We start from the raw sequence: 115,343 nt of genomic DNA on the forward strand, positions 1-115,343 counted from the left end.
CAGCCTGGATGTGACGGTGCAGGACGACGTGCCAACAGCATACGCCGATGTGAATGATGTCGGAGAGGGTGGCGAAGTCACGGGCAATGTGCTCACTGATGGGCAAGATGATGTTTTTGGTGCCGATGGAGAGCCCGTTGGTGGCGGCGTTATCGGTGTCAGAGCGGCTGATGGCGATTTGACAACAGCGGCCTCTGGTAACTTGGGGATAAGTATTCCAGGTGCCTACGGTAATTTAATCCTATACGCAGATGGTAGTTACACGTATCAGGCAACCGCGGATGTTGTTCCGCCACCTGCGGTCGATGTCTTTGTTTACAGTATCACCGATCAAGATGGCGACATTTCGACAACGACGCTCAGCATTACGCTGAACAATGTGGAAATCCTCACCAGTGCCGATGATGGCATGGTTTATGAGGCTGGTCTGCCTACAGGGAGTGATGCGGATGTGGATAGCGAAATCGCGAATGGGCAGCTAAATGCTAGCGGTGGTACAGGTCCCTATACCTATTCTCTGCTCAGTTCAGGGGCGGGTGGTTTCGGAACCTTGTTGCTGAACCCAGACGGTAGTTACACCTATACCTTGGAAAGCCCGTATGATACCAATCCGGCTATTAACGACGGCAATAATGTCGAGGAGAACCGTGACAGCTTCACCTATCAGGTGATGGATGCAAATGGCAACACGGCAACCGGTACCCTCTATATCGACATCGTGGACGACGTGCCGCAATTCAACTCGGTGATGGACGCCGTATTGTCGAGTCACACCCATGTGGCGTTTGACGGACGATATGATGCCAACTTCGGTGCCGATGGCCTTGACTATCTGTCAGTGGCTCTGGCGGGTAGTGGGTTGTACGGTGGCAGCGCGGTCACCTTTGTGCAGGGCGCTCCCGATGTTGACGGCGTGGTCCGAGTCGATGTGACGGATGGACTCAATGTGGTGCTGTTCAGTTTCTATTATGAAACAACGACATCGGCGGCCTCTGACGGCGGAGATGGCACCGTATCGTTCAATGCGTTTACCAATCCGCTGGATCCCGACCATAGCCAGTTCTTTACGCTGACGGTAAATCCTGACGGCACCTATACGTTTGACATGATCTCGAACACAGTGATCTCCACCACCACGGTCGATGGGGAAGATTTCACCGCGTTTGGGCCGACCTATAGCGTATATACGGCCGATGGGGTACCGGGAACCTCCGACCTACCATCGCTGATCATCTATGGCAGTGACGGTGATGGGGTCACCGATGCCGATGATCAGGTCAATGCCTCCAGCCAGGGGATTGGCGTGAAGACGCCGACTATCGGCAGTGGTGAGTCGCTGACATTCGACTTTGAGAAGGATCAGTCTTACGTCAAGTTCAGCCTCCAGCAGTTTTCGGGGGGTGGCTCGGCGACCTTTATGATCCTGCTCGATGGTGCGGTCTTCGATTTCTACCCCCTCCTCGCTGCTGATGGGCTGACCATCACCAAACCGAGTTCGGGGGATGCATGGGTCGAAGTGATTGTGACCGAGAATGTGGGGCTGATTGGAACGTGGGCGCAAACGGGCACGGCGGCAGAGCCAGTCTATACGCTCTATGTCGGTACTCAGTTTGATGACCTGAAACTTGAGCACGATGCAGGTTCGCTGAAGTTCAACGTCAACCACATCACCTACGACCAGACGATTGCCGTTGAAGACTTGCTGCTTAACTTCAATCTGGCCGCGACGGATCTGGATGGTGATAAGGCAGTGCTGGGTGATCAGCTGACCGTGATGATGCTTGATCCCAGTGAGCCTGTTGCCGCCACGGCAGTAGGGGCAGATGCCAACGATGGCGTTGTGCTGGTTGGTAACGGTGAAGCGGACGTCATAACCGGCGGCACCGGTAATGACATCCTGATCGGGGAGGCGGATAACGACCAATTGTACGGCGGTGGAGGTAATGATCTGCTGGATGGTGGCAGCGGTAATGATCTGCTCGATGGGGGCACCGGCTCGGATACTGCCTCCTACATGGATGCCAGTGCCGGTGTTACCGTTGACCTGAATATAGTGGGGGCACAGAACACGGGCGGCGCCGGGCAGGATACGCTGGTCAGTATCGAGAACCTCACCGGGTCTGACTATGACGATATCCTCACTGGGGATGACGGTGACAACGTCCTCATTGGCGGAGGCGGTCAAGATACCCTGACGGGGAATGACGGTAGCGATACCTTCAAATGGGACAGTGGTGATGCCAGTGCCGGGGTGGATGTGATTCAAGACTTCCAGGTCGGACTCGGCGGAGATGTGTTGGATATCAGTGAATTGCTCAGCGGAGCATCTGATAATGCCACTGCATTGGAGCAGTACCTGACCTTTAGCCAAGGGCCCGGTGGTAGCACGACGCTGGTGATCGATGTCGATGGAGTCGCAGGAGGGACCACGCAGACTATCCAGTTTGACAGCCTGGATCTGACGGCGGGCGGGACTCTGAGTAACCATGATATTATCCAGAGTCTGTTGGACACTGAAAACCTTAAGGTTGTCGGTCCTTAAGGCCGCCCTTAACCAGGAAGGGGATGGTAATCGTTCGATTACCATCCCCATGATGTAGACAGGTATAGCGCTGAGGTTTGGCATGACATCACTGACGTGGGTTGATATCGATGGGGTCCGCTATAGCTGTAGCGGTGACCAGATCGACTGCCATGGCCAGTTTGGCTACCACACACGGTTCGATGGACATACGCTCTCCCAGCTCGAAATTGAGAACCGGGAGGGGGAGGCCGCAGGCTGCTTGAATGTGGACTTCACCTCAGGTCAACTCGCCTTTACGCCTTACCCTGGTGCCAATATCGAGGGGTTGACCCTGCTGATCGGCGGCGAGGAAGGGCAGAGTGAGGTGACCCTCTTGTCTCTGGTCGCCAATGAGTGGGGCGATCTGCTGGCCCAGAACGATGAGACCTTGCTCTGGGAGCTTCCAGCCGATCCCGACCATCAGCTCCCTTCACCCGATAGCGGACAGATTCTGACGTGGGACTCTTTTGCCTTCCAGGATGAACAGGAGGAGTGGATTGGCTCTTCTGACGGCGCGTCGCCCCCCCGGTTAGTGGGCAGCGATGAAGGGATACTCTTTAGCGAAGTCGATATCGACAGTGTGCTCGACATTCCTCCCCATCATCCCATCTAGTTAGCAGCCTCATTCGTGGCATAATCCCTGATGTCTATGTATCCGGATGAGGTCAGTGTGATGTTCAAATCTCTTCTTCCCCTGTCAGTGTTGGTCTTGCTCTCACCGGCATGGGCCATCGATGCGCCGACGGCGGCGCATGTGAGTGTCAGCGGGGTTGCCGAGCGTAAGGTTGAGCCTGATATGGCCACCCTCTCGGTGTCGGTGACCGCCTTGCAGAAGGATGGTCTCAAGGCGAAGCAGCAGGTGGATAGCAAGGTCGCAGCCTTCTTTGGCAAGCTGGAGGGGCTGGGGATCAAACGCAGCGACGTCGATGCGGGCAATCTGGTGGTCTCCCCCGAGTATCAATATGCACCTGAGAAGAAGCCGCAGCTGCTGGGTTATCGTGCTCAGCGCCAGCTCTCTGTCAGGCTGTATCAGCTTGAGAAGTTGAGTCAGCTGATGGAGACGGCGCTGGGTGCCGGGCTTGAGACCGTTTCCCAGATCGAATACGGGCTCAAAGATGCCAAAGAGGAGCGAGGGCGAGTCCGTCTTGCCGCGATCGAGGATGCCAAGGCCAAGGCGCAGGCATTGGCCGTCGGGTTTGATGCCAAGCTGGGTAAGGTCTACTCGGTTGCATATGAGGCGCAGCAACCCTCGCCCGTCTATGGGCGCAGCAACAAGATGATGGCGATGGCCGCTTCCGATGCACAAGAGAACACCTATCAGCAGCAGACCATAGTGCTCAGTGACAGGGTAGAAGCCATCTTCCTGCTGGAGTGATGGTGAGGCGTTTCTGGTTGGGGGCAGTCATCGCAACGATGCTGCCCCTTTTTGTTGGCGCGGGTTAACTGGCCAGCAGTACCTCATCGCGCCTTGCAACATGGTGGCGGCGATCCGCGACCGCCGCTGCCAATGTAGCGAGCAGAACTTCTGAGGCTTCCCAGCCGAGGCAGGCATCGGTGATCGACTGACCATAGTGAAGGCTCGCCAGAGGTCCTGTCGGCTGGCTTCCCTCTTTAAGAAAACTCTCGACCATGACGGCGGCGACAAATGTGCTCCCATGGCTCATCTGTCGTGCCAGCTCTGTCGCCACTCGGCTCTGGTTTTGGTGTTGCTTCTGGCTATTGCCGTGACTGCAATCGATCATCAGGCGCGCCGGCAATCCCTCCCGCTGCAGACGCAAGGCCGCCTCTTCCACATCGGCCTGGTAATAGTTAGGGGTCTGCCCGCCGCGCAAGATGATATGAGCGCTCTCATTGCCCTCGCTGCTTACCACCATCATGCCTCCCTGGTGACCCGGGGCGGTGAAGAGGTGAGGGGCCTGGCTTGCCAGGATGGCGTCGATGGCAACCCGGATGTTGCCGTCGGTACCGTTTTTAAACCCCACGGGGCAGGGGAGGGCCGAGGCCAGCTGACGGTGGACCTGAGACTCTGTGGTGCGGGCCCCGATGGCACCCCAACTGACCAGATCGGCCAGGTAGAGGAAACTGGTGGTATCGAGAAACTCGGTGGCCGTCGCCAGCCCCATCTCATTGATGGCGAGCAGTAACTCTCGGGCAAGACGCAGCCCATGGTTGATGTCATGGCTGCCATCGAGATGGGGATCGAAGATGAGCCCCTTCCACCCTATGGTGGTGCGGGGTTTTTCGAAGTAGGCGCGCATGACGATGCACAGACTATCCCGGTACTCATCGGCCAGTGCACTGAGTCGGCGAGCATACTCGAGGGCCGCTTGCGGGTCGTGCAGGGAGCAGGGGCCGATCACCACCAACAGGCGGTCATCCTGTCCGCTCATGATCTGGCGGATCTGGTGGCGATGGGAGCCGATCTTCTCCTGGATGATGGCAGGGCACGGCAGCTGAGCCAGCAGTTGGGCCGGAGTGGGGAGTGCCTCCACATGGAGGGCGCGCATGACCGAGTAGTAGAGTGACATCCGGATTACCTTGTGCAGCTTAACGGAGCATGGTGATAGGAGTTAGGCCGCATTCGCGTTGCTCACATCACCATCAAGTGATAGTGATTCGCATTATCAATCTTTGCTTCTCATATGCAACCCCAGATAAAGGGGGGATATTCTATTGATGAAATAGTTGTTAATCACCATGAGTCACTCTACTGCCATCCACTTGCTCTAGCTTTCCATCGCCGCATGACGATCTTGGTGATAAGCATCCTCACTCTTGCCATGGCGCCAATAGGGCACGGCGTAGACGCGACGACGATCCACATCCAGAGTGCGCCGAATATGCTGACGCAGTGGCAGAACCAGTCCCTCTTCTCCACCGAACCAGAAATAGCTGGCCTCCGGCGCTATCGGAAGCCGGATGAAGTGCTCGACTAAGGGGGCCGTCTGATCCGGTTCCCCGACGAACCAGGTTTGAGTGACCCCGCTTGGTAAGGGGATCTCCTGTATCTCATCGCGATGGGGCACCAACAGGAGTATCTCTCCCTTGGCCTGGGGCGACATCACCTCAGCCATGGCACAGATGGCGGGCAGGGCGGTGAGATCCCCGGCCATGTAGTAGTTGTCTGCCTCTTGCAACATGGGGGTCGGGCCGCCGGGCCCAGAGATGGCCAGTCTGTCGCCGGGGACGGCATGCAGGGCAAAGTGGCTGGCGGGGCCCAGCTCGCCGTGCAGGGCGAAGTCGATATCGAGCTCCAGCTGCTCACGGCGAAAGGCGCGAAGGGTGAAGGTGCGGATGATGGGGCGCGTCGCCGGGTCTTCCCAGCGGGGACCCTGGGGAGTCGGTGTCGGCAGCACTATCTCGCTCTGCCCGGGGCGCGGCAGCATGATCTTGATATGGGCACCACCACAGGTGAAGGGGTAGTCGGCCAGATCGGGACTGCTTAGCGTGAGGCGGCGAAGACCGGGAGAAAGCTCGGTGATCCGCGTGACGGTGAGCAGGCGCGGACGATTAACCGGAGGGAGGTGAGACATGGGAAGAGGGCTCCATAAGAAAATGGTGTCCATTCTTGTTTAAATGAAAATAATTATCAATGCTCACTCCCTTGGAGCTCGGGTCTGACAGAGGACCCGAGCTCGCCTCTCTCTCCTGCGCTTCTCGTTCAGCACTCCCATCCATTGCGACAAATTCCATTGACCCGGCGATTTCAGTGCGAGTATTTTAGCGACCCTGATGCGATATCGATAATCATTATCATTAATGTTTGTGTTGGTTGGGTCTGAAATGGAAACTCATGTAATGGAAACCGCCCCTCGGGAGCAGGCTCCTTTGCCCGATCTGCTCTTCTCATCCGAGCAGGGCGAAATTCGGGCCTACGAGCTCGGCGAGCCTATGGTGACGCCAGCGGGGGAGTGGGCTCACTTAGAGCGCCAGATTGCCGAGGCGTTGGAGAAGGCGCATGCCGCCGGCCAGGAGAACCCCCTGCTAATGGGGGCGTTTGCTTTCGATCCGGCCGAGGCGTCTTGCCTCTATGTGCCCGGCAGGACTGAGCGGGGGCCGAAGCCGCAGCCCAGGGCGAGCGAGCCCCTCACCAATCAGGCCATCTCGGTGCAGAGCCTGCCTGCAGCCGGTGAATTCAAGGCCTCGGTGAGCGCGGCCCTCGACTCTTTTGCATCCGGCCCTCTGGCCAAGGTGGTGCTGTCGAGAAAGCTCGCCCTCGAGCTGCGTCAGCCCGTCGAGCCTGCGCGCGTGCTCGAGCGGCTGGTCAGCCAAAACCCTCACGCGTTTCACTTCTCCCTTCCCCTGGGCGGCGGTCGCTGCCTGCTTGGGGCCAGCCCCGAGCTGCTGCTGCGGGTGCGCGACGGCGAGATCTTTACCCATCCCCTGGCCGGCTCGGCCAAGCGGGGCAGCGCCCCCGAGCAAGACCGTGCGGTGGCCAACGCGCTGCTCGCCTCGGGTAAGGATCAGCATGAGCACAGGCTGGTGATCGACGAGATCCGTCGCGTGCTTGCCCCTCATTGCCGGGCGCTGGCGATTCCCGCGAGCCCCACCCTGATGAGCACCGACACCCTTTGGCACCTGGGCACGCCGATCCGGGGCGAGCTTCATTCTGCTGAGGTGGGCGTGCTGCCCTTGGCCTGTCGCCTTCATCCCACGCCGGCCCTGTGCGGTTATCCGACCGAGTTGGCACGCCAGTTTATCCGGGAGCGGGAGCCATTTCGTCGTGCCCTCTTTAGCGGCATCGTCGGCTGGTGTGACAGCCGGGGCAACGGCGAGTGGGCCGTGGTGATCCGCTGCGGCGTGCTCGATGGCCACAGGGTCGAGCTGTTTGCTGGGGCCGGCATAGTGGCAGGGTCCGATCCCGCCATGGAGTGGGCCGAGACCGGCACCAAGCTTGGCACCATGTTAAGAGCCCTGGGCGTGGACTGTGAGGTGGCCCTATGAGTCGCCCCATTCCCTACAGCCGCTGGCCCGATGATCTGGCCGAGCATTACCGCCGCAAGGGCTACTGGCGCGGTGAGCCGCTCACGGCGATCCTCAGTCGCCAATGCGAGCGCGACCCGAGTGCGCCGGCCATCTTCTGCGACGAGCGCGTCTTTACCTATCGTGAGCTCGATGCCGCCTCGAGTCTGCTGGCAGGAAAGTTGGCCCGGCGGGGGCTGGGGCACGGTGACACCGCCCTGGTGCAGCTACCCAACGTGGCCGAGTTTTACATCGTCCTCTTCGCCCTGCTCAAAGCCGGGGTGGCGCCGGTCAACGCCCTCTTCAGTCACAGCCGCCTCGAGCTGCTGGCCTATGCCGGGCAGATTCGTCCACGCCTCTTCATCGGCGCCGTTGCTCATCCTCTCTTTGCCGGCAGTGACGGGGGAGAGGCGCTGCTGGCCGACATCGGGGCCGAGCTGACCCTGCTCGACGGCGTTGAAGGGAGTCAGGGCCTCGCCCACTGGCTGGCGCCAGGGGAGGTGACCGGTTTTGCCCCGACGCCGGCCGACGAGGTGGCTTTCTTCCAGCTCTCCGGGGGGAGCACGGGCACCCCCAAGCTCATCCCGCGCACCCACGACGACTACTACTACAGCGTCCGGCGCAGTGCCGAGATCTGCCGGCTGAGTCCGAAAACCCGTTATCTGTGCGCCCTGCCGGCCCCGCACAACTTCCCCTTAAGCTCCCCCGGGGCTCTGGGGGTGTTTGAGGCTGGCGGGGCCCTGGTGTTGGCCCCCAACCCGAGCCCCGATGGCTGCTTCCCCCTCATCGAGCGTCACGGCGTCACCATGACGGCCCTGGTGCCACCGGCGCTCTCTCTCTGGCTAGAGGCGGTGGCATTGGACTCGGCCGCCCGGGCCAGCCTCTCGTCGCTCACCCTGCTGCAGGTCGGCGGCGCCAAGCTGCCCGAGGCGGTGGCAAGGCGGGTGGAGCCCGAGCTCGGCTGCGCCCTGCAGCAGGTGTTTGGCATGGCCGAAGGCCTGGTCAACTACACCCGGCTGGGGGATCCCGAGGCAAAAGTGCTGCACACCCAGGGGCGCCCCATGTGCCCGGATGACGAGATCCGCATCCTGGATGAAGCGGGGCTGCCGGTTCCCCCCGGTCAGAGCGGCGCCCTCCACACCCGGGGACCCTACACCTTTCGCGGCTACTTCCAGAGCCCCGAGCACAACGCCCGGGTCTTCGATGCCGAGGGCTTCTACTGCTCCGGGGATCTGGTGGTACAGGACGCCGACGGCTACCTCACCGTGGTCGGCCGTCTCAAGGATCAGATCAACCGGGGCGGGGAGAAGATCGCCGCCGAAGAGGTCGAGAATCAGCTGCTCCACCACCCGGCCATCAGCCAGGCGGCCCTGGTCTCCATGCCCGACAGCGTCATGGGGGAAAAAAGCTGCGCCTTCATCGTCACCTCTGACCCTTCCCTCAAGCCCCTGGCCCTGCGCAAGTTCCTGCGCGGGCGCGGCGTGGCCGAATTCAAGCTGCCTGATCGCTTCGAGCCGCTCGATGCCCTGCCCATGACGGCGGTGGGCAAGATTGACAAACAGGGGCTGCGCGCCCGCATCGCGCGGCTTCTCGACACGAACTAATACAAGGAATCGACACCTCATGGCAATCCCAACCCTGACCTCCTACCCTATGCCGACCCAGTGGAAGAGCAACAAGGTGAGCTGGCGCCTCGACCCCAAGCGCGCCGCCCTGCTCATTCACGACATGCAGGAGTACTTCACCGCCTTCTACGGCGAGCAGAGCCCCATGGTCGTGGCCCTTGTCGAGCGTCTGGCCACAGTACGCCGCCACTGCAAGGCCCTCGGCATTCCGGTCTACTACACGGCCCAGCCCAAGGAGCAGAGCGCCGAGGAAAGAGCGCTGCTCAATGATATGTGGGGTGCCGGGCTCACCAAGCGCCCCGAGCAGCAGGCCATCGTCGCGGCGCTCACCCCCGAGGAAGACGATACTGTGCTGGTCAAGTGGCGCTACAGCGCCTTTCATCGCTCTCCCCTCGAGGAGATGCTGCGTGAGGAGGGGCGCGATCAGCTCATCATCGGCGGCATCTATGGCCACATCGGCTGCATGATGACCGCCTGTGATGCCTTCATGCGCGACATTCAGCCCTTCTTCCTGGCCGACGGCATCGCCGACTTCTCTCAAGAAGAGCATCAGATGGCCCTCGATTACGTGGCGACCCGCTGCGGCAAGGTGATCCCCTGCGCCGAGGCGCTGGCCATGGGGCCTGCCGCCACGCCTCTGCTCACCTATGAGGGGCTCAAGGCGCGGCTGCTCAGCCACATTGATGAGGAGGAGGAGGCGTTCGACCCCGACGAGAGCCTGATCGACTATGGTCTCGACTCGGTACGCATCATGGGGCTGCTCACCGAGTGGCGCGCCGCCGGGGTGGAGCTGAGCTTTGTGGATCTGGCGCGCGCACCCACCCTCAACGCCTGGTGGCGCCTGGTCGAGCAAAGACGCAGCGCCTTGGAGGTGACAGCGTGAGCCGGTTCCCCCTCACCATTCCCCAGCAGGGGCTCTGGTCAGCCCATCTGCTCAACGATGACAAGGCCATGTTCAACACGGCCGAGTGCATCGCCTTCGACGGCAGGGTAGACGCTGCCCTGTTGCAGCAGGCACTGTGGCAAGCGGTGCGCGAGTGTCAGGCGCTGCAGGGACATGTCGAGACCGATGGTGACGCCGTCTGCTTCGTGGCAGACGAGGCCCCCCTGGCCTGGCAGGTGCTCACCCTGAGTGGTGGCGAAGAGGCTGTCCGCGCCTGGGCCTGGGGCGATCTGCGCCGTCCGTTCGATCTCACCGGCGAGCCTCCCTGCCGCTTTGCCCTGCTGCGCGCAGAGGCCGGGGATTACCTCTACAGCTGCGTGCACCATATCGCCCTCGACGGCTTTGGCACCACCCTGCTGTTCCAGCGCGTCGCCGCCCTCTATGAGGCGGCCCTGGCGGGGGAGGACGGGCCTGCCTCGCCCTTCGGCCGCCTCGATGAGGTGCTGGCCGAGGAGCGCCAGCGTGAAGAGAGCGGCAAGAACGCCGCCGCCCGCGACTTCTGGCTGAGCCAGTTGCAAGCCTGGCCTGCGGTGCGCAGCTTCAGTGCTACCCGCGCCCCCATCGCCGCCGAGTTTATTCGCGAGAGTCGCGCCTTCCCCCCGGCCCTGTGGCAGGCCTTGGTGCGGGTGGCCGACCAGCATCGCCTCGGCTGGCCCGATCTGCTGCTGGCCACCCTGGCCGGCCAGCTCTCCCTCGGAAGTCGCGAGCCCCATGCCCTGCTTGGCCTGATGATGATGAACCGCATCGGCTCGGCGTCGCTGACCGTGCCCTGCATGCAGATGAACATCACCCCCCTGGCGCTGACTTTGGAGGAGACGGGCGATCTGCTCGGCACCGCCCGCCAGGTGGCCGCCGCCAAGCGCGCGGTGCGCAAGCACCAGCACTACCGTTACGAGAGCCTGCGCCGGGATCTGGGGTTGGTGGGGGGCGATAAGCGTCTGTTCGGCCCCCTGGTCAATATCATGCCCTTCGATCATGCCCGCCGCTTCGGCCCCCTGAGCGCCCGTACCCTCAGCATCAGTGCCGGACCGGTCGAGGATCTCACCATCGAGGTGCAGATGGGGGCTGACGGTGTGCCGACGCTGGATCTCGACGCCAACCCCGCCTGCTACTCCACCGCCGCGCTGGCCACCATCGCCGACACCCTGCTGACACTGCTGGGGCGCTGGCTGGCGCAGCCCGAGTTGAGCCTTGCGGCCCTCAAGGGCGCCTGGCTGGCCGAGGCGCGCGCGCATGCCCTCATCGCGGGGCCTGCAGAGGAGGCGATCGTGGTGCGCCCTGTGCTCGATGCACTGGCCCAGGTCGCTCGGGAGCACCCCGAGCGGGTGGCCCTCGAGCAGGGGGGGCGGCGCATCGGTTATGGGGCGCTGCAGCGCCGCTGCGAGCAGATGGCGGCCGCCCTGCAAGAGGCCGGGGTCCTGCCCGGTGAGCGGGTGGGGGTCATGCTCTCGCGCAGCCCCGAGGCGGTCATGGTCCAGCTCGCCATCCTGATGGCCGGCGCCGTCTATGTGCCCCTCGACCCCGATCAGCCCGGCGAGCGCCAGGGGCACATAGTGCGTCTGGGAGAGATCGCCACCCTCATCACCGAAGAGGCGTATCGCCATACCCTGGCGCCCATCTTTGGCGGCCGTGTGCTGCCGGTGAGCGAACTGGTGAGCGAAGACCGCCTCTGGCTGGCACCGAGTGAGGCGACGTCCGCCTACCTGATGTTTACCTCGGGCAGCACGGGCCTGCCCAAGGGGGTAGCGGTGGGGCACGGGGCCCTCAACCACTTCGCGGCGGCGGCGCGGTGCCGCTATCGACTGCAGGCGGGGGCGCGGGTGCTGCAGTTTGCCCCCTTCAACTTCGACGCCAGCATCGAGGAGGTGTTTGCCACCCTGAGTGCCGGCGCCACCCTGGTGCTGCGCACCGACGCCCTGCTCGATTCCATACCCGCCTTCGTCGAGGGGATTGAGACCCTGGCCATCAGCCATCTGGATCTTCCCACCGCCTTCTGGAACGAGTGGGTGGTTGCCCTGGGGGCCGGGCTGGTCGGGATTCCGGCTCCGCTCGAGGTGGTGATCATCGGGGGGGAGGCCGTCTATCCGGAGCAACTCGCCCAGTGGCAACGCCAGGGGCGGCGCGACGTGCGCCTCATCAACACCTATGGCCCCACCGAGACGACCGTGGTGGTGACCAGCCAGGATCTGCAAGAGGAAGATCCCGCCCAGGTCCAGCTGCCCATCGGTCTGCCCCTGCCGGGGATGCAGGCCCTGATCCTGGGTGAGGGGGATCTCCCCGCCGAGGAGGGGGAGCTGGTGCTGCTCGGTCCCCAACTGGCCGACGGCTATGTGGGCGGAGTCAGCGGCAGCTTCGACTCGCTTCGGGTCGGCAATGAAGAGCGCCGCGTCTATCGCACCGGGGATCGGGTGCGTTGGGAGGGGCGCTTCGTCTATCTGGGACGACGCGACAACGAGTTCAAGATAAGCGGTTATCGCATCCAGCCCGGCGAGGTGGAGGCGAGGCTGCTGGCCCTGCCCGGCGTCGATGAGGCCTGTGTGCAGGGGGTGAGCGAGGGGAGCGTACGCCGCTTGGTGGCCTTCGTGGCCGGCAGCGAGCGAGACAGCCGCGCCATCAAGGGGCAGCTGGCCCGGGCGCTGCCCGCCGCCATGATCCCGACCGACTATCGCCACTACGACAGGCTGCCGCGTACCGGCTCGAACAAGATTGACCGCAAGGGGCTGCTGGCCGACTACCTGAGTAGCGAGACCCGGGTGACGATGGAGAGCGAGACCCAGGGGAAGGTGGCGGCCATCTGGCAGCAGATCCTGGGCATTGGTGCCATCACCCCCACCGACAACTTCTTCGAGCTGGGGGGGCAATCCTTGCAGACCATCCAGATAGTGAACCGGTTGGCGGCCGAGTTTGGCCTGCAGGTCAAGGTGTCGGATCTCTTCGATCACCCCTGTCTCGATGATTTTTGTCGTTTCCTCGACGGCCAGCAGGTCGCAGAGGAGGAGAGTGTGGAGATGGTGTGGTGAGGGAGCACAGCGAGATGAGATGGCAGTTTGACGGCAAACGGGTCTGGGTGACGGGGGCGGGGCGCGGCATAGGTCGCGCCGTGGCCGAACAGTTTGTGGCGGCGGGGGCCACTGTGGTGGGGCTCGATCTCCACTTCCCCGAGCCCCCTTACACCTACGGGGTGCGCGAGCTCGATTTGCGCGACGGGGCCGCGGTCAGCCGCTGCGCCGCCGAGCTCCTCGAGGAGGGGCTCGATGTGCTGGTTAACGCCGCCGGCGTGCTGCGCCTGGGGAGTCTCGAGCACCTCAGCGATGAGGATTGGCACGACTGCATGGGGGTCAATGCGGGGGCGGTCTTCTCCCTGCTGCGCGCCGTCACCCCCCACTTCAAGGGGTTGGGGCGGGGCAGCATAGTGACGGTGAGCTCCAACGCGGCCCACGTACCGCGCATGCAGATGGCCGCCTACTGCGCCTCCAAGGCGGCGGTAAGCAGCCTGACCCGGACCGCCGGGCTGGAGCTCGCCCCCTTCGGGGTGCGGGTCAACCTGGTCTCACCGGGTTCGACCGATACCCCCATGCTGCGGGGCATGCTACCCGATGAGGGGGCGCTGAGCCGCACCATCGCCGGCCTGCCGGAGCAGTTCAAGCTGGGGATCCCCTTGGCCAAGCTGGCGAACACGGCGGAAGTCGCCGCCGCCGTCCTCTTCCTGGCCTCGGATCTGGCCAGCCATATCACACTACAAGACCTGGTGGTCGACGGTGGCGCCACCCTCGGCGCCTGACCCCGGAGAGACACGATGAACAACATGATAGGGCTGCTCAAGCAGCTGGAGCGTCAGGGGGTGAAGCTGGCCCTCAACGAGAAGGGGCAACTGGTCTCCCAGTCGAGCAAGGAGGCACTCACCCCCGCCATCGGCGCCCTCATCCGCGAGCACAAGGAGGCGCTGGTGCGCTGCCTGAGTGCCCGCACGGCCTTTGAGGCCCCCATCGAGGCGCAGGGGCTGGCGGTGGGGCCGCTCTCCTCCTCCCAGAGCGGGCTCTGGTTTATCGAGCAGTACGAGGAGAGCTCGCACCTTTACAACATGCCGGTCTACTTCCGGGTGCGCGGTGAGCTCGACACGGCGGCGCTGGAGTTTGCCTTCGACAGCCTGTTTGCCCGTCACCCCAGCCTGCGTACCCGCTTCGTGCGTGACGAGGCGGGGCGGGGCCGTCAGGAGATCCTGCCCCACACCCCCTTCACCCTGACCATAGAGGAGGTGAGCGAGCGTTCTGTGGCCGAGCGCGAGGCCTATGTGGCGCGGCGGGTGTGCGAGGAGATAGAGCGCCCCTTCTCCCTCACCCGGGGGGATCTGACCCGGGTGCACCTGATCCGGGTGCAGCCCCGGGAGCATGTGCTGCTTATCACCCAGCATCACATCATCTCCGACGGCTGGTCGGTCAAAAACCTCTTTGCCGACCTCAAGCCGGCCTTCCTCGCCTTCCAGGCCGGGCAGGCCCATGCCCCGGCGCCGCTGGCCCTCAACTACCTCGATTATGCCCACTGGTTTAACTCCCCCCGCTTTCTCGACTACCACGCCGAGTTTCGCCCCTTCTGGGTCGAGCGGCTGCAGGGAAGCCCCGAGGTGCACGGGCTGCCTCTGGATAAGCCCAGGCCCGCCCATCAAGAGAGCGGCGGCGAGCTGGTCTTCTCGACCATAGACAACGGGCTCTGGGCCCGCTTCAAGCGCCTGTGTCAGCGTCACAACACTTCCAGCTTCATCGGCCTGCACGCCCTCTTCGCCCTGCTGATGGTGCGCCAGAGCGCCGAGCGGGAGCTGGTGATCGGCACCCCGCTCGCCTATCGGGAGCGCCACGAGATAGAGTCTCTGGTGGGCTTTTTCGTCAACACACTGGTGCTGCGGACCCGCATCGAGGGGAATCCGAGCTTTATCGACTACCTGCAGCAGTGCCGGGAGGAGGATCTGGCGGCCTTCGATCACCAGCTCTACCGCTTCGAGGCGCTGGCCGAGGCGATCGGCGCCGATCGCACCACCGCTATCAACCCCATCTTCCAGATCATGCTGGTCTATCAGGCCAAGGTGGACTTTGACGATCTCATCCCGGGCTGCCGCATGGTGGAGGAGACCTCTCCCGTGCTCCCCGCCAAGACCGACATCTCGGTCAAGGTGACCGAGCTGATGGACTCGGTCAGGGTGGACTGGCTGTTTGCCACCGCCCTGTTCGAGCGCGAGACCATAGAGGCCTATGCCGACCGCCTGCTGCACCTGATGGGGGCGGTGCTCGAGGCGCCGGAGAGCCCGGTGTGGCAGTTGCCGCTGGAGGAGGGGCTAGAGGCGCGCGTTGGCGCCGAGCTGGCCACCCTGCCCAAGGAATACCCGAGCCGCGACACCCTGCTCGGCCACATAGAGCAGGCGGCGCGCCGGCGACCCCTGGGGGTGGCGGTGTGCGACCATGATGGCGCCCTGACCTATGCCGAGCTGGAGCACAGGGCCAACCGGCTGGCCCACTGGCTGCAAGCCCGCGGGGTGAAAGCGGGGGCGGCCGTCGGCATTCAGGCCCGGCGCGAGTCGGCCTTCGTGGTGGCCCTGCTCGCCTGCTGGAAGGCCGGCGCCGCGTATGTGCCGCTCGATCCCGCCTATCCTGCCGAGCGCCTCGCCCATATTATCTCGGATGCGGCCATTCCCCTGGTGCTGGGGGGCGCTCCCGACCCGCGCCTTGGCGTGGCGTGCGAGCGTCGGGGCATCGCCTACCAGCCGCTGGGCGAGCTGGCGTTGCACGAGCCGAGCCCGCAGGGTGCCGAGCCCCCGCACTGCCCCCGCGACGCTGGCATGCTGGCCCAGATCATCTACACCTCGGGCACCACTGGCCTGCCCAAGGGGGTCATGGTGGAGCAGGGGGGCCTGCTCAATCTGATGAGGGATCACCAGGCGCGCCTCGAGCTGGCGCCGGAGGGGGCCATGCTCAACTGCATGTCTCTCTCGTTCGATGCGGGCAACATGACCACCCTGCTTCCCCTCTATTGCGGCGCCGCCCTGCACTTCGCCGAGCCCGGTGAAGGGGTGATCGAAGAGGCCATTGCCCGGGGCGCCAGCCACCTGATCCTGCCCACGGCCCTGCTGGCCAACCTGACTCCCCCCGCGAGTCTCGGCGCTGTCCGTGCCATCGGTGTGGGGGGCGAGGCGTGCCCCGAGCGCCTGGTCGAGCGCTGGGGCGACCGGGTGGCCCTGCACAACATGTATGGCCCGACCGAGTGCACGGTGACGGCCCTCTCGACCCGGCTGCGCCCCGGTGAACCCATCACCATAGGGCGTCCGGTACAGGGGATCCGGGCCGTGATCCTCGATGAAACGGGCCACCCCGTGCCTGCCGGCGTGCCGGGAGAGCTCTGTCTGGCGGGCCTTGGGCTGGCCCGGGGCTACCTCAACCTGCCCGAGCGCACCAGAGAGGCCTTCATCACCTGCACCTTGGCGGGGAGCGAGGTGCGCCTCTATCGCACCGGGGATCGGGCGCGGCTGCGCCGGGATGGGCAGTATGCGTACCTGGGTCGCCTCGATGAGCAGATCAAGCTAAGAGGCTATCGCATCGAGCCCGGCGAGATAGAGAGTCGTCTGGCCGAGCTCTGCCCGGCCATCGGCCAGATCAAGGTGGTGGTGATGCAGGGGCGCCTGGTGGCCTATGCCACGCAGCAAGGGGGCGAGACCCCCGACCCCGAGGCCCTGTTGCAACAGGCGGGCACCCTGCTGCCCGAGTACATGGTACCGGCGCGGCTGTGCTGGCTGGAGAGCATGCCCCTGACCCCTAACGGCAAGCTGGATCTGCGCCGCCTGCCCCCCATAGAGTGGCAGGAGAGCCGCGCCGAGCCGGATTCGGCGCTCGAGCGTCAGGTGCTCGGGATCTGGCAGGCGGTGCTCAAGCAACCGCTCGGGGTGGAGGATGACTTCTTCCGCCTGGGGGGCGACTCCATCCTGAGCATTGCCCTCACCACCCGGCTGCGGGAGGCGGGGCTGCACTGCAGCGTCAAGGAGGTGTTCGAGGCCAAGACGGTGCGCCGCCTCTGCCGCCTGCTCGGTACCTCCCGGGCCCAGGCTCGCAGCGAGCAGGGGCTGCTCGAGGGGGAATTCCCCCTGCATCCGATTCAGCACTGGTTCTTCGAGCAGGGGTATGAGCGCGCCGAGCACTGGAACCAGGGGGTGATAGTGCGCCTGCCGGCCGGCATCGAGGATGACCGGCTCAAGGCACTGCTTCGTGTCCTGCGCGATCACCACGATGCCCTGCGCCTGGCGGTGACGCCCCGGGGGCAGAGCTACCTCAAGGCGCTGCCCCTGCCACCCCTGCACCGCATCGATGCCGCCGGGCTCGATGACGCGGCCCTGCAGGGACGGCTCACCGCCCTGCAACAGGGGTTCGATCCCGCCAGCGGTCACACCCTGGCCTGGGCGCGCGTGCACAACCTGCTCGTGGAAGGAGAGCGGGTCGAGGGGCTCTTCATGGCCCTGCACCACCTGGTGACTGACGCCGTCTCCTGGCGCATCCTGGTCGATGATTTGGCCCGCCTCGGCCGTGGCGAGTCGCTGGGGGAGAAGGGGAGCAGCTATCGCCAGTGGGGCGAGGGGCTCACCGCCTACGCGGCGCAGGCGGCGCAGCAGCTCCCCTTCTGGCGTGCCCAGCTGCTGACCGCCTCGGCCCCCCTGCTGGCGGAGCGCGCAGTAGACGGGCGGGCGGCGGCCGCCTTGCTGCGGCTGGACAGGGAGACTACGGCCCGTCTCATCGACGAGGCGAATCGCCCCTTCGAGAGCCGGGTGGCCGAGCTGCTGCTCGCCGCCCTGATGCGCACCCTGCGCGAGCTGGGGTACGGGGAGCGCCACACCCTGATGCTCGAGGGGCACGGGCGTGAGGCGATCGCCCCGGATCTCGATGTCAGCCGCACCGTGGGCTGGTTTACCAGCACCTACCCCCTGGCCTTGCAGGATAGGAGTGACTGGGCGGCGTCGCTGCAAGCTATCAAGGGGCTGCTAAGGTCGGTGCCAGACAAGGGGGTGGGCTTTAACGTGCTGCGAAGCCACCATCCCGAAGGGAAAACGCTGCCCCTGGCCCCCATCCTCTTTAACTACCTGGGGGTCTCCCATCGGGAGGCGGCCAGCCCCTGGCAGCCGTTGCCGGTGGCGCCGGGTCGCCCGTCCGATCCCGATAACCTGCCCCCCGAGCTCATCAGCCTGCACGGCGGCGTCTTCGATGGTGAGCTGACCCTGCGTCAGGTGGGCTCGCTCAACGGGGCCGCGAGCAAGGCGCTGATGGCGCGCTTCGAGGGCAACATCAGGGCCCTGGTTGCCTATTGCTGCGAGCAGGCCCAAAGCCCGGCAGAGGTGATGGCATGAGCGCCGTGAACGGGGGCCTGGCCTCTGCCGATCTGGCCGGCAGCCTGCGGGCTCGCCTCGAGGCAAACCCCGACGCCCCGGCCATCACCATGGGAGGGCAAACCCTGAGCTATGGGGCGCTCATTGAGCGGGTCGGCCAGATAGCGGGGCTGCTCGAGGGGCTGGCGGTCGGGGAGCGGGTGGGCCTCTATCTCACCCGCTCACCGGATCTGGTGGCAAGCCTTCTGGCCTGTCTGCGCCTGGGGCTGACCTTTGTGCCTCTGGATCCCGCCTTCCCGGCGGCGCGTCTCGAGACGATTGCCCGGCGGGCCCGTCTCTCGGCCCTCTTGTGCGACGGCGAAGGGGGGCCGGATGTGGGCATCCCCAGGCTGGCGCTGAGTGGCGCCGGCTTGGGGAGCGCGGATCACTGGCCCCGGGTCGACGACGGGGTGGCGGCCTACATGATGTTCACCTCGGGCTCCACCGGCGAGCCCAAGGGGGTGGTGATAAGCCGTCGCGCCCTGCACCGTTTCCTGAGCGCGATTGCCGAGCGCCTCGGTCTCACCCCTGAGTGTCACTGGCTCTTTATCACCACATCGGCCTTTGATATCTCCCTGCTCGAGATGTTGGGCCCCCTTTGGGGCGGGGGGCGACTGACGGTGGCCAGCGGCGAGGAGCACAAGGATCCCATGAAGATCCTGGCCCTGCTCGAGGGGGACGCCAGCCTCAACTGGTTGCAGGCGACCCCCGCCAGTTGGCGCATGCTGCTCAAGGCGGGTTGGCAAGGCACTGAGAACCTCACCGCCCTGTGCGGAGGGGAGGCCCTCGACCCCGGGCTTGCCGCCGAGCTGTGCCGGCGCACCCTGCGCCTGTGGCACTGCTACGGTCCGACCGAGGCCACCGTCTGGTCTATGGTCGGTGAGGTGACGAGCGCCGCGGGAGAGGTGACCCTGGCCAATAGCCTGCCCGGCTATCGCCACTGGGTCATCGACGAGAGCGGGGCGGCCATCGAGCGGGGGGAGGGGGAGCTCTGTATCGAGAGCGAGGCCCTCTTCGACGGCTACTGGGAGCGGCCCGATCTTGGCGAGGCGGCCCAGCTGACTCACGCCGGCCGTCGCCTCTATCGCACCGGGGACCGGGTCCGCCGGCTGGGGGCGGATCGTTTCCTCTATCTCGGACGCCGCGACGATCAGGTCAAGCTGCGCGGCTTTCGTATCGAGCTGGGAGAGGTAGAGGCGGCCCTGCGGCGCCAGAGCGGGGTGCAGGAGGCGGCGGTGCGTCTCTGGGGCGAGGGGGACGAAGCCATGTTGGTGGGGTATGTGGAGGCCAAAGCCGGTGCCTCGTTGAGCCGCCCCGCCCTGCGCCGGGGACTGCAGGCCATCTTGCCCTACTACATGGTGCCGGCCCGCCTCATGTTGCTGCCCACCCTGCCCAAGGGCGGCAGCGGCAAGATAGACAGAAAGGCGCTGCCCCTTCCTTAAAACAAAAAAGCCCGCGACAGCGGGCTTTCTCTTTTGGGGGCGGGATCAGCGGGTGAGGGGCGTTGCATCGGGCTTGGCCAGCAGGCGCTCCACGTCTTCTATCACGCCAAGGGCTGCTTGAGGGCCGCCGACCGAGGTCCACAGGGACCCATCGACCGCCGCGAAGCGCTTGCCGCGGATGGCGGTCAGCTGCTGGAAGGCGGGGGTCTGCTCGGCCTGACGCATGGCATCGACCGCATCGCCGCTGGTGCTCAGGGTGCCGATCACCAACCAGTCACCGTCGAGCAGGTTGAGAGACTCGAGGCTCAGGGCGGCGGAGTGCGGGGTGTGGTCGCCTATCTGGTGGGGGGGACGGGTCAGCCCCATCTCGGTGACCACGCTGCTGGCAAAGGTGGAGCCGTGCATATAGCTCGGTCCCTTGGGATTCCAGCGCACTATGCTCAGGCGCTCACCCTGGTGAGCGGCGAGACGGGCACGGGACTCCTGGAGGCGCTCGGCATAGCGTTTCATGAAGGCTTCAGCCTCGGCCTCGCGTCCCAGCGCCTTGGCACTGCGCTCGAAGACCTGCTTCCAGGGCTCGCCCCACTTGCCGGTGACCACGGTGGGCGCGATCTCGTTGAGCAGGAGCAGCTGCTCGGGCTTGGCCTGACCGGTCAGGATCAGATCCGGCTCCAGATCGATGAGGCGTTCCAGATTGGGGTTACCGAGATCCCCGACCACGGTGATCTCGGCGCCTGCCTGGTCGAGCAGATAGCGGGGCAGCGTCGCCTGGCCGCGTCCGTTGCTGGTACCCACCGGCTTGACCCCCAGGGTCAGGGCCGCGTCGAGATCGATCTCGCTCAAGACCACGACTCGGGTGGGGTGAGCGGGCACGGTCAGGGTGTTGCCATCGGCGTCGGTGATCTGACGGGTATCCGCCGCCAAGGCCGGCAGGGCACACAGGCCGGCCAGCATCACCATGGCCGCCAGGGGAGAGGCAAACTTCATCGTTATGTCCTTATGGGTGGCAAAACAGGGTTCAAATGAGCGAGCCATGATAGCACAGACGCAAATGGTAATGGTTTGTATTTGTGGTGATAGGTTTCCCCGTACTGTTACAATCCCCCCAAGTGGCAATGAGAGATCCGGGGAAGAGAGTGGACGTGCTGACACCGGCAGGCGCCGGTTTTATTCGCCAGCGAGACAGGATGGCGCTGGATCTGGGGGTGTGGGGGCACAGGGTCTGTTTTGATCCGGCACGCTTTGGCCCCCAGGCCTGGGGTGACGCCGGGCTCCTGTTACCCGAGGCCTTGAGCCGGGCCGCACCCAAGCGGCAGGGGGAGTTTCTGGCGGGCCGGCTCGCGGCGCATCAGGCCCTGCTCGAGCAGGGGATCGCGGGCCATGAGGTAGGGATCGGTGCGGATCGCGCCCCCGTCTGGCCTGCTGGGTTCGAGGGGAGCATCAGCCACACAGTGCTCGGCTCGGTCGGCGTTGCCCTGTGCGCGGTGCGCCCGGGCTCGGCCGGCATTGGCCTCGACATGGAGGCCTGGCTCGATGAGGGAGAGGCCCTGCGCCTGTGGCCGGTGATCGCCGATGAGGGCGAGTGGGGACGCTTGGCGCGCTCATCTCTGGGGGAGGCCCGCGCCCTGACCCTGCTCTTCTCGGCCAAGGAGAGCCTCTTCAAGGCCCTCTATCCCAGGGTGGGGCGCTACTTCGATTTTCTCGATGCCAGCTGCCTTTGCCTGAGGGAGGGAGAGATCACCCTCGCTCTGAAAACCCCTCTCAGCGGCAGCTTGCCTGCCGGTTGGCACTGCACCCTGCGCTGGCGCCCCCTGGAGGGGGGCGTGCTCACCTGGCTGCTGCTCTAGGCCATAAAAAACCGCCATCACGGCGGTCTTTAATGGGTCAGGCCTGACGGCGCAAGATCCCCTGCGCTTGGCGGCGCGGCACTATGACGGGCGCCCCGTCGCCCGGGGCGTGCAGTATGTCCACATCGGTCTGGTAGAGGCTGTCGATAAGGCCCTTGGTGATCACCTCGCGGGCGGGGCCCATGGCCTGAATCGTCCCGCCCCCCAGGGCGATCAACTCGTCGCAATAGCGGGCGGCGGTGGCCAGATCGTGGATAACGATGAGCACCGTCTTCCCCTCGGCGGTGATCTGGTGGATGGCCTCCATCACCTCGGTCTGATGACCTATGTCCAGGGCGCTGGTCGGCTCGTCGAGCAAGATGAGATCCGCATTCTGCGCCAGCACCATGGCGAGCCATACCCGCTGGGCCTGGCCACCGGAAAGGGAGGCGACGCTCTGATGCAAGATGGGCTCAAGCTGCATCCGCTCGCAAGCCCAGCGCACCCTGCGCGCATCCTCTTCGCTCCATTGATTGAACCACCCCTGATGGGGATGGCGACCATATTGCACCAGCTGCTCCACGTCGATGCCGGCGGGCACCAGAGGGCGCTGGGGCAGGTAGGCGAGCTCCTTGGCCAGGGCCTTGCTGCCGTAGCGGGCCAGGGATTTACCCTTGAGGGTCACCTCTCCGGCATCGGGGCGGATCTGCCCGGCCAGCAGCTTGAGCAGGGTGGACTTTCCCCCCCCGTTGGGGCCGACCACGCCGATGAGCTTGCCCTGAGGGAGGCTGAAGGAGAGATCGTGAAACAGGGGCGTCTGCCCATAGCCAAATTGAAGGTGCGTTGCGGAGAGGGTCATCAGTCGGCCCCTTGTCGGTCTTTAAGCAAGGTGATCAGCAGCAGCAGGCCGCCGAGAATACGGGTCATGATGCCGGTGGCGACCTCATGAGGGTCGGCCAGCACCCGAACCAGGGTGTCGCTGGCGAGCAGCAGCAGGGCGCCACACAGGGCAGCAATCCAGAGTGGAACCACGCGATCGCGGGTCAGCCAGGAGGCGAGGATGGGCGCCGCCATGGCAATGAAGACCACAGGGCCCCCGATGGCGGTGCCGAGCGCCGCGACCATGATGGCCTGGACCAGCACGGCCAGCTGGACCCGGTTCACCCGCACCCCCAGGCTCTGGGCCGTGACGGGGCCGAGGCGCAGCACGGCCAGATCCCGCGAGAGGGCGACAATCCAGGGACAGAAGACCAGGATCAGCAGGGCCACCGGCACCACAGTGGAATAGCTCAGCCCCACGAAGCTCCCCATGTTCCACAGGTACAGACTGGTGAGATGCACCAGGGGCTGAGTGGACATGAGAAACTCGCCCAGGGCGTTCATCAGCTCGGAGACACCGATGCCAATGACTACGAACAGGTAGCCCTGCTCCCCCGGCTTGTTACACAGGGCATAGAGCACCAGGGCGGCAAACAGGGCGCCGAGGGGGGCGGCCCACCAGGGCCAGCTGCCGAGGGTGAGGTAGAGAGAGAAGATGATGATGGCCAGCGACGCCCCCTCGTTGACCCCTATCATGTCCGGGGTGGCGAGGCGATTGCGCACCAGGGTCTGCACCAGACAGCCGGAGAGGCCCATGGCGGCGCCTGCCACCAATACCGCCAGGATGCGCGGCATGCGGATCTTGAAGACGGTGATCTCATCGAGGCGACTGCCCTGACCCAGCAGGGTCTGGATCACGCCCCCCATGGTGAGTCGTCCCGACCCCAGGGCCAGGGCCAGGGCACAGAGCAGGGTGAGCAGCAGCAGCAGGCCGAGCGTGATAAGCCAAGCGCGGCGGTTGAGCAGGAGTGAACCGGTGCCAAGGCGCAGACGCAGGGTGCCGGTCGGGGAAACGGTATGCATGAGTGCGCCCTTATTTCACTGTCATCATGGAGCGGAAACCGCCGCTGCGCACCACCAGGATGAGCACGGGGGCGCCGATGAGCGCCAGGATCACGCCGCTTGGCAGCTCGAACGGTTGAATCAGCCAGCGCGCCAGGATGTCGGCCGAGAGCAGAAACAGCACGCCGAACAGGGCCGAGAAACGGATCTGCAGCGCGAGGCGAACCGGTGCGACCCGGCGTGCGCAGTAGGCGGCGAGAAAACCGATAAAGCCGATGGGCCCGGCGATGGCGATGGCACAGGCGGTGAAGAGGGTGGTGGCCAGCAGCACGCCGAGGCGCACCGGGGTTGGCCGTATGCCCAGAGCCTGGGCCTGGCCGTCGCCCATCTGCATCAGGGTGAGCGGGCGGCACAGCAGCAGGGTCAGCAGCAGGGCGACCAGCACGAAGGGGATGACGGTCAGCACCCCATCCAGTGTCGAGGCGCTGAGCGAGCCCAGATTCCAGAAGCGAAACTGCTCCAGCACGACTTTGTTGGAGAGCAGCAGAAAGTTGGATAGGCCGCCAAAGGTGGCCGAGAGGGCGACTCCGACCAGAATAAGCTTGAGGGGGTGGGCGCGGCCCACCATGAGGCCAAGACCCAGCACAATCAGGTTGCCCGCGAGGGCCCCCATGCCGGACCAGAGCAGGTAGCCATAGGCCGATTCGACCCCAAACCAGGTCATGCCGATGACCAGGGCGAAGACGGCGCCGGCGTTGACGCCGAGCAGACCGGGTTCGGCCAGCGGGTTGCGGGTGGCGCTTTGCAGCAAAGAGGCGGCCAGCGCGAGAGAGAGACCCACCACCAGGGCGCAGAGGGTGCGCGGCAGGCGCAGGGTTTCGATGATCATGGCCAGCTTCTCGTCGGCCATCAGGGCGGGGTCCCCCAGCAGATAACCGGAGACTTCCCGTGCACCGTAGAGACCGGCGCCGGTGGACATGGAGAGGCCGCAGAGCAGCAGAGCAAGCGCGAGCCCCAGCCAGAGCAGGCGAGCGTGATGGCTAAGCACCCAGTGACTCCTTATGTTTCGATAGCGTGAAAAAGGGCCCGGTTGCCCGGGCCCCTGGGGGTTACAGCTTGTAGTCGATACCGGCGTAGACGGTGCGCCCTTCCAGGATGAAGTCCGCATCGGTGGCCACCTGGTCACGCTTGGTGTTGGTCAGGTTGGTGAGACCGAGCTTGAAGTCCAGCGCCTTGGTGACCTTCCAGTTGGTGTTCACGTCCACAGTCTGATAGCTGTCGGACTTGAAGGTCTGGGCCTTAAGCAGGGGAACCGTCAGGTATTGGCTCCCCACATACTGCCAGGAGAGTTGGGTGCTCACGACCTCGCTGGCTTGCCATGCCAGGATGACGTTGCCGGTGTGATCCGGGGTCTTGGTCAGATCCCGACCTGTGCTGCGGTCTTCGGAGTCGAGACGGGTCCAGTTGGTGCTGACCTTGACGCTTTCGATGGGGTCAAACCAGCCAGTCAACTCAAGCCCCTTGATCCGGGCCTTCTTGACGTTGAGATAGGTCATCACAGAGGGACGGTAGCCCGGGCCCCACTGATCGCTCTGGATCAGATCCTCGATGTCGTTGTGGAAGGCGGTGATACCGGCACCGAAGCGATCGGCTTCGTAGGCAGTACCCAGCTCATAACTGACGGCGGTTTCTGGCTTGAGGTTCGGGTTACCGATCACCTTGCAGGCGCCACGACAGGCGGTGGTGGCAAAGCCTTCGCTCGATTGGGCCAGGGTCGGCGCCTTGAATGCCTTGCCGGCTCCCGCTTTCACCACCCACTCATCGCTCAGGTTATAAAGAGCGTAGGCACGTGGGCTGAACTCATTGCCATAGGTGTCGTGGTGATCGAGGCGCCCGCTCAGGGTCAGGGCCAGATCGCCCAGGCTGAACTCATCTTGCAGATAGAAGGCGCTCTGGCTGGCATCGACACTACCGCTGGTGATGTTGCGGCTGTGCTCGAGTTCAGTCTTGCGCATTTCTGCCCCGCTGGTGAGTAGGTGTTCGCCCAGATAGCCGCTCACCTGACCGTCTACCGTATTGTTGGTCTGGGTGATATCGGCGGCGCCCCCGTTGAGCTGGGAGTCGTCCATCAGGTCGGTCTGCTCGACGTAGTAGCGCAGACGGCTGTCAAACTGCTCCCAACGACCGTTATGGGCGAGGCCCAGGCTCAGGCGGTCAAGCTTTTGCACGTTATGGGGGGCGGCCGGCGCCGTCGGGGCACGGGGCACGTTGTTGAAGTAGCTGTCGATGTCGTTCTGGTTGTAACCGAGATCCAGGTCGATGTCCTGATTCGGCGTCACCAGCCACTTCAGGCTGGAGAGCACATTGACCACTTCACGTTTTTCCAGAGCATCCGCGCCCGGATTGTTGGATTGTTCACTGCGCCAGCGATCGCGCTGGTACCCTTCGACGACAAGATTACCCAGCAGTTTGTCATCGATCAAAGCACCCGATACATAAGCGCTACCGCGGTTGGCATCGCCACCCTCGCCCTTGGTCGGAATGGAGCGGGTGTAGCCAAATGCGGCTTCAGGTTGCTCCTTGGCTTGACGCAGGATGACGTTCACCACGCCGCCCAAGGCATCGGCACCGTAGAGGGAGGAGACGGGCCCCCGGATCACCTCGATACGTTCGATAGCGGCCATGGGGATGGAGCCCAAGTCGAAGTCATTGCCATAGGCGCTACCCAGGGTCTCACGGGCATTGACGCGCTTTCCGTTGACCAGCAGCAGGGTGTAATCGCCACCCATACCCCGGATCTTGATCTCGTTGCGACCGGTGGGGTTAGTGGCCACCACATTCACGCCGGTCACGTGCTTGAGCGCATCACCGATGTTGTTGGCGTTCATCTGATCCAGGTCGGCACGGGTGATCACAGAGACGCTGGCCGGGGCCGAGAGCTCGGTGTGCTTGGTCTGGGTCGCCGTGATGACCATGGTTTCGTCGGCGTTTTGCTGCGCCGCCATGGCGGGCAGGGAGGCGAGTCCGAAGGCGATGAGGATCGGGTTGAGACGGAAAACGGCGGGCTTCATTATCAAAAACTCCATGAATATAAAGGGTGGCCGAGTCGGCCAATGGCTCACTGACTTCCTTGTCTGGCGCGGCCAGACTCGGGATTGTTGTTATCTGGGATGGGTGTCAGCCCCCGGATGAGGAGCCAGACACCGCCGCAGGCCAGCAGGCCGCAGGCAATATTGATCCAGGCCAGTTCGGCAAAGCCTTGCAGGGTGCCATCGGGTTGCGAGACCAGATAGCGCGCCGAGAGCAGGCTGCCGAAGGCGGCGGCGACGTTGGTGACCGTGCCTTGGAGTGCCATAAAGGCCGCGCGCTGGTGCGGGGCCGGAATGGCCACCGTGATGGCCAGGGTGGTGCTCGAGCGCGCCGAACTCAGCGCCATGAAGAGGGTGAAGAGCAGCAACACGGGCACGCCGATCGGCGCGGCAAATCCGGCCCAAGTCAGTGCAAGCAGCAACAGGCTGGTGACAAGGCTGGTGGCCAGGGCCTGGCCTTTGTCTATCCAACGGCCGCACAGCCGCAGGGTGGCCATGCTGGCCAGACCGCCGCACAGGTAGAGGGTCGCGATCCCGGTGCGAGGAAAGGCGAGATTGAACTGAAAATAGGTGGCGAAGTGGGGGATCAGCAGGAAGTGGCCAAACATCTGCAGGCTCAAGACCAGCAGGGCGCCCTGACAGAGCGGGGCCTTGAGCAGATCGCCGACCCGGTTTCCGGCAACCTGCTTGACCGGCAGGGAGGGGAAGCTGAGGGCCGCGAGCAGGGCGAGCATGAGGCCGCAGGCCCCCAGCAGCAGGAACGGGCTCCGCCAGCCCCACCACTGTGCCAGGGTCAGTGCCACGGGCACGATCAAGATCGCGGCCAGGGAAAACGCCATGGAGACATAGGCCAGCCGGCGTCCCCGCTCTGCCGGGGGGACCAGATCCAGTACCGATGCCATCACTACGGCGGCGAGGGGGCCGGCGACGCAGCCCGAGAGAATAAAGATCAGCAGCAGCCAATCGCTGTCGGGGGCCAGGGCGCAGGCCATGAGCAGCGCAAACCGTACGCCGATCAACAGGAGCAAGGCACTGCGTCGATTGAAGCGATCCAGCCAGGGCGCGGCGATGAGTCCCATCAATGCGGCGCCCAGGGTGGCGCCACCACTGAAGTAACCCGTCTGCTCTGCCGGCATCCCCAGCGCCGTGACCAGATCCGGCCCGAGCGGCATCACCATCATCATGCTACCCATGGATAACATATTGATAAGTAAGGCTAGGTGAATAGGCGCAGCAGAGTTGACGCGGTTATGCGGTGGAATCACAAGAGTCTTCCCGAGGCAAAGAGCCGGCATTGTAGCCGAGCTTATTTTTCATGACAACAAATGATAATTGTTTTCATTGTTGTTTTGTTTGCTCTGTGAGGTGGGGCACAGAGGGGGTCATCGAGGGGATCGCTTGCCCCTATCGGAGCGGGGCGGTTGGTGTGTCGCCAGGGGGAGGGCATAATGGCCGCGCAATAAGGAGAGACCATGAAATATATCGGAGCCCACGTCAGCGCCGCCGGCGGCGTGGAGAACACCATAGCCCGTGCCGAGGCCATCGGCGCCAACGCCTTCGCCCTCTTTACCAAGAATCAGCGCCAGTGGCAGGCCGCGCCGCTCACGCCCAAGTCCATTGATGCCTTCAAGCGCGGCATGGAGCGCGCGGGCTTCCTGCCCGAGCAGGTGCTGCCCCACGACAGCTACCTCATCAACCTGGGCCACCCCGAGCCCGAGGGGCTGGCCAAGTCCCGCGACGCCTTTCTCGACGAGATGCGCCGCTGCGAGCAACTGGGGCTGTGCTACCTCAACTTCCACCCTGGCAGCCATCTCGGCAAGTTACCCGAGGCGGTCAGCCTCAAGCTGGTGAGCGAGTCCATCAACTGGACCCTGGAGCAGACCCAGGGGGTCACGGCGGTGATCGAGAACACGGCGGGCCAGGGGACCAACCTCGGTTGGTCGTTCGAGCAACTGGCCGCCATCATCGACGGCGTCGAGGACAAGTCGCGGGTCGGCATCTGCTTCGACACCTGCCACGCCTTTGCCGCCGGCTATGATCTGCGCACCCTCGCGGGATGCGAGCAGGTGTTTGGCGACTTCGAGCGCCTCGTGGGTTTTTCGTACCTCAAGGGGATGCACATCAACGGTGCCAAGTGTACCTTCGGCAGTCGGGTCGATCGTCACCACAGCCTGCGCGAGGGAAATCTCGGTGAGGCGGTGTTCCACTATGTGATGAACGACGCCCGCTTCGATCGCATTCCCCTCATCCTCGAGACCATAGACGAGAACATCTGGGGCGAAGAGATCGCCTGGCTGCGTAGCCTGGCCGCTTGAGGGCGGGTTCGCCTAGCCAAAGCAAGAGGGCAGCCATTCGGCTGCCCTCTTTTGTTATCGACTCACGCCATCTTGTGGCGGGAGAGTTCGGCGAGCAGATCGCCGACCACCCTCAGGCGGCTCTCGCGATCGCCGGTCACCACGTTAAAGCGCAGTCGGCTCGGCCCCTCCATCTTGTAGATGCGGGGCTGCTCGGTGAGCAGGCGCACCAGGAAGGCGGGGTCTACCGAGGTCTTCTCGGAAAAGTCCAGATAGCCGCCGCGCTCGCTCATCTCCAGGCGCTTGATCCCCAAGTGGGTGGCCCCAAGGCGCAGGGCCGCCATCTCGAGCAGCGTCTTGGTCGCCTCGGGCAGCAGGCCGAAGCGATCGATAAGCTCGACTTTCAGCTCATCGAGCTCCTCTTGTGAGGCACAGCTGGCGATGCGTTTGTACATGGACAGGCGCATGTTGACGTCCGGCAGGTAATCGTCCGGCAAGAGGGCCGGCAGGCGCAGCTCCACCTCGGTGTGATCCGAGAGCAGGGTGTCGAGGGCCGGCTCCTTGCCGCTCTTGAGCGCCTCGACCGCTTGCTCCAGCATCTCCATGTAGAGGGTGAAGCCCACCGATTCGATCTGGCCGCTCTGATCGTCCCCGAGTAGCTCCCCGGCGCCGCGGATTTCCAGATCGTGGGTGGCCAGGGCAAAGCCGGCACCGAGATCTTCGAGCGACGCGATCGCCTCGAGCCGCTTGGCCGCATCCTTGGTCATCAGCTTGGGATGAGGGGTGAGCAGATAGGCATAGGCCTGGTGGTGAGAGCGACCGACCCGGCCGCGCAGCTGGTGCAGCTGGGCCAAGCCTAAGTGATCTGCCCGGTCCATGATGATGGTGTTGGCGCTCGGCACGTCGATACCGGTCTCTATGATGGTGGTGCACACCAGCAGGTTGAAGCGCTGGTGGTAGAAATCCGACATGATCCGCTCGAGCTCGCGCTCGCGCATCTGGCCATGGGCCACCGAGATCCGGGCCTCGGGGAGCAGCTCGGCCAGATCGCTGGCGCACTTGTCGATGCTCTCGACGTCGTTGTGCAGGTAGTAGACCTGTCCGCCGCGCTTCAATTCCCGCAGCACAGCCTCGCGCACCACGGCCGGGTCGTGTTGACGCACGAAGGTCTTGATGGCCAGGCGCTTGGCGGGCGGGGTGGCGATGATAGAGAGATCGCGCATGCCCGACATGGCCATGTTGAGGGTACGCGGGATCGGGGTGGCGGTCAGGGTCAAGATGTCCACATCGGCCCGCAGAGCCTTGATCTTCTCCTTCTGGCGCACCCCGAACCTGTGCTCCTCGTCGACGATGAGCAGGCCGAGATCCTTGAAGGTGAGATCGGACCCCAGCAGCTTGTGGGTGCCGATGATGATGTCCACCTTGCCATCGGCCAGCTCCTTCATCACGCTGCTCTGCTCCTTGGCGGAGCGAAAGCGGCTCAAGACCTCGACCCGCACCGGCCAGTTGGCGAAGCGATCGCGGAAGTTGTCGTAGTGCTGCTGGGCGAGCAAGGTGGTGGGCACCAGCACCGCCACCTGCTTGCCGCCGTGCACGGCCACAAAGGCGGCGCGCATTGCCACCTCTGTCTTGCCAAAGCCCACGTCGCCACACACCAGGCGGTCCATGCTCTTGGCCTGACACATGTCGCCGAGCACGGCGTTGATGGCGTTGAGCTGATCCTCGGTCTCCTCGAACGGGAAGCCGGCGCAGAACTGGCGGTAGGCCTCCCGCTCGTGACGGAACGCAAAGCCGCTGCGCGCCGCCCGGTGGGCGTAGATGTCGAGCAGCTCGGCCGCCACGTCGCGCACCTTCTCGGCGGCCTTGCGCTTGGCGCGGGTCCAAGCCTCGCCGCCGAGTTTGTGGCAGGGGGGATTGTCCGAGCCCGTGTAGCGGCTGATGAGGTGCAGGCTGGTGACCGGCACAAACAGCTTGTCGCCACCGGCATACTCCAGGGTGAGAAACTCGGTGGGCAACCCGCCGGCGCTGAGGGTCTCGAGCCCGAGATAGCGACCGATGCCGTGATCGAGGTGCACCACGCTCTGGCCCTGGGTCAGCTCGCCGAGGTTGCGGATCACCGCATCCGAGCTCAGCTGCTTGGCGCGTTCGCGTTTGCGCTGGCTGCGCACCCGACCACCGAGCAGCTCGCTCTCGGTAATGATGGCCACCTTGCCGTCCGGCAAAATGACCCCTCCCTCGAGGGGACAGACCAGGATGGCAAGAGCGTCGTCACCGGCCAGGAAGTGCTCCAGAGTGGGCACAGTGCCGGGTCTGAGATCGATGCGGACCAGCAGATCCTTTAAGGCCTCGCGCCGCCCTTCACTGGGCACAGTGAACAGGACGCGGCCGGCAAAGCCTTGCAGGAAGTGCTGTAGGGCGGCCAGCGGTTGCTCCTGACTGTGATCCAGAGTGAGTTCGGGCAGCCGTGTCAGCGCCAGATCGTGGGGCGTGCCGGCGCCCTCTTGCAGCGTCACCCAGGCATAGTCGCCGAGGCTCGCAAAGAGCTGCTCTACCGGCAGATAGAGGGCCATGGGAGGGAGCAGGGGGCGGCTCAGATCCCAGCGCCGATCCTCGTAACGCTGCTGGATGTCTCCCCAGAAGCGTTGGGCTGCGCCGTGGGTATCGCCGACGGTGACGAGCAGACTCTGTGCGGGGAGATAGTCAAACAGGCGGGCCGTCTCGTCGAAAAAGAGCGGCAGGTAGTATTCGATCCCCGCCGGCCAGCGACCCTTGCTCACCTCTTGATAGATGGCCCCGTCGGCGCGGGAGATCTCGAAATGTTCCCGGTAGTGACCACGAAAACGTTCGATGGCCGCTTCATCGGTGGGAAACTCGCGCGCGGGCAGCAGGTTGACGCGCGCAACCGGATCCCGGGAGCGCTGGGTCTCGGGATCGAAGGGGCGGATGGAGTCCACCTCGTCGTCGAAGAAGTCGATACGATAAGGCGTCTGGCTGCCCATGGGGAAGAGATCGAGCAGGGAGCCGCGGGCGGCAAACTCGCCGTGCTCCAGCACCTGCTCAACCGCCACATAGCCCGCCTCGGCAAGCCGTGAACGCAGCCCCTGCAGCGAGAGACGCTGGCCCTGTTTCAGCTGCAGACTGAAGCGATCCAGATAGCTGCGCGGGGGGCAGCGCAGCATCAGGGTGGTGACCGGCACTATGATGATCCCCTGGGCCATGGTCGGGAGACGGTAGAGGGTCTCGAGACGCTGGGAGAGGATGTCCTGATGGGGCGAGAAGGTGTCGTAGGGCAGCGTCTCCCAGTCCGGGAACAGCAGCACGGGACAGTCGCTTCCCTCGAGTAAAAACGCGAGCTCTTGCTCGAGGCGCAAGGCGCTCGGGGTATCGGCCGTGACCAGCAAGATGGGATGATCATGCTGGCGAGCCAGTTCGCTGACAGTCAGTGCGAGGGCACAACCTGTGAGGTTACCCAGGGTCAGTTTCAGGCCAGCCTTGCGCGGCAACGCTGGCAGAGAGAGTCGAGTCATGGGGCTGGATTATCGATTACGTTCAGCAGAGCGCTGTTTGAGCTGACGGGACTGGATATGCAGACTGGCGCGGACCAGCAGTTCGCGATCCTCTTCGCGGATGCGCGCATAGTCGAGTTCCACATGGTGGCCATGTTCACCCTTGGTGATCGCCTTGACCCGGCCATAGCAATAGACGGCCGAGGCCTCTTCGCGCAGGAAGATCTTGAGGCGCATCAGTTGGCCGGTCTTGGGGGGCTCACCGTGCCCCTCGAAGGGGAACAGGTAGTGGAGATCGCCGCCACCCAGGCGCAGGGTATGGAAGCGGTGCTCCGGGTGATCCTGAACGGCCAGCACATAGCCCATGATGAGGTCTATCTTGCGCGACTGCTGGTTGATCACCTCGATAAGGTCCGACAGGTGCTCGTTGCCCTGGGCCCGGATCAGGCGGCTGGTGCCAAGATCGATCGCAGAGATCGCCGATGCGATGCGAAACGGCTCGGGCATCTCGGCCTCCAGCTCGTCGAGCGAGGGAAGGTGGCTCCCCTGAACCGGAATTACGTTCACCGGTAGCGAGTGGACGACACTGAAGAACTCTTCGTGCATGGCGGCTATCCCTTGTTGTCATGGACCGTTTCCCATTATTATCCGGTATCTTATTTTCTTGGCAACGGCAGATCCTTGAAGACCGGACTTTTTCAGCCTTTGGCGCTGGCCATAGGCCTGCGATACGCAGGGTCACGACGCAGTAACCGTTTCGTCTCCTTTATCTCCCTCTTCTCCACCTTTGGCATCGCCATCGGGGTCGCCGCCCTGATGGTGGTGATTTCGGTCATGAATGGCTTCGAAGGACAGCTGAAAGGACGCATCTTGGGGGTCATTCCCCAAGCGGTGGTGACCGGCAGCGAGGGGCGTCTGGTGCCCCCGGCCGGATTGGCCGACGCGCTGGCGGCCCTGCCTCATGTTCAGGCGGTCGCGCCCATGCTGGCCACCGAGGGGATGCTCCAGAGCCCGGGTCAACTGACCGGCGTCAGCGTGCAGGGTATTGACCCTGAGCGCTGGCCTGCCGGGGACTTGCTGCATCGCCAGATGCAGGCGGGCTCCCTCGATACCCTGATCCCGGGTAGCTACCACATAGTGCTGGGGCAGGGGGTCGCGCGTAACCTGGGGGTCAGCGTTGGCGATCAGGTGCGGCTGCTGCTGACCGAGGGGAGTCGCTATACCCCATTCGGCCGTGTGCCGGCCCAGCGTCTCTTTACCGTCTCCGCCATCTTCGGGGTGGGCGCCGACGTGGACAACCAGATAGCCCTCATCAATCTGAGCGATGCCAAGCGCCTGCTGCGCCTGCCCGCCGACGAGGTCGGCGGCTTGCGCCTGTGGCTCGACGATGCCTTCGCGGTCGACAGCCTGGTGAGCCAGCCGCTGCCCGAAAAGCTGATCTGGCAGGATTGGCGCCGCGAGCGCGGCGAGCTGTTCCAGGCCGTGGCCATGGAGAAGCGCATGATGGGGCTGATGCTGGTGCTCATCATCGCCGTGGCGACCTTTAATATCCTCTCGGCCCTGGTCATGGTGGTCGGTGATAAAGAGAGCGAAGTCGCCATCTTGCGTACCATGGGAATGACCGAATCGGCCGTGGTGCGCATCTTCATGGTGCTGGGCGCCTCGAGCGGTGTCGTCGGTGCCCTCGCCGGTGGGCTGGTGGGCCTGGCGCTGACGCTGGGTCTCAACCCGCTGCTCAGTGCCATCGGACTCAACCTCTATATGGCCGCTGGCGGTGCCGGCTTGCCGGTCATCGTCGAGCCCCTGCAGGTGGCGGTGATCCTGCTCGGTGCCGTGCTGCTCAGTTTCAGCGCCACCCTCTATCCTGCCGCCCGGGCTGCCCGCGTTCGCCCGGCCCAGGCCCTTCGTTATGAATAAGTTGGAAGTTGCAAGCATGTCGATGAACAAGCCGTTGCTGGAGTGCCTGGCCATTAACCATGTCTATCGGGAGGGAACCCTCGAGACCCCTGTGCTCAAGGGGATCGATCTCACCGTGGCACAGGGGGAGATGCTGGCGGTGGTCGGCAGCTCAGGCTCGGGCAAGAGCACCCTGCTGCACCTGCTCGGCGCCCTGGATAACCCCACCTCGGGGCAGGTGCTGTTTCGCTGCCAGAATATTCACGGTTGGAGCAGCGGTGAGCAGGCCCGTTTCCGTAACCGGGAGCTGGGCTTTGTCTACCAGTTCCACCACCTGCTCTCCGAGTTCAGCGCACTGGAAAACGCGGCCATGCCCCTGCTCATCGGTGGCGCCAGTGTCAAGGAGGCGAGCGACAAGGCGGCGGCCATGCTGGCGCGGGTCGGCCTCTCCCATCGTCTGAATCACAGGCCCTCCGAACTCTCCGGCGGTGAACGCCAGCGGGTGGCCATCGCCCGTGCCCTGGTTGGGGAGCCGAGCCTGGTGCTTGCCGACGAGCCGACCGGCAACCTGGATCATGCCAGCGCCACCGCCGTCTATGAGCTCTTGTGCGAACTTAACCGCGAGCTGGGCACCGCCTTCGTGGTGGTGACCCACGATCTGGGTCTGGCGGCCAAGTTGCATCGCCGGGTTACCTTGGTGAGCGGCGTGATGGCGGAGGTTGCCTGATGTTCAAGCCGCTGCCCCTCTTCTTGGGCCTGCGCTATAGCCGTTCGCGTCAGCGCAATGGCTTCATCTCGTTTATCTCGGCCTCGTCGCTTATCGGCATCGCCCTCGGGGTGATGGCGCTGATCCTCGGCCTCTCGGCCATGAACGGCTTCGAGCGTGAGCTCAAAAACCGGGTGCTGACCGTGATCCCCCAGGGGGAGCTCGACGCGGTCGAGTCGCCCATCGCCGACTGGCCCGGGCTAAGAGAGTATCTGCTGGCGCAGCCCGGGGTGGCGGCGGTGAGCCCCGTCATCCGCATCAATGGCCTGCTCGAGAGCGGTAACCACCTCAAGGGGGTGCAGCTGCGCGCCATCCTGCCCGAGTATGAGGCGCAGATCTCCGATGCCGACAACTACATGACCGGCAAGGGGTTCGCCGAGCTTAAGGAGGGGGAGAACGGGGTCATTCTGGGTGCCGCCATCGCCCACAAGCTTGGTCTCAAGGTGGGCGATGCGGTCGGGCTGCTGATGCCCGAGGGGGGCGAGGGGATAAAGCAACCCAGGCGCCAGCTGCTCAAGGTGGTGGGCCTGCTCGAGATCGGCGGTCAGCTCGACGGTCTGCTCGGCTTCATGCATCTGGCCGATGCCCAGAGCATCACGGGGATGGGAGCGTCGGTGAGCGGCTTTAGCCTCAAGGTGGACGATGTGTTCAAGGCGCAAGCCATCACGGTCGCCGCCGCCAGCAAGTTTCCCCACCACGTCTATATCCGCAGCTGGATGAATAGCCAGGGCTATCTCTATCAGGATATCCAGATGGTGCGCACCGTCATGGTGGTGGTGATGCTGATGGTGGTCGCGGTGGCCTGCTTTAACATCGTCTCGACCCTGGTGATGTCGGTCAACGAGAAGCGCGGCGAGATAGCCATCCTCAAGACCATGGGGGCGAGTGCGGCGCAGATCCGCCAGACCTTCGTCATTCAGGGGATGGTCAACGGGGTGCTCGGCGCCCTGCTGGGTGCCCTGCTCGGCGGCGTGCTCTCCGCCTATCTCACCCCCATCATGGGAGGGATCGAGCGTCTCATCGGCCATCGCTTCCTCAACCCCGAGATCTATTTCATCGACTTCCTGCCTACCGAGCTGCACTGGCTCGATCTGGGGTTGGTGACCGGGGCCGCTATCCTGATGAGCTTTATCGCCACCCTCTATCCGGCGTGGCGTGCCAGCGGCCTGGTGCCAGCCAGGGAGCTGGGGCGCTAGGGGCGTACAGGGTGATGAGGAGGGAGGCCGTTGGCCTCCCTCTTTTCATGGGTGCTCAGTGGGCGTTGAGCTCGTCCAGCGGCAGGGAGAAACTCGGCACGAAGGTGTCGATAAAGTAGCGCATCTCCGGGCTCATGCGCTGATCCAGCATCTCTTCGAGACGTCGACGCGCCGGCTCGAACTCCCGGTTGCCGGCCGCCAGCTCTTCCAGGCACTTGGTATAGGCGCACAGGGTGTCTGCATCCTTGACCAGGCGGGCGAGCTCGGCATCGAGGCAGGCCGAGTCGAGCAAGGGGCGGTAGGCCTGGTGCAGGGCCGCGGGCAGCATGTCCAGCAGGCGCTGCTCGGCGGCGAGCTCAATCTTCTTGTACTCCCGGGCTATCTCGGGGTTGTAGTACTTGACCGGGGTCGGCAGATCGCCGGTTAGCACCTCGGTGGCGTCGTGAAAGAGGGCGATGACGGCGGCCCGCTCGGCATCCACCTGACCACCGAACAGGGTGTTGCGTATGGTGCCGAGGGCATGAGCCACCATGGCCACCTGCAGGCTGTGCTCGGCGATGTTCTCAGGCTGGATATTGCGCATCAGGGGCCAACGATAGATGAGCTTCATGCGCGAGAGGTTGGCAAAAAAATGGCTGGGCAGCATGCAAAGTTCCCGTTAAAGAGCCTCTGGTCAGGGTATACCCTGGATGGGCGTCAGAAAAGAGAGAGGGCAGGTTGAACCTGCCCTCGTTGTTGGATCAGCGGATGTATTGGCCGGTCTCGGCCTCGTGCTTGGTGACCACGGTCTGGCCGATGGGGGCCAGGCTTGCCAGCGCCAGCTTGAGGTGCTGAATGCCAAACGGGATGCCGACTATGGTGATAAAGCAGGCCAGGGCCGAGGTGATGTGACCGATGGCGAGCCAGACGCCAAAGAGCACAAACCAGATGATGTTGCCGATCAGCCCCAGGGTGCCGGTGCCGATGTCGTCGCGTCCCGTGATGAAGCGGCGACTGACGGTGGTCTTGCCGAAGGGGAAGAAGGTGAAGGTGCCTATCATGAAGCAGGCGCGTCCCCAGGGGATGCCGATGAGGGAGATGAAGCAGAGCAATCCGGCCAACCACCAGGCCAGCCCCATCAGGACACCCCCCAGCAGGAACCACAGCAGGTTGAACAGAAAACGCAGGACACTCATGGATCGCTCCTCAGATAATTGGAGCTACACCATACCACTCCTCGTCTCGCAGGCAATCAAAAGCAGGCGAGAGGCGACATGGCTTGCCAGATAAAGGATGACCGGAGGCGGTGCTCCGGTCACGGGGGAGAGATCATTACCATGATGGGGGAAGGTTACTTCTTGTCATCCGAGAAGGTGATGTTGAGCTCGAGGACCGAGAGCTCATCGCTCTTCTTGTCGAGTTGCACCGAGACCCTGTCGGGATCGATGGCAACGTACTTGCGGATCACATCCAGGATATCCTGCTTGAGTTGGGGCAGGTAGTCCGGCCCCCCTCTGCTGGTACGCTCGTGGGCGACGATGATCTGCAGACGCTCCTTGGCCATCTGTGCGGTGTTCTGCTTCTTGTTGGAGCGGAAATAATCCAATAATGACATGCTTAACTCCCGAACAATCGGCTAAAGAAGCCTTTCTTCTCTTCCTGAAGGAACCGAAACTCCTTGCTCTCTCCCAGCAGGCGGGAAACAGCGTCGTCATAGGCCATGCCGGCGTCGGACTCTTTGTCGAGAATGACCGGCTCGCCCGAGTTGGAGGCGCGCAGCACCGCCTGGGACTCCGGGATCACCCCGAGCAGGGGAATGGCCAGGATCTCTTGCACGTCCTGCACGCTCAGCATATCGCCGCGGCTGACGCGAGTCGGGCAGTAGCGGGTCAGCAGCAGGTGCTCCTTGATGGGGTCTTCCCCGCGCTCGGCGCGGCGCGACTTGGAGGCCAGAATGCCGAGGATGCGGTCGGAGTCACGCACCGAGGAGACCTCGGGGTTGGTGGTGACGATGGCCTCATCGGCGAAGTAGAGGGCCATCAGGGCACCCGCTTCGATCCCGGCCGGCGAGTCGCAGACGATATAGTCAAACCCCATCTCGTGGAGCTGGTTCAACACCTTCTCGACACCCTCTCTGGTCAGGGCATCCTTGTCACGGGTCTGGGAGGCCGGCAGGATGGAGAGATTCTCGACCCGCTTGTCCTTGATGAGCGCCTGATTGAGGTTCGCCTCGCCGTTGATGACGTTGACGAAGTCATATACCACGCGGCGCTCACAGCCCATGATGAGGTCGAGATTACGCAGTCCGATATCGAAATCGATGACGACGGTCTTGTGACCACGCTGTGCCAGGCCGGTACTGAGCGCCGCACTGGTGGTGGTTTTGCCGACGCCGCCCTTGCCTGACGTTACGACTATGATTCGCGCCATTATCGCTTCCTTGTAGCTCTATTTGATGCTGTCTATACGAAGTTGTTCTTTATCGAGCCGGACGTGGACCGGTCTCTGAATCAATCCGGCGGGCAGGGCGTCACTCAGCTGGAAAGTCCCAGCGATGGAGAGCAGCTCTGCCGCCAGCTGCTGGCAGTAGATGCGGGCCTGGGTATTCCCCCGTGCGCCGGCGATGGCGCGGCCACGCAGCGTGCCATAAATATGGATGCTGTCATCGGCGATGACTTCGGCGCCCGGGCTGACCGAGCCCAGCACCACCAGCGAGGTGCCCGCCGCATAGATCTGCTGGCCTGAACGCACCGGACCCACATGCACGCGGCTGGGGATCACGGCCGGTGTGGGTTCGGGCTTGGAGGCAACAGGGGCCACCGGCTCCGCGCGCTTCTTACCCGAACTCATCACGGCAATCCCGGCGGCCTTGGCGGCGGTCTTCATCGCCTCACTGCGCGCCCCTGTGATACCGACCAGGATAAATTCCTCGGACTCTACCAGATCTTTGAGCGCCTCGAAGTCGGGAACTGCATCGAGTTTCTCGACGTTCAGTACCAGAGGTGCACAGTTGAAGAAATGGGGAGCCTGAGCCACCTTGCTCTCTAGCAAGGCACGGATCTTGTCCTGATTGGCATCGGTGATGTGAAGTACCGAGAGGGTAAAGGTAGCGCCTTTGATTTCATTATCCCGTTCGACCATGAATCATCCCCGATCCGCAAGGCAATCCGTTATTGTTATTGACATTCCGATGTTATAGTTTGCCCCCACAAGAGGCAATCAACCGCACGGATTATACCAAGTTACATGTTGTGTGCAGTCTATAAAAGTCGCAAAAAAGCCGACACATATCTATTTATCGAGCGTCGTGATGATTTTTCTCGGGTACCGGATGCGCTCAGACAGACCTTTGGCCCCGGTCAGCTGGTGATGGTGACCAAGCTGGACCCGGCCAAGCCGCTGGGCATCTCGGATGTCGAGAAGGTGATGGCCGCCCTGGTCGCGCAGGGGTTTTATCTGCAGCTTCCCCCGCCTCTGGAGAATCTGCTTGAGCAGCACAAGGCCTCGCTCAAGGGGCCGGCCGCGCAGTCATGAGACGGCGTGAACCTTGATTTTATACTTGACTGCCGGTATAAAGCTGCCGCTTTGGTCGTGAGTGAGGCAAGATGATGCAAACCCCGTTTTGGCAGGCGAAACGCCTCGATGAGATGAGTCCCGGCGAGTGGGAATCACTCTGCGACGGTTGCGGCAAGTGCTGTCTCAACAAGCTCATCGACGAAGAAACCGAGGAGTTGGTGTTCACCAACGTCGCCTGTAATCTGCTCAACACCAAGAGCTGCCAGTGTTCCGACTATGCCAATCGCTTCACTATTGAGCCCGACTGCCTGCAGATCACGGTGGACAAGATAGACGAGTACCATTGGCTCCCCTCCACCTGCGCCTACCGCCTGCTGGCCGAAGGCGAGCCCTTGCCCGAGTGGCATCCCCTGCTGACCGGCAGCGCCTCTGCCATGCACAGGGCTGGCCAGTCGGTGCGCGGCAAGGTAGTGCACGAAGCCTTCGCCGGTGACTGGGAAGATCACATCATCTTCTGGGCCAGCTAAGCTTGCCCCATATAAAAAACGGAGCCAGTGGCTCCGTTTTTTATTGTCCGATTCACTGACAGCAGCGTCCTTTGGCCAGGTTGCCCACCGCCACCACGATGAAGACCAGCAAGTAGGCGGCGAAGATGCCGACCAGCCACTGAGGCATGGAGAGGGTCAGAAACTGCCAGGTGATCTCGGAGCAGTCACCGCTGGGCATAAAGAGCCAGGGGATCCATTGGTCGAGCGGCATCCAGCTTGGGAAGTCCGCATAGGGGCTGCAGACGTTGAAAGGCGAGGGGTTGACCTGATAATCCACGTGGCGCAGGGCCAACTGCAGGCCGTGGAAGGCGCTGTAGCCCCACAGCATCATGGCACTCCAACGCAGCCACGGGCGCTTGGGGTTGAGCGTGCCGATCAGGCCGGCGGCGACGACGCCGAGTACAGTAATGCGCTCATAGATGCACATGACGCAGGGGTGCAGCCCGAGCACATGCTGAAAGAAAAGCGCGCAGAGTTCGAGAGAGAGTGCCGTGCCGGCCAAGAGGGCCCAGGGCCAGCGTTTGGCCGCCAGTGAGCGTAAAAATTCAACCATAAGAACCACCTGAGAGGGAGTCGAGGGGGCATTAGAGCAGAGCAGACCGGGAAAGAAAAGGGGCCTAAGGCCCCTTGATGATCAGTGTCCGGTCGCGGCGCCGACCGCGCTGGCGGCATGGTGACTCAGCCATCCCCAGTCATAGAACTGCTGGGTCATCCCCGGCAACACCCACTCGATACAGAGGAAGCCAACCCCCGCCAGTACCAGCGTATAGGGGAAGGCCATCCAGACCATGCGGCCATAGGAGAGGCGCAGCAGCGGGGCCAGGGTGGAGGTGAGCAGGAACAGGAAGGCGGCCTGCCCGTTCGGGGTGGCCACCGACGGCAGGTTGGTACCCGTGTTGATGGCCACCGCCAACAGATCGAAGTGATCCCGTGTGATGGCCTGGTTCATCAGGGCGGTCTTGACCTCGTTGATGTAGACGGTGCCGACGAAGACATTGTCACTGACCATGGAGAGTACCCCATTGGCCAGGTAGAAGAGGGCCAGTTGGTTCTCTGGGTCGGCGGCCAACACCAGCTCGATCACCGGACGGAACAGCTGCTGATCGATGATCACTGCCACCACAGAGAAGAACACGGCCAGCAGGGCGGTAAAGGGCAGCGCCTCCTGGAAGGCCTTACCGATGGCGTGCTCGTCCGTGACGCCGGTCAGGGAGGTCGCCAGCACGATGACGGAGAGACCGATAAGACCGACGGCCGCCAGGTGCAGTGCTAGGCCAATCACCAGCCAGATGGCGATAAGCGATTGAGCCAGCAGCTTGAGCTGATCGTGGCGCGTGCGACGGGCATCTTCATGCGCATCGTAATCGAGCATGATCTGACGCACACGCTCGGGCAGTTTGGCGCCGTAGCCAAACCAGCCCATCTTCTCGACCAGCAGGCAGGTCAGCAGGCCGCAGATGAAAACGGGCACGCTCACCGGTGCCATGCGAATGGCAAATTCGGCAAATTGCCAACCGGCCTGCTCACCGATGATCAGGTTTTGCGGCTCACCCACCAGGGTGCAGACGCCACCCAGTGCGGTCCCGATGGCGGCATGCATCATCAGGCTGCGCAGGAAAGCGCGGAACCCTTCGAGATCATCGTTGCTGATCTCATTGAGGCCGCTGTCATCCTGATGATCGTGCTCGTGATGGAATCCCTTGCCCGAGGCCACCTTGTGGTAGATGGCGTAGAAGCCGGTGGCGACGCTTATCACCACGGCGATGACCGTCAGGGCATCGAGGAAGGCGGAGAGAAAGGCAGCCACCAGACAGAATGCCATGGAGAGGGCACTCTTGGAGCGAATGCGGATCAGCAGCTTGGTAAAGACGAAGAGCAGCAGGCTCTTCATGAAGTAGATCCCCGCGACCATGAAGACCAGCAGCAGCAAGACCTCCATGTTGGCGGCCAGCTCATGCTTGACCTGAGAGGGTGTCGTCATGCCGATGGCCACTGCCTCGATGGCGAGCAGGCCCCCGGGTTGCAGCGGATAGCACTTGAGTGCCATGGCAAGGGTGAAGATAAACTCCACGACCAGTAACCAGCCGGCGACGAAGGGATCGATATAGAAGACGATCGGGTTGATGAGGAGAAAGGTCAGGATGGCGGCCTTGTACCAGTTAGGCGCATGCCCCAAAAAATTTTGTGCCAGGGCACGTCCGAAGCTTACCTGCATAGTGTTCTCTCTGGTTGGAAAACGTCCGTAATATTACCCGCATGCACCATGCAGTACGGGAGAGGGGGGTGATAGTTTCCTAGTTTGGATGAGGTCCCCATGATATTAATCAATAATTTGTTGGATGACATTTAGGCGAACGTTTGCTTTGGGAATCAATTGAAGATTAGGGGGTGAAAAAAAATGACAAAGGGCTGCACAGAGGACTGACCTTTTGTTGGCCCTAGTCGTGGCCTTTGCTATCATTCGTGGGCCTTTAACATCGTCATTACTTATAGAGCCCGTTCATGGTCATAAAAGCGCAGAGCCCGGCTGGGTTTGCCGAAGAGTACATCATCGAATCCATCTGGAATAATCGCTTTCCACCTGGCTCCATCCTGCCCGCCGAGCGTGAGCTTTCCGAACTCATCGGCGTGACCCGTACCACCTTGCGTGAAGTGTTGCAGCGTCTTGCCCGTGATGGCTGGCTGACTATTCAGCATGGCAAGCCGACCAAGGTGAACAACTTCTGGGAGACCTCGGGTCTCAACATTCTCGAGACACTGGCTCGCCTGGATCAGGACAAGGTGCCCGATCTGGTGGCTCAGCTGCTCTCGGCCCGCACCAACATCAGTACCATCTTCATTCGTGGTGCCATCCGTAACAACCCGGAGCGAGCGGCAGAGATCCTGCGTTCAGCTGCCTCGGTTGACGACAGCGCCGATGCCTATGCCGATTTCGATTACCGGATGCTGCATCAGCTCTCTTTCGCCTCGGGTAACCCCATCTATGCCCTGATCCTCAACGGCTTCAAGGGCCTGTATGCCAGAGTCGGTCGTTACTACTTCTCCGACAAACAGGCTCGTCAGAGCGCCGCTGACTATTATCAGGCGCTGTTGAAGCTGGCCGATAGCAAGGATTACGAGTCGGTCTTCCAGGCGGTACGCCTCTATGGCGTTGAGTCCGGTAAGCATTGGGCAAGGCTGCGTGAACACATGCCGAGCAATTTCTGCGATCAGTGATGATACCAGATTGAAAAAGCGCGCCTCTCGGCGCGCTTTTTGTTTGTCTCAAGTGAGTTTCTTGTCGGGACAGCGGGCGATGATCTCGGGGCTGAGCTCGCCATTGTCTTGCTCCAGCACCACATCAAACCCCCACAGGGTGTGAAGGTGACGCAGCACCTCGTGGCGTGAGTCGCCAAGGGGGATACGGTTGTGGGGCACATAGCGCAGGGTCAGGGAACGATCCCCTTTCACCGCCACATTGTAGACCTGAATGTTGGGCTCGAGGTTGCTCAGGTTGTACTGGGCCGACAGTGTGCTGCGCAGCTTGCGGTAGCCCTCCTCGTTGTGGATGGCGGAGACCTTGAGGTAGTTCTTCATGTCGTCGTCATCAATGGAGAAGAGCTTGAGGTCACGCATCACCTTGGGGCTCAGAAATTGACTGATAAAGCTCTCGTCCTTGAAGTTCTGCATCGCGAAATGCAGGGTCTCCACCCAGTCGGTGCCGGCGTAGTCGGGGAACCAGTACCTGTCTTCTTCGGTCGGATGCTCGCAGACTCGGCGCAGGTCCGTAAACATGGCAAAGCCGAGGGCATAGGGATTGATCCCCGAGTAGTAGCGGCTGTTGTAGGGGGGCTGATAGATGACGTTGGTGTGGCTGTGCAGCACTTCCATCATGAAGCGATCGCTCAGCTTCCCCTCGTCATAGAGGTGATTGAGGATGGTGTAGTGCCAGAAGGTGGCCCACCCCTCGTTCATCACCTGGGTCTGCTTCTGGGGATAGAAGTACTGGCTTATCTTGCGCACAATGCGCACCACCTCCCGCTGCCAGGGCTCGAGCAGGGGGGCATTCTTCTCGATGAAGTAGAGGATGTTCTCCTGAGGCTCGGGTGGGTAGCGGCGCTCGGCCGCCCCTTCACTGCGCGCCTGCTTGGGGAGGGTACGCCACAACTCGTTCACCTGGGTCTGCAGGTAGTCTTCGCGCGCCTTCTGGCGCCGTTTCTCCTCGGCCAGGGAGAGTTTCTGGGGGCGCTTGTAGCGATCCACACCGAAGTTCATCAGGGCGTGGCAGGCGTCGAGCAGGGTCTCGACGGCCTCGATACCGTGCTTCTCCTCACATTCGCTGATGTATTTCTTGGCAAACAGCAGGTAGTCGATGATGGAAGAGGCGTCGGTCCAGGTCTTGAACAGGTAGTTGTTCTTGAAAAAGGAGTTATGGCCGTAGCAGGCGTGGGCCATCACCAATGCCTGCATCGGCATTGTGTTCTCCTCCATCAGGTAGGCGATGCAGGGGTCGGAGTTGATGACGATCTCGTAGGCCAGCCCCATCTGGCCACGTTTGTAGTTACGCTCGGTCTGGATGAAGTGTTTGCCATAGGACCAGTGGTGGTAGCCAATCGGCATGCCGACGCTGGAGTAGGCGTCCATCATCTGCTCGGCGGTGATCACCTCAATCTGGTTGGGGTAAGTATCCAGCTTGTAGTGAGTGGCGACCCTCGCTATCTCCTTGTGGTAGATCTCCAGCAGATCGAAGTTCCAGTCCGGCCCGTCGTCGAGCGGGGTATGTTTCTTGAAGGCTGTCTCACTCATAACGCATCCCCTCAGGCGGCTTGTTTCTTGAACAGCTCCCGGAATACCGGGTAGATATCCTCCAGCTTGCGGATATGCTCCATGGCAAAGTTGGGGAACTGGCTGGCCACCGATTCGTATTCATGCCACAGAGTCTGGTGGGCTCGCGTGGTGATCTCGATGTAGGAGTAGTAGCGAACCCTTGGCATGATCTCCTTGAGAAGCAGCTCCTTGCAAAGGGGGGAGTCATCGGCCCAGTTATCCCCATCTGAGGCCTGAGCGGCATAGATATTCCACTGGCTGGCCGGATAACGCTCGCTGACGATTTCGCTCATCATCTTGAGTGCACTCGAGACGATGGTGCCGCCGGTCTCCTGGGAGTAGAAGAACTCGTGTTCGTCCACCTCCTTGGCCTGGGTGTGGTGGCGGATGTAGACCACCTCCACGTTCTTGTAGGTACGGGTCAAGAAGAGGTAGAGCAGGATATAGAAGCGCTTGGCCATGTCCTTGGTGGCCTGATCCATGGAGCCCGAGACATCCATCAGGCAGAACATCACCGCCTGGCTGGAGGGAACGGGTCGTTTCACGAAGTTGTTGAACTTCAGATCGAAGGTGTCGATGAAGGGCACGGCCTCGATCTTCTTGCGTAGCTCCCGGATCTCCCGCTCTATCTGGGCAATCTCGGCGTGATGCTCGTTGGGATCTTGCATCAGCAGGGCGAGCCGCTCTTCCAGCTCGCGGACTCGGCGTTTCTTGCCCGCCTGCAGGGCCACCCGACGGGCCAGGGAGTTTTGCAGGGAGCGTACCACGTTGATGTTGGTCGGTACGCCGTTTGAGGTGTAGCCGGCACGGTAGGTTTTCACCTCCATCAGTTGGTTGAGTTGGGTCTTTTGCAAGTTGGGCAGCTCGAGATCCTCGAACAACAGATCGAGATACTCGTCCTTGGATACCTGGAAGACGAAGTCGTCGGCCCCGTCTCCCTGGTTGGAGGCTTGGCCTTCGCCGCTACCCCCCCCGCTGCCGCCCCCCTGGGGACGATCGATCTTGTCCCCGGCCACGAATTGATCGTTGCCGGGGTGCACCATCTCCCGTTTGCCACCGCGCCCCTGATGGAAATGGGGCTCGGTGATGTCGCGGGTCGGGATGCTAATGCTCTCGCCCTTGTCCACATCCTGGATGCTGCGTTTGGCCACAGCATCGGAGACCGCTTGTTTTATCTGTTTTTTGTAACGGCGAATGAAGCGCTGCCGATTGACAGCGCTCTTGTTCTTACCGTTCAGTCTGCGATCGATGAAATGCGCCATATTCCCCCCTTGGCCATCAGGCTCAGGATGACTTACGCACCCTCAAGTACCACTCAGAGAGCAGGCGCACCTGTTTGCGGGTATACCCTTTCTCCATCATCCGCGCGACAAAGTTGTCGTGTTTCTTCTGCTCCTCGGCCGAGGTCTTGCTGTTGAACGAGATGACCGGCAACAGCTCTTCGGTGTTGGAGAACATCTTCTTCTCGATCACGGTGCGCAGCTTCTCGTAACTGGTCCACGTCGGGTTGCGGCCGGCGTTGTTGGCGCGGGCGCGCAGCACGAAGTTGACTATCTCGTTACGAAAATCCTTCGGGTTGCTGATCCCGGCCGGTTTTTCGATCTTCTCCAGCTCACTGTTCAGGGCCGAGCGGTCAAACAGCTGGCCGGTTTCCGGATCGCGGTACTCCTGGTCCTGGATCCAGAAGTCGGCGTAGGTGACGTAGCGATCGAAGATGTTTTGCCCGTATTCCGAGTAGGATTCCAGATAAGCAGTCTGGATCTCCTTGCCGATAAACTCCACGTAGCGGGGAATGAGGTACCCCTTGATGAACTCCAGATAGCGGTCGTGCAACTCTTGGGGGAACTGCTCGCGCTCTATCTGCTGCTCAAGCACATAGAAGAGATGAACCGGATTCGCCGCCACCTCGGAGTGATCGAAGTTGAACACCCGCGAGAGGATCTTGAACGCGAAACGGGTGGAGAGGCCATTCATCCCTTCATCGACCCCGGCGTAGTCACGGTACTCCTGATGGCTCTTGGCCTTGGGATCGGTATCTTTGAGGCTTTCACCGTCATAGACCCGCATCTTGGAGTAGAGGCTGGAGTTTTCCGGCTCCTTGAGGCGCGAGAGCACCGAGAACTGGCCGAGCAGCTCGAGGGTGCCGGGGGCACACTTGGCTTCGGTCAGCTGGCTGTTTTGCAGCAGCTTCTCGTAGATCTTCACCTCTTCCGAGACCCGCAGGCAGTAAGGCACCTTGACGATATAGACCCGGTCGAGGAAGGCCTCGTTGTTTTTGTTGTTCTTGAACTGTTGCCATTCAGACTCGTTGGAGTGGGCAAGGATGATCCCCTCAAACGGAAGGGCAGAGATCCCTTCGGTACCGTTGTAGTTCCCCTCCTGAGTGGCTGTCAGCAGCGGGTGGAGCACCTTGATGGGCGCCTTGAACATCTCAACGAACTCCATCATCCCCTGGTTGGCTTTGCACAGGGCGCCTGAGTAGGAGTAGGCATCGGCGTCATCCTGGGCATAGTGCTCCAGCATGCGGATATCCACCTTGCCGACGAGAGAAGAGATGTCCTGATTGTTCTCATCGCCCGGCTCGGTCTTGGCGATGGCAATCTGATCGAGGATGGAGGGGTTGACCTTCTCCACCCGGAACTTGGTGATGTCGCCGCCAAACTCGTGCAGCCGTTTGGCGACCCAGGGCGACATGATCGGGCGCAGATAGCGGCGTGGGATGCCATATTCGCGCTCAAGTAGCTCACCGTCTTCTTCCATGTCAAACAGGCAGAAGGGGTGATCGTTAACCGGCGAGCCCTTGATGCGATAGATGGGGACCTTTTGCATCAAGGATTTGAGCTTCTCGGCCAGCGATGACTTGCCGCCCCCGACCGGACCCAGCAGATAGAGGATCTGCTTGCGCTCCTCGAGTCCCTGGGCGGCATGCTTGAGGTAGGAGACGATCTGCTCGATCGCCTCTTCCATACCGTAGAAATCCTTGAACGCGGGATAACGCGAGACCACCCTGTTCGAGAAGATGCGGCTCAGGCGTGGATTGGTCGAGGTGTCCACCATCTCCGGCTCACCGATGGCGGCCAGCAGTCGTTCGGCGGCAGAGGCGTAGCAGTTGCTATCTTGCTTACACATCTCCAGGAACTCCTGGATGGTGTACTCCTCTTCCCTGGCTTTCTCGTAGCGCTGTTGATAATGCTCGAAGATGCCCATAACGTTATACCCCCGTAATAGATAGTCGCTTACCCTAAAAAGGCGCGTCGCTGCGGCAACATGCTCCTATAAGTTAAGCCTACTCGTTGTCTCATCGCGTATTGAAAGCAGTGCAAACTATTTCCTGCCCTTACCCCGATGCACTTCCTCCTGTCCGGCAGCCTGCATTTCGATGCGGACTCTATGTTACTGAGTGTTAAATTATTTTTGCCACGTCACTCAATCCTTTGTCAAAGACATAACAGATAAATCTTTTGGCTGCCAATGGAGTCCTGGTCTTGATGAGGCACTTTTTGGTGCCCTATGGCGAGAGTGGAGCATTAGCTCTAATTTTTACATTGACGCAACATTGTGGGGTGGCTAGATTGGACTGGTACCTCGCCGTTTGGTCTGCCTTTTCCCATAGGGCAATCCGGCATAGCGGGTGCAAAGCTCTGTTTAAGCACGTTTCCGTTGGCTTGGCCCTCGCATCGCGAGGGCCTTATTTTTTCTTGCCCGTCATTTACTTCGTTGTTACAACTTTTGTGATGTGAGTCACAAGTAAAGGGGCGGGTGATGAGAAGGATACTGTTTCTGGCGTTGATCCTCGGTTGCCTCTGGCGTATTCACGACAGCAGTGATTGGCAACAGGCCCAGCAAGCCTGGCAGGAGTCGCGTTTTGCCGATGCGGTTGCAATTTGGCAACGACTGCGCGAGCAGGGCGATCTCAGAGCCCAGGTGTTACTGGCGCATGCCTATGAGGTGGGCGCTGGCGTGATGCAGGACCATCGGGAAGCGATCGCCCTCTACGAAGACGCCGCCAGGCGTGGTGAGGCGAGTGGCCAGTATCGCCTGGCCGAGGCGTATCTGCGGGGAGAGGGGATCAAACAGGATCTGAGCGCCGCCTATCGATGGATGGAGATCGCCGCCCAAAGCGGAGTTGTGGTGGCGCAGCTCAAGTTTGGTGTGCTCTGCTTGTTGGGGATCGAGGGACAGCCTGAATGGGAGAAGGGCAAACGGTGGCTGGTACGGGCCGCCTCGGGTGGCAATGAGCCTGCCCTGCGAGTACTCCAGGAGATAGCCAAGTTCGAGCTGGGGGAGGGAAGCTTCTCCTTTGACGAACTGGATCTGCTCATTAAATCGTGATGCGACTCTTTTGGCAGAGTTAATGCAGCGTTTTATTGCGCACGTCATCAAATTGTCAGGAGGCCCATCATGGATATCCTTCCCCTCTGGTTAGAGCCTGCCGTAGCTTCGGGTGCATTGACCCTGGAACAGGCTCGTATCCTGCTGGTTGGACTGGCGAGCTGTCATGGCCAGAGCCGCCGGGAGCTCTCGGCGGCAGAAGCAGACGCATCCATGCGGCTCTACCTCTATCGCTGCCGCTGTCAGGGAGTCCAGTGATCTAGAAGACAATAGGGGGTGGCTATTTTCGTTACCCCCTTATCGATCTCATCTGTTACTATGCCCCATCGTCTGACTCGCCCTTGAGGCCGCGCTGAGGCGCGTTTCTTCTAGGTGCCTGTTTGCAGAGTAGAGCGAACAGTCGGGCGTATTCGTGTTGTCCATTCAACAGACTTAACTCTTTGCATGTGGCCTTTGGTGTGGGTCACCACTGTATAAGGATTTCAAGATGCCAATCATTACCCTGCCCGACGGTAGCCAACGTCAATTCGCTCAACCCGTCTCCGTCATGGATGTCGCCGCCGACATCGGTCCCGGACTTGCCAAAGCCTGTATCGCTGGCCGTATCAACGGTGAGCTGGTGGATGCATGCGAACTCATCACCGAGGACGCAGCGCTCTCCATCATCACCGCCAAGGACGAAGAGGGGGTGGAGATCCTCCGTCACTCCTGCGCGCACCTGCTCGGCCATGCCATCAAGCAGCTGTGGCCGCAGACCAAGATGGCTATCGGTCCGGTCATCGACAACGGCTTCTATTACGATGTGGATCTCGATCGTTCTCTGACCGACGACGATTTGGCTGCGCTGGAAGCGCGCATGCTTGAGCTGGCATCCAAGGATTACGACGTCATCAAGAAGAAAGTCTCCTGGCAGGAGGCGCGCGACGCTTTCGCTGCCCGTGGCGAGACCTACAAGATGGAGATCCTGGATCAGAACATCGCGCGCGATGATCGCCCGGGTCTGTACCATCACGAAGAGTACATCGACATGTGCCGTGGCCCGCACGTCCCCAACATGCGCCACTGCCACCACTTCAAGCTGCAGAAGATCGCCGGCGCTTACTGGCGTGGTGACTCCAGCAACAAGATGCTGCAACGCATCTATGGCACCGCCTGGGCCGACAAGAAGCAGCTCAAGGCTTACCTGCAGCGCCTCGAAGAGGCGGCCAAACGCGATCACCGCAAGATTGGCAAACAGCTCGACCTGTATCACATGCAGGAAGAGGCGCCGGGCATGGTGTTCTGGCACAACGATGGCTGGACCATCTTCCGCGAGTTGGAGACCTTCATCCGCGGCAAGCTCAAGGAGTACGACTATCAGGAGGTGAAAGGCCCCTTCATGATGGATCGCGTCCTGTGGGAGCGCTCTGGCCACTGGGAGAAATATGCCCATGCCATGTTTACCACCCAGTCAGAGAACCGTGAGTACGCCATCAAGCCGATGAACTGCCCGGGTCACGTGCAGATCTTCAACCAGGGTCTGAAGTCCTACCGCGATCTGCCCCTGCGTATGGCCGAGTTTGGCTCTTGCCACCGTAACGAGCCCTCCGGTTCGCTGCACGGTCTGATGCGCGTGCGCGGCTTTACCCAGGACGATGCCCACATCTTCTGTACCGAAGAGCAGGTGATGGAAGAGGTCTCGGCCTGTATCCGCATGGTGTACGACGTCTACGGTACCTTTGGCTTCGAGAATATCGTGGTCAAGCTCTCCACCCGTCCGGAGCAGCGCATCGGCACCGACGAGATGTGGGATCGTGCCGAGGCCGCTCTGGCCGAAGCTCTGACCCAGAACGGTCTGAAGTACGATCTGCAGCCGGGTGAAGGTGCCTTCTACGGCCCGAAGATCGAGTTCACCCTGCACGACTGCCTGGATCGCGCCTGGCAGTGCGGCACAGTACAGCTCGACTTTGCCCTGCCGGGGCGCCTCGGTGCTACTTATGTGGGCGAGGACAACGAGCGCCACGTGCCCGTGATGATCCACCGTGCCATCCTGGGCTCTATCGAGCGTTTCATCGGGATCCTGACCGAAGAGTACGCTGGCTTCTTCCCGACTTGGTTGGCGCCGACCCAGGCAGTTGTCATGAATATCACCGACAACCAGGCAGATTATGCGGTACAAGTGGCCAAGGCATTGAATGATGCGGGTCTGCGTGCGAAAGCGGACTTGAGAAATGAGAAGATTGGCTTTAAAATCCGCGAGCATACTTTGAAGCGAGTGCCCTATATGCTGGTTTGCGGCGACAAAGAAGTCGAATCCGGCAAAATTGCTGTTCGCACTCGCAAGGGGGCTGACCTGGGAACCTATCCGGTTGAGGAGCTGATTGCACTGCTCACTCAGGAAGTTCAGACCCGCGGACAAAAAAGAGTGGAGGAATAAGCTATAAAAGGCGGAAAAAAACTGGGCAAGCAGCCGCAAGCCCGCGCTCATCGTATCAATACCGAAATTCGTCTCAAAGAGGTTCGTCTGACTGGTGTTGACGGAGAACCCTTGGGTATCGTCACTATCCAGGAAGCCCTGAACCTGGCTGTTGAAGCCGGGGTCGATCTGGTAGAGATCAGTCCTAACGCTGAGCCGCCCGTTTGCCGGATCATGGATTACGGCAAGTTCCTCTACGAAAAGAGCAAGACTGCCAAAGAGCAGAAGAAGAAACAAAAAGTTGTCCAGGTGAAGGAAATCAAATTCCGTCCTGGTACTGATGAAGGCGACTACCAGGTAAAACTGCGCAACCTGGTTCGCTTCCTAGAGGAAGGTGACAAGGCCAAGGTGACCTTGCGCTTCCGCGGTCGTGAAATGGCTCACCAGGATCTTGGTATCAAGGTGCTGGAGCGCGTCAAGAGCGATCTGGAAGAGCTGGCCGTGGTGGAGTCCTTCCCGAAAGTCGAAGGCCGTCAAGCTGTGATGGTCCTCGCGCCCAAGAAGAAATAATCAGGCCCACAAGTGACAGGCTCGTGGGGTGACCCGCGAGCCTGTTCGCCTGACTATTTTGTTGTTACTCACAATGCGGAGTTAGAAATGCCGAAACTCAAAACCAACCGGGGCGCTGCCAAGCGCTTCAAGAAGACTGGCTCTGGTGGCTTCAAGTGCAAGCACGCCCACCTGCGTCACATCCTGACCAAGAAGAGCAGCAAGCGTAAGCGTCAGCTGGGCCCGAAGACCATGGTGTCTGCCTCTGACAAGAAACGTGTTGTTGCCTGCCTGCCGTACGCATAAGAGAGGGGTGTGAGAAATGCCGAGAGTTAAACGTGGTGTGACCGCTCGCGCTCGTCACAAGAAAGTTCTGAAAGCAGCTAAAGGCTACTACGGTGCCCGTTCCCGTGTTTATCGCGTAGCGATTCAAGCGGTAATCAAGGCCGGTCAGTACGCCTACCGTGACCGTCGTCAGAAGAAGCGTCAGTTCCGTCAACTGTGGATTGCCCGTATCAACGCGGCTTCCCGTCAGAACGGTCTGTCTTACAGCCGTCTGATCGACGGCCTGAAGAAAGCTTCCATCGAGATTGATCGTAAGATCCTGGCTGACATCGCCGTTCACGACAAGGTTGCTTTCACCGCTCTGGTTGAAAAGGCAAAGGCTGCTCTGGCCTAATCGCCGGACTGTCATGATAAAAGGAGGCTTCGGCCTCCTTTTTTATTGCCTGTCATCAGTCTTGGTCAGATAGCAGACAAGAAAAAGCCCTGCCAATGCGGGGCTTTTTGTATTGATGCGAGGCTTAGACGATGCCCTGGCTACGCAGGTAGTCGTCGTAGCTGCCGCTGAAGTCGCGAATACCGTTCTCGGTCAGCTCGAGGATGCGGGTCGCGAGCGACGAGACAAACTCGCGGTCGTGGGAGACGAAGATAAGGGTCCCCTTGAACATCTCCAGCGCCAGGTTCAAGGATTCGATAGATTCCATGTCCAGGTGGTTGGTCGGTTCATCCATGATCAAGATGTTGGGACGCTGCATGATGAGCTTGCCGAAGATCATGCGACCCTGCTCGCCACCGGACAGCACTCGTACCGGCTTTCTGATGTCGTCCTGAGAGAACAACAGGCGGCCGAGCACAGAGCGCACTGCCTGCTCGTCATCCCCATCCTTCTTCCACTGGGACATCCAGTCGAACACGCTGAGATCGGTGTCGAAGTCTTCGGCATGATCCTGGGCGTAGTAGCCGATCTGGGCGTTCTCGGACCACTTGATGGTGCCGGCGTCCGGGGCCAGCTCGCCGACCAGCGTCTTGATCAGGGTCGACTTACCGATGCCGTTGGTACCCAGGATGGCGACCTTCTCGCCCACTTCCAGCAGCATGCTGAGCCCTTTGAACAGGGGGCCGTCGCCATAACCCTTGGCCACGCCTTCGACCTCCAGGATGTTGCGATAGAGCTGCTTGTCCTGATCGAAGCGGATGAAGGGGTTCTGGCGGCTGGAGGCTTTGACCTCTTCAATCTGGATCTTGTCGATCTGCTTGAGTCGTGAGGTGGCCTGACGGGACTTGGAGGCGTTGGCGCTAAAGCGTGATACGAACGACTGCAGGTCGGCGATCTGGGCCTTCTTCTTGGCGTTGTCAGCCAGCAGACGCTCGCGGGCCTGGGTGGCGGCCAGCATGTAGTCGTCGTAGTTGCCCGGGTAGACACGCAGCTCGCCGTAGTCCAGATCCGCCATGTGGGTGCAGACCATGTTCAGGAAGTGACGGTCGTGCGAGATGATGATCATGGTGCAGTCACGATCGTTGAGCACCTCTTCCAGCCAGCGGATGGTATTGATGTCCAGGTTGTTGGTCGGTTCATCCAGCAGCAGGATATCGGGGCTGGAGAAGAGGGCCTGGGCCAGCAGCACCCGCAGCTTCCAGCCCGGGGCGACCGCGCTCATGGGGCCGCTGTGCTGTTCGAGCGGGATGCCGGCACCGAGCAGCAGCTCGCCGGCACGGGCCTCGGCGGTGTAACCATCGAACTCGGCAACTTTGCCCTCGAGCTCGGCGGCACGCATGTAGTCGTCGTCGGTGGCCTCGAGGTTGGCATAGATGGCATCGCGCTCGGCGATGGCGGCCCACAGCTCGGCGTGGCCCATCATGACCACATCCAGCACGCGCATCTCTTCGTAGGCGAACTGATCCTGGCGTAGCTTACCGATACGCTCGTTGACATCCAGGCTGACGTTGCCGCCGGAGGGCTCGAGATCGCCGCCGAGGATCTTCATGAAGGTGGACTTGCCACAGCCGTTGGCGCCGATGAGGCCGTAACGGTTGCCCTCGCCAAACTTGATGCTGATGTTCTCGAACAGCGGCTTGGCGCCGAACTGCATGGTGATGTTGTTGCAGGAAAGCACTTGGATGTCCCGGTTAATTGCAAAGGGGCCAAATTATGCCATAAACGGGCGCCGTTTTTTAGCCAATTTGTGAGCGGCCTCCTTGCATTGTCGATCAAAAAACGCCGGCACGGAGCCGGCGTTGGCATGAGGTGGCAAAACTCAGTGAGAGGTGGCCTTGGCGGCACCGATCCCGGTCTGGGAGCGCACAAACTGCGGGAAGAACTTGGCGTGCTCCTCGGCGGCATTGCTCGACTTGTCGGTGACCGAGAAGAACCAGATCCCGGCGAAGGCGATGGCCATGGAGAACAGCGCCGGATACTCGTAGGGGAAGATGGCCTGGGCGTGGCCCAGCACCTTCACCCATACGGTCGGGCCCAGCACCATCAGGGTGACGGCGGAGCCGAGCCCCAGCCAGCCGCCATAGACGGCGCCGCGGGTGGTCAGGCGTGACCAGAACATGGAGAGGAACAGCACCGGGAAGTTGCAGCTGGCGGCGATGGAGAAGGCCAGCCCCACCATGAAGGCGATGTTCTGCTTCTCAAACAGGATGCCCAGGCCAATGGCGACCAGACCCAGAGCAACAGTGGTCATCTTGGAGATGCGCAGCTCGTCTTGCTCGTTGGACTTGCCCTGCTTGATGACGCTGGCATAGAGGTCGTGAGAGACGGCGGAGGCGCCGGCCAGGGTCAGACCGGCGACCACCGCCAGTATGGTGGCAAACGCCACGGCACTGATAAAGCCGAGGAACAGGCTGCCGCCCACAGCATCGGCCAGGTGTACTGCGGCCATGTTATTGCCGCCGATCAGGGCACCTGCTGCATCCTTGAAGGTCGGGTTGGTACTCACCAGCAGGATGGCGCCAAAGCCGATGATGAAGGTGAGAATGTAGAAGTAGCCGATGAAACCGGTGGCGTAGAAGACCGATTTGCGGGCCTCCTTGGCGTCACCCACGGTGAAGAAGCGCATCAGGATATGGGGAAGGCCGGCGGTACCGAACATCAGGGCAAGGCCGAGGGAGATGGCAGAGATGGGATCGGCGACCAGGCCGCCGGGGCTCATGATGGCCGCGCCGTTGGCGTGTACCTTGACCGCCTCGGCAAACAGGGTGCTGACGTCGAAGTTGACCGACTTCATCACCATCAGGGCCATGAAGCTGGCACCCGAGAGCAGCAGTACTGCCTTGATGATCTGCACCCAGGTGGTGGCCAGCATGCCGCCAAACAGCACGTAGAGCACCATGAGGATGCCGACCAGCACCACGGCCACGTGGTAGTTGAGGCCGAACAGCAGCTCGATGAGTTTGCCGGCGCCGACCATCTGGGCAATCAGGTAGAGGGCGACCACCACCAGCGAGCCGCTGGCGGAGAGGGTGCGGACCTCGGTCTGCTTGAGGCGGTAGGAGGCGACGTCGGCGAAGGTGTACTTGCCGAGGTTGCGCAGCCGCTCCGCAATCAGGAACAGGATGATGGGCCAGCCGACCAGGAAGCCGATGGAGTAGATGAGGCCGTCATAGCCCGAGGTGTAGACCAGGGCCGAAATACCGAGGAAGGAGGCGGCGGACATGTAGTCACCGGCGATGGCCAGGCCATTTTGAAAGCCGGTGATGCGCCCGCCCGCGGCATAATAGTCGGCGGCGGAGCGGTTACGCTTGGCCGCCCACCAGGTGATCATCAGGGTGCCGGCCACGAAGGCGAGGAACATGACGATGGCGGCCATGTTGAGGGGCTGGCGCTGGACCTCTCCCTCGATGGCGCCGGCGGCGAACAGGGCGGGCGAGGCCAGCAGGCCTGCCAGCAGGATCAGGTGACGCTTCATTGCTGTGCTCCCTTGAGAACTTTCTGGTTCAGTTCGTCGAATTCACCGTTGGCCTTCACCACATAGATGCCGGTCAGCACGAAGGCCGACAGGATGAGGCCGATCCCGACCGGGATGCCACGGGTGATGGTCGAACCTTCCGAGAGGGGGGCTCCCAGCCAGGAAGGGGCGAAGGCGATAAGCAGAATGAAGGCCAGATAGAGGCCAAGCATGATGGCCGAGAGCAGCCAGGCGAAGCGCTGGCGCCGGCTCACCAGGAGCTTGAAGTGCGGATCCTGCTGGATGCGCTGGTAGAGTTGTTCGTCCATTTCCCTGTTCTCCATATTGACTGTGCACCAGTCCGGCGGACGCCGCACTTGTTATCAAAATGTGAATTTAATCGACCATTACCACAATTAGACTTTGGGATAACCCGGGGCTGGGCCGAAGCGAAGGCGCACGAAGATCAGGGCGGCGGTGAGGGCATCATTGAGGGCGTCGTGGGCTTCCAGCCGGGGCAGGGCCAGGTGCTGGCAGATGCTGGACAGGCGCAGATCCAGGTGGCTGCCGGGAAGGTGGCGGGTGACGGCGTCGTAGTAGAGACGGCTCACCTCAATGGTCCGGTGAGGGAGCGTCAGGCCCCAGAGACGGTGGCAGTGGCGCGAGAGGATACGAAAGTCGTAGTCGATGTGATACCCCACCAGGGGGGAGGGGCCGATAAAGGCCAGCAGTCGGCTGAGCGCCTGCTCCTGCGACAGGCCGTCAGTCAGATCCTGATGGCGCAGGCCGTGGATCACGATGGAGTCTCCAGCCAGGCTGGTCGGGGGGCGCAGCCTGAGCGACAGGGCCTGGCCGGTCAGCAGGCGAGCGCCGCGGATCCGCACCGCCCCGATGGCCACTATCTCGGCCTTGGTCGGATCCAGGCTGGTGGTTTCCAGATCCAGGGCGACCCACTCCTCGGCAGGAGGAGGCTCAAAGAGGGGGGCGAAGGGGCTCCCCTTAAAGGCGCGTCCCAGCCAGCGGCGGCGCAGTGTGTCGAGCATCACTGGCGTACCCGAAAATGCAGGGCGAGCCACTGCTGGAACTTCTTCACCACGTGCAGGCTATGGCGCAGCAGGTCTCGCTCGGCAACGCTGAGACTGGCCACGGCCAGCCGGCTCTCGCCACGATCGAATTGACTACGCAGGCGCAGACGCACGAAGAGGCGAAAGGCTTCGCCCAGATTGTTGCCATAGTCACGGCTCAGGCGACCGGCGCTCACCAGGGCTTCGATCCGATCCAGGGTCGAGGTGGCGGCAATGCCGGCTTCCAGGGCCAGCAGGCGGCAGCCGTGGATCAGGGCGAAGAGCCCGCCTCGCTTGAGATCGAGCCCTTCAGGCTCCCGCTCGAGGCGGCCAAACAGGGTGAGGGGGGGGTGAAAGGCCACGGCGGCGCGCGCCATCTCGGCGAGAATATCGGTGCGCTCGGCAAGCGACTCGCGCAGGTGTGCGGTTATGGGGGGCAGGAGCGTCGGGTTGCCGGCCACCGGATGGGCATCGGCCAGGGTCGAGAGCCAGAGCAGGTCTTGCTCTTCGGCGCGGATCAAGGCGATGTCGATGGCCTGCTGCCACTGACGCGGCGTCTTGACCCAATCGGGGTTGGTGACCATCACATTGCCCGGGCAGAGAGGATAACCCAGGCGCACCAGCAGGGCGTTGAAGCGCGCCAGATCGGCGACCCGATCCGGCCAATCCAGCCCCTCGGTCAGGATCAGCGCATTATCCTGATCGGTTTTTTGTACCTGCTCGCCCCGTCCCTCGGATCCCAGCGCCAGCAGGCAGAGATGAGGGTGCAGGGAGGCGGGCAGGGTGAGCTCGAAGGCCTTGGCGATGAGCTGTTCGTTGACCGCCGACATCAGGCGCAGCAGGAAGGCGGTGTGGATCCCCTGGGCAAACAGGTTGGCGGCCAGACGCCCCTGCTCGCGGGCCACCTCCTCAAGCGCCTGCTCGCTCCCGGCCCGGTGGATGCGCAGGGTCAGCACGTGGGAGTGAGTGGAGAAGAGACCGAGCACCCGGCTCAGGTGCAGGGTGCCGAGGATCGCCTCACCTCGCGTGATCACCACCCGCTTGACCCGATGGCGGGTCATCAGGATCAGGGCGTCGAAGAGGTAATCCCCCTCCGAGAGGGCCACCAGGGGCACGGGTAGCGGCGCCAGCCGTTGCAGGGGGCTCGCTGGCGTCAAGTCGTGCAGCACCAGTGCGTGGAGCAAGGTGGTGCGGGTGGCCAGCTGCCAGGGACCGATCCCGTTTCGCCAGAGCAGGCAGTCGCAACCTGCCTCGGCCATGGCCCGGGTCGCGTCGGCCAGTGAGTGATCGGGCGTGAGGATGAGCGGAGGCTGCAGGTGCTCGGCGTTGATGCGGGTGAGCAGAAACTCGGAGAGATTCTGTTGACCGGGCTCGCCGTGGCGCCCGGCCTCTTGCTGGCGTTCGAGCAGGGTACCGCGAAAATAGCGTGCGAAGTGAGGGCTCTCCTCGCAAAGGGCCAGGAAGAGCGGACGGGGAATGAGAAGACAGAGGCACTCTTCCAGGGCGGTGAAGCGGTGACGCGCCCGCCCGTCAAACTGGGCCCGGATGTCGAAGGCATCGTCCGGGCCGTAGTCACCGAAGTGGGTGTGGCCGTCACGGCTGCGCTCTTCGACGCTTCCCTTGACGATCACCAGCACCCCTTCGGGCTCGCTGTCGGGTTCAAGCAAAACCTGATGGGCCCGTACATAGATGAGCTGCAGGGCGGCCTGCAGACGGGCCTGCTGTGCACCGGAGAGCTGATTGAAAGGGGGGCGGCTTAACTGAAATAGCTGACTCATTTCAGCTCCTAATGGGGATGAGCGCTCAGTGTGGCAGGGGTCGTACAGGGGAGCCACTGGACTTTGGTCGAGATCTGTTCAAGGCGTTCACAAGAGATTAACATGTGGTCTGACCTGTCTGGAGCAAACAAGGAGGGTGTGATGGCCAGCGAACGGGTAAGGTGCCGTGTTGAGGAGGGGGTGGCTCGGGTGACCTTGAGTCGCTCCGACAAGCTCAATGCCCTCGACAGGCCCATGTTTGACGCAATTGCGGACGTGCTGGCTCGCCTTCGTCAGGTGAAGGGGTTGCGTGCCGTCATCCTGGAGGGGGAGGGGCGGGCCTTTTGCGCCGGGCTCGATGTGAAGTCCATGCTCAAGAGCCCCCTGGCGGCGGTCGAGATCCTCCAGCGGGAGGCCGATGAGGCGACCAACCTGGCGCAGGAGGTGGCTTATGGCTGGCGGGCGCTGCCAGTGCCTGTGATTGCGGTGACGCGTGGCGTCTGCTTTGGTGGCGGGTTGCAGATTGCCCTCGGCGCCGATTTTCGCTTCGCCACCCCCGATTGCCGCTTCTCGGTGATGGAGATCAAGTGGGGCATCATCCCGGACATGAGCGGCGCGGCGACCCTGCGCAGTCTGGTAGGGATCGACCGCGCCATGGAGCTGGCGATGACGGGGCGCGAGTTTCTCGCTCCCGAGGCGAGTGAGCTGGGACTGGTGAGTCGGGTTTGCGAGGATCCAGGCGCCGAGGCCGAGGCGTTTGTTCGCACCTTGCTTGCCAAGTCGCCCGATGCCCTGGCCGGGATCAAGCTGCTCTATCAGAAGGCCTGGGCCCTGTCGGATGCCGAGGTGATGCAGGAGGAAACCCGGTTGCAAAAGCAGATCCTGGGGCGCCCCAATCAGTGGAAGGCGACACTGGGTTCGCTCTTTGGCCTGCGCCTGCCCTTTGGCCCTAACCGTCTCAAGGGGTAGGGGCAATCCATAAAAAATGGCAGCCGAGGCTGCCATTTTTCATATGCACAAGGGCGTGTTATGCCGAGCGCTCATCGGGCTCGAACTCGTGACCCTGCTTCTCGCGCATCAGGTTGATCTCGGCGCGGTTATCGATCCAGTAGTCGGCGTTCTTGATCCCGAGCTTCTCCGGATGGAAGACGGGGTCGACCCCCTTGGCCTGCTGCGCCTCGTAGTCGCGCAGGGCAATCAGGGCCGGCTTTTGCAGCAGCAAGATGGCGCCGATGTTGAGCCAGGCCATCAGGCCAACCCCGATGTCACCCATGCCCCAGGCGAGATCCGCGGTCTTGACGGTGCCATACACAGTGGCCCCCATCAGTGCCACTTTAAGCAGCGTCTTGAGTCCCGGTACCTTGATGCCACGGGTCAGATAAGCAATGTTGGTCTCGGCGATGTAGTAGTAGGCCACTATGGTGGTGAAGGCGAAGAAGAACAGCGCCAGTGCCACGAAGTAGTTACCAAAACCGGGCATCATGGTTTCCATGGCGGTCTGCACATAGCCAGGACCCGCGGCCACACCGGCGATGCCGGTGAAGAGGGCGGCACCCTCCGGCCCCTGCACGTTGTAAAGGCCGGTGATGAGCAGCATGAAGCCGGTGGCGGAGCAGACAAACAGGGTGTCGATGTAGACGGAGAAGGCCTGTACCAGACCCTGCTTGGCCGGATGGCTTACCGCGGCGGCGGAAGAGGCGTGGGGACCTGTCCCCTGAGCGGCTTCGTTGGAGTAGACGCCGCGTTTTACCCCCCACATGACCGCCAGGCCCAGGATGGCGCCGAAACCGGCGTCGAGGCCAAAGGCACTCTTCCAGATCAGCAGGATCACGCCCGGTAGTTGCCCGATGTTCAGGGCGATGATGACGCAGGCGACGATGATGTAGCCCAGCGCCATGAAAGGCACCACGGTACTGGCGAAGCTGGCGATGCGCTTGACCCCGCCGAAGATGATGAAGCCAAGCAACAGGGCCAGGCCGGCCGCCGTGACGTTGGGGCTGATGTCAAAGGCGGTTTGCAGACCGGCACCGATGGAGTTGGCCTGCACGCCCGGCAGCAGCACGCCGCAGGCGAAGACGGTCGCGATGGCAAAGGTCCAGGCGTACCACTTCATGCCGAGACCCTTCTCGATGTAGAAGGCGGGGCCGCCGCGGTACTCGCCGTCGAGCTTCTCCTTGTAGATCTGACCCAGGGTGGATTCGACAAAGGCCGAGCTGGCACCGAGGAAGGCGACCATCCACATCCAGAACAGGGCGCCGGGGCCACCGAAGGTGATGGCGGTGGCCACCCCGGCGATGTTACCTGTACCGACACGGCCGGCCAGGGTCATGGAGAGGGCCTGGAAGGAGGAGACCCCTGCCTCGTTGCCCTTACCTTGAAACATCAACTTGATCATTTCGCGCAGATGGCGCAGTTGCAGGAAACGGGTGCGCAGGGAGAAGTAGAGGCCTACTCCCAGGCAGAGATAGACGAGCGCTGGGCTCCAAATAATGCCATTAATGGCATTGACCAATTCACTCATGTACAACGACTCCTTTTGTTGTATAGGTATCAGCTTGTGACCGGATCATCAGGTTCCGGTATCATTCCTTGCGAGTTGTTAAGGACTCAGCCGAACTATCTGCGATAAAATGGCAAATTGGTCTCATAAAACACCAAATCAGAGCGCAGTTGCTGACTGGACAGAGATAACATAGCGACTCGTAGTGAAGCTTCAAAGAGGAATTTTCCTGGATGTTGCTGATATGTGAATTTGGATCGTTTTTTGAGCTTGTGTGATGACACTGAGGGAGAAGGGATGAACCCGAAATATGGGGGCGCAGTGCGTGCCGCCTGCCTGGATGACGTTGAGCGACTGAGGCTTCTTTTCACCGCCTTGGGATACCCCCAGGGGGAGCGCGATCTGTCGGCCGCATTGACCGCCCACAGCCCCGACCGTTTCGTGCTGGTGCATGACAGAGGGGAAGGCATTGAAGGGGTGCTGGTCCTGCACCTCTGTTCACCCCTGCATGTGGGCACGGCCAGGGGGCTTATCTCGGCCCTGGTCGTGGATGAATCACTGCGTGGTGCAGGCGTCGGAGGCACCCTACTGGCGGCCGCCGAGGCGATCTGCCTGGAGCGCGGGGCCTCCCAGGTGGAGCTCTCCAGCAGTATGCACCGTCTCGATGCCCACCGCTTCTATGAGCGGGCAGGCTATGAGGAGCGGCGCAAGCGGCTGGTCAAGCGGTTAGGAAGCACCTGATGGGGATGCTGGCAAAGTTAAAGGCTCTGCTGGGTCATGAGGTGGCCCCGCCGCTGCCACTGGCGGAGGTCGCCGGCTCGCTTCCGATCCTTGCCGGGCTGGATGAGGAGGCGCTTGCGCGCCTCTATGCGCTGGCCGCGACCCTGCTGCAGCGCAAGCGTCTGACACTGCTGGGTGTCGAACTCGGCCCCCGGCAGAGGGCCGCGTTGGCCCTGCAGGCGGCCCTCCCAATCCTCAATCTCTCTCTGGAATGGTACCGCGGTTTTCACGAGATCATCGTCATCCCCGAGCCCGTGGTGCGGCGGGAGACGGTGCAGGATGAATATGGCCTGGTGAGCGAGGTGGAAGAGGAGCATGCGGGGGAGTCGTGGCAACAGGGCCCACTGGTGCTGGCCTGGAGCGAGCTCTGCCAGGATGGGGGATGGGATGGGTATAACCTGGCTATCCACGAACTTGCCCACAAGATAGACATGCTGGGGGGGGAGGCGGATGGCGTGCCTCCCCTGCGTTCCGGCATGGTCATGGCACGCTGGCGCGCCGACTTCCAGGCGGCGTTTGATGCCCTGAATGACCAGCTCGATCGCGCAGAGGAGCCCGCCATCGATCCCTATGCCGCCACCCATCCGGCCGAATTTCTGGCGGTGAGCTGCGAGCTCTTCTTTACCAATCCGCGGCTCTTGCACACTGTCTATCCTGCCGTTTATGCCCAACTGGCCACCCTGTTCGCCCAAGATCCGCTGCTGCGTCAGCCCGTGGAGGCTGCCGATGAGGGGGCCACCGAGGGCTGATATCCATTCGGGTTGTCCTCTGCACTTGAAGGAGTGATTTGCATGGTCATCAACGCCGATGCGATCAAGGTTGTTATCGTCATCGCTCGCTGTGGCAGTTTCGCTGCGGCTTCCCAGGAGCTGCACAAGGTGCCGAGCGCGCTTAGCTATACCCTACATAAATTGGAAGACTCCCTCGGTGTCAGTTTATTCGAGCGTCAGGGAAAGCAACTGGTGTTAACCGAGGCGGGTTACCACTTTATCAAGCGTGGAGAGTTGATCCTGGGGGAGCTTAGCAGCCTCGAAGATTCTACCCGCCTGATCGCCATGGGTGTCGAGCCCTCGATCAGGCTTTCCTTTAACAACATTCTCTCGCTGGCACCGCTTACCCCCTTGCTACGTGAGTGTGAGCAGTTGTTCCCTCAGACAGAGATGCAATTCGCTATTGATGTGCATGACGGTGTATGGGATGCCCTCTTGGACAAACGGGCAGACATCGCAGTAGGGGCGCCCAATCAGGTGATCGCCAACAGTGAGATCGGGGCAGAGCCGATGGGGGCGGTTGAGTGGGTCTTTGCCGTGAGCCCGAGTCATCCGGTTGCCAGGTTGCAGCAACCAGTGACCGAGCGAACCCTACGCCGCTATCCGGCAATCTGTATTCGCGATACCTCAGTGCAGCTCAAACCCAAGGAGGCCTGGCTGCTGCGTGGCCAGAAGGCGCTACAGGTGCCCGATTTTCACAGCAAGCTCTCGCTTCAGGCCGAAGGGGTCGGCATTGGTTTCGTGCCACGTCATTTTGGTCAACCATTGATTGACGATGGCCGCTTGCAGGTGATGACGGTGGAGTCACCCAAGCAGCCCACGCCGCTGTTTCTGGCGTGGCAGCGCCAGCATACCCGACCCTGTTTCAGTTGGTGGTTACAGCAATTGCGTGATCCGGCCTTGCAGCAAGGGTTGCTGGGGCCTCTCGGTTAGCACAGGTTTGTCTATGAAAAAAAGGCCGCAGATGCGGCCTTTTAGGTAGGTGATAGCTCAGTGCGCCCGTTTATCGGCGAGTAGTGCCGGGCGGCGACTGAGTGCAAGATAGCCGAGGCTTGCCACCAGAATGGAGTCCAGCGACGGGATCATGGTCAGGCTGATGACGCCGTTGGCGGTCAAGAAACCAACCAGTGAACCAAGGATCCAGACCACAAATGTGCTCCACTTAATCGCTGGCTCCTGAGCCAGTAGTTGCTCGTCATACCCTTGGCTGCGATAGCGCAGGAAGTCGGCGATGTAGATGCCGGCCACCGGCGGCGTTGCGATACCCAAGAAGAGCAGGAAAGGGATAAACCAGCTCATGATGTCCATGCTGCCAACCAGTGTCGCCAGCACGCCCAGTGCGATAGTAATCTGCCACTTTGGGATACGCTCAAGCAGGGTCGAGACGACCAGTGTGCCTTGAAACATGTTGCCGGCATTACCGGTGACGCAGGCAAAGACTAGCAGCAGTGCTGCGGGTAGCGCTGCGCCGAGCGGTGCCATCGCCCCCAACAGGGAGCCTTGCCCCGTGATATTGCTCGGGGTTGCGCCTGCCCAGAACAAGAGTGGGTAGGCGACCATAAAGGTGAGCACTGCTGCGATAAGGGCATGCTTTCGGTTATGCACGAAGCTGCCAAAATCGGGCAAGGTGGCCACTAGGACGATGATGGTGCCGACCACGCTTGAGACCGCAACACCGGTCTCCATACTGCTCAAGGCATCGGCAATGGGTGCGGGCGGGGTGTTGAGCACCACGCTCAAGATGTAGCAGAGCATCAGTGCGATCACAGGCACGGCCAGCTGAGCCACCTTGCCGAGCACGGCAAAGCCGAAGGCGGTCGATGCAGTGAAGATGACGCAGCCGATGGCCACCAGCAGGGGGGCCGGGACCGACCAACCTTGCTGGGCGAGCAGATCCTGCATCGTGTGCCCGAACATGTTGGCGGTGACCGAGATCCAGCCAAACAGACTGATGGCCATCAAAATGTTGATGGCAATGGCGCCCTTATTGCCAAAAGAGAATTTGACTATGCCATAGGTTGGCAGCCGGGCCTTTTCTCCCACGCTGATGGTAATGGCGGAGAGGACGGCTAGGATCAGCCCCCCCAGTGCCACGACGCTGACGAGCTGCTCCTCCAGCAGCTGGTTACCCAGGCTGGACGAGGAGAGAAGCACGGGCGTCATGGCGATGCCCAGCAGGATCATAGTGATGTGCAGTCCGGATGCCGTTCCCGGGCTCGTTTCGGTTTTGCGCATGATGCTCTTCCTTGCTTAGTTGATGTGGTGGTGACCTGTGTAATTGCGCCAGCCGCCGGTTTCGGTGATCTCCCGTTCGCCCTCAACTAGCCAAGGCTCAGCCAGCACACCCAGCACTTCCTGACCGTCCTTGAGGGTGACTTTGCCAATCGAGAGGCCAGCCGGCTCTTTTTGCAGGATGCTGCCAAGCCCTGCGGGCGGTACGGCCCAAAGCTCCAGTGCAATCTCGCCTCCTTCACCAGGGAAGCGGATCATGCCGGGGTGGCGATCGCCGATGCTCCAGCAGCGGTAATCCGCGGTGGTGGTTGACTCGGCGACAAACTCGGCGTCGACGGCCAGCATGTTGGGATTCAGTTCCAGGCCGCGCATCAGCGTGCCGTTGACTGCGAGCAGAACCTTGTTGTCAGACATGAGTACTCCTTAAATAACGTGGTGATGTGTTTCTTGCAGCGGGGCACCTAGCCCCGCTTGTCATCAGTGGCCCAGAAAACGGGTTCCGGCTTGGCCAAGCACAGCCTTGCCCATGGAAGGCGGATTAGTGATAAGACCCACCCCATCAGGACATCCCTTGAGGTAGCTCAACATGGCTTCTACTTTGGGGCCCATACTGCCGACACCGAAGTGACCATCGGCCAGCAGTTGAGTTGCCTCTGCAAGGTTCAGGGTCTCGAGCCAACGTTGTTCTGGTGTTCCGAAATGGATGGCAACACGTTCGACACCGGTCGGGATTAACAGCATGTCGGCTTGCAGCTCGATAGCGAGCAGGGCAGAGGCGCGGTCTTTGTCGATGACCGCTTGGGCGGCCTGCAGGGAACCGTCTTTTTCTCTCACCACAGGAATGCCACCACCGCCACAGGCAATGACAAGCGCATCCTGCTCGAGTAGGGCTCGGATGGTGGGCGTCTCAACGATGCCAAGCGGTGCTGGGGAGGCGACCACTCGTCGCCAGCCACGCCCGGCATCTTCGGCAATCTGCCAGCCCTGCTCTGCGGCTAGCTGTTCGGCGATCGGTTGGCTCATGTGCGCCCCGATGGGTTTGTCGGGATGAGCAAAGGCCGGGTCACAACGATCGATCAGGGTTTGGGTGACCAGCGCTATGACCTTGGTGTGTGCCAGTCCGCGGCGCTGCAGCTCGTTACCGAGGGCGTTTTGGAACATAAAACCAATAGCGCCCTGTGTATCGCCAACGGCGTACTCGAGCGGCACGGTCGGCACTTGCGCACTGGCCAACTCGCTTCGGCGCAGGATAAAGCCCACCTGTGGCCCATTGCCGTGGGTTAACACCACCTGCCAGCCCGCAGCGATCAGGTCCGCTACATGGCGTGCTGTTTCGACTACCGCATCGTATTGCTGGTCGAGTGACATTTCGTCATTGCTTCGGATCAGGGCATTGCCGCCAACAGCAACGACCGCAAGTTTCTTCTTCTGCATGCTTATTCCTCCAGATTGCCGGCGATTGCCGAGAGAGCGCTGACAAAGCAGGCGAGCGGGGCAGTCGTGATCCCCGCGCCAATCTGGCCAACGCCAGCCTGCTTGTGAGCGATACCGGTGTTGATGACAGGCAGGATGTTGCGATCTACAACCTTGCGGGCATCGATACAGGCTGCTGAACCGGCAAAGTTGAGTGCAGGCAGGGTAAACGCTGGATGTTGGGTCAGAGTGATCTGCTGCATCGCCATGCTGTGACCGATGGCATCAGCCGGCGTACCGCCAACAAACTTGACGATGGCAGGTGACGCAGCCATGGCGAACCCGCCAATCCCTGCCGTTTCGGTAATGGCGGAATCGCCGAGGTCGGCGGCCGCGTCATCGACGCCGTAGCCGGGGAAGAAGAGGCCGTTTACCGGATTGGCCGGAGCCTGGAACCAGCGATCGCCAGTGCCGGAGAGGCGGATGCCAAAGTTGACTCCGTTACGGGCCATCACGGTCACCATAGTGCTGTGAGGCACGCCATGCGCCGCATCGAGCATCACCTTGCAGGCGGCCATCGAGAGGTTGAGGAAGAAGTGATCGTTAGCGGCGATGAACTCCAGCACCTCCGGTCCACGATCAAGCCTGGCGAGGGTCGGAGCAAGCCGCTTGAACAGCAGGCCGCTGGCTGCCGCATTACGGTTATGGCACTCATCCCCCATATGCAAGGCTTGGGCGATTAGAGGCTTGAGTTCAATTTCGCCGCATCGCTCGAGTGCGGCGGCCAGGGTCGGAGCCAGTACGTCCCCCATCCAGCGCAGGCGGTTCAGCACATCATCACTGTTGGCGCCAAAGCGCAGGACCTTGCCGAGCCCTTCGTTGAAGTTGCAAAACGCACGGTTGCCGTGGGCACGATTCTCTACCACCCAAACGGGCATAGAAGGACTGATGATGCCGGACATGGGGCCGACGGCCTGATAGTGGTGGCAGGGCTCGAGTGCGATATCGCCCCGTGCAGCCATGTCTATGGCGCTGTCAACATCCTTAGCCCAGCCTTCGAACACGATGGCTCCTGCGATGGCGCCCTGCATCGGGCCGCACATGTCGCTCCAGTCGATGGGAGGGCCTGCGTGCAGGATACGGCGTTTACCATTCAGGGCCGATATTTCGCGGCTGGCAACGCTCACACCGATCAAGGTGGGTTGGGCGTCGAGGTAGCGTTGCATTGCCTGCTCGTTGGCAGCCTGAATGCGCGGATTTTCCAGCAGGGTAGCCAGCGTCCAGTTGGCGGCATCATCTCCTTCGGCGACCGGTTGCCAGGCCAGATGCAGCACTTGGCCGCCGGCGTCGGTCAGGTTGTCGGAAAAGCTCTGCAGGCCCAGACCCAGTACCCGGAGCGGTTGTTGAAACAGGGAGTTGGCGGATTGAATGCTCATCTTGGTTCTCACTTCAGTTGCAAGGCCAGTCGGGCGGCAAGCTGGGCGGCTTGCATGTTGCTTTGGGCGATCAGCACGCCCGCCTCGCGCAGACGATCAATCTGCTGCTGGCGCGGCTGGGGATCGAGCTCGGTACCGCAGACATGGGCGATAGCGATGAATTGGCGTCCGGTCTGTTCTGCCTTGTGGCGCGCATGCGCCAGCGTGGTAAGGAGCTCGCCAGTGGGATCGAGGCTCGCGCCATAGCCCAGTACCACATCAAAGAGCAAGATGGCGGTAGCGGGATCGGCGGCCTCCTGCAACAGACGTGCGTTGCGCAGGGTCGGGTCGATCATGGGGTGAGGGCGGCCTTGAGTGAATTCGTCATCACCCATGTCCACCAAGCTGTGGCCGTAACCACGGGCGGGGTCTTGCAGCGCGCTTGCACCTTTGACCGGCGCATTGGATTCGCACTCAAGACCGGCAGCGATGAGGGCAAGCTGGGCTTCGTAGCAGAAGGTACCGCCGGCAAAGATGCCGCGAATATCCCGCTGACCTTGCGCCATGGCACCAAGGGCATTTTGCGCTTTCTCAAGGGCCACATCATCAAGGCAGGCAGAGGGGGGCAGTTCCTCACCACGCAGGGTGGCCACAGCCATATCGGCCGCATGTTGCAGGCTGGTGGCGGGGATGACGCCTTGTGCTGCCAGTGCGGCGCAGTCGGCGCCAAGGAAATGCACCACAACCGGCTTGCCACACTCACGGGCCAGGGTCAGCACCTGTTGACTCACCGCTTCTGAGGGCGGCTTGGAGATCAGGACGATAAGGCCGGTGCCGGGATCGGCGGCCAGCATCCGGAGCGCTTGTTGCATGCTCAGGCCGCCAATCTCTTCATGCAGGTCGCGCCCGCCGGTACCGAGCGCTTGGGAGACGCCTTCGCCCAGATGATGAATGCGGCAGCTCACTTCTTGCAGGCCTGTACCGGACGCGGCTACCAGGCCGATGGTGCCGCGCCGTACCACGTTGGCAAACCCCAGCGGCATGCCATTGACGATAGCGGTGCCACAATCGGGCCCCATCACCAGCAGGTCTTTACGGGAGGCAAATTTCTTGATGGCAAGCTCTTGAGCTTCGGGCACGTTGTCGGAAAACAGCATCACGTTCATGCCTAGGTGCAGAGCCTTGAGGGCTTCGGCGGCAGCGTAACGACCGGGTACCGATATGAGGGCGAGGTTGGCTTCGTTGTCACGTTCCATGCCCATGGCCAGAGAGGTAGCAGGTCGCTGGCCGACCGTGCCAGGGGCGTCATCAACCGCTGCCGGGCGTAGCAGTTCGTCAGCCAGTGCCAGCGCCTGCTCGCCAACGGCCTCATCGGCCAACAAGGCGATCAGCAGATCGCTGGGTTTGGCCGCAACAGTGATCGCCATTCCCGCATCGCGCATCCGATCAAGATTAGCCTCGGTCGCCATGGCGACCGAGGCCTGACGCACGCCCTCCAGTCCACTCAGACGGGAGGATACTTGCATCAGCGAGACAGAATCCTTGTAGAGATTTGAATAGATTTTGTAGTGCAACATGTCAGCGTTTCCGTAGTAAACGGGTGCAGAAGGCCCTGACCCGGTCACGGGCCTTCTGTGAGTCAGTAGATGGTGGGGCGATAGGCCCCAGGAGTCAGTCTTTGAGGGCCGCGACCAGTTGTTCTGCGTCGCTAACCCAGCCGACGATGGCGCCCTGGGCCTGGATCATCTCGAGGGTGACCCGGTGGAATTCGGGGAAGTAGGACGCGCAGCAATCGGCCGGGATCACCAACTCATAGCCACGGTCGTTGGCTTCACGAGCGGTGGTCTGCACGCAGACCTCGGTGGTAACGCCGCAGATGATGAGGGAGCGAATGCCACGTGCTTGCAAGATCAGGTGCAGGTCGGTGGAGTAAAAAGCGCCCTTGCCTGGCTTGTCGATCACCGGTTCGCCAGCGATGGGATAGAGCTCGGGGATGATGTCGTGGCCCGCTTCACCTTGCACCAGGATCCGGCCCATGGCTCCTTGCTCCCCGATGAAACGCTTGCCGCCGCGGATCAGCTTGGCCGGCAGACAGTCGGTCAGATCCGGACGATGACCTTCACGTGTATGGATGACCAACATGCCTTTGGCTCGAGCCGCATCCAGCACCTTGCGGCAGGGTTCGATGGCCCGGCGCACGAGGGAAACATCGTTACCGAGGGCATGACCAAATCCATTCGGTTCGACGAAATCACGCTGCATGTCGATCACGAGGAGGGCTGTGGTGGCCGGGTCGAAGGTGAAATCGAAGGGCTGTGCACTGATACGCTTGTTCATGGTGTTCTCCTACGAGGTGGATGATTCATGGCCAGTCTATGGAGGGTGCTGAGGGGGTGCGCAGAAAGAAATTGAGCACAACCGACAAAAGATTTGAGGGATGGTGGCCGGCGGTAGTGGCACAATGGCGCAGAGCCAGACCATGACTGGCTTTGCATTACCATGGTACCCCATCGTCCGAAAGAGGGGGGAGTCAGACCGGATCTCGGATCTGTGATCTCTCTCGCCAATCTTGGTTTAAGGAGCGCTCTTGTCTCTTGGCACTATCTCCGCTGTGCGTGGTTGTGACCGCCTTTTCGTGAGGAAAAGGCCTCAGATGCTAACGGTGCATTCTCGTTTTCGCCATGCCTGTAATCTGCGCTCCAGTGAAGGGGAGTGGCTCACCTTGCTGGTACATGGCATGCCGCTCCCGCCTGCGGGTCTTATCCTCTCCTGTGAAGAGTTGCCCGCCGCGCTGCAACCAGGTAGCCGTTGGTGTTGGGACAGTTCCCTTCACTCCAGCTCCGGCGATGAGATAGGAGTGAGCGACTGTCAATGGTCCATCACGCGCTTGGTCAGGGGGCTCGATAACGAGGTTACACTGCTAGGTGAATTGAATCGCCTTTTGCCTCTTGCTCCCCCGGCGGGGGGATTCTGGGCACAAAAACATGAGTATGACGGGAGCTATTTAGTGGCTCCGCTCACCGAGCTGGGTCATTGGTTGAAGGGGGCCTGGGTCGATCTGTCTTCTACCCTCAAGCGGCTACTGGGCTATGGGCAGGGTCTGACGCCTTCCGGGGATGATTTTTTGTTAGGGGTGTTGTTTGCGCTGGAAGGGATAAGGAATCTTCGCCGTGGGGAACTGGTGGTTGCATTGCTTCCACTCTTGGGACGAACCACGGACATCAGCGCCGCTATGTTGCTGTTTGCTACTATGGGCCATTACGGGGAACATTTGCTGCAATTGGGGGCAGGGGAGAGCGAAATACTGAATCGTGCCGTGACGCAGGTGTTTGAATATGGCCATTCGTCGGGACATGACATCTTGTGTGGCGTGCACTTCGTCTTAAGCCAGAGTCATGAAAAGAATATTTGGCTATAACTGCACGATTAAAACAAAAAAGCCCGATCGAGTGATCGGGCTTTTTGGTATCAAATGTGGCTCCCCCGACAGGACTTGAACCTGTGACATACGGATTAACAGTCCGCCGTTCTACCGACTGAACTACGGGGGAAGTGGCTCCTCCAACTGGACTCGAACCAGTGACATACGGATTAACAGTCCGCCGTTCTACCGACTGAACTATGGAGGAATCGTCGCTTGCGGGACGGGGCGCATAATAATGAGCCCCCCTGGCGCTGTCAAGGCGTTGCGCCCCTATCGGCTTTGGTTGGTTAAATTCAATACAATCATATGGTTAAATGGGTCTCTGCGCTAACAATCTGACCCTGCAGAGGGCGGGCCGCAGGCGATGAGCAGGCGCATAACCCTATATTGATCCTGATCGGCGCCTCCGAGTCCCTGAAAAGGTTACAATGGTAGCGATACCATCGTCGCGCCGACCCCGATTGCCGACGCCCCGATGATTCGGGTTCCGGTCTCTGCCGGTCTTTTTTATCTCTTCTGGTATTACACCTCGATGCACAATCAAGCACAGCTACAGAGTGTTAGGCTGGGTATTGCCCTTCGCCAAGCCTGTTTCCAAGAACCTTATAATCTGAGACGCCTTGGGCGTGATCTGGTGGCCGGTGTCACGGTCGGGATCATCGCCATTCCGTTGGCCATGGCGCTGGCGATTGCCAGCGGTGTTGCACCTCAACATGGCTTGTACACCGCCGTCATTGCCGGGATTGCCATCGCCGTGACCGGAGGGTCCCGTTTCTCCATTTCGGGGCCGACGGCGGCCTTTGTGGTGATCCTCTATCCGGTGGCCCAACAGTTTGGGCTGGCTGGACTTCTGATGGCGACCCTGATCTCGGGCCTGTTTCTCATCGTGATGGGGATGGCCCGCCTTGGGCGCCTTATCGAATACATTCCCCCTTCGGTGACCCTGGGGTTCACCGGCGGGATTGCCATCGTGATCGCGACCTTGCAGGTCAAGGACTTCTTCGGTTTGCATGTGGCCGAGATGCCAGAGACCTATCTGGGCAAAGTGCAGGCGCTGATCCAGGCCTTACCCACCCTACAGTGGGGCGATACCCTGGTCGCGTTGAGCACATTGGCGGTGCTACTACTCTGGCCACGCCTGAAGCTGCCCGTTCCGGGGCACCTGCCTGCCGTCTTGATTGGTGTGGGCTTGGGTTATGGGCTGCACCTGGCCGGAGTCGATGTGGCGACCATCGGCTCCAAGTTCCACTACACCCTGGCAGATGGCACCCAGGGTAGCGGTATTCCCCCCATTGCCCCCGAGTTGGTGCTGCCGTGGGCCTTGCCGGGGCCCGATGGCAATCCGGTTCACTGGGATCTGCTCAGCTTGCAGCACCTGCTGCCGGCCGCCTTCTCCATGGCCATGTTGGGGGCCATCGAGTCGCTGCTCTGCGCCGTGGTGCTCGACGGCATGACGGGGCGTAAACACAGTTCGAACGCCGAGTTGGTGGGGCAGGGGATCGGTAACCTGTTGACCCCCTTCTTCGGAGGGATCACCGCCACCGCGGCGATTGCCCGCTCGGCCGCGAATGTCAGGGCGGGGGCCACCTCGCCGGTCTCCGGCGTTGTGCATGCGCTGGTGGTATTGGCGGCTATCCTGGTGCTGGCCCCTTGGCTCTCCTGGCTGCCGCTGTCGGCCATGGCCTCTCTGCTGCTGATCGTCGCATGGAACATGAGTGAGGCTCACAAGACGCTGGAGCTCATTCGCCGTGCTCCCCGCTCGGATGTGCTGGTGCTGCTGGTCTGTCTGCTGCTTACCGTTATCTTCGACATGGTCATCGCCATTACCTTTGGCGTGATCCTCGCATCCTTGCTGTTTATGCGTGAAGTGGCGAGGATGACCCGGCTGCACAACATGGCCGAGGATCGTCGTCACAGCCACAAGGTGCCTGACGGCACCCTTCTCTACAAGGTCAATGGTCCGCTCTTCTTTGCCGCGGCCGAGCGGGTGTTCGGCGAACTGCTTGGCAAGGTGGAAGGGCACGAGCGGCTGGTGTTGCAGATGGAGGCGGTGACCGTGTTGGATGCCGGTGGTCTCTCGGCGTTCTTGCAGTTCGAACAAACCCTGGCACAGCGAGGCGTTGCCCTGTGCATGGCCGAGCTGCAGTTCCAACCCCTCAAGACCCTGGCCCGTGCCAAAGTCCATCCGAAGCCCGGTCGGCTGGCGTTCTACCCGACGGTGGAAGAGGCCCTCGTCGAGCCCATGGCCCGGGAGGAGTAAGGAAACGTGGGGTTATTGCACAATAAGTTGTCTTTTTAAGCAAACGGCTCATAAGAGACAGAATTGTGTTGACCACGCACCTCCTATCCCCTACATTACGCCCCGTTCCAGCGCATAGCGCGGGGCGAAAAATTTGGTGAGGTGTCCGAGTGGCTGAAGGAGCACGCCTGGAAAGTGTGTATACGGCAACGTATCGAGGGTTCGAATCCCTCCCTCACCGCCAAATTCGAAAGGGCCCACTCAGGTGGGCCCTTTTTCGTTTCTTGCCCTGAGTCAGAGGGGAGAAGCCTCGACGGGTTCGAGCGGAGCAGCTTGCTGCGACGAACGTCGGAAGTACGCCCCGAAGGAGTAAGCCGCCTTGGCGGCGAATCATCCCTCCCTCACCGCCAAAGTTGAAAAAACCGACCCGATGGTCGGTTTTTTGTTTTGTGGGTTTGTCTCCTTGCTGTCAATACGATGCAGTATTGCCCAGATTGGTGCCGGGGGGCTTGGCGGTGCCAAACTGTCGGGCCTTGTATTGATAGGGCGTCCAAACCGCCGCAAAGCCACCTGTCCTTCATCACATATGCATTGTTAAAAGGCCCATCACGAGATGGGCCTTTTTCGCCAGTGGCATCGCAGGTACGTCCGATGGCCATAGATACAAAACGGGAGCCAGTGCTCCCGTTATCGTTTATTGCGCGCCGTCTTCTGGCTCATCGTCGGAGGGGGCCAGCGGCCAGCCGCCAAGGGCCTTCCAGCGGTTGACGATATGGCAGAAGAGCTCGGTGGTGCGCTCGGTATCGTAGAGTGCAGAGTGGGCCTCTTTATTGTCAAAGGCGATCCCTGCGCTCTGGCACGCCTTGGCCAGCACGGTCTGACCCAGAGCCAGACCCGAGAGTGCTGCCGTGTCGAAGGTCGCGAAGGGATGGAACGGATTGCGCTTGAGGCCGGCCCGCTCGGCGGCCGCCATGACAAAGCCATGATCGAAGGGGGCATTGTGGGCCACGACGATGGCGCGGCCACAGTCGCTCTCTTTCATGCCTTTGCGGATCCCTTTGAAGATCTCGGTCAGCGCCTCTTTTTCACTCACTGCGCCACGCAGAGGATTGAAAGGATCGATGCCGGTGAACTCCAGTGCCGCCTTTTCCAGGTTGGCGCCCTCGAACGGCTCTACATGAAAGTGAAAAATGTGATCGGGTCTGAGCCAGCCCTCGTCATCCATCTTGAGGGTGTAGGCGGCGATTTCCAGCAGGGCATCGGTCTGGGCATTGAAACCGGCGGTTTCCACATCGATAACGACGGGATAGAAGCCGCGAAAACGTCCCTTCAGGGTGTGAACTGACTCGGTCATGGGATCTCTACTGGCATAAAACGAAGCGGCATTATGGCAAAACCCCGGGAGATTGTCGCCCCGACAGAAGTGCGGTATCAGCCTAAAGGATGCGGCATGACTGCCGATAAGAGAGCTGAGGTTCTCTGGAGGATGGTCAGTGAAGCACAGTTGGTGGGCAATCATGGCGGCAGCCGTACCGGTTCAGGCTGGAGTCACCGAGTTTGGTGCCAGTCTGGATCAGTCTGTCTGGCGACTGACCTCGGATACGCAGGTGGAATGCCGCCTCGAGCATCCGATCCCGAGCTGGGGGACGGGCATGTTTGTTGCCCGCGCCGGCAAACAGATCAACCTTGACTTTGAACTGCATGGGCAGCGGCCTCAGGCTCAGAGCCAGTCGGTTACGCTGGGCTCCATGCCACCCGCCTGGCGGCCCGGTGTCGCCGGCCGTCAGTTGGCACAACTGCGCTTTTACAAACAGTTTGACGGTCTGGTCAATGGCCAGACCGCCTGGACCATGCTCGATGAACTGGAGGGGGGTCGTATGCCAACGTTCCAGTATCGCGACTGGTATCGGCAGGATCGTCCGGTGCGCGTCTCGCTCTCCTCGGTCAACTTCAGGGTGAAGTATCAGGCGTTCATGGATTGCATGGGGAGTCTGCTGCCTTACAGCTTCGATGATATCGCCTTTAGTATTCTCACCTACGAAAAGAACAGCGATCGTCTTTCGGCCGTGTCCAGGCGCCGTATGGAAATGATATCTGCCTATCTTAAGGCGGACCCGAGCATCGATGTGGTGGTCATCGACGCCTATAGCGATAGCTATGGGGGGCGTTGGACCAACCAGAAACTCTCTGAGAAGCGGGCCGAGAGTATCAAGAGTCTCTTTACCGGATTGGGGCTCGACGCGGCCAAGATCGCCGTGGAAGGGCACGGAGAGAAGCAGCATGTGGCCTCTAATGAAACGGAGAGTGGCCGGGCGAAAAACCGCCGTGTCGTCATCTCCATGGAGCGCAGCAGCAACCTCTAGGCTACGTTACACTCACATCTCACCCTTTTTCGGCCAATTTCTGTTATGATCTTGCCCCCGTGCCGCGCCACGATCCTCCTCAATCGAGGATGACGGTGCTAAGCGGCCTTAGCCGATAGGTTTATCATGAGTTTTGCTGACAGTTTATTCCTGCTCTCTCTGCTGGTTGCCGGCAGTGTCTTTTTCTCCCTCTCCGAGATCTCCCTTGCCGCTGCTCGAAAGATCAAGTTGCAGTTGATGGTGGATGAAGGGAAGCAGAACGCCCAAAAGGTGCTGGACTTGCAAGCCCAGCCGGGCAATTTCTTTACCGTGATCCAGATAGGACTCAACACGGTGGCGATCCTCGCCGGTGTGCTGGGTGAGTCGACACTCAATCCGGCGTTTCGCGAGCTGGTCTCTCGCTTCTACCAAGGCAGTGCCCTGGGGCAGCTGAGTTCGATCCTCTCCTTTGTGGCCGTCACCTGTAGCTTTATCCTCATCGCTGACCTGATGCCCAAACGACTGGCCATGAGCTTCCCCGAGCAGATCGCCGTGCGCATCGTGCGTCCGATGATCTTTTTGGTGGTGGTGTTGCGGCCGCTGGTCTGGGTCTTCAACGGTCTGGCCAACACCCTGTTTCGATTGCTACGGGTTAATACCGTGCGTAACGACGAGATCACCTCGGACGATATCTTCGCCCTGGTGGATGCCGGCGCCGAAGCCGGGGTGCTGCAACGGGAAGAGCAGCAGCTCATCGAGAACGTGTTCGAGTTGCAGTCTCTCTCTGTCACCTCGGCCATGACGGCGCGCGAGAGCCTCATCTATTTCACCCTGCAAGAGAGTGAAGACAGCATCAAGGCCAAAATCGCCGATCATCCTCACAACAAGTTCCTGGTGTGCGATAAGAACCTCGACAGCATCAAGGGGTTTGTCGATGCCAAGGAGCTGCTGATCCGCGTTATCAACGGCAAGAGCATCGACTTCAAGGGAGGGGACTCGCTCATTCACAGCGTGCTCATCATTCCCGATACCCTGACTCTCTACGAGGCGATGGAGTATTTCAAAAATCATCGTGGTGATTTCGCCGTGGTGATGAACGAGTATGCCCTGGTCGTTGGTATCGTCACCATGAACGATCTGATGAGTACCGTCATGGGCGAGTGGGCGACCCATGTGGTGGAAGAGCAGATCGTCCAGCGTGACGAGCACTCCTGGCTGGTGGATGGCGTGACGCCGATCTCCGACGTGATGCGCGCCTTCGATATCGAGGAGTTTCCGGACGATCAGAATTACGAGACCATCGCCGGCTTCATCATGTATATGCTGCGCAAGATCCCCAAGCGTACCGACTCGGTCACCTTTGCCGGCTACAAGTTCGAAGTGGTGGATATCGACAGTTATAAGATCGACCAGTTGCTGGTCACCCGAGTTGAACTTTCTCCTGCGGAAAAAGGAGGTCAGGAGTAAATGCACGTATCGAACAAGCCATCCTGGCTGATGCTGGCGGGTGCAGCCCTGCTGGTGAGCGCCTGCACCCAACAACCCAGGGTTGCGCCGGCCAAGCCCAAGCCGGCGGTCGTCGAGGCGCCGGCCGTCCCCAGCGTCGATCCCAATGCGAAGGTGCAGATCGAAGGGGTTGAGCGTCTGGCGTTCAGCGAGGAGTATCAGGGCCCGGCCGAGGGCAGCCTCGAATCGGTGCGTGCCCTGTTTGGCCGTGGTTACGTGGACTCAGGCCTGCGCGAGACCATGCTGGCGGCGGTGCGCAGCGACTACCCCATGCTCGGAATGCGCGATGTGCGTCTGACCGATCCGGTGCGCAAGTTTTTGACCTCTGAGCGTGCGGCCATGACGGCTCATGACTATATTCGCCGTGGTCTTGAGGCCCACTTAGGCCCCATCAGTGATGCTCGCTACCGGCAGATCTGGCAGAGCCTGCCGCAAAACGGTGAAGTGCGCCACTGGAGTGCTCGCATCAAGCAGGTGATGGCAAAACGCTGAGTGAGGGTTGTATCGAGGAACCGACGGGGTAGGTCTCTTCGGATTCTCGATGAACAACGAGAAATGAATACGGCTGGAATGGTGACTGTGTGGTGAATAAGCCAGCGCAGTGACCTCCAGCCGTTTTTAATGCAAGCGCCGCCTGTCTATACAGCAACGGGTTTACCCCTTCGCCATACCCCGCCAAGCCGCGCGCGCAAAAAAAAAGCCCAACTAACACAGGGAAGGTTGGGCAAAGACTAATGCTTAATTGCAGTGGCATAGATATAGACCGTGGCTGTGTCACAAAGTTCAAAAAAACATTTTGTTAATGGTGTTAACACTCTCTTGACATGAAAGGGCCTGAAACGTACTTTTTAAACATCTGTTTAAGAGGGCGTTTTCGTGAGTAAGACCGACACCAAACACCGAATTCTCGATGCTGCCGAGGTGCTGTTTGCCGAGCGTGGCTTCGCCGATACCTCCCTGCGTCTCATCACGGGGGAGGCTGATGTCAATTTGGCTTCGGTCAACTATCACTTCGGCTCCAAGAAGGAACTCATTCAGGCGGTGCTGGATCGCTACCTCAGCCTCTTCATGCCTCGCCTCGACGCCCAACTCAAGGGTCTGCAGCAGCGCGATGAGGTGACCCTGCTCGAGGTGTTTGAAGCCTTCGTTGAGCCCCTGATGTCCCTGTCTGAGGTACGCAGCAACGGGCCGACTCTGTTTTTGCAACTCCTGGGGCGCGGTTATATCGACAGCCAGGGCCACTTGCGCCGTTTCATCACCGCCCACTACGGGGAAGTGATGGGACGCATCTCTGGCTCTATCTCGCGCGCCAACCCGGCGCTTTCGCCGGCCGATCTCTTCTGGCGCCTGCACTTCACCCTGGGCACAGTCGTCTTCACCATGGCCTCGGCCGATGCGCTACGTGACATCGCCCAGGCCGATTTTGGCCAGCAGCTCGATGTCGAAGGGCTGGTGCGCAACGTTATTCCTTACCTGGCGGCCGGTGTCGGTGCGCCAGTGGAATCGGCCAGACTCTCTCTGGCCGGCTAACAACCACAACAATCTCAACGGAACTGTGAAATAGAAGGAATGGAAATCATGACCACATTGCTACTCCTGCTGGTCCTGGCGGTCGCCGTAGTGCTGGGAGTCCCTTCACTGCGCAAGCAGTGGGTGACCCGCCCGGTGTTTGGTATCTTCAAGAAGATACTGCCGCCCCTGTCGGCGACTGAGCGCGAAGCCATGGAAGCGGGCTCGGTCTGGTGGGACGGGGAGCTGTTTCGCGGCAACCCGGACTGGAAAAAGTTGCACGGTTACGGTAAAGCCGAGCTGAGCGCTGACGAGCAGGCCTTCATCGACAACCAGGTTGAAACCCTGCTCGCCATGATCGACGATTTCAAGATCGTCAACGAGACCAAGGACTTGCCCGAGCCGGTCTGGGATTATCTGAAGAAGGAAGGCTTCTTCTCTCTGATCATTCCCAAGAGCTACGGTGGGCGCGAGTTCTCGGCTATTGCCAACTCCACCATAGTCACCCGTATCGCCACCAAGAGCCTGAGTGTCGCGGTGACCGTCATGGTGCCGAATTCTCTCGGCCCGGGTGAGCTCTTGATGCACTATGGCACCGAGGAGCAGAAGAACTTCTGGCTGCCGGGTCTGGCCAATGGCAAGGAGATCCCCTGTTTCGCCCTGACCGGTCCCGAGGCGGGCTCCGATGCGGGATCCATCCCGGACAAGGGGATCGTCTGCAAGGGCGAATATCAGGGTAAAGAGGTGGTTGGTATTCGCCTCAACTGGAACAAGCGCTACATCACACTGGCACCGCGTGCCACCGTGCTGGGTCTGGCCTTCAAACTCTATGATCCGGACCACCTGATGGGTGAGAAAGAGGATCTCGGCATCACCTGCGCCCTGATCCCGACCAGCCATCCGGGTGTGCGTGTCGGCGATCGCCACTACCCCATGGGACTGGCCTTCCTTAATGGCCCCACCTTCGGCAAGGATGTCTTCATTCCGCTCGACTGGATCATCGGTGGCCCTGACTACGCCGGTCGTGGCTGGCGCATGCTGGTCGAGTGCCTCTCTGCCGGCCGTGGCATCTCCCTGCCGGCACTTGGTACCGCCTGTGGCCACATGGCGAGCCGCACCACCAGTGCCTACGCCTATGTGCGCAAGCAGTTTGGCATGTCCATCGGCAAGTTCGAGGGGATCCAGGAAGCCCTGGCCCGTATCGGTGGCCTCACCTATCAGCTGGAAGGGGCGCGTCGCATGACCGCCGGCTCCCTTGATCTGGGCCAGGCTCCGGCCATCGTCACCGCTATTTCCAAGTACCACATGACCGAGATGGCCCGTCAGATCATCGACGACTCCATGGATATCCATGCCGGTCGTGCCATCCAGCTTGGTCCGAAAAATTATACGGGTTACGCCTACCTGGGGATCCCGGTGGCCATCACGGTGGAAGGGGCCAATATCCTGACCCGTAACCTGATGATCTTCGGTCAGGGGGCGACCCGTTGCCATCCGTATGTGTTTGGCGAGATGGAAGCGGCCGCCGATCCGGACTTCGAACGGGGTCTCGAGAAGTTTGACGGCCTGCTGATGAAACACATCGCCTTCGGTGCCGGCAACTTCTTCGGCTCTCTGTTCCAGGGGCTGACGCTGGGGCAACTCAACACGGCGCCGGTCGCCGGCGAGACGGCCCGTTGCTACAAGCAGCTGACCCGCATGAGTAAGGGGCTGGCCCTGTGTGCCGATGTCTCCATGTTGATGCTGGGGGGCGATCTGAAGCGCAAGGAGATGATCTCCGCGCGTCTGGGCGATGTGCTGAGCCACCTCTATCTGGCCTCCGCCACCCTCAAGCACTACGAGGATCAGGGGCGCATGGTGGCCGATCTGCCGTTCGTTCAGTATGCGGTAGAGCGTAATCTCTATCTCATCGGCAAGGCGTTTGACGGCTTCTTCCAGAACTTCCCCAATAAGGTGGTGGGTATGCTGCTCAAGCGGGTGGTCTTCCCGTTCGGCATCGGTTACCGCATGCCAGGTGACGATCGCTGCCACGCCATCTGCGAGGCCATGATGAAGCCGGGTGATCTGCGCGACCGCCTCTCTGCCCTCTGCTATGTGGGCAAGGACGAGGCCGATCCCATCGGCTTGATGGAGCGCGCCTTCCTGGCCATGAGCGCGGTGCAGCCCTTTGAGAAGAAGCTGGCTCAGGCTCAGAAGGAGGGTCGTCTGCCACGCAAACTGCCGTTTGCCGAGTTGCTGGCCGCGGCCGCCGAGAAGGGGGTGCTGAGCGCCGATGAGGTAGCCAAGCTGCGCGCCGCCGAGGCCTTGCGCTACGAAGCGATCCAGGTGGATCACTTCGAGCCCGGAGTACTGGAAGGAACTGCCCTTGAGGGCACCAGCCTCAACGATGCAGCCTGATCGGGCTGACAATAAAAAGGGCGCCATCGGCGCCCTTCTTCATGGCTCAGCGTCGACGATTACTCGACCACCATCACCTTGCAGGTGTTGGTGCTGCCGACGGTTTCCATCTTGTCACCGTGGGTGAGCAGGACCATGTCACCGCTTTGCAGCAGCCCCTTTGCCTTGAGCACATCCAGGGCGTCGCGGCACACCTCGTAGACCGGCTTGCTCTCGTCACCGTCGAACAGCACAGGCGTGACCCCGCGATAGAGGTTGGTCCAGGCCAGAGTGCGCGCATGGGGGGAGAGGGCGAAGATGGGCAGGCCTGAGCTGATGCGGGACATCAGCAGCGGAGTGGTGCCAGACTCGGTCAGCGCCACGATGGCCTTGACCCCTTGCAGGTGGTTGGCGGCATACATGGTCGACATGGCAACGGCCTCTTCCACCGAGGTGAAGGTGTAGTTCATGCGGTGGTTGGAGACGTTGAGGCTGGGGTGCTTTTCGGCGCCCACGCAGACACTCGCCATGGCGGTCACCGTCTCAATGGGGAAGCTGCCCGCGGCCGTCTCGGCAGAGAGCATGACGGCATCGGTGCCGTCGAGCACGGCGTTGGCCACATCCATCACCTCGGCGCGGGTCGGCAGCGGGGCGTTGATCATGGACTCCATCATCTGGGTGGCGGTGATGACTACGCGGTTGAGGCGACGGGAGAAGCGGATCAGCTTCTTCTGCACGCCGACCAGTTCGGGATCGCCGATCTCGACCCCCAGATCGCCACGGGCCACCATGACGGCGTCGGCGCCGAGGATGATGTCTTCCATCGCCTCGTCGGTGGCGACGGTCTCGGCACGCTCCACCTTGGCCACTATCTTGGCATCGCAGCCGGCTTCGCGGGCCAGCTCACGGGCGTAGCGCAGGTCATCGCCGCTGCGCGGGAAGGAGACGGCAAGGTAGTCGACCCCCATGCGGGCGGCGGTCTTGATGTCTTCTTTATCCTTGGCGGTCAGGGCCGGCGCCGAGAGGCCACCCCCCTTCTTGTTGATCCCCTTGTTGTTGGAGAGGGGGCCTGCGACGGTCACCGTAGTGTGAATGCGGGTGCCTTCGACGCGTTCGACCTTGAGCTGTACGCGGCCGTCGTCGAGCAGCAGGATATCGCCCGGCTTAACGTCCTTGGGCAGATCTTTATAGTCGATGCCGACTTGCTCCTGGGTGCCTTCTCCCTTGCCGAGGGCGCCGTCGAGCACGAACTGATCGCCGATGGCCAGGTAGATTTTACCGTCTTTGAAGGTCGAGACGCGGATCTTGGGGCCTTGCAGATCGCCCAGGATGGCGACATGGCGACCGAGGGCGTTGGCGATCTCACGTACCCGGTTGGCGCGCGCAATGTGATCCTCAGGCGTGCCGTGGGAGAAGTTCATCCGTACCATATCGGCACCGGCCTTGATGATGCCTTCGAGGATTCCCTCGCGGTCGGTGGCCGGACCCAGAGTGGTCACGATTTTAGTACGTCTAGCCATGAGAAAACTCCATTAGGATGAGAGAAAACGAGCGATGTGCACAGCGCGAGGCTGTCCTTACCATACACCAGGGTGGGGCAAAAAACGAAAACAGGGGCCTGGGCCCCTGTGATGATTAGGATGAGCTCGAGTTGTCAAAGCGCGATTCTCGCAGCCCCTCTTTGACCTTCTTCAGGTTTTCGCGAAACTTCATGCCGCGGCGCAGGGTGAAGCCGGTGGCCAGCACATCGATGAGGGCCAGCTGGGCGATGCGTGAGGCCATGGGCATGTAGACGTCGGTGTCTTCCGGCACATCCATGGAGAGCACCAGGTTGCACTCGCGCGCGAGCGGCGAGTCTTTGGCGGTCATGCCGATGACGGTGGCGTCGTTCTCACGGGCCAGAGCGGCGATCTCGACCAGGGCCTTGGTGCGGCCGGTATGAGAGATAAGCACCACCACGTCGCCCTCTGAGCTGTTGATGCAGCTCATGCGCATCATGACGATGTCATCGAAACAGACCACGGGAATATTGAAGCGGAAGAACTTGTTCTGGGCGTCGCGAGCGACGGCGCTGGAGGCGCCGAGCCCGAAGAAGCTGATCTTCTTGGATTGGGTCAGGATGTCGACGCAGCGATTGATGATGCCGGTATCCAAGCTGTTTTTGGCCGCATCGAGGCAGGCCATGGTGGACTCGAAAATCTTGGAGGTATAGGCATCCGGACCATCTTCGGCCTCTACGTGGCGGTTCACATAGGGGGTGCCGTTGGCCAGGCTCTGGGCCAGATGCAGCTTGAAGTCGGGGAATCCCTTGGTGTCCAGGCGGCGACAGAAACGGTTGACGGTCGGTTCGCTCACATCGGCCATCTTGGCCAGGGCGGCGATGCTGGAGTGAATGGCCGTCTGGGGGGCCGCCAGGATCACCTCTGCAACCTTGCGCTCCGATTTACTGAAACTTTCCAAGTTTTTGGTAATTTTTTCGAGGGTATTCATCATCACCACCAGGTTTTTTGTAACTTAGCTTCAGTGTCTTTGCACTGATAGACAGCCCATGCACGGATTCCAATTGTGCAACGACTATACATGACAAGCAGTTATGCGCCCTAATTGTGGCCATGTAAAGTATGACCCATGTCTAATAATTTCTTTCAAGATCCGCTGAGTATCCATTGAAACCCTGAAAGCGGTTACAAATGTAGCAAACTAACCACATTGTGACCCAGTGCACGTTTGTGTCGAGCCAGATCCCGTAACTCCCTATCAGAGGGGTAGAATGACCCCATAACAAGAGAGGCGCGCCGTCGCCTTGCACCATCTGTAACGAAGGAGTTTTACCATGCAGCAAACCCATGCCCTGGTTGGCGATGTGGGCGGCACCAACGCCCGCCTGGCACTGTGCGATCTGGCCAGCGGCGCCATCACCCATAGCCGGACCTTCTCAGCAGCCGATCACCCCAGCCTGGAGGCGGTGATCCGTCTATATCTTGATGAATCCAGCCAGGCGGTCCGTCAAGCCTGTATCGCCATTGCCTGCCCTGTCCAGGGAGACTGGGTGGCCATGACCAACCATTGCTGGGAGTTCTCCATCGAGGAGATGCGCCAGAATCTGGGGCTTGAGAAGCTGTTTGTGATCAACGATTTCACCGCGGTCTCCATGGCAATTCCGGTACTGGGTGAGGCCGATCGCATCCAGATCGGCGGTGACCAGCCCCAGCCGGGCAAGCCGATTGCCATCTATGGTGCCGGTACCGGTCTTGGGGTGGCACACCTGCTTCAGGCAGGCGGTGAGTGGATCAGCCTGCCAGGGGAGGGGGGGCACGTGGACTTCTCTTCTAACAGTGAAGAGGAAGACGCCGTCCTTCAGGTGATGCGTGGCGAGTTGGGCCATGTCTCGGCCGAGCGTTTCCTCTCGGGCCCGGGTCTGGTCAACCTCTACCGTGGTCTGGTCAAGTCCGACGGCCGCGAGCCAGAGGCGCTGGAGCCCAAGGACATCACAGAGCGTGCCCTGGCCGATAGCTGCCTCGATTGCCGCCGTACTCTGAGCCTCTTCTGTGTCCTGATGGGGCGCTTTGGCGGCAACCTGGCCCTTAACATGGGCACCTTCGGTGGCGTCTATATCGCCGGTGGCATAGTGCCGCGCTTTCAGGATTTCTTCCTGGGGTCGGGATTCCGGGTGGCCTTTGAAGATAAGGGGCGCTTCAAGTCCTACCTGCATGGGATCCCCGTGTTTCTCATCACCCACGAAGGGCCCGGCCTGCTGGGCGCGGGCGCCTATCTGCGTCAGGCGATGGGGTATCGGTTGTCCTGATTCAGGCAAGGTTCAGTGTTGTTGATCTACTCTATTTACCGCGCCCAAGACTTGCCGAGTCCAAATGGAATCTGGTGACGCAAGTCATCCGCTGGGTTGCGTTGTCACCTGACAAGCCTGAACTGTTTCGCCGGCCATCTTGGCCGGTTTTTTTTATTCTCGACGTTCGTCCATAAAAAAAGCCGACTCTGTGAGTCGGCTTTTTGTCCATCTGGTCGCTATCAGGCGGTCACGGCGTCGGCCTTGGTCGCAGCGGCTTCTGGCGCCGGGTTGCGAATGAGGTAGTCAAACGCCCCCAGCGCGGCGGTGGCCCCTGCGCCCATGGAGATGATGATCTGCTTGAACGGCACTGTGGTGGCATCCCCTGCGGCGTAGACGCCGGGCAGGGAGGTGGCGCCCTTGGTGTCGATCTCTATTTCGCCGAAGCGGGTCAGGGCCACCTCGCTCCCTTTCAGGAACTCGGTGTTCGGTACCAGGCCTATCTGGACGAAGATGCCGGCCACCGCCAGATGCTTGATCTCGCCGGTGGTGCGATCTTCGTAATCCATGCCCACCACCTTGCTGCCGTCACCGATCACCTCGGTGGTGCGGGCGCTCATGATGATGTCGATATTGCTCATGGAGCGGGCTTTCTTCTGCAGCACTTCGTCGGCGCGCAGGGTGTCGGCGAACTCCACCACGGTGACGTGTTCGACGATGCCGGCCAAGTCGATGGCCGCCTCGATGCCGGAGTTGCCGCCACCGATCACCGCAACCCGCTTGCCCTTGAAGAAGGGGCCGTCACAGTGGGGGCAGTAGGCCACGCCCTTGGTGCGGTACTCGAGCTCGCCCGGCACGTTCAGATCGCGCCAGCGGGCACCGGTCGCCAGGATCACGGCGCGGCTCTTCAAGGTGGCGCCAGAGGCGAGATCCACGTTGACGTAGCCATCACGGCTGATGGCGGCGGCGCGCTGCTCGGTGATCACCTCCACGCCGTACTGCTTGACGTGCTGCTCCAGGCTGGCGGCCAGCTTGGGGCCTTCGGTGTAGGGCACGGAGATGAAGTTTTCGATGCCGACGGTGTCCATCACCTGGCCACCGAAGCGCTCGGCGACGATGGCGGTGCGAATGCCTTTGCGGGCGGCATAGATGGCGGCGGCGGCGCCGGCCGGGCCACCACCGACGACCAGTACGTCGTAGGGGGCCTTTTCGCTCAGCTCTTGCGCCTTGCGTTCGGCGGCGCCGGTGTCGAGCTTGGCGACGATCTCTTCCAGTGAGATGCGGCCCTGGCTGAACGGTTGGCCATTCAGGTAGACGTTCGGGACCGCCATGATCTGACGCTCGTTGACCTCGTCCTGGAACAGGGCGCCGTCGATCATGGTGTGGGTGATGCCGGGGTTCAGGGTCGCCATCAGGTTGAGCGCCTGCACCACGTCCGGGCAGTTGTGGCAGGAGAGCGAAATATAGGTCTCGAAGTGGAACTCGCCCTTGAGATTGCGGATCTGCTCCTGCACGGCCGCATCGGCCTTGGAGGGGTGACCGCCGCTTTGCAGCAGGGCAAGCACCAGGGAGGTAAATTCATGACCCATGGGGATGCCGGCAAAATGAACGCGCGGGGCTTGGCCCTTCGGCGCGACGCTCATGGAAGGCTTGCGGGTGTTGGTGCCAGAGGTCTGGGTAATCTTGGGGGACATCTCGGCGATCTCGCTGGCCAATGCCAGCAGTTCGGCGGATTTGTCGCTGTCGTTGCCGGACACGCTGATCTCGATGGGATTGACGATGTACTGCAAGTAACCGTTGAGTTGTTGTTTGAGGTTGGTATCTAACATGGTCGAATTCCTTCTTGTTGAATGCGGGTCGGCGTTTTGTCAGGCCAGAAAGCAGACCGGCGCCTGTTCTGAGGTCCGTAAACAAAACCGGCCCTTGAACGGGCCGGTCTTCAGAGCGGGGAGGCTTAGATTTTGCCTACCAGATCCAGGGACGGGGCCAGGGTGGCGTCGCCTTCTTTCCACTTGGCCGGGCACACTTCACCCGGGTGAGCGGCAACGTACTGGGCAGCCTTGACCTTGCGCAGCAGCTCCAGAGCGTCACGGCCGATGCCGCCAGCGTTGATTTCAACGATCTGGATGATGCCCTGCGGGTCGATGACGAAGGTACCGCGGTCAGCCAGACCGGCTTCTTCGATCATCACGCCGAAGTTGCGGGTGATGGTGCCGGTGGGGTCGCCGATCATCGGGTACTGGATCTTCTGGATGGTGTCAGAAGTGTCGTGCCAGGCCTTGTGGGTGAAGTGGGTGTCGGTGGAGACGGCGTAGATCTCGACGCCCAGCTTCTGGAATTCGGCGTAGTTGTCAGCCAGGTCGCCCAGCTCGGTCGGGCAGACGAAGGTGAAATCAGCCGGGTAGAAGAACACCACGGACCACTTGCCTTTCAGGTCAGCGTCAGACACCTGAACGAATTTGCCATTGTGGTAGGCGGTGGCGTTGAACGGCTTGATTTCAGTGTTGATGTAGGTAGACATTCGTAAGCTCCTTGAGGCTCTTTTTGCGATTCAATTTCTGCGTTACTGAGCATCGCTGCTCAACTGGTTGTCACTATAGGCTGGGCAACCAATCGACGAAAGCGACAAAAACCTATCACATAAATCACCTTTTTAGATTAACCCACCTCTCTGTACCTCGGATGAACAGGGAATGCCTACTCGTCATTTCTATCAATAGATGTTCAACGCTATGAAATTAATCACATTTCATCTTTTTTGGTTCGCTCGTGGCGACGCAGGGTATCGACGCCTCCCAGGATGCGAGTCAGGGTGGTCAGCAGGCAGAGGGCGCCAAAACCCCAGGCGAGAGGGGCAAACGCGTGGGGCCAGAGACAGAGAAGGATGAAAAAAAGCAAAGTCTCACTGCCCTCTGTGATCCCCCCCATGTAGTAGAGCGACTTGTGGCGGTAGACAGGGCTCTCAATCCCCCGTTTGCCCGCCATCACGGCGAAGGCGAGGAAACTCGAACCTGTGCCCATGAAGCAAAAGAGTAGAAAAGCTGCCGGCAGGGCGTTGAGAGCCGGGTCTGCCAGGGCAAAGCCCAGTACCACGGCGGCGTAGAAGATGAAGTCGCAGGTGATGTCGAGAAAGCCGCCGCTGTCGGTGATCCCCTGATGGCGTGCCAGGGCGCCGTCGAGTCCGTCGCCCAGCCGGTTGAGAAGGATGGCGGCCAGGGCCAGTTGATAGAGGTTCAAGGCCAGCAGGGGCAGCGCCAGCAGGCCGATGGCAAAGGCGGTCAGGGTCACCGTATCGGCCCGGATGCCCCGTTGCGCCAGTGGTGAGGCGAGGGCCGCCAGCGGGCGCCGGGTGAGGGGGGCGAGGTAGCGATCAAGCATGGTGGGGCTCCGGGGTAAGGCGCAGGATCTCCTCCGGGGCATCCTCGGGGTCGTGGGTCACCAACAGTACGGGGATGGCCGTGCACTGGGCAAAGACCCAGTGACGAAATGCCGCCCGCAGAGGCTGATCGAGGCGGGAGAAGGGCTCATCGAGCAGCAGGGCGCGCGGGCGGGCGAGCAGGGTGCGAAGCAGGCTCACCCGGGCACGCTCGCCGCCGGAGAGCTGGTGAGGCAGGCGCTGGCCGAACACCCCGATCCCCGCATCGTCCAGGGCGTGGCCCACGGCATCGAGACGCGCCTGCCGGTTGCCGGCCGGTACGGCGAAAAGCAGGTTCTGCGCCACCGTCAGGTGACCAAACAGCAGATCGTCCTGAAACAGGATGCCAATGCCGCGCCGCTCTATGGGTTGCTCACGAAGGCGCTCCCCGGCCAGGGTGAGACGCCCCTCCCAGCTTAAGGGGCTATGCCCCTCGAGGTGTGATGGGGCGGCTTTTTGACCCCGCTCGGGCAGGGCGCCCAGCAGGGCGGCGAGCAGGCTGCTCTTGCCGCAGCCGCTCGGTCCCATCAGGGTCAGCGGGGCGCCGGGGGCGATGGAAAAGTCGGGCACCCTGAGCAAGGGGCGCTCCCCTTGATAGAGGGTAAAGGATTGCACGCTCAGCATGGGCGACGCTCCAGAGGGTTGATGCGGCCCGGCAGCCAGAGGGCCAGCAGGAAGGTGGCCAGGGGAATAAGCAGTTGCAGCAGGGCATAGAGTCCGGCCAGCCGGCGGTTGAGGCCGCTGCCGATGGCCACCGCCTCCGTGGTCAGGGTCACCACCCGGCCGCCACCGAGCAGCAGGGTTGGCAGGTATTGGGCCAGGCTTACCGCCACCCCGACCGCCAGGGCGGCCAGCAGTGGGCGGGCGAGCAGGGGCAGCTTGATGCGCCACCAGGCACGCCAGGGGGAGGCTCCCAGGGCGCGGGCGCACAGTACCAATCGCTCGTCGAAGCCATGCCAGGGGCCACGCAGGCACAGATACACATAGGGAAAGACAAACAGCAGCTGGCCCCAGACCACCCAGCCAATCCCCGGGGTTGTGTCCAGATAGGCCAGGGCCTGATCCAATCCGATCAGCAGGCTCGCCTGAGGCAGCAACAGGGGCAGGCAGAGTAGCCACAATGGCCAGGGGCGACGCTCGCTCTCCAGCACCAGCAGGGCCCAGAAGGCGGCAAGGCACGTCGTGACCAGCGCCAGCGCCAGTGTGGTGCCGAACAAAGGCAGCGCCGTCGGCAGCGCCTCCTGCCACCCCTGCCAGGAGAGGTGGGTGGGGAAGAGATCGGGAAAACGCCAGCGGCGAGTCACCGACCAGAGCAAGAGGGCGAGCAGTATGGCGCCGTTCACTGCGAGCAGCAGACCGGTGAGGGCTGCGGGCCAGCGGTGGGCCCGGGCCGGGCGGCGGTGGCCGTCAAGCTGGCGGTGCCTGAGCCCCTGGCAGGCGAGATGCTCGAGCCATCGCAACAGGGCGAGCAGCAAGAGAGCCGCGCTGAGCAGCAGCAGGGCCCCCTGATGGGCCAGCCGGTGCAAGGAGAGGTCAGCCTCACGACTCCAGAGCCAGAGACGCTGGGCCAGCACCGGGGGGGCGTCGGGGCCGAGTAGCAGGGGCAGGTCGACCACCCCGCAGCCATAGGCGGCGATGGCGGCCAGGGGCAGCCGGATCTTCGGCCAGAGGGCGGGCAGCAGCAGGCGCCACCACACTTGAGCCGGGGAAAAGCCCAGACTCTGGCCGAGATGAAGCTGGCGGGTCACTTCGTGGCGGCGCAGGGCGGCGAGGGCCATCAGCAGCAGAAAGGGGAGCTCCTTGAGGGTGAGAGCCAGGGTCAATCCCAGTCCTAAGGGGTCGCGCAGGGTCTGCCAGTCTGGCGGCAGGCTCCATCCGAGCAGCTGGGCGGGCAGGCGCAGCAGCCAGCCCGAGGGGGCAACGAGAAAGGCGAGTCCCACCGCGAAGGCCACGTGGGGCAGTGCCAACAGGGCGGAGAGCAGCCGCTCGAGGTGGCGCAGGGCCGCGCTCTCCCAGCCATGGGCCAGCAGGGCGAAGGTGAGCAGCAGAGTGAACAGGGTCGAACCCAGGGACACCCCCAGGGTCAGCAGCAGCGAGATGGCGAGCCCGGGGGCGGCCAGCAGGGCCGACCAGCCGGCCCCATCCAGCAGGGCGGGGAGCAGGGCCCCCAGACCTGCCAACAGGGGCAGGCCAAGCAGCAGCAGGGTGGTGATGAGGGCCAGATGGCGCAGGCGCTCACTGGCCATAGCGACGGGCCCACTCCTGCTCGAGATAGAGCTGCCAGCTGGGGTGCGGCTCGGCCTGGGCGGCAAAGCGCAGGGCCGGCAGTGTGCCTTGGGGCAGCGCCTCGGGGCGCAGCACGCTGGGATCACCCCAGATGGCGGGGTCGGCCTTACGGGCTTGGGCCTCCGGGCTTAGCAGGAAGTTGACCACCACCTTGGCCCCCGCGCGGGCGCGGGCGTTGAAGGGGATGGCGAGGAAGTGGGCGTTGGTGAGCGCCCCCTTTTGCATCACCACGGCTTCGACCCGCTCGGGCAGATTGCCGCTTAGCACGCCATAGGCGGCTTCCTGGGGATTGAAGCTCAGGGCCATGTCCAGCTCGCCGTCATCGAGCAGCTGGCGACTCTCGGCGGCGCCGGTAGGAAAAAGCTTGCCGGCGCGCCAGAGGCTCGGGTGCAAGGCATCGAGGAAGGCCCACAGGGGGGCGGTCACCCGGGCCGCATCGCTCTGCCCGGCGGGACGGTAGAGGGGGGCCGGGTCGGGGATGAGATCCAGCAGCATCTGCTTTAAGAAGCTCGAGCCGTGAAACTGGGGCGGCTTGGGATAGGTGAAGCGCCCGGGATGGGCCTGGGTCCAGGTGAGCAGGGCCGCGGCATTAGTGGGGGGCGCAGGGACGCGATCTTTGTCGACCATCAGGTTGAGTTGTCCCATGCCCCAGGGGGCCTCGAGCCCCTCGACCGGCACGGTAAAGTCCCGTTCGACCGGCAGTCCCCCGTCGACCAGCGCCATGTTGGGCAACTCGGCACTGAAGGGGGCGCCGAGCAAGGCGTTATCTTTCATCGACTTGAAATTCTCTCCGTTGACCCAGAGCAGATCCATGGTGCCTTCGCGCGCCTTGCCCGCCCGCTTCTGGGCCAGCAGAGAGGCGATGCTCGGGGCTATGTCATCGACCTTGACCTGGGTCAGGGTGATATCGAAGCGCTTCTTGATCTCGTCGGCGCTCCAGGCCAGATAGCGATTGACCTCTGGGCTGCCACCCCAGGCGTGCAGATAGACCTGCTGGCCACGTGCCTCTTGCAGGGTCTGCTGCCACTGACGCTGTGGTTCGGCCCAGCTGGGCAGGGTGATCAGGGCCAGCAACAGGGCGGCCATGGTGTTTTTCATCCTCAAGACTCCGAATGGGGGGAACGGGGGCCGCGGCGCCAGGCGTGCCAGCGTCCGGCCAGGGCGAGCAGCCGTTGGGGTTGGCGAGCCTGTCGCCAGCGGCCGGCCACGTACTTGTTGCCCTCGCTGCGGGTGGGGTAGGGGTGAACGGTCGCGAGGATCTTGCCAAGACCGAGCCCGTGCTGCATCGCCAGGGTAAACTCGGCGATGCGCTCTCCCGCCTCGGGCCCTACCAGGGTGACCCCGAGCAGGCGATCGCTGCCCGGTGCGGTGAGCACCTCCACGAACCCTTCCCGCTCGGCGTCGCAGATGGCGCGGTCAAGCTCGGCCAGCTCGAAACGGGTGCGCTCAAACCCGATGGCGCGCGCACTCGCCTCCTCGGTGGTGAGGCCGACCCGGGCCAGCTGGGGTTCGGTGTAGACCACCTGGGGAATGGCCCGGTAATCGACCCGAAAACGGCGCAGGGAGCCAAAGAGGGCGTTGATGGCGGCGTACCACCCCTGATGGGCGGCCACATGGGTGAGCTGGTAAGGCCCAGCGACATCCCCCACCGCCAGGATGGAGGGGTGAGTGGTGGCGAGGGCGTCATCCACCCGAATGGTGCCCTGGGCGGTGAGCTCTACCCCCAACGCCTCGAGACCGAAACCGCTCACGTTGGCCTGGCGCCCCAGGGCCAGCAGCAGGGTATCACCTGTGATCCTGTATTCACCCTGTTCCTGGCGAAGGTGCAGGGTAATCGCCTCCCCGTCTTGCGCCACGGCCAGTGCCTGGCAGGTCAGTTTCACCTCGACGCCACAGCTGCGCAGCGTCTTTTCGATCACCCTTGTGGCGTCGGGCTCCTCCCGGGGCAGCAAGCGCTCGGCCTGCTCGATCAGGGTGACCGGAACGCCGAGCAGGGCGAAGGCCTGTGCCAGCTCGCAGCCGATGGGGCCGCCTCCCAGGATCATCAGATGGCGCGGCGGGCGGCGAAGATCCCACAGGGTGTCGGAGGTGAGGTAGTTTACCCCCTCAAGCCCGGGTATGGGGGGCACGCGCGGCCTTGCGCCGGTGGCGATCACCAGATGGCGGGCGGTCAGCACGGCCCCGTTCACCTCGACCGACCAGGGCGAGCGCAGGTGTGCCCGTCCCTCGATGCACTCGACCCCCAGCCCCCGGTAACGCTCGATGGAGTCGTGAGGAGCCACCTCTGTGATCACCCGGGCCACTCGCTCCATCACGGCAGCAAAGTCGGGCTGGCTCTGGCCAGGGCTGAAGCCAAGCTCGGCGGCGCGGCGCTGCTCGGCGGCGAAGCGGGCCGAGCGCAGCAGCGCCTTGGAGGGGACACAGCCGTGGTTGAGGCAATCGCCTCCCATGGCTTTGGCCTCGATAAGCCCGACCCGGGCCCCGGTCACGGCGGCGATGTAGCTGGTGACCAGCCCCCCGGCACCGGCGCCCACCACCAGCAGGTTGTAATCAAAGTGCTTGGGTTTGGGCCAGCGCTGCCGACGGCGGCGCTCGGCCAGCTGAGCGGCGATGAACTTGCCCAGCCAGGGCAGCAGCCCGAGCAGGCAGAGGGTGGCGATCAGGGCGGGCGACAGCACCTCTCCCGTATTGGCCAGGGTGGCGAGCTCGCTGCCCGCCAGCACATAGATGAGGGTGGCCGGCAGCATGCCGAGCTGGCTGACCCAGGCATAGGTGGTCAGGGGCATGCGGGTGAGCCCCATCAAGAGGTTGACCATGAAGAAGGGGAAGAGGGGCACCAGGCGCAGGGTCAGGAGGTAATAAATGCCATCTCGCTCCAGTCCGCCGTTGATGCGCTCGAGCTGTGGGGCGAAGCGACGGCTCACTGCGCCGCGCAGCAAATAGCGGGCCGAGAGAAAGGCCAGACAGGCACCTAGCGTACTGGCCAGAGAGACCAGCAGCAGCCCCCAGCCAATCCCGAGCAGGGCGCTCCCCCCCAGGGTGAGCAGGGTGGCCCCCGGCAGGGAGAGGCCGGTGCTCAGCACATAGAGAAGAAAGAAGCCGAGCGCGGCCAGAAGGAAGTGACCGTCGACCCAGGCCTGCCACTGAGCCTGGTGGCGTTGCAGGCTGGCGAGGTTGAGCCACTGCCCCAGATCGAGGGCGTAGTAACTGCCCACCAGGGCGAGCAGCAGGCAGAGCAGCAACCCGCGCCTCATCGTGGCTCCCCGGAGCCGGGCTGCACCGGCACCTGGCAAAAGCCCTGGGTTGGCACGTCGAGGGCGGCGTTGAACTTGGCCGACATGTTTTGAAAGGCGATGAGGCCGGTGAGCTCGACCAGGGCGTCGTCGTCAAACCAGGGACGCAGCCGCGCCACCTGATCGTCGTTGACACCATCGAGGCCGGTCATCGCCTCCGCGTAATCGAGCACGGCCCGTTCGCGCTCGTCAAACAGCGGCGAGTCGCGCCAGCTCGCCAGGGCCTCGACCTTGTCGCTCGAGCCGGCCCGCTTCACCAGTGTCATGGCGTTGATATCGACGCAGAAGCGGCACCAGTTGAGCTGGGAGACCCGTACCGTGACCAGGGAGCGCAGCACGGGGTCGATGGGGGAGCGGCGGCGGTTGATCACCCCGTAGAGGGTCGCCACGGCGGCGAAGAGGCGAGGGGAGCGCCCCCAGCACTTACCGGGGATCAACACCTGGCCATAGTTGCGTTTTTGCAGCCAGAAAAAGGGTTTGATAAACCAGGCATACTCCCGGTCCGGTTTCAGTTCGATGCGCATGAGACTCCCTTAACATCAATGGCGTGTGGTGGTGCCGCCAGGGGCATGGCGGGCGAGCTCCCGGTCGAGATCCTGCATGAAGGCGACGATGCGGGCCCGGTTCACCCCGAGATCCGATTGCCCGACCCGGGAGGCCGAGCGCATGTCGACCCGGGTCTCTTGCCCCACCCGGATCCGCAGGGCGATATCGTCCACAAAACCGAACCAGGGGCTGGTGGCGACGGCCTGCAGCCCGTGTGGGGTGCGCAGGGTCTGCCAGCCGCGCGCCTGCATCAGGGTCTCGGCCACGGCGATAACCTGGCCGGGCAGGGCGGCGGTATAGAGAGGACCCGGATTGTCGGCAAAGGCTTTCAATATCCCCTGATTGATCGGCAGGTCGCCCTCAGCGCGCAGCTGCTCGGCCCAGAGCAGGGGCGGAGGGGAATACGGATCGGTGGCCACGTCGTTTTGCAGCGGGTGGCGCAGGGCCTGGGCCATAAACCAGAGCAGAGGGAGCAGGGGGAGGGCGCCGAGCAGGGCGCTCACGCGATGGGGACGCCAGGGGAGTCGCAGTAGCAGAAAGAGGGAGAGCAGGGACGAGACGCCGCAGCTGATAAGCCCGCTCCACCACGGCCAGAGGCCGAGTCGGGTCAGCAGGGGACCGGCCAACAGCAGGCCCCAGGCGAGCAGGGGCAGGATCAGATGAGAGGGCATGGGAGAACCTGAGTCGTATCCGAGCCCTTAAGGATACAGCTAATCCTATGATCCTGTTAAGGTTTACAATCTGATCCCGGCGTGGATATGGGTGGCGCCGGATCAGCGGCGGTAGAGCACCTTGATAAGATGAAAGCCGAACTTGGTGCGCACCGGGCCTATGACCTTGAGCAGCTCACCCTTGAAGACGGCATCGTCGAAGGGCTTGACCATGTCACCTTTGGAGAACTCCCCCAGATCGCCACCGCGCTTGCCCGAGGGGCAGGTAGAGTGGCGCTTGGCCAGCTGACCGAAATCGGCCCCCTTGTCGAGCTTCTCCTTGAGGGCGAGGCATTCCCGTTCGGTCTTGACCAGAATGTGCAGGGCGCAGGCGGTTTTCATGTTGGCTCCTTGGGCTGTGGGGGCGCAAGGGTACAGCAAAACCGGTGCGGCGTCAGCTGCGGGCCACCCTTTTCAGCGGCCGGGCCGATTGCCACAGCAGCTCCAGACCCAGCAGGCCATAGAGGCTCCAGACGGCCAGCGGGTTAACCCAAGAGGCCCCCAGCGCCAGCACGCAGGCGGCGGCGAGCAGCAGCCACACAGGGGTGAGCCCGAGTCGCACCGGGGCCGACAGTCCGGCCGTCAGCGCCAGCACCATCATCAGGGCGAGCCCGACCGGCAGGTTCAACGCCACAAAGGAGAGGGCCTGCTCCCCTTGCATCCCGCAAAGTAACGCCAGCAGGGCACTCATGCTCGCAAGAAAGGTCATAAACTCGAGGCGATCGCCCAGATAGTCGGCCACTCGTTCGCTCATCTTGGTGCTCCCATGTTTGCTCATGAAGTGAGTCTGGCGGGTTTCGTGACGACAGGGCAGCGCAATGAATCGATTGGGGCAAACGAGTGAGGCGAATGACGGGGTTGGCTGGAATATCGACAAATCGCGTCAAAGATAGTCTCGGTGGCCGTAACAGGTTAGAAAATCGGGGAAAAGAGAGGGAAGAGCGAGATTCCCGGCGTGGTCGCTGTGGTAGCATAGGGGCGCCCGAAAGGGGCCTGATGAATCGACATGGTGAGGAGTGGCAGTGGCGCAGCGTGAATGGAATCTGGGAGGGCGGGAGCTTGGGCTTGGGCTCCGTCTTGTCTGCGCCCTTGCGATGCTCCTCTTGGCCCCCTCCCTGGCGGCCGCCGAACTCACCTATCGCGTCGAAGGGCTAAAGGGAGAGGCCAAGGAGAATGTGCAGACCTATCTCAAAGGTCTGCCCACCTATCAGGAGCGGCAGTACCGCGCCGCGCGGGAGAAGATCCGCGATGCGACCCGCAAGGGGCTACAGGCGCTGGGCTACTACTCGCCGAAGATCCGGCTGGTGCTGGATCCGGACCGTGCCGGCCGGGTGCGGGTGCTGATCAAGCCAGGTGAACCTGTCGTGGTGCGCCATCTGGACATCCTGCTGCGCGGTGCTGCCGCCCATGATGAGGCTTATAGCCGCCTGCTCGATTCGCTGCCCCTGAAGGAGGGCAAGCCGTTTCATCACGGTCACTATGAGAGCATCAAAGGCAGCCTCGGTAATCTGGGGCTGGCGCGGGGTTACTTCGATGCGCGCATCGTCAAGAGCCAGGTCAGGGTGATGCCGGATCAGCAGGCGGCCGATATTCTGATCGTCTATGACTCGGGTCTGCGCTACCACTACGGTCCCATCTCCTATGAGGCGACCCCGGAGGCGGTCAATCTCATTCGTCCCCTGATCCGCATCAAGACCGGCGAGCCCTATCAGGCGCTCACCCTGGCCGAGATGTCGCAGGATATCTCCTCCACCGGCCTGTTTCGCGAGACCGATATTCGCCCCAAGCTGGCCGATGCGGCCAATGGCGTGGTGCCGATGCAGGTGACCCTGTCGCCCCGTGAGAAGCATGAGGTGGAGTTGGGCCTCGGTTTCTCTACCGATGAAGGGCCGCGCATGTCGGCCAGTTGGGAAAAACCCTGGGTCAACCGCTATGGCCACAGGCTCAAGAGCGACATCAAGATCTCCCAGCCCAAGGCCGAGCTGAGTCTCGATTACCAGATCCCGGTGGGCAACCCCTTGCAGGACTACTACTCGGTGCTGGGGGGCTTCAAGCACGAAGACAAGAACGATACCCGCTCCGATCTCACCACAGTGGGGGTGCATCGCTGGAAGAAGCGACCCGATGGTTGGGATCGGGACGTCTACTTGCGCCTGCTCTACGAAGACTATGAGCAAGGGGAAGATTCGGGTCATAGCCTCTTGCTGTTACCCGGGGTCTCCTGGTCCCGCCTGCGCCTGCGTGGCACCCTCTTGCCCGACTGGGGCGATCGCCAGCAGCTGCTGGTCGAGGGCTCGGCCACCGAGTGGGGCTCTGACACCAGTTTCATGCGGGTATGGGGGCGCTCCAAGTGGCTTCGCACCCTGGCCGACGACCACCGTTTCCTGTTTCGCGCCGAGCAGGGGGCCATCATCGGAGACAGCTTCTCCGAGGTACCGGCCTCCCTGCGTTTTTTCACCGGTGGCGATCAGACGGTGCGCGGTTATGACTATGAGACCATCTCGCCCAAAGACAGTCTGGGTCGCCTGCTGGGGGCGCGTTATGTCACTGTGGGCAGTGTCGAATACAACTACCGCGTGAGCGAAAACTGGCTGGGCGCCCTCTTCGTCGACGGGGGGACGGCCACCAATGACTATGCCGAGCCCTGGAAGATAGGGACCGGTGTCGGCGTACGCTGGGTAACGCCCATCGGCATGGTACGGGTCGATGTGGCGGTCGGCATTTCGGAAGAGGAGAAGCCGCTGCGTCTCCACTTCGCCCTGGGGCCTGAACTATGAATGGGATAAAACAGGGGCTGCTCTGGCTGCTCGCCCTCTTCTTCCTGCTGCTGGTCGCGGTCTCCTTGTTGGGCTTCACCCACACCGGCAACCTCTGGTTGTGGCAGCAGGCCCGGGCGCATGTGCCCCAGCTCAAGGGAGAGCTGGTCTCGGGCCAGCTCGGCTATGGCTGGACCCTGGAGGGGGTCGGCTGGCAGGACGAGCTGGTCGATGTGACCATAGGCCGGGCCAGGTTAGAGTGGGATCTCGGCCAACTGCTTAAGGGGCGCCTCTGGGTCAAGCGCCTCGAGGTCGAGCAGCCGGTGATCCGGGTGGCCGAGAGCGAGCCAGCCCCAGAGAGCGATGAGCCCTTCGTCTGGCATCCCCTTCCCCTGCGGATCGAGATCGACACCCTGCTGGTCAAGGGGCTCGAGCTGGCCGTGCCCGGACTGAACTTGGCGATCAAGGAGGGCGAGCTTGGCGCCCGAATGACCCGGCACGGACTCACCGTCCATGGGCCTCAGGTGGATGGGCTCACTGTGGCCCTGTTGCCCACCGAAGGCGCACCCGCCGAGGCCGGCTCTTTGCCTGCCAAGCATCCGGCTCAGTCCGCCTCTTCGGGGCCGACGCTACCCGCCATCCATTTGCCGTTTCCGGTGCAGATAGACGGCCTGACGCTGAACGATTTCACCTATCGCGATGGTGACTTCGAGGAGCGGGTCGGGCGCGCCACCCTGCAGGGCAGCGCAGTGGACGACCTTATCCAGATAGAGCGGCTCACCCTGGAGCATGAGATGGCCAGCCTCACCCTGGCCGGCAAGGTGAACCTGAGCGACGCCTATCCGTTGGCCCTGACCCTGGATGGCACCCTGGGCAAGGGGATGCTGGAGGGGGCCCTCGCCGGCGAGACGTTACGCCTGATCGGCAGTGGCTCGCTGGAAAAATTGGCGCTCTCGCTCGAGGCCAAGGGCAAGATCAACGCCACCCTGAAGGGCTCGCTCTCCCCCTTAGACCCGGCGCTTCCGTTCGATGCCCGTCTCAGTTGGTCCAGCCTGCGCTGGCCCCTGAACAAACCCGCAGCAGGGGAGGAGAGCTATCGCCTCAAGAAGGGGGAGCTGACCGCCAAGGGGAGCCTGGAGGGCTACCGCGTCGCCCTCAACACGGCCGGTGAGGGGAGCGCTCTGCCCCCCTTTGCGCTCAAGCTGGAGGGGGAGGGCGATCTGCATCGTCTTAAGCATCTGGCGCTGGAGCTGGCTGCCTTGAGCGGTACCCTCAAGGTGGCTGGCAAGCTCGGTTGGGATAAGGGCGTCGATTGGCAGGGGAAGGTGCACTTTAACGGCATCAATCCCCACGCCCTGATCCCCGAGATCAAGGGGGAGCTGGCGGGGACGGTCGACAGCCGTTTTCGTCTGGATGATAAGGGGTGGCGACTCGCTCTGCCCAGTCTCGCCCTGCGGGGGCGGCTCAACCAGTACCCCCTCTCCCTGGAGGGAAAACTCGAGGGCAACGACAAGCTGGAGTGGCAGATCCCGGCCCTGCAGCTGACCACGGGCCCCAATCACATCAAGGTCTCCGGAGCCCTGACACCGGGGCGCTGGGCGCTGGACTCTGTGGTGGCGGCGCCTGAGCTGGTCGGCCTCTATCCGGGGCTCAAGGGCGATCTCGCAGGCCACGTGCGCGTGAGCGGGGATCAGGCGCGGCCCCTGCTCGCCATCGAACTCGGTAGCAATCGCCTCTACTACGCAGGGCTCGACATGCGAGCCTTGACCCTGGGCGGGGCGCTGACGCTCGGGGAGCACCCCGCCGGCAAGCTGGCCGCTACCGTTGCCAGCATCAAGCAGGAAGGGGTGAAGCTTCGCAAGGTGACGGCCCAGCTCGACGGGGATCTGCGCCGCCACACCTTGCGGCTCGCCATGGCGGGGAAACCCGTCGCCACCCGGCTCGAACTCACGGGATCACTGCAACAGCAGCGCTGGCGCGGTCGCCTGGAGCAGTGGGAGCTCGATACTCCCCTCGATGGGTGGCAGTTGCGCCACCCTTGGCCGATCGAGCTGGATACCCGTCAGATGAGTGGCCAGGTGGGCGAGCTCTGTCTCGACTCCGGGCAGGCCACCGCCTGTGTGGAGAAGGGGAGCTTCTCGCCGCAGCAGGGGAGCCTGGATGTGGCGCTGAGCGGCTTTGATCTGACGCGCTTGCGTCCCTGGCTACCCGATAACTTCCAGTGGCAGGCCACCCTCTCTGCCGAAGGGCGGGCCGGCTGGCGCGGGGGGCGTCCCGAGGTGCGTGCGACCGTTCGCACCACGCCCGGCGTCCTGGTGAGCGACCAACTCAAGACCCCGTATCAGAGACTGGTGTTGGGAGTCGACATGGACGCCCGTGAGGCCAGTTTCACCTTCGATTTTGCCTCCCGCCAGCTCGGCACGCTGGAGAGCCAGGTGCGTGTCGTGGATCCGCTGGGGCGCGGCCTGCTCTCGGGGGCGGTGACCCTGGGGGATCTCCATCCCGATGCCTTCGCCCCGCTGCTGCCCGAGGTGCGCGAGCTCAAGGGGGTGCTGGCCGGTCAGGCGCGTCTCGAGGGGACCCTTGCCAAACCGCTGCTCTATGGAGAGGTGCGGCTGCGCGACGGGGAGGTGCAGACCCATGCCGATCTGGTGACCCTCAGCGGGCTCGATACCCGGCTGAGGATCAACGGGGAGCGGGCCGATATCGATGGCAAGGTGTTGGTGGGCAAGGGGCCGCTGACGCTGGGTGGCTTCGTGGTGTGGGATCAGCTCCCCCTGCGCGGCTCGCTCACCCTCAAGGGACAGGATCTGGAGGCCCAATACCCGGGGATGGGCCGGATCAGGGTGAGCCCGGATCTGGCGGTCTCGCTGGGGGAGAAGACGGAGGTGACCGGCAAGATCGACATCCCTTGGGCCCGGATTCTGGTCAAGAGCCTACCCGAGAGTGCCGTGGCGCTCTCCTCCGATGTGCAGGTGGTGATGGATGACAGGCCTGCGCCACCGCCACCGGCACCGCTGCCGTTACAGATGCGGGTGCAGGTCACGATTGGCCCCGATGTTCGACTGGATGCCATGGGGCTACGTACCCAGCTGGTGGGGGTGCTGCGCCTCAATCAGGATGAAGGAAAACCGCTCGCGGCACGGGGAGAGATCCAGCTCAACGACGGTCGATTTAAGGCCTACGGACAGAACCTGCTGATTCAGGAGGGGAAAATCCGCTTCTCCGGACCGCTGGATCAGCCCTATCTCAATATCAATGCCATCCGTAACCCCGAGACGGTGGAAGGGAATGTGACGGTCGGGGTCAAGGTAACCGGGCCGGCGACCAAGCCCAAGATCAGTGTCTACTCGGATCCGGCCATGTCGGAGTCTGAGCGCCTCTCTTACCTGCTGCGTGGTAAGGGATTGCAGGCGACGGGGGACGAAAACGGGATGAACAGCCTGCTGGTGGCCGGTGCCGTTAATCTGGGGGGGGGGGTTGTCTCCAACCTTGGGGAGACGCTCGGGCTGAGCGACGTCAGCCTGGATACGGCCGGCAGTGGTGATCAGACTCAAGTCACCCTGTCTGCCTATCTGTTGCCCGGCCTGCAACTGCAGTATGGGGTGGGGGTCTTCAGTCCCATCGCCGAGTTCAAGTTGCGCTATGAGTTGATGCCGCGCCTCTATCTGCAGGCGATGACCGGGCTTGCCCAGGCGGTGGATATTTTCTATCGCTTCGAGTTTTAAGAGAGGGGGAGCATGGGCTCCCCCCTTTTTTCGGGTCGGTGACCGCCAGATAGCAAAAAGCCCGACACATGGTCGGGCTTTTCAGGAAGATGGTGGAGGGAGAAGGATTCGAACCTTCGAAGGCAGAGCCGTCAGATTTACAGTCTGATCCCTTTGGCCGCTCGGGAACCCCTCCAAAACGAGGCGCATCTTATCCACTTCTCTTTGGCTTGTGAAGTGTTTTTTAAAAAATCCCTTAAATTCATCCAGATGGTGCCGATACGAGGAGACGCAATCCTGTGGTGGAGCCCCCATGTCCCCTTCCATACAGCCTCTCATCGATGAGCGCCTGCTCGGCTCTCGGCTCAATCTCGATCTCCAGCACGGAGACAGGGCCGACTTTCGCCTCTGGCTCTCGCTGCTCGACGAGCGGGTGGAGGAGCTCCCCTGGTTGCAGCGTCCGACACGGGAGCAAGGTGATACCCGCGCACTGCGCGAGCGGTTCTTGTTGCCACCGGAGCAACCCCTGGTGGATGAGGGTGCTGCCGACCTCAGCCCGTGGGGTGAGTGTCTGCAGCAGGGGGGAAGCATGAGTGATATCCGGCTAGCGCTGGCACTGCAGCCCCAGCCGCTAAAGGGTAAGAGCGCACTGCTCGAACCCGAGGTTTACCATAACCTCTCGGCGCGGGCGCAGTGCGCCTTGGCCAAAGATCAGAGCAGCCTGCCGCCTCTGGAGGCCAAGCCTCCGCTACTGCTCGCCATCCTCGATACCCTGCATGGGGGAGAACTGCGGGCTCGCCCGTTGCAAGCGGCCGCCTGAAAACAGAAGAGGCGGGTTTCCCCGCCTCTTGCCCTAGTTGAGCCTGTTACGCATCGACCACATCGGTGCGGCACTGCTCCTTGCCGGAACGCACGCCGCGGTGGGCATGGGGTTTTTCGGTGTGACGATTGATTTGGCGCTCCAGTTTCTGACCTAGGTCGGTGATGGCGGCATAGAGATCCAGATGTTCGGCCTGGGCGAACAGGGTGCCGCTGGGAATGCTGGCCGTGGCTTCGATGATAAAGGTTTGACCCTCCTTGCCCACTACCACATGGGGCTTGATCAGAGGCACTTGCAGACGCTCAAGCTTGTCGAAGCGGGACTCGATACGCTCGCGGATTGCCGGGGTGATGTCCATGATTTTGCTGATGATTTCTACTTTCATATAACCCCCCTTCGGGTCGTCTTGCTTGTCTCTTCACCTTCAGATTATCGAATGAGTACATTTAAAATGTGATCCTTGTCACGTTGTGGCCGTTCTTATTCAGGTGCTGGCGGCAAATGTGATCATCTTTGAGTCTCTCGGAAAAAGGGCTTGAGCTTGCCAGATCGCGCAGGCACTATGTCGATTATCGAGTCGTATCTGTCCCCTTCTTGGCAGCACCTGTTTTCGGCCCCGTTTCGGGTCACCTCCTACCGGTCGAATGTTTGTGTCCTCCTGAAGCATCGGGGCAGGTACCCTGTTTCGCGATGGGCATGTGCCCATGTGCAGTCGGTTTGTATCGGGGTTTTCGATGAGTGCGCACAGTGCACAACTAATGTGGTTCTTTGACGGCAGCGAGGGTGAGGGTTTCTGGTCACCGCGTCGCGTGGCAGAGCGGTTGGCGCAGCGTGGTTGCCTTCCCGATCCGGCATTGCTTGAGCGCCTTGGGCGTGAAGTGTGTGAGAGCGCGGCCCCGGCGGCGTGGCAGGCTCAGCGTGATGATGAAATCGTGGCGTGCATGCGTCTGCTGCCCGCCGGCGCCGGCCTTGGTTGTATCGGTCTGCTGACTATCGATGGGCTGGCGGCGGATCGCCAGTTTGCGTCCCCCTTTCAGACGCTGGTCGAACTCGCCTGCGACCTGACGGCCAGGCCCGAGGTGCTCTCCTCGTTTTATCTCCATTTTACCGATTGGTTGCACTCCTCCCTGGGGGTGGATGGCAGCTCGGTCTGGATGGGAGAGGGGCTCTGTCAGAATCTCTTGTGTCTCTATGACAGCGAGCACCGTCTGGCCGGGCAACAGCTCGAGCGCAGCGCGCTGGAGGCCCTGTTCTCCGTGGTGCGGTTAACCGGCCCCATTGTGCTGGAGCAGGTAGATCAGCATCCGCTGGCCCACTCCCTGATCCCCCTGCTGCAAGGGGGAAGTCTGTTGGTGATCCCCATTTGGCTCGACGACGAACCCCAGGGCGCTGTGCTGTGCCAATGGCGCTCGCCCGAGGCGCCACTGCTTCTCGAGCAGATGGCCCTGTTACGCGGCGCCATGTTGTTGATGAGTCGTGCGGTGGATCAGATGCGGATCTCTCGCCAGGCCGAGGAGTGGCGGCGTCGCAGCGATCTGCTGGAGCGCTTCTCCCTGGCGCTGTCGGCCAAGACCGGAATGGCGTTCATTGACACCCTGGTGGAGCGCCTGTACGAGGTCAAGGGGGTCGAGGGGGCCTGGTTGGCCGAGCGTCACGGGCATGAGTCGCTGCGGCTACTCTCGGCCGTGGGTGAGCATCCCCAGCCCGAATATGCCCTCGGTGGCAGCCTCTGTGAGGTGGTCTATGGCGGCAAGACGCGCCATCACCGCATCCCGGGGGATGAGGAGCGGCACTTCTATGGCATGCCGCTGCTCGATGGTCACGGCGTGGTCGTCGGTCATCTGGCATTGACCTGCCGCCATGGCCAGCTGGTCGCCGATCTGGACTCCTTGCTCAAAATTCTCTCCAGCCGGATCAGCGCCGAGATAGAGCGGTTGCAGGTCGAGGCTCAACTGCGCCTCTCTGCCGTTGCCTTTGAAACCCATGAGGGGATTGTTATCACGGATCCCGCCTTTACCATCTTGCGGGTCAACAAGGCGTTCAGTCAGCTCACCGGCTATGAGAGTGGCGAGGTGCTGGGCCTGACGCTGGGGGAGGGGGTCTGGTGTGGTGGGCTCGGGTATGATCTGGACGATCTCGATCGCTGGCAGGGAGAGACCCAGCGCCCGCGCCGCGATGGCAGTGTCACCCATCACTGGGAGATAGTCACCCCGGTGAAGGATGAGCGTGGCCACCTCACCCACTTCGTGATCTGTTTTGAGGATATCTCCGAGCGCAAGGCGGCCCAACGCAAGATCCAGGATCTTGCCTACTACGATGAGCTGACCGGCTTGCCCAACCGGCGACAGCTACACGAGACCTTGACCCGAGCCTTTGCCGAGGCCCAGCACAGCGAGATCATCGGGGCCCTGCTCTTTATCGATCTCGATCATTTCAAGACCATCAATGACTCGCTGGGACACGCCACCGGGGACTGGTTGCTGCGTGAAGTGGCGGAACGGCTCAAGCGCCTCACCCGCCAGGGCGACTTCCTCGCCCGCCTGGGGGGGGATGAGTTTGTGCTGTTGTTGCCGCAGCTCTCAGCCAGTCCGCCACAGGCCGAGATGCAGGCCGATCTGGTGGGCGAGCGGCTGATCGCCGAGCTTTCAGCCCCCTATCCGTTTGCCGGGCAGTCTCTGCATATCGGGGCCAGCGTCGGTGTGACCCTCTTCCCGGGACGGGATCAGGGGGTCGAAGATCTGCTCAAGCAGGCCGACACGGCCATGTATCAGGCCAAGTCTGCCGGACGACGGACCCTGCGCTTCTTCGACGCCTCGATGCAGTGGCAGGCTGACCGCCGCCTGCTTATCAACAATGAACTGCGCCGGGCGCTCGAGAATAACGAGCTGCTGCTTCACTACCAGCCCCAGCACATGGTGCAAGGGGGAGAGATCATCGGGGTCGAGGCATTGCTGCGTTGGCAGCCTCCTGGCCGTAACATGGTGTCGCCCGCCGAGTTTGTTCCCATCGCCGAGGAGACGGATCTCATCGTCGATATCGGTAACTGGGTACTGCTCGAGGCATGCCATCAATTCGTGGCATGGGAAGAGGCGGGGATCAATCTGCCGCAGATCTCGGTCAACGTTAGCGCCAAGCAGTTTCATGCCCCCGATTTTGTCGAGCGGGTTCACGAGGTGCTCGCCATGACAGGTATGGATCCGGCCCGGCTCAACCTCGAGATCACCGAGTCGGTGGTACTGGGACACGCCGAAGATACCATCAACAAGATGGGGGAGCTCAAGGGGCTCGGGATCAGCTTCGCCATCGATGACTTCGGGGCTGGCTACTCCTCCTTGAGTTATCTCAAGCGGCTTCCGGCCGACGAGCTGAAGATAGATCGCAGCTTCATCCAGGACATTCCCCGCGATGCCGACAACATGGCCATCGTCGAGGCGGTGTTGGCCATGGCCAAGCACATGGGGTTCAATGTCACGGCGGAAGGGGTGGAGTCTCGCCAGCAGCTGGAGTTTCTGCAGACCCAGGGGTGCTGTTTCTATCAGGGGTATCTAGCCTCCAAGCCGCTGCCCGCCGAAAATCTGGCCCGTTATTTCCAGCGGCAGCGGCGGCAACCCGAGCTGGAGCTTCAGGCCTTGGGCTGACGCGTAAAATTATTCATTCTCTATTGGGGTCTTGGGTAAAATAATCCCAAGACCCTTTTTTCATGGTTGCGGCCGCAGGCCGCACCATACTGGAGCAAAGACAGTTGAAAGCCGTTATCGGTGTTGTCCTCTGTGCCCTGAGTGCGCCCTTGCTGGCACAAACGACGGAGCAAACCCTTTATCGCCAGGCTCATGAAGCCGTGCGAGCCAACGACATGGGGCGTTTCAATCAAATCAGAGCCCGCCTGAGTCACTATCCCCTGTTGCCCTATCTCGATTACTACCGACTCGCCTTCCGTCCGGGTCAGGCCGACTATGCCGAGGTGACCCGCTTCATTCGCCAGCACGGGGATACCCCTCAGGCCAATCGCCTCGAGCGCAGCTATTTGCAATATCTGGCCCAGAGTGAGCAGTGGTCTCGTTTTCTCGCCTTCTATCCCGAGGTGCCCGAATCCACGGGGCTGCGCTGCCTTCACTATGAAGCCAGATACCGCACCGGTCACCGTGACGAGGCGCTGAAGGCGGCCGAGGCGCTCTGGATGAGTGGTGAGTCGCGACCGGATAGCTGTGACGGCCTCTTTATCCTGTGGCAGGGGAGTGGTCAGCGCACTCAGGCCAAGATCTGGAAGCGTATGAGCCTGGCGTTTGAGGCGGACAATCCTGCCCTCATCCGGCACCTCTCGGTGGCGCTGAGTGGCGATCAGGCCTACAGCAAGTTGATGCTGGACACCTATGAGCGTCCCGCCAAGGTAGTCCAGACGGCCCGCTATCCCAACACGGCCAAGGGACGAGAGGTTCTGCTGTTGGGATTGGCGCGTTATGCCAATGAAGAGCCGCTGCGTGCGCTCGATCTGTTAGCCAGTTATCAAGGGCGCTATCGCCTGACCAATGCAGCCATGCAGCCGGTGGAGCGTGCAGCAGCCCGTAGGCTGCTGCTGGATCGCGCGACACAGCGCCGCGCCTGGCTCGATGGCTGGATGCGCCCCTCCAAAGACGAGGAGCTGCTGGAGCTGCGCGCTCGCCTGGCCGTCTGGGAGCAGGACTGGCAGCATCTGGCGGGTTGGATCAAGGGAATGCCTTCGGCGCTGCAACAGAGTGAACGTTGGCGTTACTGGCTGGCCAGATCCCTGGATAAGCGAGGGGAAGCGCAGCAGGCCAAGGGCCTCTATCGCGAGGTGGCCGCCATGCGTGGCTATTACGGCTTCCTGGCGGCGCAGCGGGCCGGCGTTCCCTATCGCCTGAAAAACGAGTATCCCGCCAAGGTGCCCTCCTGGTCACAGGCCGTGCGCCAGTGGCCCTTCCTCGCCAGGGTGAATGAGCTCAAGGCGATGAATGATCTGACCGGGGCTCGCTCGGAGTGGGTGCACAATGTCGATCGCAGCGAGCGCGAGCACAAGTTGGTGCTCTCCGCCCTCGCCGAGGGGCAGGGGTGGCACGATCTGGCCATACTGGGCACCATCCGCGCCGAAGCCTGGGACGCCCTCGATCTGCGCTTCCCCATGCCGCTGCGGCAGACCTATGACAGAGTGGCGCGCGAGCATGGCATGCCAAGCTCTCTGCTCTATGCCATCTCTCGCCAGGAGAGCGCCATGTACCCGCTGGCCCAGTCGCCGGTGGGGGCTCGTGGTCTGATGCAGCTGATGCCGGCCACGGCCAAGCACACGGCAGGCAAGATAGGTTTCCCCTATCGCAGTGAACAGCAGCTGTTTAATCCGGATGTGAACGTCCGCCTGGGGAGCGCCTATCTAAAGGGGCTGCTCGACAACTACGATGGCAACCGCATCTTTGCGGCGGCGGCCTACAACGCAGGTCCGGGACGGGTGGCTCGCTGGCGTGCCCAGAGCAATGGTAAACCGGTGGATGTATGGGTCGAGGGGATCCCCTTCAAGGAGACCCGCAACTATGTGCAGAACATCCTCTCTTTCAATCTCATCTATGAGCACAAGCGGCGTCAGCCCTTGAGACTGCTCAGCGACGCCGAGCTCCACGGCCGCTATTGACCCCCTTTTCTCTGCCGGTAGGCAGGGGATAGGAAGGGGGCGGCAAAGGGGTTAATATCCAAGGCGACGCAAGAGTTTATTACATTAAGTAACCCTGGTGCTGATCAGCGCCAGGGTTTACCGCAGCCGGCGCGGGTATAATGCCGGAAACAGTGACAGATCCCCCAACAAAGGATGTGCGTGTGGCAACGATCAAAGACGTTTCCCGATTGGCCAATGTCTCCATCTCCACGGTCTCCCGTGTGATTAACAATACGGCCCAGGTTGCGCCCGAAAAACGTGAAGCCGTTATGGCTGCCATGAAGGAGCTCAATTTCCGTCCCAACAGTTTTGCCCAGGCGCTGGTGAGCAAGCGCTCGAACTGCATCGGTCTGCTGGTAGGCGATCTCTGTGGTGGCCCTTTCTTCGCCCAGATGATGCGCGGCGTTGAGCGCGTCGTCGACGGGGCCAACAAGTTTACCATCGTCATGTCAGGCAACCATGAGGAGAACCGCGAACGGCACGCCATTCAGGCCTTGCTGCAACGCCAGTGCGATGCGCTGATCCTGCACAGCAAGGCTCTGCCAGATGAGGAGCTGGCCGAGCTGGCCCAGGGAGATACGCCCGTCATCTTCATCAACCGGCTGATCCCGGGATTTGAGGATCGCTGCGTCTGGTTTGATAACCAGGCGGGGATCGAGACGGCGTGTCAGCTGCTTATCGACCGGGGTCATCGCCGTATCGCTTTCGTCACGTCTGACGACGACGCCTTCGTCGATGGTCGCCAGCGGATGGAGGGATATAGCGTCACCTTGGCCAAGGCCGGGATTACCCTGGACGAGGCGCTGATCGGCAAGGCCTTTGCTGACGAACAAGGGGGTTATGTGGCGATGGCCGGCTTGCTGGACCGAGGCGTCGACTTTACCGCCGTGCTTGGCTTTAACGACGGCATGGTCGCGGGGGCGATCTCCTGCCTGCTGGAGCGGGGATACCGCATCCCGGAGCAGGTCTCTGTGGTGGGGTTTGATGATATTCCCTATGCCCGTTACACCTATCCCAAGCTGACCACGGTCAAATATCCGATAGAGGCCATGGGCGAGCGAGCCGCCGAGCTGGCACTGGCGCTGCTTGATGGCGATGATATGCCGACCTTGCCGCGCAAGTTCGAACCCGAACTCATCGTTCGCGAGTCGGTGGGTTAACCAAAGAGGGGCCAGTTAGGCCCCTTTTTTGATGGTTGCGTGAAATCGCTTTCAGAAATCCTTTTCAAACGTGATCGGCTTCAAAGCTTTTTGACCCACTTCTCTCTAGGATAGGCTTCACGAATTAGGAGCCTGGCTCCCGATTTTCCCGCTGTGGGAAGTATCTGGACAATCCAGCTATTTCCTTCGTTACTTTCAACGGTCATCATGGATGGCCGTTTTTTTTTATCCGGAGGTACGATGAAGTATGCGGTGATCGGTGCCGGCTGGCTGGGGCTTCCCCTTGCCGAGGCCTTGCAGCAGCGGGGGGACGTGGTGGCGGTGACCTGCACCTCCCGGCAGAAGTGCATCGAGCTGGGTCAGCGGGGAGTTCAGGCCTACCCCTACACGGCCGGGGTGGGCGAGCCCAGGCCCTGGTCAGACTGCGACGTGGTGGTGGTGGCGATCCCCCCGAGCAAGACATCGGATTACCCGGCGGCGCTCGCCGAAATAGCCTCCCACGCGCTCGCCTCGGGCTGCCGTCACTTGCTCTTGGTCAGCGCCACATCCGTCTATGCCGATGGCCAGCAAGAGGGGGCGTCGCCGATGGGAGAGGGGAGTCGTGCCCAGCGATTGCTTGGTGCCGAGCAGGCGGCGCGTCAGAGCGGCATAGCGCGCGTCACCATATTGCGACCCTCCGGCCTCTATGGACCAGATCGTCATCCGGGGCGATTCTTGGCAGGACGTGAATGCAGTGGCGGCGCTCGTGCCGTCAACCTGGTTCATCTTGACGATGTGGTCAACGCCATCTTGCTGCTGCTCGATAACCCTGGCGCCTCATCGGAGTATGTGATCAGTGCACCCGGGCACCCGACGCGCGAGCGGTTTTATACCCAGGCTGCCCTGGCGCTGGGTCTGCCCCCCCCCCGGTTCGTCCCTCCTGAGGGTGACTTCTTGCCGCTGAGTGGTCTGCGCTTGTGTCAGGAGCTGGGTTTCACCTATCGCTGGCCCGACCCCATGATCTGGCTCAACCAGGCATAGATTGCGGTTTGCCAAGGGCGGGGGGGAGCACTATCATGCCCCCATCCATTCTATTAGAGCAGTAAGCATGGTCGATACAGTACGTCAGCCCGACGGAGAACTCCTACTCAGAACCCTGGCCATGCCGGCCGACACCAACCCCAACGGCGATATCTTCGGTGGTTGGATCATGTCTCAGATGGACATAGGTGGTGGCATTTTGGCCAAAGAGCTGGCCAAGGGGCGGATCTGCACCGTCTCAGTGGAGGGCATGACCTTTCACAATCCCATCAAGGTGGGCGACGTGGTCTGTTGTTACGGGCGCTGCGAGCGCATCGGACGCACCTCGATGCGCATCAAACTCGAAGTCTGGGTCAAGCCAGTCCTCAGAGAAAATGAGGCACAGCGTTACTGCGTGACTGAAGGGATCTTCAACTACGTGGCCATCGACGATCAGGGGCGGCCACGCCCTGTGCCTCGTCACGACTAGAGCGGGCTGGCGTTGATGATGGAGATCTCCTCATCAACCCCGGTCTTTTGCCGTATCATGTGCTCGAGCATCTCCTCCGAGCCGACACACTGATCGAGGTCAAACAGGCAGAGATCATACTGAGAGTCGCGCATGATGAGATAAGGGGTGCTCAGCTCGATCTGGTTGCTTACCCCATGGCGGTCAAAGAAGGTGATGCGGTACTGGTTGTATCGGGTCATGGGAGCCCTCCGGCAAGGTGGTTCCACGTTGCATCAAACGAAGTATGAGCCTAGCCGTTTTTCTTTTCAGTGGGATAAATGGGTGGCATCGCTGACACAGGTGATTGTTCTTCAATGAAAAAAAGTTATCGCATCCTGGGTTCCTCTCTGCTGGCTGTGGGGTTGGTCGGTTGCTTCGATGTTCCGCAGCAGGGCTATTTTGTGACGGCAGAGGGGGTGGTGCCCGGTGTTGGCTGCGATGCGCCGCCTCTGGTGGCCCTTGCCAATCGCGCTTTACCTCGTGAGTTCGGGGTGACGGTCTGGAACCTCTACAAGGGCCAGCGCAAAGAGTGGCTCGACGGCATGGAGCGCTTCGTCAAGACGCAGGATCTGGTGCTGCTGCAAGAGAGCAAGACCACGCCTGAACTGCTTGGCTGGTTACGGGACGGAGGCTTCGAATGGCAGCAGGTACAGGCCTTTACCCAGGGGCCGAGCTCGCTGGGGGTGATGACGGCGGCCAAGACGCCCCAGGCTTTCGTGTGTGGCGTCCGCTCTCCCGAGCCCTTCTTCCGTATCCCCAAGTCGGGACTGGTCAGCCTCTATCCTCTGGATGGCGATCCGGATGGGGTCTTGGTGGTGAACCTCCATGCGGTCAACTTCGAGTTGGGCATGGCAGGTTATCGAGAGCAGCTCAACGATCTGACGGCATTGGTCCGCCGCCATCAGGGGCCGGTTATCCTGGCGGGTGACTTCAATACCTGGAGCGATAAACGCCAGCGCTGGCTCGACGGCTTGGCCGAAGAGCTCAGCCTGAAAGAGGCCAGACCCGTGCCCGACACCCGTAGCACCGCCTTTGGCCGCCCGCTCGATCACCTCTATTATCGGGATCTGGAGCTGCTTGAGGTGGCCTCGCCCGCCACAGCGGCATCGGACCACAATCCCATCGTGGCGCGATTTAAGGCACAGAGCCTGACGCCTCAGGAATAAAAAAAGACCCGCCAAATGGCGGGTCTTTTTATGACGGCGGCAAGCGGGGTTAGCCGTTATCCCCGACAAACAGGGTGAGGGTCTGGCCCGGTTGCAGGTAGCTACGCTTGCTGAGCTGGTTCCATCGCATCACGTCCACCACGGCAACCTGGAATCTGGCCGCGATGGAGGAGAGAGAATCCCCACGGCGTACCTGATAGTTGACCGAGCCGTTAGTGGGCTTCCCCTTGATCACCAACTTGGCACCGGGCTTGAGGGTGGTGCCGGCCGACAGGCCGTTCCACTGCATCAAGGCCTTCTGGCTCACGCCGCTCTTGCGGCTGATATCCCACAGGGTATCGCCGGCTTTGACGGTATAGCGACTCACGGTCGGGGTGCTCTTGGTCGCCGGCTCACGGCTTGCCAGGGTGCGACCGCTGTCGACGGCACTGGCAGGAAGACGCAGACTCTGACCTGCACGCAGGCTGTGACCCCGCAGATTGTTGGCCGCTTTCAGGTCATTGACGCTGACCCCATGACGACTGGCGATGAGGGAGAGGGTATCCCCCCGCTCGACCTGATAGCTGCGGCCTCGGACGCGCTCGGTTCTGGGCAGGTCGGCCAGGGCCAACTCCAGCGAATCGGCATATTCGACCGGGACCATGATCCGATGAGGCCCACGCGGAGAGGTCACGCCGCGCACCAGCGCCGGGTTGAGCTCTCGTAGTTGGCTCTGACGCATGCCCACCAGATTGGCCGCGGTGGCGATATCGAGCTGACCGCCCACATCAATGGCGCGCAGCTTGGGCTCATTGGCCAGACTGGGTAGCGAGAGGCCATAGCGCTCCGAGTTGCTGATGACATCGGCCATCGCCAGGATCTTGGGAACGTATTGCTCGGTTTCTCGCGGCAGATCGAGTGACCAGTAATCGGTCGGCTGACCGCGTTTCTGATTGCGTACTATGGCATTGCGTACCCGGCCTTCCCCGGCATTGTAGGCGGCCATAGTATTGAGCCAGTCACCGTCAAAGAAGCGGTTCAGGTACTCAAGATAATCGAGGGCGGCCCGGGTCGAGGCTACCACGTCCTTGCGCCCGTCATACCAACGATCGTGGGAGAGACCAAAGTTGCGACCGGTCTGGGGCACAAACTGCCACAGACCCACCGCATTGCTACGGGAGCGTGCGGTCGGATCGAAGGTACTCTCGACCATGGGGATTACGACCAGCTCCATTGGCAGCCCGCGCCGTTCGATCTCCTCAACCATCAGGAAGAGGTAAGGTTCAGCACGGCTGGCAATGGTCGCCATGTGGCTGTCACTGCGCAGAATCGCCGCTCGTTGTCGTCGAACTCGATCGTTCTCCGGTATCTCCAGCTGCATGTCGTCGCTGATCCGTACCCAGAGATCATCGCTGCCCTCGAAAGACTCGAGCTGATCGTCGTTGAGCCACACCCCGGGGGCGTAGCGTTTATGGGTTTTCTTGTTGACTTGGGGGGACTTGATCGGCTCGATAGCCGCTAGCGCCCGGTCATCCTGATTGCTCAGGTTTTGGCAGCCACTCAAAAACAAGGCTGCCAATAAGGCCGTTCGAACCTTCATCACTCACAGGTCATCCAATAGGTAAACAGCGGTCATACTAAGCGGCTATCCCCCCCGGATCAAGGTTTGTTCAAAAAACATCCTTCCAGCGACGCAAGGCGCTAAACAGATGCAGTGGTGTATCTAGTTGTTCAGACAGGTGATTTTCAACATTAAATTTTATGTTTTCGTGTTCGCAGCGCAGAAACACGTTGACCTCGCGCTCTCGCTTCAAGAGGGTCGGCAGGGTGGGGAGCCCTTGTCTGCGTAACTTGCTGATCTGGCGCAGGTAGTCGCTGATCGCGGCATTATCCGGCTCGACCCGCATCGCAAACCTGAGGTTGGAGAGGGTGTACTCATGGGTCGGGTAGATCAGGGTCTCGTCAGGGAGCGCAGCAATGCGATTCAGGGAGTGATAGAGCTCCTCGGCCGTACCCTCGAACAGGCGGCCGCAGCCGGCCGAGAAGAGGGTGTCGCCGCAAAAGAGCATGCCTGCGCCGTAATAGGCAACATGACCACGGGTATGGCCAGGCAGATGCATCACGGTCAGGGACAGACCGTGCCAGTTGATGAGATCTCCCTCATCGACCCGGATCCCGTCCAACCCGGGCAGCGCCTCATGGCGAGGCAGATAGAGCCGGGCTTCCCGATAGTGCTCGAGCAGTTCGGTGACGCCGCCACAGTGATCGTGATGGTGATGCGTGATGAGGATACCGTCGAGGGTCAGCCCCAGGGCCTCAAGGCGTGCCAAGACCGGGGCTGCGCTGCCAGGATCGATTGCAAGGCAGTGATTGTCTTTGCAGATCAACCAGATGTAGTTGTCTTCGAAGGCGGGGACAGTGATGACCTGGAACATATTCTGGCTTCTCTTTGAACAGTCGATCTTATATAAAAGGAGGGTACCCTCCATCCGGAACGAGCCCTATTATGCAGGTGGCCCGTAGCGAACGACAAATCATGAGTCCGTC

General features: G+C 61.9%; 95 protein-coding genes, 4 tRNA genes and 1 pseudogene (1 of these 100 running past the window's edge). 47 read left to right on the forward strand and 53 right to left on the reverse strand.

Translation table 11 applies throughout. The features are described 5' to 3' along the window. The 3 genes from BN1121_RS17205 to BN1121_RS17215 form a co-directional block, all read left to right on the forward strand. On the forward strand, positions 1 to 2,542 hold a 2,542-nt coding region (locus BN1121_RS17205; protein ID WP_043598145.1), incomplete at its 5' end, for a type I secretion C-terminal target domain-containing protein. 82 nt (positions 2,543 to 2,624) lie between these two features. After that, a complete protein-coding gene (locus BN1121_RS19060) occupies positions 2,625 to 3,176 on the forward strand; it encodes a hypothetical protein (RefSeq protein WP_005362565.1) in 552 nt (183 codons plus the stop codon). A 60-nt stretch (positions 3,177 to 3,236) separates the two neighbouring features. After that, positions 3,237 to 3,938, forward strand: a complete 702-nt coding sequence (locus BN1121_RS17215; protein WP_005362568.1) for an SIMPL domain-containing protein — start codon at positions 3,237 to 3,239, stop codon at positions 3,936 to 3,938. Between the two features lie 64 nt (positions 3,939 to 4,002). Here BN1121_RS17215 and BN1121_RS17220 read toward each other — a convergent pair whose 3' ends face one another. Together BN1121_RS17220 and BN1121_RS17225 are read right to left on the reverse strand one after the other, a co-directional pair. Continuing rightward, positions 4,003 to 5,091 (reverse strand): 3-deoxy-7-phosphoheptulonate synthase, encoded by a 1,089-nt coding sequence (locus tag BN1121_RS17220; RefSeq protein WP_005362570.1) that lies wholly within the window; start codon positions 5,089 to 5,091, stop codon positions 4,003 to 4,005. Positions 5,092 to 5,289: 198 nt separating this feature from the next. Then, positions 5,290 to 6,096: a siderophore-interacting protein gene (locus BN1121_RS17225; RefSeq protein WP_005362572.1), complete on the reverse strand. Its 807-nt coding sequence runs from the start codon at positions 6,094 to 6,096 to the stop codon at positions 5,290 to 5,292. Between the two features lie 250 nt (positions 6,097 to 6,346). On the opposite strand from BN1121_RS17225, the gene BN1121_RS17230 reads away from it, so the two are divergent. The 7 genes and pseudogenes from BN1121_RS17230 (at position 6,347) to BN1121_RS17260 (ending at position 19,927) form a co-directional block, all read left to right on the forward strand. Further along, positions 6,347 to 7,507: an isochorismate synthase gene (locus tag BN1121_RS17230; RefSeq protein ID WP_043158264.1), complete on the forward strand. Its 1,161-nt coding sequence runs from the start codon at positions 6,347 to 6,349 to the stop codon at positions 7,505 to 7,507. Next, the gene (locus BN1121_RS17235) at positions 7,504 to 9,129 is read left to right on the forward strand and encodes a (2,3-dihydroxybenzoyl)adenylate synthase (RefSeq protein ID WP_005362578.1); all 1,626 of its coding nucleotides are present in this window, start codon (positions 7,504 to 7,506) and stop codon (positions 9,127 to 9,129) included. Before BN1121_RS17230 ends, BN1121_RS17235 begins: the two co-directional genes overlap by 4 nt. 19 nt (positions 9,130 to 9,148) lie before the next feature. Beyond that, on the forward strand, positions 9,149 to 10,033 hold the full coding sequence (locus tag BN1121_RS17240; RefSeq protein ID WP_005362581.1) for an isochorismatase: 885 nt from the start codon (positions 9,149 to 9,151) through the stop codon (positions 10,031 to 10,033). Next, positions 10,030 to 13,113 (forward strand): non-ribosomal peptide synthetase, encoded by a 3,084-nt coding sequence (locus BN1121_RS17245; RefSeq protein WP_043598147.1) that lies wholly within the window; start codon positions 10,030 to 10,032, stop codon positions 13,111 to 13,113. Before BN1121_RS17240 ends, BN1121_RS17245 begins: the two co-directional genes overlap by 4 nt. A 14-nt stretch (positions 13,114 to 13,127) precedes the next feature. Next, positions 13,128 to 13,874 (forward strand): 2,3-dihydro-2,3-dihydroxybenzoate dehydrogenase, encoded by a 747-nt coding sequence (dhbA, locus tag BN1121_RS17250; protein ID WP_005362508.1) that lies wholly within the window; start codon positions 13,128 to 13,130, stop codon positions 13,872 to 13,874. Positions 13,875 to 13,889: 15 nt separating this feature from the next. Continuing rightward, a pseudogene (locus BN1121_RS17255) lies at positions 13,890 to 18,431 on the forward strand (non-ribosomal peptide synthetase); the annotation flags it as partial. Positions 18,432 to 18,463: 32 nt separating this feature from the next. After that, the gene (locus BN1121_RS17260; RefSeq protein ID WP_043598150.1) at positions 18,464 to 19,927 is read left to right on the forward strand and encodes an AMP-binding protein; all 1,464 of its coding nucleotides are present in this window, start codon (positions 18,464 to 18,466) and stop codon (positions 19,925 to 19,927) included. Between the two features lie 45 nt (positions 19,928 to 19,972). Here the strand turns inward: BN1121_RS17260 and BN1121_RS17265 are convergent, their stop codons facing one another. After that, positions 19,973 to 20,914: an ABC transporter substrate-binding protein gene (locus BN1121_RS17265; RefSeq protein WP_043598152.1), complete on the reverse strand. Its 942-nt coding sequence runs from the start codon at positions 20,912 to 20,914 to the stop codon at positions 19,973 to 19,975. Between the two features lie 200 nt (positions 20,915 to 21,114). Between BN1121_RS17265 and BN1121_RS17270 the strand changes: the two genes are divergently transcribed. Beyond that, complete coding sequence (locus tag BN1121_RS17270) at positions 21,115 to 21,774, forward strand: 4'-phosphopantetheinyl transferase family protein (RefSeq protein WP_005359165.1); 660 nt, start codon at positions 21,115 to 21,117, stop codon at positions 21,772 to 21,774. Positions 21,775 to 21,811: 37 nt separating this feature from the next. Here BN1121_RS17270 and BN1121_RS17275 read toward each other — a convergent pair whose 3' ends face one another. From BN1121_RS17275 to BN1121_RS17295, 5 genes are all read right to left on the reverse strand, one after another. Then, a complete protein-coding gene (locus BN1121_RS17275; protein WP_005359166.1) occupies positions 21,812 to 22,612 on the reverse strand; it encodes an ABC transporter ATP-binding protein in 801 nt (266 codons plus the stop codon). After that, positions 22,612 to 23,655, reverse strand: a complete 1,044-nt coding sequence (locus BN1121_RS17280) for a FecCD family ABC transporter permease (protein ID WP_005359170.1) — start codon at positions 23,653 to 23,655, stop codon at positions 22,612 to 22,614. The genes BN1121_RS17275 and BN1121_RS17280 overlap by 1 nt, the downstream gene beginning before the upstream one ends. A gap of 10 nt (positions 23,656 to 23,665) precedes the next feature. After that, entirely contained in the window at positions 23,666 to 24,682 is a 1,017-nt protein-coding gene (locus BN1121_RS17285; RefSeq protein ID WP_005359173.1) for a FecCD family ABC transporter permease, read from the reverse strand. Positions 24,683 to 24,743: 61 nt separating this feature from the next. Then, positions 24,744 to 26,705, reverse strand: a complete 1,962-nt coding sequence (locus BN1121_RS17290; RefSeq protein WP_005359175.1) for a siderophore amonabactin TonB-dependent receptor — start codon at positions 26,703 to 26,705, stop codon at positions 24,744 to 24,746. Positions 26,706 to 26,752: 47 nt separating this feature from the next. Beyond that, complete coding sequence (locus BN1121_RS17295) at positions 26,753 to 27,925, reverse strand: MFS transporter (RefSeq protein ID WP_231553066.1); 1,173 nt, start codon at positions 27,923 to 27,925, stop codon at positions 26,753 to 26,755. Positions 27,926 to 28,195: 270 nt separating this feature from the next. Here BN1121_RS17295 and nfo point away from each other — a divergent pair, with 270 nt between their 5' ends. Beyond that, positions 28,196 to 29,038, forward strand: coding sequence for a deoxyribonuclease IV (gene nfo / locus BN1121_RS17300; RefSeq protein ID WP_005359179.1), 843 nt, complete (start codon positions 28,196 to 28,198; stop codon positions 29,036 to 29,038). A 62-nt stretch (positions 29,039 to 29,100) separates the two neighbouring features. Here the strand turns inward: nfo and mfd are convergent, their stop codons facing one another. Beyond that, positions 29,101 to 32,544 (reverse strand): transcription-repair coupling factor, encoded by a 3,444-nt coding sequence (gene mfd, locus BN1121_RS17305; RefSeq protein ID WP_005359181.1) that lies wholly within the window; start codon positions 32,542 to 32,544, stop codon positions 29,101 to 29,103. Positions 32,545 to 32,553: 9 nt separating this feature from the next. Then, on the reverse strand, positions 32,554 to 33,129 hold the full coding sequence (locus BN1121_RS17310) for a hypothetical protein (RefSeq protein ID WP_005359184.1): 576 nt from the start codon (positions 33,127 to 33,129) through the stop codon (positions 32,554 to 32,556). A gap of 75 nt (positions 33,130 to 33,204) precedes the next feature. Here BN1121_RS17310 and BN1121_RS17315 point away from each other — a divergent pair, with 75 nt between their 5' ends. The 3 genes from BN1121_RS17315 to lolE are packed head-to-tail and all read left to right on the forward strand — an operon-like array spanning position 33,205 to position 36,381. Further along, entirely contained in the window at positions 33,205 to 34,440 is a 1,236-nt protein-coding gene (locus BN1121_RS17315) for a lipoprotein-releasing ABC transporter permease subunit (protein ID WP_043158057.1), read from the forward strand. Positions 34,441 to 34,456: 16 nt separating this feature from the next. Further along, positions 34,457 to 35,146: a lipoprotein-releasing ABC transporter ATP-binding protein LolD gene (gene lolD, locus BN1121_RS17320; RefSeq protein ID WP_005359189.1), complete on the forward strand. Its 690-nt coding sequence runs from the start codon at positions 34,457 to 34,459 to the stop codon at positions 35,144 to 35,146. After that, positions 35,146 to 36,381, forward strand: a complete 1,236-nt coding sequence (gene lolE, locus BN1121_RS17325) for a lipoprotein-releasing ABC transporter permease subunit LolE (protein ID WP_005359191.1) — start codon at positions 35,146 to 35,148, stop codon at positions 36,379 to 36,381. Before lolD ends, lolE begins: the two co-directional genes overlap by 1 nt. Before the next feature lie 55 nt (positions 36,382 to 36,436). Here the strand turns inward: lolE and yfbR are convergent, their stop codons facing one another. The 5 genes from yfbR to minC all read right to left on the reverse strand — a co-directional run bounded on the left by yfbR (position 36,437) and on the right by minC (position 39,501). After that, positions 36,437 to 37,027, reverse strand: coding sequence for a 5'-deoxynucleotidase (yfbR, locus tag BN1121_RS17330; RefSeq protein WP_005359194.1), 591 nt, complete (start codon positions 37,025 to 37,027; stop codon positions 36,437 to 36,439). A 94-nt stretch (positions 37,028 to 37,121) separates the two neighbouring features. Beyond that, positions 37,122 to 37,556, reverse strand: coding sequence for a YccF domain-containing protein (locus BN1121_RS17335; RefSeq protein WP_005359199.1), 435 nt, complete (start codon positions 37,554 to 37,556; stop codon positions 37,122 to 37,124). A 155-nt stretch (positions 37,557 to 37,711) separates the two neighbouring features. After that, a complete protein-coding gene (minE, locus tag BN1121_RS17340) occupies positions 37,712 to 37,975 on the reverse strand; it encodes a cell division topological specificity factor MinE (protein WP_005359201.1) in 264 nt (87 codons plus the stop codon). A gap of 2 nt (positions 37,976 to 37,977) precedes the next feature. Further along, a complete protein-coding gene (gene minD / locus BN1121_RS17345) occupies positions 37,978 to 38,790 on the reverse strand; it encodes a septum site-determining protein MinD (protein ID WP_005359204.1) in 813 nt (270 codons plus the stop codon). A gap of 18 nt (positions 38,791 to 38,808) precedes the next feature. Next, positions 38,809 to 39,501, reverse strand: coding sequence for a septum site-determining protein MinC (minC, locus tag BN1121_RS17350; protein WP_005359207.1), 693 nt, complete (start codon positions 39,499 to 39,501; stop codon positions 38,809 to 38,811). 105 nt (positions 39,502 to 39,606) lie between these two features. Between minC and BN1121_RS17355 the strand changes: the two genes are divergently transcribed. Next, a complete protein-coding gene (locus tag BN1121_RS17355; protein WP_005359210.1) occupies positions 39,607 to 39,894 on the forward strand; it encodes a YcgL domain-containing protein in 288 nt (95 codons plus the stop codon). Between the two features lie 74 nt (positions 39,895 to 39,968). Then, entirely contained in the window at positions 39,969 to 40,403 is a 435-nt protein-coding gene (locus BN1121_RS17360) for a YcgN family cysteine cluster protein (protein ID WP_005359212.1), read from the forward strand. 52 nt (positions 40,404 to 40,455) lie between these two features. Here BN1121_RS17360 and dsbB read toward each other — a convergent pair whose 3' ends face one another. Together dsbB and nhaB are read right to left on the reverse strand one after the other, a co-directional pair. Then, positions 40,456 to 40,977 carry a disulfide bond formation protein DsbB gene (gene dsbB, locus BN1121_RS17365; protein WP_005359215.1) on the reverse strand — a complete coding sequence of 174 codons (522 nt, stop codon included), beginning with the start codon at positions 40,975 to 40,977 and terminating at the stop codon, positions 40,456 to 40,458. A gap of 81 nt (positions 40,978 to 41,058) precedes the next feature. Then, positions 41,059 to 42,639, reverse strand: a complete 1,581-nt coding sequence (gene nhaB, locus BN1121_RS17370) for a sodium/proton antiporter NhaB (RefSeq protein ID WP_005359217.1) — start codon at positions 42,637 to 42,639, stop codon at positions 41,059 to 41,061. 287 nt (positions 42,640 to 42,926) lie between these two features. Between nhaB and fadR the strand changes: the two genes are divergently transcribed. Next, a complete protein-coding gene (fadR, locus tag BN1121_RS17375; RefSeq protein ID WP_005359219.1) occupies positions 42,927 to 43,640 on the forward strand; it encodes a fatty acid metabolism transcriptional regulator FadR in 714 nt (237 codons plus the stop codon). Positions 43,641 to 43,688: 48 nt separating this feature from the next. Here the strand turns inward: fadR and BN1121_RS17380 are convergent, their stop codons facing one another. Genes BN1121_RS17380 through BN1121_RS17390 form a run of 3 tightly spaced genes read right to left on the reverse strand, consistent with a single transcriptional unit; the run spans position 43,689 to position 48,437 of the window. Beyond that, on the reverse strand, positions 43,689 to 45,209 hold the full coding sequence (locus tag BN1121_RS17380) for a SpoVR family protein (protein ID WP_043598154.1): 1,521 nt from the start codon (positions 45,207 to 45,209) through the stop codon (positions 43,689 to 43,691). A gap of 11 nt (positions 45,210 to 45,220) precedes the next feature. Next, the gene (locus tag BN1121_RS17385) at positions 45,221 to 46,492 is read right to left on the reverse strand and encodes a YeaH/YhbH family protein (protein ID WP_005355426.1); all 1,272 of its coding nucleotides are present in this window, start codon (positions 46,490 to 46,492) and stop codon (positions 45,221 to 45,223) included. Positions 46,493 to 46,514: 22 nt separating this feature from the next. Continuing rightward, positions 46,515 to 48,437: a PrkA family serine protein kinase gene (locus BN1121_RS17390; protein WP_005355425.1), complete on the reverse strand. Its 1,923-nt coding sequence runs from the start codon at positions 48,435 to 48,437 to the stop codon at positions 46,515 to 46,517. A gap of 555 nt (positions 48,438 to 48,992) precedes the next feature. Between BN1121_RS17390 and BN1121_RS17395 the strand changes: the two genes are divergently transcribed. From BN1121_RS17395 to rplT, 6 genes are all read left to right on the forward strand, one after another. Beyond that, positions 48,993 to 49,562 (forward strand): tetratricopeptide repeat protein, encoded by a 570-nt coding sequence (locus BN1121_RS17395; protein WP_043157715.1) that lies wholly within the window; start codon positions 48,993 to 48,995, stop codon positions 49,560 to 49,562. A gap of 69 nt (positions 49,563 to 49,631) precedes the next feature. Beyond that, positions 49,632 to 49,820, forward strand: a complete 189-nt coding sequence (locus BN1121_RS17400) for a hypothetical protein (protein WP_005355416.1) — start codon at positions 49,632 to 49,634, stop codon at positions 49,818 to 49,820. A gap of 229 nt (positions 49,821 to 50,049) precedes the next feature. Continuing rightward, a complete protein-coding gene (thrS, locus tag BN1121_RS17405) occupies positions 50,050 to 51,978 on the forward strand; it encodes a threonine--tRNA ligase (RefSeq protein ID WP_005355415.1) in 1,929 nt (642 codons plus the stop codon). 21 nt (positions 51,979 to 51,999) lie between these two features. Beyond that, the gene (gene infC, locus BN1121_RS17410; protein ID WP_263434471.1) at positions 52,000 to 52,527 is read left to right on the forward strand and encodes a translation initiation factor IF-3; all 528 of its coding nucleotides are present in this window, start codon (positions 52,000 to 52,002) and stop codon (positions 52,525 to 52,527) included. Positions 52,528 to 52,614: 87 nt separating this feature from the next. After that, the gene (gene rpmI / locus BN1121_RS17415; protein WP_005355413.1) at positions 52,615 to 52,812 is read left to right on the forward strand and encodes a 50S ribosomal protein L35; all 198 of its coding nucleotides are present in this window, start codon (positions 52,615 to 52,617) and stop codon (positions 52,810 to 52,812) included. Positions 52,813 to 52,828: 16 nt separating this feature from the next. Further along, positions 52,829 to 53,185, forward strand: a complete 357-nt coding sequence (gene rplT, locus BN1121_RS17420) for a 50S ribosomal protein L20 (protein WP_005355412.1) — start codon at positions 52,829 to 52,831, stop codon at positions 53,183 to 53,185. Positions 53,186 to 53,309: 124 nt separating this feature from the next. Here the strand turns inward: rplT and BN1121_RS17425 are convergent, their stop codons facing one another. The 5 genes from BN1121_RS17425 to BN1121_RS17445 all read right to left on the reverse strand — a co-directional run bounded on the left by BN1121_RS17425 (position 53,310) and on the right by BN1121_RS17445 (position 59,520). Continuing rightward, entirely contained in the window at positions 53,310 to 54,902 is a 1,593-nt protein-coding gene (locus tag BN1121_RS17425; protein ID WP_005355411.1) for an ABC-F family ATPase, read from the reverse strand. 141 nt (positions 54,903 to 55,043) lie between these two features. Beyond that, positions 55,044 to 56,699, reverse strand: coding sequence for a cation acetate symporter (locus BN1121_RS17430; RefSeq protein ID WP_005355401.1), 1,656 nt, complete (start codon positions 56,697 to 56,699; stop codon positions 55,044 to 55,046). Then, positions 56,696 to 57,007, reverse strand: a complete 312-nt coding sequence (locus BN1121_RS17435) for a DUF485 domain-containing protein (RefSeq protein WP_005355398.1) — start codon at positions 57,005 to 57,007, stop codon at positions 56,696 to 56,698. Before BN1121_RS17435 ends, BN1121_RS17430 begins: the two co-directional genes overlap by 4 nt. Before the next feature lie 87 nt (positions 57,008 to 57,094). Next, complete coding sequence (locus BN1121_RS17440) at positions 57,095 to 57,721, reverse strand: 3'-5' exonuclease (RefSeq protein ID WP_005355396.1); 627 nt, start codon at positions 57,719 to 57,721, stop codon at positions 57,095 to 57,097. Beyond that, positions 57,721 to 59,520 carry a putative nucleotidyltransferase substrate binding domain-containing protein gene (locus BN1121_RS17445; RefSeq protein ID WP_005355395.1) on the reverse strand — a complete coding sequence of 600 codons (1,800 nt, stop codon included), beginning with the start codon at positions 59,518 to 59,520 and terminating at the stop codon, positions 57,721 to 57,723. Before BN1121_RS17445 ends, BN1121_RS17440 begins: the two co-directional genes overlap by 1 nt. A 141-nt stretch (positions 59,521 to 59,661) precedes the next feature. Here BN1121_RS17445 and BN1121_RS17450 point away from each other — a divergent pair, with 141 nt between their 5' ends. Beyond that, positions 59,662 to 60,468, forward strand: a complete 807-nt coding sequence (locus tag BN1121_RS17450; protein ID WP_005355393.1) for a crotonase/enoyl-CoA hydratase family protein — start codon at positions 59,662 to 59,664, stop codon at positions 60,466 to 60,468. Positions 60,469 to 60,526: 58 nt separating this feature from the next. Here the strand turns inward: BN1121_RS17450 and BN1121_RS17455 are convergent, their stop codons facing one another. After that, positions 60,527 to 62,020 carry an alanine/glycine:cation symporter family protein gene (locus BN1121_RS17455; protein ID WP_005355390.1) on the reverse strand — a complete coding sequence of 498 codons (1,494 nt, stop codon included), beginning with the start codon at positions 62,018 to 62,020 and terminating at the stop codon, positions 60,527 to 60,529. Between the two features lie 276 nt (positions 62,021 to 62,296). On the opposite strand from BN1121_RS17455, the gene BN1121_RS17460 reads away from it, so the two are divergent. The 3 genes from BN1121_RS17460 to BN1121_RS17470 are packed head-to-tail and all read left to right on the forward strand — an operon-like array spanning position 62,297 to position 64,482. Next, on the forward strand, positions 62,297 to 62,740 hold the full coding sequence (locus BN1121_RS17460) for a GNAT family N-acetyltransferase (RefSeq protein ID WP_005355388.1): 444 nt from the start codon (positions 62,297 to 62,299) through the stop codon (positions 62,738 to 62,740). Between the two features lie 5 nt (positions 62,741 to 62,745). Beyond that, complete coding sequence (locus BN1121_RS17465) at positions 62,746 to 63,528, forward strand: M90 family metallopeptidase (RefSeq protein WP_152424701.1); 783 nt, start codon at positions 62,746 to 62,748, stop codon at positions 63,526 to 63,528. Between the two features lie 42 nt (positions 63,529 to 63,570). Beyond that, on the forward strand, positions 63,571 to 64,482 hold the full coding sequence (locus BN1121_RS17470) for a LysR substrate-binding domain-containing protein (RefSeq protein ID WP_005355384.1): 912 nt from the start codon (positions 63,571 to 63,573) through the stop codon (positions 64,480 to 64,482). A 57-nt stretch (positions 64,483 to 64,539) separates the two neighbouring features. On the opposite strand, the gene BN1121_RS17475 is transcribed toward BN1121_RS17470, so the two are convergent. From BN1121_RS17475 to BN1121_RS17500, 6 genes are all read right to left on the reverse strand, one after another. Beyond that, complete coding sequence (locus BN1121_RS17475; RefSeq protein ID WP_043598158.1) at positions 64,540 to 65,784, reverse strand: cytosine permease; 1,245 nt, start codon at positions 65,782 to 65,784, stop codon at positions 64,540 to 64,542. Positions 65,785 to 65,799: 15 nt separating this feature from the next. Then, entirely contained in the window at positions 65,800 to 66,195 is a 396-nt protein-coding gene (locus tag BN1121_RS17480; RefSeq protein WP_005355378.1) for an allophanate hydrolase-related protein, read from the reverse strand. A gap of 63 nt (positions 66,196 to 66,258) precedes the next feature. Then, positions 66,259 to 67,215, reverse strand: coding sequence for a carbamate kinase (locus tag BN1121_RS17485; RefSeq protein ID WP_005355376.1), 957 nt, complete (start codon positions 67,213 to 67,215; stop codon positions 66,259 to 66,261). Positions 67,216 to 67,217: 2 nt separating this feature from the next. After that, a complete protein-coding gene (locus BN1121_RS17490) occupies positions 67,218 to 68,630 on the reverse strand; it encodes a YlbE family protein (RefSeq protein WP_005355374.1) in 1,413 nt (470 codons plus the stop codon). Positions 68,631 to 68,638: 8 nt separating this feature from the next. Then, a complete protein-coding gene (gene fdrA, locus BN1121_RS17495) occupies positions 68,639 to 70,186 on the reverse strand; it encodes an acyl-CoA synthetase FdrA (protein WP_005355372.1) in 1,548 nt (515 codons plus the stop codon). A 94-nt stretch (positions 70,187 to 70,280) separates the two neighbouring features. Next, a complete protein-coding gene (locus tag BN1121_RS17500) occupies positions 70,281 to 70,946 on the reverse strand; it encodes a cysteine hydrolase family protein (protein WP_005355369.1) in 666 nt (221 codons plus the stop codon). Positions 70,947 to 71,220: 274 nt separating this feature from the next. Here BN1121_RS17500 and BN1121_RS19065 point away from each other — a divergent pair, with 274 nt between their 5' ends. After that, a complete protein-coding gene (locus BN1121_RS19065; RefSeq protein WP_496196452.1) occupies positions 71,221 to 72,027 on the forward strand; it encodes an oxamate carbamoyltransferase subunit AllH family protein in 807 nt (268 codons plus the stop codon). Between the two features lie 57 nt (positions 72,028 to 72,084). Here BN1121_RS19065 and BN1121_RS17510 read toward each other — a convergent pair. Both BN1121_RS17510 and BN1121_RS17515 read right to left on the reverse strand, forming a co-directional pair. Next, positions 72,085 to 72,160, reverse strand: a tRNA-Asn gene (locus tag BN1121_RS17510). A gap of 2 nt (positions 72,161 to 72,162) precedes the next feature. Then, positions 72,163 to 72,238 (reverse strand) — tRNA-Asn (locus tag BN1121_RS17515). A 327-nt stretch (positions 72,239 to 72,565) separates the two neighbouring features. Between BN1121_RS17515 and dauA the strand changes: the two genes are divergently transcribed. After that, entirely contained in the window at positions 72,566 to 74,293 is a 1,728-nt protein-coding gene (gene dauA, locus BN1121_RS17520; RefSeq protein ID WP_005355363.1) for a C4-dicarboxylic acid transporter DauA, read from the forward strand. 135 nt (positions 74,294 to 74,428) lie between these two features. After that, positions 74,429 to 74,516, forward strand: a tRNA-Ser gene (locus tag BN1121_RS17525). Between the two features lie 450 nt (positions 74,517 to 74,966). Here the strand turns inward: BN1121_RS17525 and rnt are convergent. Further along, a complete protein-coding gene (gene rnt, locus BN1121_RS17530; protein ID WP_005355359.1) occupies positions 74,967 to 75,626 on the reverse strand; it encodes a ribonuclease T in 660 nt (219 codons plus the stop codon). 163 nt (positions 75,627 to 75,789) lie between these two features. On the opposite strand from rnt, the gene BN1121_RS17535 reads away from it, so the two are divergent. The 5 genes from BN1121_RS17535 to BN1121_RS17555 all read left to right on the forward strand — a co-directional run bounded on the left by BN1121_RS17535 (position 75,790) and on the right by BN1121_RS17555 (position 82,026). Next, positions 75,790 to 76,635 carry a flagellar protein MotY gene (locus BN1121_RS17535; RefSeq protein ID WP_043598160.1) on the forward strand — a complete coding sequence of 282 codons (846 nt, stop codon included), beginning with the start codon at positions 75,790 to 75,792 and terminating at the stop codon, positions 76,633 to 76,635. A 126-nt stretch (positions 76,636 to 76,761) separates the two neighbouring features. Beyond that, positions 76,762 to 78,081 carry a polyamine export protein PaeA gene (gene paeA / locus BN1121_RS17540; protein WP_005355356.1) on the forward strand — a complete coding sequence of 440 codons (1,320 nt, stop codon included), beginning with the start codon at positions 76,762 to 76,764 and terminating at the stop codon, positions 78,079 to 78,081. Then, positions 78,082 to 78,612: a hypothetical protein gene (locus BN1121_RS17545; RefSeq protein WP_005355351.1), complete on the forward strand. Its 531-nt coding sequence runs from the start codon at positions 78,082 to 78,084 to the stop codon at positions 78,610 to 78,612. It abuts the gene before it with no gap. 384 nt (positions 78,613 to 78,996) lie between these two features. Next, on the forward strand, positions 78,997 to 79,650 hold the full coding sequence (psrA, locus tag BN1121_RS17550) for a TetR family transcriptional repressor PsrA (protein ID WP_005355347.1): 654 nt from the start codon (positions 78,997 to 78,999) through the stop codon (positions 79,648 to 79,650). A gap of 48 nt (positions 79,651 to 79,698) precedes the next feature. Further along, the gene (locus tag BN1121_RS17555) at positions 79,699 to 82,026 is read left to right on the forward strand and encodes an acyl-CoA dehydrogenase (protein WP_005355343.1); all 2,328 of its coding nucleotides are present in this window, start codon (positions 79,699 to 79,701) and stop codon (positions 82,024 to 82,026) included. 59 nt (positions 82,027 to 82,085) lie between these two features. Here the strand turns inward: BN1121_RS17555 and pyk are convergent, their stop codons facing one another. Together pyk and BN1121_RS17565 are read right to left on the reverse strand one after the other, a co-directional pair. Further along, positions 82,086 to 83,525 carry a pyruvate kinase gene (pyk, locus tag BN1121_RS17560; RefSeq protein ID WP_005355341.1) on the reverse strand — a complete coding sequence of 480 codons (1,440 nt, stop codon included), beginning with the start codon at positions 83,523 to 83,525 and terminating at the stop codon, positions 82,086 to 82,088. A 115-nt stretch (positions 83,526 to 83,640) separates the two neighbouring features. Then, positions 83,641 to 84,495 carry a MurR/RpiR family transcriptional regulator gene (locus BN1121_RS17565; protein ID WP_005355339.1) on the reverse strand — a complete coding sequence of 285 codons (855 nt, stop codon included), beginning with the start codon at positions 84,493 to 84,495 and terminating at the stop codon, positions 83,641 to 83,643. Between the two features lie 343 nt (positions 84,496 to 84,838). Here BN1121_RS17565 and glk point away from each other — a divergent pair, with 343 nt between their 5' ends. Then, the gene (gene glk, locus BN1121_RS17570; RefSeq protein WP_005355336.1) at positions 84,839 to 85,810 is read left to right on the forward strand and encodes a glucokinase; all 972 of its coding nucleotides are present in this window, start codon (positions 84,839 to 84,841) and stop codon (positions 85,808 to 85,810) included. 221 nt (positions 85,811 to 86,031) lie between these two features. Here glk and ahpF read toward each other — a convergent pair whose 3' ends face one another. The 11 genes from ahpF to BN1121_RS17625 all read right to left on the reverse strand — a co-directional run bounded on the left by ahpF (position 86,032) and on the right by BN1121_RS17625 (position 96,793). Further along, positions 86,032 to 87,618 (reverse strand): alkyl hydroperoxide reductase subunit F, encoded by a 1,587-nt coding sequence (gene ahpF, locus BN1121_RS17575; RefSeq protein ID WP_005355329.1) that lies wholly within the window; start codon positions 87,616 to 87,618, stop codon positions 86,032 to 86,034. Between the two features lie 125 nt (positions 87,619 to 87,743). Continuing rightward, on the reverse strand, positions 87,744 to 88,310 hold the full coding sequence (ahpC, locus tag BN1121_RS17580; RefSeq protein WP_005299724.1) for an alkyl hydroperoxide reductase subunit C: 567 nt from the start codon (positions 88,308 to 88,310) through the stop codon (positions 87,744 to 87,746). Between the two features lie 221 nt (positions 88,311 to 88,531). Continuing rightward, positions 88,532 to 89,167: a CDP-alcohol phosphatidyltransferase family protein gene (locus BN1121_RS17585; protein ID WP_005355327.1), complete on the reverse strand. Its 636-nt coding sequence runs from the start codon at positions 89,165 to 89,167 to the stop codon at positions 88,532 to 88,534. Further along, complete coding sequence (locus BN1121_RS17590; RefSeq protein WP_005355325.1) at positions 89,160 to 89,828, reverse strand: ATP-binding cassette domain-containing protein; 669 nt, start codon at positions 89,826 to 89,828, stop codon at positions 89,160 to 89,162. The genes BN1121_RS17585 and BN1121_RS17590 overlap by 8 nt, the downstream gene beginning before the upstream one ends. After that, entirely contained in the window at positions 89,822 to 91,450 is a 1,629-nt protein-coding gene (locus tag BN1121_RS17595) for an ABC transporter permease (RefSeq protein ID WP_005355323.1), read from the reverse strand. Before BN1121_RS17595 ends, BN1121_RS17590 begins: the two co-directional genes overlap by 7 nt. Beyond that, positions 91,440 to 92,576, reverse strand: coding sequence for an ABC transporter substrate-binding protein (locus BN1121_RS17600; protein WP_043598215.1), 1,137 nt, complete (start codon positions 92,574 to 92,576; stop codon positions 91,440 to 91,442). The genes BN1121_RS17595 and BN1121_RS17600 overlap by 11 nt, the downstream gene beginning before the upstream one ends. 14 nt (positions 92,577 to 92,590) lie before the next feature. After that, on the reverse strand, positions 92,591 to 94,744 hold the full coding sequence (locus tag BN1121_RS17605) for a dihydrolipoyl dehydrogenase family protein (RefSeq protein ID WP_043598162.1): 2,154 nt from the start codon (positions 94,742 to 94,744) through the stop codon (positions 92,591 to 92,593). After that, positions 94,741 to 95,307 (reverse strand): carboxymuconolactone decarboxylase family protein, encoded by a 567-nt coding sequence (locus BN1121_RS17610; RefSeq protein WP_005362708.1) that lies wholly within the window; start codon positions 95,305 to 95,307, stop codon positions 94,741 to 94,743. Before BN1121_RS17610 ends, BN1121_RS17605 begins: the two co-directional genes overlap by 4 nt. A gap of 15 nt (positions 95,308 to 95,322) precedes the next feature. After that, complete coding sequence (locus BN1121_RS17615; protein ID WP_005362710.1) at positions 95,323 to 96,000, reverse strand: DUF1499 domain-containing protein; 678 nt, start codon at positions 95,998 to 96,000, stop codon at positions 95,323 to 95,325. 102 nt (positions 96,001 to 96,102) lie between these two features. Then, positions 96,103 to 96,381, reverse strand: coding sequence for a peptidylprolyl isomerase (locus tag BN1121_RS17620; RefSeq protein ID WP_005362712.1), 279 nt, complete (start codon positions 96,379 to 96,381; stop codon positions 96,103 to 96,105). 52 nt (positions 96,382 to 96,433) lie between these two features. Then, complete coding sequence (locus BN1121_RS17625; RefSeq protein WP_005362715.1) at positions 96,434 to 96,793, reverse strand: hypothetical protein; 360 nt, start codon at positions 96,791 to 96,793, stop codon at positions 96,434 to 96,436. 268 nt (positions 96,794 to 97,061) lie between these two features. On the opposite strand from BN1121_RS17625, the gene tamA reads away from it, so the two are divergent. Both tamA and tamB read left to right on the forward strand, forming a co-directional pair. Beyond that, positions 97,062 to 98,816, forward strand: a complete 1,755-nt coding sequence (gene tamA / locus BN1121_RS17630; RefSeq protein ID WP_005362718.1) for an autotransporter assembly complex protein TamA — start codon at positions 97,062 to 97,064, stop codon at positions 98,814 to 98,816. Further along, positions 98,813 to 102,523, forward strand: coding sequence for an autotransporter assembly complex protein TamB (gene tamB, locus BN1121_RS17635; protein WP_005362720.1), 3,711 nt, complete (start codon positions 98,813 to 98,815; stop codon positions 102,521 to 102,523). The genes tamA and tamB overlap by 4 nt, the downstream gene beginning before the upstream one ends. A gap of 90 nt (positions 102,524 to 102,613) precedes the next feature. Here tamB and BN1121_RS17640 read toward each other — a convergent pair. After that, positions 102,614 to 102,698: transfer RNA gene (locus BN1121_RS17640), tRNA-Tyr, on the reverse strand. A gap of 117 nt (positions 102,699 to 102,815) precedes the next feature. Between BN1121_RS17640 and BN1121_RS17645 the strand changes: the two genes are divergently transcribed. After that, positions 102,816 to 103,322 carry a VC2046/SO_2500 family protein gene (locus tag BN1121_RS17645; protein ID WP_005350037.1) on the forward strand — a complete coding sequence of 169 codons (507 nt, stop codon included), beginning with the start codon at positions 102,816 to 102,818 and terminating at the stop codon, positions 103,320 to 103,322. A 46-nt stretch (positions 103,323 to 103,368) separates the two neighbouring features. On the opposite strand, the gene hpf is transcribed toward BN1121_RS17645, so the two are convergent. After that, the gene (gene hpf, locus BN1121_RS17650) at positions 103,369 to 103,707 is read right to left on the reverse strand and encodes a ribosome hibernation-promoting factor, HPF/YfiA family (RefSeq protein WP_005350035.1); all 339 of its coding nucleotides are present in this window, start codon (positions 103,705 to 103,707) and stop codon (positions 103,369 to 103,371) included. Between the two features lie 373 nt (positions 103,708 to 104,080). Between hpf and BN1121_RS17655 the strand changes: the two genes are divergently transcribed. The 5 genes from BN1121_RS17655 to yciA all read left to right on the forward strand — a co-directional run bounded on the left by BN1121_RS17655 (position 104,081) and on the right by yciA (position 111,630). Beyond that, on the forward strand, positions 104,081 to 106,960 hold the full coding sequence (locus BN1121_RS17655) for a putative bifunctional diguanylate cyclase/phosphodiesterase (protein WP_005350032.1): 2,880 nt from the start codon (positions 104,081 to 104,083) through the stop codon (positions 106,958 to 106,960). Positions 106,961 to 107,064: 104 nt separating this feature from the next. Next, complete coding sequence (locus BN1121_RS17660) at positions 107,065 to 108,960, forward strand: transglycosylase SLT domain-containing protein (protein ID WP_043157269.1); 1,896 nt, start codon at positions 107,065 to 107,067, stop codon at positions 108,958 to 108,960. A gap of 182 nt (positions 108,961 to 109,142) precedes the next feature. Further along, positions 109,143 to 110,141 carry a LacI family DNA-binding transcriptional regulator gene (locus BN1121_RS17665; RefSeq protein WP_043157268.1) on the forward strand — a complete coding sequence of 333 codons (999 nt, stop codon included), beginning with the start codon at positions 109,143 to 109,145 and terminating at the stop codon, positions 110,139 to 110,141. A gap of 240 nt (positions 110,142 to 110,381) precedes the next feature. Continuing rightward, a complete protein-coding gene (locus BN1121_RS17670; RefSeq protein ID WP_005350024.1) occupies positions 110,382 to 111,161 on the forward strand; it encodes an NAD(P)H-binding protein in 780 nt (259 codons plus the stop codon). Between the two features lie 67 nt (positions 111,162 to 111,228). Continuing rightward, a complete protein-coding gene (gene yciA, locus BN1121_RS17675; RefSeq protein WP_005350022.1) occupies positions 111,229 to 111,630 on the forward strand; it encodes an acyl-CoA thioester hydrolase YciA in 402 nt (133 codons plus the stop codon). On the opposite strand, the gene BN1121_RS17680 is transcribed toward yciA, so the two are convergent. Beyond that, positions 111,627 to 111,851 (reverse strand): hypothetical protein, encoded by a 225-nt coding sequence (locus tag BN1121_RS17680; RefSeq protein ID WP_005350020.1) that lies wholly within the window; start codon positions 111,849 to 111,851, stop codon positions 111,627 to 111,629. The genes yciA and BN1121_RS17680 overlap by 4 nt on opposite strands. Before the next feature lie 114 nt (positions 111,852 to 111,965). On the opposite strand from BN1121_RS17680, the gene BN1121_RS17685 reads away from it, so the two are divergent. Next, entirely contained in the window at positions 111,966 to 112,817 is an 852-nt protein-coding gene (locus BN1121_RS17685) for an endonuclease/exonuclease/phosphatase family protein (protein ID WP_005350018.1), read from the forward strand. Between the two features lie 49 nt (positions 112,818 to 112,866). On the opposite strand, the gene BN1121_RS17690 is transcribed toward BN1121_RS17685, so the two are convergent. After that, a complete protein-coding gene (locus BN1121_RS17690; RefSeq protein WP_043157267.1) occupies positions 112,867 to 114,396 on the reverse strand; it encodes a lytic transglycosylase in 1,530 nt (509 codons plus the stop codon). Positions 114,397 to 114,466: 70 nt separating this feature from the next. Further along, complete coding sequence (gloB, locus tag BN1121_RS17695) at positions 114,467 to 115,231, reverse strand: hydroxyacylglutathione hydrolase (RefSeq protein WP_005350015.1); 765 nt, start codon at positions 115,229 to 115,231, stop codon at positions 114,467 to 114,469. A 71-nt stretch (positions 115,232 to 115,302) separates the two neighbouring features. Here gloB and BN1121_RS17700 point away from each other — a divergent pair, with 71 nt between their 5' ends. Then, positions 115,303 to 115,343: the start of a class I SAM-dependent methyltransferase gene (locus BN1121_RS17700; RefSeq protein ID WP_005350014.1), read on the forward strand. Its footprint extends 694 nt past the window's final position; the window shows 41 of its 735 coding nt (coding positions 1-41); its start codon is at positions 115,303 to 115,305; its stop codon lies beyond the right edge, outside the window.

This window comes from Aeromonas diversa CDC 2478-85 (assembly GCF_000819805.1).
Classification (GTDB): Bacteria; Pseudomonadota; Gammaproteobacteria; order Enterobacterales; family Aeromonadaceae; genus Aeromonas; species Aeromonas diversa.

Coding starts and splice junctions, on each gene's coding strand:
- BN1121_RS19060 (WP_005362565.1), top strand. CDS start 2,625: ATGACATCACTGACGTGGGTTGATATCGATGGGGTCCGCTATAGCTGT.
- BN1121_RS17215 (WP_005362568.1), top strand. CDS start 3,237: ATGTTCAAATCTCTTCTTCCCCTGTCAGTGTTGGTCTTGCTCTCACCG.
- BN1121_RS17220 (WP_005362570.1), bottom strand. CDS start 5,091: ATGTCACTCTACTACTCGGTCATGCGCGCCCTCCATGTGGAGGCACTC.
- BN1121_RS17225 (WP_005362572.1), bottom strand. CDS start 6,096: ATGTCTCACCTCCCTCCGGTTAATCGTCCGCGCCTGCTCACCGTCACG.
- BN1121_RS17230 (WP_043158264.1), top strand. CDS start 6,347: ATGGAAACTCATGTAATGGAAACCGCCCCTCGGGAGCAGGCTCCTTTG.
- BN1121_RS17235 (WP_005362578.1), top strand. CDS start 7,504: ATGAGTCGCCCCATTCCCTACAGCCGCTGGCCCGATGATCTGGCCGAG.
- BN1121_RS17240 (WP_005362581.1), top strand. CDS start 9,149: ATGGCAATCCCAACCCTGACCTCCTACCCTATGCCGACCCAGTGGAAG.
- dhbA (WP_005362508.1), top strand. CDS start 13,128: ATGAGATGGCAGTTTGACGGCAAACGGGTCTGGGTGACGGGGGCGGGG.
- BN1121_RS17260 (WP_043598150.1), top strand. CDS start 18,464: ATGAGCGCCGTGAACGGGGGCCTGGCCTCTGCCGATCTGGCCGGCAGC.
- BN1121_RS17265 (WP_043598152.1), bottom strand. CDS start 20,914: ATGAAGTTTGCCTCTCCCCTGGCGGCCATGGTGATGCTGGCCGGCCTG.
- BN1121_RS17270 (WP_005359165.1), top strand. CDS start 21,115: ATGGCGCTGGATCTGGGGGTGTGGGGGCACAGGGTCTGTTTTGATCCG.
- BN1121_RS17275 (WP_005359166.1), bottom strand. CDS start 22,612: ATGACCCTCTCCGCAACGCACCTTCAATTTGGCTATGGGCAGACGCCC.
- BN1121_RS17280 (WP_005359170.1), bottom strand. CDS start 23,655: ATGCATACCGTTTCCCCGACCGGCACCCTGCGTCTGCGCCTTGGCACC.
- BN1121_RS17290 (WP_005359175.1), bottom strand. CDS start 26,705: ATGAAGCCCGCCGTTTTCCGTCTCAACCCGATCCTCATCGCCTTCGGA.
- BN1121_RS17295 (WP_231553066.1), bottom strand. CDS start 27,925: ATGTTATCCATGGGTAGCATGATGATGGTGATGCCGCTCGGGCCGGAT.
- nfo (WP_005359179.1), top strand. CDS start 28,196: ATGAAATATATCGGAGCCCACGTCAGCGCCGCCGGCGGCGTGGAGAAC.
- mfd (WP_005359181.1), bottom strand. CDS start 32,544: ATGACTCGACTCTCTCTGCCAGCGTTGCCGCGCAAGGCTGGCCTGAAA.
- BN1121_RS17310 (WP_005359184.1), bottom strand. CDS start 33,129: ATGCACGAAGAGTTCTTCAGTGTCGTCCACTCGCTACCGGTGAACGTA.
- lolD (WP_005359189.1), top strand. CDS start 34,457: ATGTCGATGAACAAGCCGTTGCTGGAGTGCCTGGCCATTAACCATGTC.
- lolE (WP_005359191.1), top strand. CDS start 35,146: ATGTTCAAGCCGCTGCCCCTCTTCTTGGGCCTGCGCTATAGCCGTTCG.
- yfbR (WP_005359194.1), bottom strand. CDS start 37,027: ATGCTGCCCAGCCATTTTTTTGCCAACCTCTCGCGCATGAAGCTCATC.
- BN1121_RS17335 (WP_005359199.1), bottom strand. CDS start 37,556: ATGAGTGTCCTGCGTTTTCTGTTCAACCTGCTGTGGTTCCTGCTGGGG.
- minE (WP_005359201.1), bottom strand. CDS start 37,975: ATGTCATTATTGGATTATTTCCGCTCCAACAAGAAGCAGAACACCGCA.
- minD (WP_005359204.1), bottom strand. CDS start 38,790: ATGGCGCGAATCATAGTCGTAACGTCAGGCAAGGGCGGCGTCGGCAAA.
- minC (WP_005359207.1), bottom strand. CDS start 39,501: ATGGTCGAACGGGATAATGAAATCAAAGGCGCTACCTTTACCCTCTCG.
- BN1121_RS17355 (WP_005359210.1), top strand. CDS start 39,607: ATGTTGTGTGCAGTCTATAAAAGTCGCAAAAAAGCCGACACATATCTA.
- BN1121_RS17360 (WP_005359212.1), top strand. CDS start 39,969: ATGCAAACCCCGTTTTGGCAGGCGAAACGCCTCGATGAGATGAGTCCC.
- dsbB (WP_005359215.1), bottom strand. CDS start 40,977: ATGGTTGAATTTTTACGCTCACTGGCGGCCAAACGCTGGCCCTGGGCC.
- nhaB (WP_005359217.1), bottom strand. CDS start 42,639: ATGCAGGTAAGCTTCGGACGTGCCCTGGCACAAAATTTTTTGGGGCAT.
- fadR (WP_005359219.1), top strand. CDS start 42,927: ATGGTCATAAAAGCGCAGAGCCCGGCTGGGTTTGCCGAAGAGTACATC.
- BN1121_RS17380 (WP_043598154.1), bottom strand. CDS start 45,209: ATGAGTGAGACAGCCTTCAAGAAACATACCCCGCTCGACGACGGGCCG.
- BN1121_RS17385 (WP_005355426.1), bottom strand. CDS start 46,492: ATGGCGCATTTCATCGATCGCAGACTGAACGGTAAGAACAAGAGCGCT.
- BN1121_RS17390 (WP_005355425.1), bottom strand. CDS start 48,437: ATGGGCATCTTCGAGCATTATCAACAGCGCTACGAGAAAGCCAGGGAA.
- BN1121_RS17395 (WP_043157715.1), top strand. CDS start 48,993: ATGAGAAGGATACTGTTTCTGGCGTTGATCCTCGGTTGCCTCTGGCGT.
- BN1121_RS17400 (WP_005355416.1), top strand. CDS start 49,632: ATGGATATCCTTCCCCTCTGGTTAGAGCCTGCCGTAGCTTCGGGTGCA.
- thrS (WP_005355415.1), top strand. CDS start 50,050: ATGCCAATCATTACCCTGCCCGACGGTAGCCAACGTCAATTCGCTCAA.
- rpmI (WP_005355413.1), top strand. CDS start 52,615: ATGCCGAAACTCAAAACCAACCGGGGCGCTGCCAAGCGCTTCAAGAAG.
- rplT (WP_005355412.1), top strand. CDS start 52,829: ATGCCGAGAGTTAAACGTGGTGTGACCGCTCGCGCTCGTCACAAGAAA.
- BN1121_RS17430 (WP_005355401.1), bottom strand. CDS start 56,699: ATGAAGCGTCACCTGATCCTGCTGGCAGGCCTGCTGGCCTCGCCCGCC.
- BN1121_RS17435 (WP_005355398.1), bottom strand. CDS start 57,007: ATGGACGAACAACTCTACCAGCGCATCCAGCAGGATCCGCACTTCAAG.
- BN1121_RS17440 (WP_005355396.1), bottom strand. CDS start 57,721: ATGCTCGACACACTGCGCCGCCGCTGGCTGGGACGCGCCTTTAAGGGG.
- BN1121_RS17445 (WP_005355395.1), bottom strand. CDS start 59,520: ATGAGTCAGCTATTTCAGTTAAGCCGCCCCCCTTTCAATCAGCTCTCC.
- BN1121_RS17450 (WP_005355393.1), top strand. CDS start 59,662: ATGGCCAGCGAACGGGTAAGGTGCCGTGTTGAGGAGGGGGTGGCTCGG.
- BN1121_RS17455 (WP_005355390.1), bottom strand. CDS start 62,020: ATGAGTGAATTGGTCAATGCCATTAATGGCATTATTTGGAGCCCAGCG.
- BN1121_RS17460 (WP_005355388.1), top strand. CDS start 62,297: ATGAACCCGAAATATGGGGGCGCAGTGCGTGCCGCCTGCCTGGATGAC.
- BN1121_RS17465 (WP_152424701.1), top strand. CDS start 62,746: ATGCTGGCAAAGTTAAAGGCTCTGCTGGGTCATGAGGTGGCCCCGCCG.
- BN1121_RS17470 (WP_005355384.1), top strand. CDS start 63,571: ATGGTCATCAACGCCGATGCGATCAAGGTTGTTATCGTCATCGCTCGC.
- BN1121_RS17475 (WP_043598158.1), bottom strand. CDS start 65,784: ATGCGCAAAACCGAAACGAGCCCGGGAACGGCATCCGGACTGCACATC.
- BN1121_RS17480 (WP_005355378.1), bottom strand. CDS start 66,195: ATGTCTGACAACAAGGTTCTGCTCGCAGTCAACGGCACGCTGATGCGC.
- BN1121_RS17485 (WP_005355376.1), bottom strand. CDS start 67,215: ATGCAGAAGAAGAAACTTGCGGTCGTTGCTGTTGGCGGCAATGCCCTG.
- BN1121_RS17490 (WP_005355374.1), bottom strand. CDS start 68,630: ATGAGCATTCAATCCGCCAACTCCCTGTTTCAACAACCGCTCCGGGTA.
- fdrA (WP_005355372.1), bottom strand. CDS start 70,186: ATGTTGCACTACAAAATCTATTCAAATCTCTACAAGGATTCTGTCTCG.
- BN1121_RS17500 (WP_005355369.1), bottom strand. CDS start 70,946: ATGAACAAGCGTATCAGTGCACAGCCCTTCGATTTCACCTTCGACCCG.
- dauA (WP_005355363.1), top strand. CDS start 72,566: ATGCACAATCAAGCACAGCTACAGAGTGTTAGGCTGGGTATTGCCCTT.
- rnt (WP_005355359.1), bottom strand. CDS start 75,626: ATGACCGAGTCAGTTCACACCCTGAAGGGACGTTTTCGCGGCTTCTAT.
- BN1121_RS17535 (WP_043598160.1), top strand. CDS start 75,790: ATGGCGGCAGCCGTACCGGTTCAGGCTGGAGTCACCGAGTTTGGTGCC.
- paeA (WP_005355356.1), top strand. CDS start 76,762: ATGAGTTTTGCTGACAGTTTATTCCTGCTCTCTCTGCTGGTTGCCGGC.
- BN1121_RS17545 (WP_005355351.1), top strand. CDS start 78,082: ATGCACGTATCGAACAAGCCATCCTGGCTGATGCTGGCGGGTGCAGCC.
- BN1121_RS17555 (WP_005355343.1), top strand. CDS start 79,699: ATGACCACATTGCTACTCCTGCTGGTCCTGGCGGTCGCCGTAGTGCTG.
- pyk (WP_005355341.1), bottom strand. CDS start 83,525: ATGGCTAGACGTACTAAAATCGTGACCACTCTGGGTCCGGCCACCGAC.
- BN1121_RS17565 (WP_005355339.1), bottom strand. CDS start 84,495: ATGAATACCCTCGAAAAAATTACCAAAAACTTGGAAAGTTTCAGTAAA.
- glk (WP_005355336.1), top strand. CDS start 84,839: ATGCAGCAAACCCATGCCCTGGTTGGCGATGTGGGCGGCACCAACGCC.
- ahpF (WP_005355329.1), bottom strand. CDS start 87,618: ATGTTAGATACCAACCTCAAACAACAACTCAACGGTTACTTGCAGTAC.
- ahpC (WP_005299724.1), bottom strand. CDS start 88,310: ATGTCTACCTACATCAACACTGAAATCAAGCCGTTCAACGCCACCGCC.
- BN1121_RS17585 (WP_005355327.1), bottom strand. CDS start 89,167: ATGCTTGATCGCTACCTCGCCCCCCTCACCCGGCGCCCGCTGGCGGCC.
- BN1121_RS17590 (WP_005355325.1), bottom strand. CDS start 89,828: ATGCTGAGCGTGCAATCCTTTACCCTCTATCAAGGGGAGCGCCCCTTG.
- BN1121_RS17595 (WP_005355323.1), bottom strand. CDS start 91,450: ATGGCCAGTGAGCGCCTGCGCCATCTGGCCCTCATCACCACCCTGCTG.
- BN1121_RS17600 (WP_043598215.1), bottom strand. CDS start 92,576: ATGGCCGCCCTGTTGCTGGCCCTGATCACCCTGCCCAGCTGGGCCGAA.
- BN1121_RS17605 (WP_043598162.1), bottom strand. CDS start 94,744: ATGAGGCGCGGGTTGCTGCTCTGCCTGCTGCTCGCCCTGGTGGGCAGT.
- BN1121_RS17610 (WP_005362708.1), bottom strand. CDS start 95,307: ATGCGCATCGAACTGAAACCGGACCGGGAGTATGCCTGGTTTATCAAA.
- BN1121_RS17615 (WP_005362710.1), bottom strand. CDS start 96,000: ATGCCCTCTCATCTGATCCTGCCCCTGCTCGCCTGGGGCCTGCTGTTG.
- BN1121_RS17620 (WP_005362712.1), bottom strand. CDS start 96,381: ATGAAAACCGCCTGCGCCCTGCACATTCTGGTCAAGACCGAACGGGAA.
- BN1121_RS17625 (WP_005362715.1), bottom strand. CDS start 96,793: ATGAGCGAACGAGTGGCCGACTATCTGGGCGATCGCCTCGAGTTTATG.
- tamB (WP_005362720.1), top strand. CDS start 98,813: ATGAATGGGATAAAACAGGGGCTGCTCTGGCTGCTCGCCCTCTTCTTC.
- BN1121_RS17645 (WP_005350037.1), top strand. CDS start 102,816: ATGTCCCCTTCCATACAGCCTCTCATCGATGAGCGCCTGCTCGGCTCT.
- hpf (WP_005350035.1), bottom strand. CDS start 103,707: ATGAAAGTAGAAATCATCAGCAAAATCATGGACATCACCCCGGCAATC.
- BN1121_RS17655 (WP_005350032.1), top strand. CDS start 104,081: ATGTGGTTCTTTGACGGCAGCGAGGGTGAGGGTTTCTGGTCACCGCGT.
- BN1121_RS17670 (WP_005350024.1), top strand. CDS start 110,382: ATGAAGTATGCGGTGATCGGTGCCGGCTGGCTGGGGCTTCCCCTTGCC.
- yciA (WP_005350022.1), top strand. CDS start 111,229: ATGGTCGATACAGTACGTCAGCCCGACGGAGAACTCCTACTCAGAACC.
- BN1121_RS17680 (WP_005350020.1), bottom strand. CDS start 111,851: ATGACCCGATACAACCAGTACCGCATCACCTTCTTTGACCGCCATGGG.
- BN1121_RS17685 (WP_005350018.1), top strand. CDS start 111,966: ATGAAAAAAAGTTATCGCATCCTGGGTTCCTCTCTGCTGGCTGTGGGG.
- BN1121_RS17690 (WP_043157267.1), bottom strand. CDS start 114,396: ATGAAGGTTCGAACGGCCTTATTGGCAGCCTTGTTTTTGAGTGGCTGC.
- gloB (WP_005350015.1), bottom strand. CDS start 115,231: ATGTTCCAGGTCATCACTGTCCCCGCCTTCGAAGACAACTACATCTGG.